At 59.3% G+C, this 115,343-nt stretch carries 91 protein-coding genes and 3 tRNA genes (1 of these 94 running past the window's edge); 60 read left to right on the forward strand and 34 right to left on the reverse strand.

Going from position 1 to position 115,343, the window contains the following annotated elements; all coding sequences use genetic code 11:
* Positions 1 to 40: 40 nt before the first annotated feature.
* Positions 41 to 736 carry an oligogalacturonate-specific porin KdgM family protein gene (locus HCK03_RS04680; RefSeq protein WP_041147062.1) on the forward strand — a complete coding sequence of 232 codons (696 nt, stop codon included), beginning with the start codon at positions 41 to 43 and terminating at the stop codon, positions 734 to 736.
* A 216-nt stretch (positions 737 to 952) separates the two neighbouring features.
* On the opposite strand, the gene HCK03_RS04685 is transcribed toward HCK03_RS04680, so the two are convergent.
* Entirely contained in the window at positions 953 to 2,128 is a 1,176-nt protein-coding gene (locus HCK03_RS04685; RefSeq protein ID WP_115191976.1) for an oligogalacturonate lyase family protein, read from the reverse strand.
* 545 nt (positions 2,129 to 2,673) lie between these two features.
* Here HCK03_RS04685 and kduD point away from each other — a divergent pair.
* Both kduD and araE read left to right on the forward strand, forming a co-directional pair.
* Positions 2,674 to 3,435, forward strand: a complete 762-nt coding sequence (kduD, locus tag HCK03_RS04690; RefSeq protein ID WP_076945931.1) for a 2-dehydro-3-deoxy-D-gluconate 5-dehydrogenase KduD — start codon at positions 2,674 to 2,676, stop codon at positions 3,433 to 3,435.
* Positions 3,436 to 3,742: 307 nt separating this feature from the next.
* Positions 3,743 to 5,161 (forward strand): arabinose-proton symporter AraE, encoded by a 1,419-nt coding sequence (araE, locus tag HCK03_RS04695; RefSeq protein ID WP_041147059.1) that lies wholly within the window; start codon positions 3,743 to 3,745, stop codon positions 5,159 to 5,161.
* On the opposite strand, the gene HCK03_RS04700 is transcribed toward araE, so the two are convergent.
* Complete coding sequence (locus HCK03_RS04700) at positions 5,162 to 6,157, reverse strand: LacI family DNA-binding transcriptional regulator (protein WP_041147058.1); 996 nt, start codon at positions 6,155 to 6,157, stop codon at positions 5,162 to 5,164.
* A 245-nt stretch (positions 6,158 to 6,402) separates the two neighbouring features.
* On the opposite strand from HCK03_RS04700, the gene HCK03_RS04705 reads away from it, so the two are divergent.
* From HCK03_RS04705 to HCK03_RS04715, 3 genes are all read left to right on the forward strand, one after another.
* Positions 6,403 to 7,644, forward strand: coding sequence for an MFS transporter (locus HCK03_RS04705; protein WP_041147057.1), 1,242 nt, complete (start codon positions 6,403 to 6,405; stop codon positions 7,642 to 7,644).
* Between the two features lie 18 nt (positions 7,645 to 7,662).
* A complete protein-coding gene (locus tag HCK03_RS04710) occupies positions 7,663 to 9,096 on the forward strand; it encodes a glycoside hydrolase family 32 protein (protein WP_123552040.1) in 1,434 nt (477 codons plus the stop codon).
* A gap of 244 nt (positions 9,097 to 9,340) precedes the next feature.
* A complete protein-coding gene (locus tag HCK03_RS04715) occupies positions 9,341 to 10,684 on the forward strand; it encodes a carbohydrate porin (RefSeq protein ID WP_041147055.1) in 1,344 nt (447 codons plus the stop codon).
* Positions 10,685 to 10,797: 113 nt separating this feature from the next.
* Here the strand turns inward: HCK03_RS04715 and HCK03_RS04720 are convergent, their stop codons facing one another.
* The 5 genes from HCK03_RS04720 to HCK03_RS04740 form a co-directional block, all read right to left on the reverse strand.
* Positions 10,798 to 12,084 (reverse strand): ABC transporter substrate-binding protein, encoded by a 1,287-nt coding sequence (locus HCK03_RS04720; RefSeq protein WP_041147054.1) that lies wholly within the window; start codon positions 12,082 to 12,084, stop codon positions 10,798 to 10,800.
* Between the two features lie 16 nt (positions 12,085 to 12,100).
* Positions 12,101 to 13,228: an ABC transporter ATP-binding protein gene (locus HCK03_RS04725; protein WP_041147053.1), complete on the reverse strand. Its 1,128-nt coding sequence runs from the start codon at positions 13,226 to 13,228 to the stop codon at positions 12,101 to 12,103.
* A 12-nt stretch (positions 13,229 to 13,240) separates the two neighbouring features.
* Positions 13,241 to 14,143, reverse strand: coding sequence for a carbohydrate ABC transporter permease (locus HCK03_RS04730; RefSeq protein WP_041147052.1), 903 nt, complete (start codon positions 14,141 to 14,143; stop codon positions 13,241 to 13,243).
* Complete coding sequence (locus tag HCK03_RS04735) at positions 14,136 to 15,026, reverse strand: carbohydrate ABC transporter permease (RefSeq protein WP_041147051.1); 891 nt, start codon at positions 15,024 to 15,026, stop codon at positions 14,136 to 14,138. The genes HCK03_RS04730 and HCK03_RS04735 overlap by 8 nt, the downstream gene beginning before the upstream one ends.
* 533 nt (positions 15,027 to 15,559) lie before the next feature.
* Entirely contained in the window at positions 15,560 to 15,886 is a 327-nt protein-coding gene (locus HCK03_RS04740) for a cupin domain-containing protein (RefSeq protein ID WP_041147050.1), read from the reverse strand.
* A 138-nt stretch (positions 15,887 to 16,024) separates the two neighbouring features.
* On the opposite strand from HCK03_RS04740, the gene HCK03_RS04745 reads away from it, so the two are divergent.
* The gene (locus HCK03_RS04745) at positions 16,025 to 16,717 is read left to right on the forward strand and encodes an aspartate/glutamate racemase (protein ID WP_167691203.1); all 693 of its coding nucleotides are present in this window, start codon (positions 16,025 to 16,027) and stop codon (positions 16,715 to 16,717) included.
* On the opposite strand, the gene HCK03_RS04750 is transcribed toward HCK03_RS04745, so the two are convergent.
* On the reverse strand, positions 16,704 to 17,630 hold the full coding sequence (locus tag HCK03_RS04750; RefSeq protein WP_167692392.1) for a LysR family transcriptional regulator: 927 nt from the start codon (positions 17,628 to 17,630) through the stop codon (positions 16,704 to 16,706). The genes HCK03_RS04745 and HCK03_RS04750 overlap by 14 nt on opposite strands.
* A 135-nt stretch (positions 17,631 to 17,765) precedes the next feature.
* Here HCK03_RS04750 and lysA point away from each other — a divergent pair, with 135 nt between their 5' ends.
* Complete coding sequence (gene lysA, locus HCK03_RS04755; RefSeq protein WP_041147047.1) at positions 17,766 to 19,028, forward strand: diaminopimelate decarboxylase; 1,263 nt, start codon at positions 17,766 to 17,768, stop codon at positions 19,026 to 19,028.
* A 6-nt stretch (positions 19,029 to 19,034) separates the two neighbouring features.
* Here the strand turns inward: lysA and HCK03_RS04760 are convergent, their stop codons facing one another.
* Positions 19,035 to 20,033 (reverse strand): LacI family DNA-binding transcriptional regulator, encoded by a 999-nt coding sequence (locus tag HCK03_RS04760; RefSeq protein WP_166793789.1) that lies wholly within the window; start codon positions 20,031 to 20,033, stop codon positions 19,035 to 19,037.
* Between the two features lie 313 nt (positions 20,034 to 20,346).
* On the opposite strand from HCK03_RS04760, the gene HCK03_RS04765 reads away from it, so the two are divergent.
* The 4 genes from HCK03_RS04765 to HCK03_RS04780 all read left to right on the forward strand — a co-directional run bounded on the left by HCK03_RS04765 (position 20,347) and on the right by HCK03_RS04780 (position 24,436).
* Positions 20,347 to 21,684, forward strand: a complete 1,338-nt coding sequence (locus HCK03_RS04765; protein WP_041147045.1) for a PTS sugar transporter subunit IIC — start codon at positions 20,347 to 20,349, stop codon at positions 21,682 to 21,684.
* A 7-nt stretch (positions 21,685 to 21,691) separates the two neighbouring features.
* Positions 21,692 to 23,119 carry a glycoside hydrolase family 1 protein gene (locus HCK03_RS04770; protein WP_041147732.1) on the forward strand — a complete coding sequence of 476 codons (1,428 nt, stop codon included), beginning with the start codon at positions 21,692 to 21,694 and terminating at the stop codon, positions 23,117 to 23,119.
* A gap of 67 nt (positions 23,120 to 23,186) precedes the next feature.
* A complete protein-coding gene (locus tag HCK03_RS04775) occupies positions 23,187 to 23,960 on the forward strand; it encodes a GntR family transcriptional regulator (RefSeq protein ID WP_041147044.1) in 774 nt (257 codons plus the stop codon).
* On the forward strand, positions 23,957 to 24,436 hold the full coding sequence (locus HCK03_RS04780; protein WP_041147043.1) for a GNAT family N-acetyltransferase: 480 nt from the start codon (positions 23,957 to 23,959) through the stop codon (positions 24,434 to 24,436). The genes HCK03_RS04775 and HCK03_RS04780 overlap by 4 nt, the downstream gene beginning before the upstream one ends.
* Here the strand turns inward: HCK03_RS04780 and galR are convergent.
* Positions 24,397 to 25,413 carry an HTH-type transcriptional regulator GalR gene (gene galR / locus HCK03_RS04785; protein WP_041147042.1) on the reverse strand — a complete coding sequence of 339 codons (1,017 nt, stop codon included), beginning with the start codon at positions 25,411 to 25,413 and terminating at the stop codon, positions 24,397 to 24,399. The two genes, HCK03_RS04780 and galR, sit on opposite strands and share 40 nt — an antisense overlap.
* A 758-nt stretch (positions 25,414 to 26,171) precedes the next feature.
* Between galR and aas the strand changes: the two genes are divergently transcribed.
* Both aas and lplT read left to right on the forward strand, forming a co-directional pair.
* Positions 26,172 to 28,331: a bifunctional acyl-ACP--phospholipid O-acyltransferase/long-chain-fatty-acid--ACP ligase gene (aas, locus tag HCK03_RS04790; protein ID WP_167691204.1), complete on the forward strand. Its 2,160-nt coding sequence runs from the start codon at positions 26,172 to 26,174 to the stop codon at positions 28,329 to 28,331.
* Entirely contained in the window at positions 28,324 to 29,517 is a 1,194-nt protein-coding gene (gene lplT / locus HCK03_RS04795; protein ID WP_076945948.1) for a lysophospholipid transporter LplT, read from the forward strand. Before aas ends, lplT begins: the two co-directional genes overlap by 8 nt.
* A 57-nt stretch (positions 29,518 to 29,574) precedes the next feature.
* Here the strand turns inward: lplT and HCK03_RS04800 are convergent, their stop codons facing one another.
* From HCK03_RS04800 to mutH, 4 genes are all read right to left on the reverse strand, one after another.
* Positions 29,575 to 30,615 (reverse strand): NADP(H)-dependent aldo-keto reductase, encoded by a 1,041-nt coding sequence (locus tag HCK03_RS04800; protein WP_041147039.1) that lies wholly within the window; start codon positions 30,613 to 30,615, stop codon positions 29,575 to 29,577.
* 233 nt (positions 30,616 to 30,848) lie between these two features.
* Positions 30,849 to 31,067: a YgdI/YgdR family lipoprotein gene (locus HCK03_RS04805; protein WP_004867116.1), complete on the reverse strand. Its 219-nt coding sequence runs from the start codon at positions 31,065 to 31,067 to the stop codon at positions 30,849 to 30,851.
* 125 nt (positions 31,068 to 31,192) lie between these two features.
* Entirely contained in the window at positions 31,193 to 31,906 is a 714-nt protein-coding gene (locus HCK03_RS04810) for a TerC family protein (protein WP_041147038.1), read from the reverse strand.
* 63 nt (positions 31,907 to 31,969) lie between these two features.
* Entirely contained in the window at positions 31,970 to 32,665 is a 696-nt protein-coding gene (gene mutH / locus HCK03_RS04815) for a DNA mismatch repair endonuclease MutH (RefSeq protein ID WP_076945949.1), read from the reverse strand.
* A 682-nt stretch (positions 32,666 to 33,347) separates the two neighbouring features.
* Here mutH and rppH point away from each other — a divergent pair.
* From rppH to recD, 12 genes are all read left to right on the forward strand, one after another.
* Positions 33,348 to 33,878, forward strand: a complete 531-nt coding sequence (gene rppH, locus HCK03_RS04825; RefSeq protein ID WP_041147036.1) for an RNA pyrophosphohydrolase — start codon at positions 33,348 to 33,350, stop codon at positions 33,876 to 33,878.
* A gap of 12 nt (positions 33,879 to 33,890) precedes the next feature.
* The gene (ptsP, locus tag HCK03_RS04830) at positions 33,891 to 36,137 is read left to right on the forward strand and encodes a phosphoenolpyruvate--protein phosphotransferase (RefSeq protein WP_041147035.1); all 2,247 of its coding nucleotides are present in this window, start codon (positions 33,891 to 33,893) and stop codon (positions 36,135 to 36,137) included.
* A 240-nt stretch (positions 36,138 to 36,377) separates the two neighbouring features.
* Positions 36,378 to 37,253 carry a prolipoprotein diacylglyceryl transferase gene (gene lgt / locus HCK03_RS04835; RefSeq protein WP_041147034.1) on the forward strand — a complete coding sequence of 292 codons (876 nt, stop codon included), beginning with the start codon at positions 36,378 to 36,380 and terminating at the stop codon, positions 37,251 to 37,253.
* A 6-nt stretch (positions 37,254 to 37,259) separates the two neighbouring features.
* The gene (thyA, locus tag HCK03_RS04840) at positions 37,260 to 38,054 is read left to right on the forward strand and encodes a thymidylate synthase (protein WP_045857434.1); all 795 of its coding nucleotides are present in this window, start codon (positions 37,260 to 37,262) and stop codon (positions 38,052 to 38,054) included.
* A 334-nt stretch (positions 38,055 to 38,388) separates the two neighbouring features.
* Entirely contained in the window at positions 38,389 to 38,856 is a 468-nt protein-coding gene (locus tag HCK03_RS04845) for a prepilin peptidase-dependent protein (protein WP_041147031.1), read from the forward strand.
* The gene (locus tag HCK03_RS04850) at positions 38,847 to 39,410 is read left to right on the forward strand and encodes a prepilin peptidase-dependent protein (RefSeq protein WP_167691205.1); all 564 of its coding nucleotides are present in this window, start codon (positions 38,847 to 38,849) and stop codon (positions 39,408 to 39,410) included. The genes HCK03_RS04845 and HCK03_RS04850 overlap by 10 nt, the downstream gene beginning before the upstream one ends.
* Complete coding sequence (locus tag HCK03_RS04855) at positions 39,407 to 39,814, forward strand: DUF2509 family protein (RefSeq protein ID WP_167691206.1); 408 nt, start codon at positions 39,407 to 39,409, stop codon at positions 39,812 to 39,814. The genes HCK03_RS04850 and HCK03_RS04855 overlap by 4 nt, the downstream gene beginning before the upstream one ends.
* Positions 39,799 to 40,122: a prepilin-type N-terminal cleavage/methylation domain-containing protein gene (locus tag HCK03_RS04860; RefSeq protein ID WP_115191986.1), complete on the forward strand. Its 324-nt coding sequence runs from the start codon at positions 39,799 to 39,801 to the stop codon at positions 40,120 to 40,122. The genes HCK03_RS04855 and HCK03_RS04860 overlap by 16 nt, the downstream gene beginning before the upstream one ends.
* A 12-nt stretch (positions 40,123 to 40,134) precedes the next feature.
* Positions 40,135 to 43,506 carry an exodeoxyribonuclease V subunit gamma gene (gene recC, locus HCK03_RS04865; RefSeq protein WP_135184039.1) on the forward strand — a complete coding sequence of 1,124 codons (3,372 nt, stop codon included), beginning with the start codon at positions 40,135 to 40,137 and terminating at the stop codon, positions 43,504 to 43,506.
* Positions 43,507 to 43,634: 128 nt separating this feature from the next.
* The gene (gene ptrA / locus HCK03_RS04870; protein WP_167691207.1) at positions 43,635 to 46,520 is read left to right on the forward strand and encodes a pitrilysin; all 2,886 of its coding nucleotides are present in this window, start codon (positions 43,635 to 43,637) and stop codon (positions 46,518 to 46,520) included.
* On the forward strand, positions 46,517 to 50,062 hold the full coding sequence (gene recB / locus HCK03_RS04875) for an exodeoxyribonuclease V subunit beta (RefSeq protein WP_206110935.1): 3,546 nt from the start codon (positions 46,517 to 46,519) through the stop codon (positions 50,060 to 50,062). Before ptrA ends, recB begins: the two co-directional genes overlap by 4 nt.
* Positions 50,059 to 51,897 (forward strand): exodeoxyribonuclease V subunit alpha, encoded by a 1,839-nt coding sequence (recD, locus tag HCK03_RS04880; protein WP_115191989.1) that lies wholly within the window; start codon positions 50,059 to 50,061, stop codon positions 51,895 to 51,897. Before recB ends, recD begins: the two co-directional genes overlap by 4 nt.
* A gap of 68 nt (positions 51,898 to 51,965) precedes the next feature.
* Here recD and argA read toward each other — a convergent pair whose 3' ends face one another.
* The gene (gene argA, locus HCK03_RS04885) at positions 51,966 to 53,297 is read right to left on the reverse strand and encodes an amino-acid N-acetyltransferase (protein WP_041147023.1); all 1,332 of its coding nucleotides are present in this window, start codon (positions 53,295 to 53,297) and stop codon (positions 51,966 to 51,968) included.
* A gap of 229 nt (positions 53,298 to 53,526) precedes the next feature.
* On the opposite strand from argA, the gene amiC reads away from it, so the two are divergent.
* From amiC to cobS, 6 genes are all read left to right on the forward strand, one after another.
* Positions 53,527 to 54,780, forward strand: a complete 1,254-nt coding sequence (gene amiC, locus HCK03_RS04890; RefSeq protein ID WP_041147022.1) for an N-acetylmuramoyl-L-alanine amidase AmiC — start codon at positions 53,527 to 53,529, stop codon at positions 54,778 to 54,780.
* A 15-nt stretch (positions 54,781 to 54,795) separates the two neighbouring features.
* Positions 54,796 to 55,881 carry a threonine-phosphate decarboxylase CobD gene (cobD, locus tag HCK03_RS04895; protein WP_148250395.1) on the forward strand — a complete coding sequence of 362 codons (1,086 nt, stop codon included), beginning with the start codon at positions 54,796 to 54,798 and terminating at the stop codon, positions 55,879 to 55,881.
* A gap of 334 nt (positions 55,882 to 56,215) precedes the next feature.
* Positions 56,216 to 57,175, forward strand: coding sequence for an adenosylcobinamide-phosphate synthase CbiB (cbiB, locus tag HCK03_RS04900; protein ID WP_167691208.1), 960 nt, complete (start codon positions 56,216 to 56,218; stop codon positions 57,173 to 57,175).
* Positions 57,176 to 57,240: 65 nt separating this feature from the next.
* A complete protein-coding gene (locus HCK03_RS04905) occupies positions 57,241 to 58,764 on the forward strand; it encodes a cobyric acid synthase (protein ID WP_167691209.1) in 1,524 nt (507 codons plus the stop codon).
* Positions 58,758 to 59,303, forward strand: coding sequence for a bifunctional adenosylcobinamide kinase/adenosylcobinamide-phosphate guanylyltransferase (cobU, locus tag HCK03_RS04910; RefSeq protein WP_167691210.1), 546 nt, complete (start codon positions 58,758 to 58,760; stop codon positions 59,301 to 59,303). Before HCK03_RS04905 ends, cobU begins: the two co-directional genes overlap by 7 nt.
* Positions 59,300 to 60,043 (forward strand): adenosylcobinamide-GDP ribazoletransferase, encoded by a 744-nt coding sequence (gene cobS, locus HCK03_RS04915; RefSeq protein ID WP_041147017.1) that lies wholly within the window; start codon positions 59,300 to 59,302, stop codon positions 60,041 to 60,043. The genes cobU and cobS overlap by 4 nt, the downstream gene beginning before the upstream one ends.
* Positions 60,044 to 60,208: 165 nt before the next feature.
* Here the strand turns inward: cobS and HCK03_RS04920 are convergent.
* The 3 genes from HCK03_RS04920 to HCK03_RS04930 form a co-directional block, all read right to left on the reverse strand.
* Positions 60,209 to 60,285, reverse strand: a tRNA-Met gene (locus HCK03_RS04920).
* 44 nt (positions 60,286 to 60,329) lie between these two features.
* Positions 60,330 to 60,406, reverse strand: a tRNA-Met gene (locus HCK03_RS04925).
* Positions 60,407 to 60,454: 48 nt separating this feature from the next.
* Positions 60,455 to 60,531: transfer RNA gene (locus tag HCK03_RS04930), tRNA-Met, on the reverse strand.
* A gap of 214 nt (positions 60,532 to 60,745) precedes the next feature.
* Here HCK03_RS04930 and mltA point away from each other — a divergent pair.
* Both mltA and tcdA read left to right on the forward strand, forming a co-directional pair.
* Positions 60,746 to 61,843, forward strand: a complete 1,098-nt coding sequence (gene mltA / locus HCK03_RS04935; protein WP_041147016.1) for a murein transglycosylase A — start codon at positions 60,746 to 60,748, stop codon at positions 61,841 to 61,843.
* Between the two features lie 68 nt (positions 61,844 to 61,911).
* Positions 61,912 to 62,727 carry a tRNA cyclic N6-threonylcarbamoyladenosine(37) synthase TcdA gene (gene tcdA / locus HCK03_RS04940; RefSeq protein WP_115191993.1) on the forward strand — a complete coding sequence of 272 codons (816 nt, stop codon included), beginning with the start codon at positions 61,912 to 61,914 and terminating at the stop codon, positions 62,725 to 62,727.
* Positions 62,728 to 62,733: 6 nt separating this feature from the next.
* Here tcdA and csdE read toward each other — a convergent pair whose 3' ends face one another.
* Positions 62,734 to 63,174 (reverse strand): cysteine desulfurase sulfur acceptor subunit CsdE, encoded by a 441-nt coding sequence (gene csdE, locus HCK03_RS04945; protein ID WP_041147014.1) that lies wholly within the window; start codon positions 63,172 to 63,174, stop codon positions 62,734 to 62,736.
* On the reverse strand, positions 63,174 to 64,379 hold the full coding sequence (csdA, locus tag HCK03_RS04950) for a cysteine desulfurase CsdA (protein ID WP_041147013.1): 1,206 nt from the start codon (positions 64,377 to 64,379) through the stop codon (positions 63,174 to 63,176). Before csdA ends, csdE begins: the two co-directional genes overlap by 1 nt.
* 434 nt (positions 64,380 to 64,813) lie before the next feature.
* On the opposite strand from csdA, the gene gcvA reads away from it, so the two are divergent.
* Genes gcvA through rlmM form a run of 3 tightly spaced genes read left to right on the forward strand, consistent with a single transcriptional unit; the run spans position 64,814 to position 67,239 of the window.
* On the forward strand, positions 64,814 to 65,731 hold the full coding sequence (gene gcvA, locus HCK03_RS04955) for a glycine cleavage system transcriptional regulator GcvA (protein ID WP_041147012.1): 918 nt from the start codon (positions 64,814 to 64,816) through the stop codon (positions 65,729 to 65,731).
* 19 nt (positions 65,732 to 65,750) lie between these two features.
* The gene (locus tag HCK03_RS04960; RefSeq protein WP_041147011.1) at positions 65,751 to 66,146 is read left to right on the forward strand and encodes a DUF423 domain-containing protein; all 396 of its coding nucleotides are present in this window, start codon (positions 65,751 to 65,753) and stop codon (positions 66,144 to 66,146) included.
* Positions 66,139 to 67,239, forward strand: coding sequence for a 23S rRNA (cytidine(2498)-2'-O)-methyltransferase RlmM (rlmM, locus tag HCK03_RS04965; protein WP_076945971.1), 1,101 nt, complete (start codon positions 66,139 to 66,141; stop codon positions 67,237 to 67,239). The genes HCK03_RS04960 and rlmM overlap by 8 nt, the downstream gene beginning before the upstream one ends.
* A 63-nt stretch (positions 67,240 to 67,302) precedes the next feature.
* Here the strand turns inward: rlmM and fucR are convergent, their stop codons facing one another.
* From fucR to fucP, 5 genes are read right to left on the reverse strand one after another with little or no spacing between them, the layout of a single operon-like run.
* On the reverse strand, positions 67,303 to 68,019 hold the full coding sequence (fucR, locus tag HCK03_RS04970; RefSeq protein WP_041147009.1) for an L-fucose operon activator: 717 nt from the start codon (positions 68,017 to 68,019) through the stop codon (positions 67,303 to 67,305).
* A 58-nt stretch (positions 68,020 to 68,077) separates the two neighbouring features.
* Positions 68,078 to 68,500, reverse strand: coding sequence for an L-fucose mutarotase (fucU, locus tag HCK03_RS04975; RefSeq protein WP_123552058.1), 423 nt, complete (start codon positions 68,498 to 68,500; stop codon positions 68,078 to 68,080).
* A 1-nt stretch (position 68,501) separates the two neighbouring features.
* Positions 68,502 to 69,920: an L-fuculokinase gene (gene fucK / locus HCK03_RS04980; protein WP_167691211.1), complete on the reverse strand. Its 1,419-nt coding sequence runs from the start codon at positions 69,918 to 69,920 to the stop codon at positions 68,502 to 68,504.
* Between the two features lie 51 nt (positions 69,921 to 69,971).
* The gene (gene fucI, locus HCK03_RS04985; RefSeq protein ID WP_167691212.1) at positions 69,972 to 71,747 is read right to left on the reverse strand and encodes an L-fucose isomerase; all 1,776 of its coding nucleotides are present in this window, start codon (positions 71,745 to 71,747) and stop codon (positions 69,972 to 69,974) included.
* Positions 71,748 to 71,777: 30 nt separating this feature from the next.
* Positions 71,778 to 73,088: an L-fucose:H+ symporter permease gene (gene fucP / locus HCK03_RS04990; RefSeq protein ID WP_041147005.1), complete on the reverse strand. Its 1,311-nt coding sequence runs from the start codon at positions 73,086 to 73,088 to the stop codon at positions 71,778 to 71,780.
* A 565-nt stretch (positions 73,089 to 73,653) separates the two neighbouring features.
* On the opposite strand from fucP, the gene fucA reads away from it, so the two are divergent.
* On the forward strand, positions 73,654 to 74,301 hold the full coding sequence (fucA, locus tag HCK03_RS04995) for an L-fuculose-phosphate aldolase (protein WP_041147004.1): 648 nt from the start codon (positions 73,654 to 73,656) through the stop codon (positions 74,299 to 74,301).
* Between the two features lie 27 nt (positions 74,302 to 74,328).
* Positions 74,329 to 75,477: a lactaldehyde reductase gene (gene fucO / locus HCK03_RS05000; RefSeq protein WP_076945977.1), complete on the forward strand. Its 1,149-nt coding sequence runs from the start codon at positions 74,329 to 74,331 to the stop codon at positions 75,475 to 75,477.
* Between the two features lie 109 nt (positions 75,478 to 75,586).
* Here the strand turns inward: fucO and xni are convergent, their stop codons facing one another.
* Positions 75,587 to 76,342 carry a flap endonuclease Xni gene (xni, locus tag HCK03_RS05005; RefSeq protein ID WP_167691213.1) on the reverse strand — a complete coding sequence of 252 codons (756 nt, stop codon included), beginning with the start codon at positions 76,340 to 76,342 and terminating at the stop codon, positions 75,587 to 75,589.
* Between the two features lie 156 nt (positions 76,343 to 76,498).
* Positions 76,499 to 78,442: a sigma-54-dependent Fis family transcriptional regulator gene (locus HCK03_RS05010; protein ID WP_167691214.1), complete on the reverse strand. Its 1,944-nt coding sequence runs from the start codon at positions 78,440 to 78,442 to the stop codon at positions 76,499 to 76,501.
* Positions 78,443 to 78,713: 271 nt separating this feature from the next.
* On the opposite strand from HCK03_RS05010, the gene ssuD reads away from it, so the two are divergent.
* The 8 genes from ssuD to HCK03_RS05050 all read left to right on the forward strand — a co-directional run bounded on the left by ssuD (position 78,714) and on the right by HCK03_RS05050 (position 88,183).
* On the forward strand, positions 78,714 to 79,886 hold the full coding sequence (gene ssuD / locus HCK03_RS05015; RefSeq protein WP_041147000.1) for an FMNH2-dependent alkanesulfonate monooxygenase: 1,173 nt from the start codon (positions 78,714 to 78,716) through the stop codon (positions 79,884 to 79,886).
* Between the two features lie 44 nt (positions 79,887 to 79,930).
* Complete coding sequence (locus tag HCK03_RS05020) at positions 79,931 to 81,325, forward strand: FAD/NAD(P)-binding protein (protein ID WP_167691215.1); 1,395 nt, start codon at positions 79,931 to 79,933, stop codon at positions 81,323 to 81,325.
* Between the two features lie 39 nt (positions 81,326 to 81,364).
* Positions 81,365 to 82,771: an LLM class flavin-dependent oxidoreductase gene (locus HCK03_RS05025; RefSeq protein WP_076945983.1), complete on the forward strand. Its 1,407-nt coding sequence runs from the start codon at positions 81,365 to 81,367 to the stop codon at positions 82,769 to 82,771.
* The gene (locus tag HCK03_RS05030) at positions 82,768 to 83,787 is read left to right on the forward strand and encodes a methionine ABC transporter ATP-binding protein (RefSeq protein ID WP_123552063.1); all 1,020 of its coding nucleotides are present in this window, start codon (positions 82,768 to 82,770) and stop codon (positions 83,785 to 83,787) included. The genes HCK03_RS05025 and HCK03_RS05030 overlap by 4 nt, the downstream gene beginning before the upstream one ends.
* A complete protein-coding gene (locus tag HCK03_RS05035) occupies positions 83,784 to 84,482 on the forward strand; it encodes a methionine ABC transporter permease (RefSeq protein ID WP_041146996.1) in 699 nt (232 codons plus the stop codon). Before HCK03_RS05030 ends, HCK03_RS05035 begins: the two co-directional genes overlap by 4 nt.
* Positions 84,479 to 85,357 carry a MetQ/NlpA family ABC transporter substrate-binding protein gene (locus tag HCK03_RS05040; RefSeq protein WP_167691216.1) on the forward strand — a complete coding sequence of 293 codons (879 nt, stop codon included), beginning with the start codon at positions 84,479 to 84,481 and terminating at the stop codon, positions 85,355 to 85,357. The genes HCK03_RS05035 and HCK03_RS05040 overlap by 4 nt, the downstream gene beginning before the upstream one ends.
* Positions 85,358 to 85,527: 170 nt before the next feature.
* A complete protein-coding gene (locus HCK03_RS05045; RefSeq protein WP_041146994.1) occupies positions 85,528 to 86,949 on the forward strand; it encodes an MFS transporter in 1,422 nt (473 codons plus the stop codon).
* A 10-nt stretch (positions 86,950 to 86,959) separates the two neighbouring features.
* Positions 86,960 to 88,183, forward strand: coding sequence for an acyl-CoA dehydrogenase family protein (locus tag HCK03_RS05050; RefSeq protein WP_041146993.1), 1,224 nt, complete (start codon positions 86,960 to 86,962; stop codon positions 88,181 to 88,183).
* Positions 88,184 to 88,218: 35 nt separating this feature from the next.
* Here the strand turns inward: HCK03_RS05050 and HCK03_RS05055 are convergent, their stop codons facing one another.
* The 5 genes from HCK03_RS05055 to queF all read right to left on the reverse strand — a co-directional run bounded on the left by HCK03_RS05055 (position 88,219) and on the right by queF (position 94,969).
* The gene (locus tag HCK03_RS05055; RefSeq protein WP_134527488.1) at positions 88,219 to 89,157 is read right to left on the reverse strand and encodes a sulfonate ABC transporter substrate-binding protein; all 939 of its coding nucleotides are present in this window, start codon (positions 89,155 to 89,157) and stop codon (positions 88,219 to 88,221) included.
* A gap of 148 nt (positions 89,158 to 89,305) precedes the next feature.
* Positions 89,306 to 90,673: an L-serine ammonia-lyase gene (locus HCK03_RS05060; RefSeq protein ID WP_132513013.1), complete on the reverse strand. Its 1,368-nt coding sequence runs from the start codon at positions 90,671 to 90,673 to the stop codon at positions 89,306 to 89,308.
* 57 nt (positions 90,674 to 90,730) lie between these two features.
* Positions 90,731 to 92,020 carry an HAAAP family serine/threonine permease gene (locus tag HCK03_RS05065; protein ID WP_041146990.1) on the reverse strand — a complete coding sequence of 430 codons (1,290 nt, stop codon included), beginning with the start codon at positions 92,018 to 92,020 and terminating at the stop codon, positions 90,731 to 90,733.
* A gap of 622 nt (positions 92,021 to 92,642) precedes the next feature.
* Entirely contained in the window at positions 92,643 to 94,010 is a 1,368-nt protein-coding gene (gene ppnN / locus HCK03_RS05070) for a nucleotide 5'-monophosphate nucleosidase PpnN (RefSeq protein ID WP_041146988.1), read from the reverse strand.
* A gap of 113 nt (positions 94,011 to 94,123) precedes the next feature.
* Positions 94,124 to 94,969 (reverse strand): NADPH-dependent 7-cyano-7-deazaguanine reductase QueF, encoded by an 846-nt coding sequence (gene queF, locus HCK03_RS05075; protein ID WP_123552067.1) that lies wholly within the window; start codon positions 94,967 to 94,969, stop codon positions 94,124 to 94,126.
* A 68-nt stretch (positions 94,970 to 95,037) separates the two neighbouring features.
* Here queF and syd point away from each other — a divergent pair, with 68 nt between their 5' ends.
* From syd to HCK03_RS05115, 8 genes are all read left to right on the forward strand, one after another.
* Positions 95,038 to 95,583: a SecY-interacting protein gene (gene syd, locus HCK03_RS05080; RefSeq protein ID WP_167691217.1), complete on the forward strand. Its 546-nt coding sequence runs from the start codon at positions 95,038 to 95,040 to the stop codon at positions 95,581 to 95,583.
* A 631-nt stretch (positions 95,584 to 96,214) separates the two neighbouring features.
* Complete coding sequence (locus HCK03_RS05085; protein WP_041146985.1) at positions 96,215 to 96,544, forward strand: YqcC family protein; 330 nt, start codon at positions 96,215 to 96,217, stop codon at positions 96,542 to 96,544.
* Entirely contained in the window at positions 96,544 to 97,338 is a 795-nt protein-coding gene (gene truC / locus HCK03_RS05090) for a tRNA pseudouridine(65) synthase TruC (protein WP_041146984.1), read from the forward strand. Before HCK03_RS05085 ends, truC begins: the two co-directional genes overlap by 1 nt.
* Positions 97,339 to 97,340: 2 nt before the next feature.
* Entirely contained in the window at positions 97,341 to 97,784 is a 444-nt protein-coding gene (locus tag HCK03_RS05095; protein ID WP_041146983.1) for a flavodoxin, read from the forward strand.
* Positions 97,785 to 98,258: 474 nt separating this feature from the next.
* The gene (gene gudP, locus HCK03_RS05100) at positions 98,259 to 99,611 is read left to right on the forward strand and encodes a galactarate/glucarate/glycerate transporter GudP (RefSeq protein WP_041146982.1); all 1,353 of its coding nucleotides are present in this window, start codon (positions 98,259 to 98,261) and stop codon (positions 99,609 to 99,611) included.
* 2 nt (positions 99,612 to 99,613) lie between these two features.
* Positions 99,614 to 100,954: an enolase C-terminal domain-like protein gene (locus HCK03_RS05105; RefSeq protein ID WP_123552068.1), complete on the forward strand. Its 1,341-nt coding sequence runs from the start codon at positions 99,614 to 99,616 to the stop codon at positions 100,952 to 100,954.
* An 18-nt stretch (positions 100,955 to 100,972) separates the two neighbouring features.
* Positions 100,973 to 102,313, forward strand: coding sequence for a glucarate dehydratase (gene gudD, locus HCK03_RS05110; RefSeq protein WP_167691218.1), 1,341 nt, complete (start codon positions 100,973 to 100,975; stop codon positions 102,311 to 102,313).
* A 70-nt stretch (positions 102,314 to 102,383) separates the two neighbouring features.
* Positions 102,384 to 103,523 carry a glycerate kinase gene (locus HCK03_RS05115; RefSeq protein WP_167691219.1) on the forward strand — a complete coding sequence of 380 codons (1,140 nt, stop codon included), beginning with the start codon at positions 102,384 to 102,386 and terminating at the stop codon, positions 103,521 to 103,523.
* Between the two features lie 50 nt (positions 103,524 to 103,573).
* On the opposite strand, the gene barA is transcribed toward HCK03_RS05115, so the two are convergent.
* Complete coding sequence (gene barA / locus HCK03_RS05120; RefSeq protein ID WP_167691220.1) at positions 103,574 to 106,327, reverse strand: two-component sensor histidine kinase BarA; 2,754 nt, start codon at positions 106,325 to 106,327, stop codon at positions 103,574 to 103,576.
* Positions 106,328 to 106,383: 56 nt separating this feature from the next.
* Between barA and rlmD the strand changes: the two genes are divergently transcribed.
* The 5 genes from rlmD to eno all read left to right on the forward strand — a co-directional run bounded on the left by rlmD (position 106,384) and on the right by eno (position 114,269).
* Positions 106,384 to 107,724, forward strand: a complete 1,341-nt coding sequence (rlmD, locus tag HCK03_RS05125; protein WP_167691221.1) for a 23S rRNA (uracil(1939)-C(5))-methyltransferase RlmD — start codon at positions 106,384 to 106,386, stop codon at positions 107,722 to 107,724.
* Between the two features lie 131 nt (positions 107,725 to 107,855).
* Positions 107,856 to 110,093: a GTP diphosphokinase gene (relA, locus tag HCK03_RS05130; RefSeq protein WP_041146976.1), complete on the forward strand. Its 2,238-nt coding sequence runs from the start codon at positions 107,856 to 107,858 to the stop codon at positions 110,091 to 110,093.
* A 143-nt stretch (positions 110,094 to 110,236) separates the two neighbouring features.
* Entirely contained in the window at positions 110,237 to 111,028 is a 792-nt protein-coding gene (gene mazG, locus HCK03_RS05135) for a nucleoside triphosphate pyrophosphohydrolase (RefSeq protein ID WP_041146975.1), read from the forward strand.
* Positions 111,029 to 111,252: 224 nt separating this feature from the next.
* On the forward strand, positions 111,253 to 112,890 hold the full coding sequence (gene pyrG / locus HCK03_RS05140; RefSeq protein ID WP_041146974.1) for a glutamine hydrolyzing CTP synthase: 1,638 nt from the start codon (positions 111,253 to 111,255) through the stop codon (positions 112,888 to 112,890).
* 80 nt (positions 112,891 to 112,970) lie between these two features.
* Positions 112,971 to 114,269 (forward strand): phosphopyruvate hydratase, encoded by a 1,299-nt coding sequence (gene eno / locus HCK03_RS05145; protein WP_041146973.1) that lies wholly within the window; start codon positions 112,971 to 112,973, stop codon positions 114,267 to 114,269.
* Positions 114,270 to 114,337: 68 nt separating this feature from the next.
* Here the strand turns inward: eno and HCK03_RS05150 are convergent, their stop codons facing one another.
* A protein-coding gene (locus HCK03_RS05150; protein WP_167691222.1) for an SDR family oxidoreductase crosses the window boundary here: on the reverse strand, positions 114,338 to 115,343 show its 3' portion. The gene runs 104 nt beyond the window's last position; only the last 1,006 of its 1,110 coding nucleotides appear in the window; the start codon falls outside the window, past its right edge; it ends in the stop codon at positions 114,338 to 114,340.

Consider the following 115,343-nt stretch of genomic DNA (forward strand, 5'->3'; position numbering starts at 1 on the left):
CATAAAATAGAAACATAATTTTAATTTTGAGGGGTACCCTATGTTTGCACGATCTCTGGCCCTTGCTGCTCTCTGCGCCGCGTCTTTTTCTGCTGCAGCCGTAACGGTGGATTTGCGTCATGAATTCATCGACGGCGGTAAAACCGATAAAACCAATGCCGACCGCGTCTCCGTGTCGCACCGGTTCGCCAACGGCTTTGGTTTCTCCGTCGAGGCAAAGTGGAAGTCAGGAGGGGATAACACCGATCAGCCTTATTCAGACTTCGTTGGCAACGGGCATGAAGAAACCATTAGCTGGCAGTGGAAGGCGAACAAGAATTTCTCCGTCACGCCGGGCTTCAATATTGAAAGTAACGACAGCCGCTCGATCTATAAGCCGAACCTGCGCGTGCAGTACAGCTTCGATAACGGTTTCTACGTTGCCGCCCGCTACCGTTACGACTACACCCGCTATCCGGCAAGCGCGGGCAAAGAGGACGATAAAGTTAACCGCGGCGATGCGTGGGCAGGCTTCGTGCTGGGCGACTGGCGTACCGAGCTGAACTACGTTTATGCCCGCAGTAGCGAAGGCGTAAACCGTAATGACAATAAACCCTACTCCCAGGAATATAACGTCAAGCTGGCCTATAAGCTGGATAAGAACTGGGCGCCCTACGGCGAGGTGGGTAACGTTGGCGTCAACGACCGCAGCGACCGCCAGACCCGCTTCCGCGTGGGCGTGGCGTACACCTTCTAATAGCAAACCCCGCCTGATTGTTGACCCCGGCGCAGTTAGCCGGGGTTTTGCCGTGGCTCCGCCGCCATCCTCTATTAATTAATCATGCCGGGCGAGTGTCCGCTTCAGCGCTCCCTGTCCGCCGGAATCGAGCCGGCTGCGGGCCAAAAAAAGCCCTCCACTAAGGAGGGCAAGGCCAGTTACAGAAGTACTCAATCAAACTCAGGTTACAACAGGTTATGCCTGCAGCATCTCGCGCTGCTCGGGGAGCTTCGCGATATAGATAGCCGGTTTACCGTCCTTATCGGAGCTAAACAGGATCGCGCTGTCGTCCGGCGTAAAGGAGGGGTGCGGATGGGTCACCTGGCGGCTGTTGGCAATGGTTGCCCACGACGTATCGTGACGCGCAACGCGGAAGAAGGCCCGCTTCGCCACGTCGAAAACGTACAGATAGGGGTCGTTATCGATGGTATAGCCGCTGGTATCCTTCACGTCGACCGGGGTGCCGGAACCGTCGCCCACCAGCAGCGTGCCGTCAAAGTTACTCATCAGATGCGAACAGGCGGGCATCTGCATCAGCGCTTCGTTCACGCCGCTATCCGGATTAAAGCGGTAAACGGTGCGTCCCTGCTGGCCCTTCAGGTAGGAGACGTACATCAGCGCCGAGCCGTCCGGCACCCAGAACTCGTGGGTGCAGCTTTCGCCCTCGGCATGCTCTTTGACTTTACGTACGCTGCTGCCGTCTTCATTCACCATCCACATGCGGGCATCAACCAGATCGTGCGGGCCTTCGTGGCAGAAGGCGACGGTGTTGTCATCAAACGGCCGATAAATAGGATGGCCCAGCCAGTTTTTCTCTTCATGGATGGTGCGGCTTTCACCGGTTTGCAAATCGACGCCCAGCAGGCGGCAGTGCGGGCCCTTATGGAAGAAGTCGTGGAAGGTCTGCCAGTCGTTGAGCGGCGTCCAGTCGCTTTTGGCGATCTCAATGCCGACCAGCTTGCTGCAGTCGCTGTTGGCGACCCAGGTTCCGTAGCCCACCCATTCGTCGGCGACGCGATAGACTTCGCGCTCCTGCAGGGTGGTGAGGTTAACTTCCAGCAGCGTGCGGTCATTTTTAACGTAATAGAGGGAGGTATCGTCCGGCGAGAGGAAGCCGCCGAAGGTGTTGTCGCCGGCCCCTTCGGTGAGCTGGACGGCTTCGGCCGCGGCGATATCCAGCAGGTAGTAGTTCCAGTGCCCGTCGAATTCACCGGCGAACAGCAGATGGCTACCGTCGTTGAAAAAGCATTTCTGATAGAAATAGTTACGATGGCAGGTCACTTCCGGAGGGGTTAAGCGTGTGACCTCTGCCCCGGTATCGGGATCGCGGCTGACTTCATAGTTGAGTTTTACCCGCATGCCTTTAGCCATGATGTGCTCCTTTTCCTTCCTGCGCTGCCGCCTCCCTGAGGGGCGCGTGAGCAGATGAGTTTGATTTAAAAGATAGGTGTCAATTTATCAAAACATCGTTTCATTATTTGTGATGGCGAGCGCAGTTCGCAATAACTTCCTGCTCTGGATCGCACTTTTTTGCCTACAGGCAGCGGTATGAAGAGGGAACTTTGTTTTTATGCCGACTTTCTGCGATCTGAAGATGATTTTCTAAGTTTCTATAATGCTTTGTATTTAAATGAATTTCACTCTTTATTGTTTCAGGTCGGGTCAGCGCTTCGTGATCTGATTTGCATTTTTAATATTTGCCTCGCTAAAAATTGAAACGATGTTTTAATAATAATTGAAAATGACCCTGCCCGGAGATAAGATGGGTCCACTAGCAAAACGGAACTCTGTTTTATTTTTATAATGGGCCAGCCCCAGAGAGTTCTTCTTACATAATGGCCAGCGCAAGCAGCCGGTCGAACCTATAGAACCTCGCCTGTGTAGTACGGGCTATCTGAAAGATAAAGGAACCAGGTATGATACTCGATACATTCTCTCTCCAGGGTAAAGTGGCCGTTGTGACCGGATGTGACACCGGGTTGGGCCAGGGCATGGCGGTAGGGCTGGCGGAAGCGGGCTGCGATATTGTCGGTATCAATATTGTTGAGCCAACGGAGACCATTGAGCGCGTCACCGCGCTGGGCCGTCGTTTTCTGAGCCTGACCGCCGACCTGCGCCAGATTGAGGGGATCCCGCAGCTGCTGGAGCGCGCCGTCGCTGAATTTGGCCATATCGATATTCTGGTCAACAACGCCGGCCTGATCCGCCGTCAGGATGCCCTTGAGTTCAGCGAAAAGGACTGGGATGACGTGATGGATCTGAACATCAAGAGCGTATTCTTTATGTCTCAGGCGGCAGCGAAGCACTTCATTGCCCAGGGCAACGGCGGCAAAATCATCAACATCGCCTCCATGCTCTCTTTCCAGGGCGGTATTCGCGTGCCTTCCTACACCGCCTCAAAAAGCGGCGTGATGGGCGTGACCCGCCTGCTGGCGAACGAGTGGGCGAAGCACAACATCAACGTTAACGCTATCGCACCGGGCTACATGGCGACCAACAATACCCAGCAGCTGCGCGCCGACGAGCAGCGCAGTGCCGAAATTCTTGAGCGTATTCCGGCGGGCCGCTGGGGTTTGCCGAGCGATTTGATGGGGCCGGTGGTGTTCCTCTCCTCCAGCGCGTCTGACTACATCAACGGCTATACCGTGGCGGTGGATGGCGGCTGGCTGGCGCGCTAATCTTCCCGCTTTGCCGAATAAAAACCTGCCACAGACGGCAGGTTTTTTTATGTGTGAACATTAATTGTCCATATTGATAAATGAAAATAATCCATATTAATTAGTTATGGGGTGGTGATAAATCGCATCATTATTGGATTTTTATCTGCAGTTGATAAATTGTCGCGCCGTTATGAAAGTTGAATGTCCATCACAAAACGATGTCTAGTAGCTAATTAGTCCATATCTTTGGCATCTCCACCCTGACACATTACCCCGCCGATCCCGTACTTTCTCATCACGTCTTACTATGTTCTGGCAGGGAAAAATGACCTCAATTAATAATGACTCTACGTTAATGCCGCGTACGCAGCGTGATACCCGGCGCATGAACCAGTTTGTCTCCATTGCCGCCGCGGTGGCCGGGCTCCTTTTTGGCCTCGATATCGGGGTGATTGCCGGGGCGTTGCCCTTTATTACCGATCATTTTGCCCTATCCAGCCGCCTGCAGGAGTGGGTGGTCAGCAGCATGATGCTGGGCGCTGCCGTCGGCGCGTTGTTCAACGGCTGGCTCTCTTTCCGCCTCGGGCGTAAATACAGCCTGATGGTCGGGGCGATACTCTTTGTTGCCGGATCCATCGGCTCCGCCTTTGCCGACAGCGTCGAGGTCCTGCTGCTGGCGAGGGTCCTCCTCGGCGTTGCCGTCGGGATCGCCTCCTATACAGCGCCGCTTTATCTCTCTGAAATGGCGAGTGAAAACGTCCGCGGGAAGATGATAAGCATGTATCAGCTGATGGTGACGCTGGGGATCGTGATGGCCTTTCTATCCGATACGGCGTTTAGCTACAGCGGCAACTGGCGCGCCATGCTGGGAGTGCTGGCGCTGCCTGCGGTCCTGCTGATTGTGCTGGTGGTGTTCCTGCCCAACAGCCCGCGCTGGCTGGCGGAGAAGGGGCGCCACGTCGAGGCGGAAGAGGTGCTGCGCATGCTGCGCGATACCTCGGAGAAAGCCCGGGATGAGCTCAATGAAATTCGCGAAAGCCTGAAGCTCAAGCAGGGCGGCTGGGCGCTGTTTAAGATCAACCGCAACGTCCGTCGGGCGGTGTTCCTCGGCATGCTGCTGCAGGCGATGCAGCAGTTCACCGGGATGAATATCATCATGTACTACGCGCCGCGTATTTTTAAAATGGCGGGCTTCACCACCACCGAGCAGCAGATGATGGCGACCCTCGTCGTCGGCCTGACCTTTATGTTTGCCACCTTTATTGCGGTGTTCACCGTGGACAAAGCCGGGCGTAAACCGGCGCTGAAAATTGGCTTTAGCGTGATGGCGCTGGGCACGCTGGTGCTCGGCTACTGCCTGATGCAGTTTGATAACGGTACCGCCTCCAGCGGCTTATCCTGGCTTTCCGTCGGCATGACCATGATGTGTATTGCCGGCTACGCCATGAGCGCCGCCCCGGTGGTGTGGATCCTGTGCTCGGAAATTCAGCCGCTGAAGTGCCGCGACTTCGGCATCACCTGCTCCACCACCACCAACTGGGTGTCGAATATGATTATCGGCGCGACCTTCCTGACGCTGCTTGACGCGATTGGCGCCGCCGGCACCTTCTGGCTCTATACCGTGCTCAACGTCGCCTTTATCGGGGTGACCTTCTGGCTGATCCCGGAAACCAAAAACGTCACCCTTGAGCACATCGAGCGCAACCTGATGTCCGGCAAGAAGCTGCGCGATATTGGTAACTGATTACAGCGACTCCCTCGGCAGCCAGGGGCTGGCAACCCGCACCGTATCCCGATGGCTGTCGCCGTTAATAATATGCAGGGCGCTCAGGCGCCCTATTTCATAATGCGGAAGCTGCACCGTTGAGAGCGGCGGTAAAAACAGATCGCCAATGCCGACCATATTATCGTAACCGACCACCGCCACGTCCTGCGGGATGCGCAGACCCTGCGCCAGCAGCGTCTGATAGACCATAAAAGCGATGCGATCGTTACCGCAAATCACCGCATCGAACTGCGGCTTACCCGCGCGAATGTTTGCCAGCAGCATCGCCGGGATGTCGCGATAGTGCTCATCGCCATACTCCATATAGCTGTGTTCGAGCGTATGCGGATCGAGACCCGCTTCGCGACAGGCGCGCTCCAGCCCCTGGCGTCGGCGCACGGTCGCCAGATGCTTCGCCGGCAGATGCAGGCACAGCGGACGGCGATAGCCCGCCGCCAGCAGGGCCTGTACCGCCGCATACTGACCCTGCTCGTCGTCCGGAATATAGCTGGCCACCGGGTCGTGCAGGCTTTCGCAGTTGGCCAGCACGCAGGGGAGGGTCAGCAGCTTGGCCGGGAGCGGCACCTGGCGCAGCCCCATGGTGGTGTAGATAATCCCGTCCGGCCGGTGGGAGAGCAGCAGATCGACGATGGTGTCCGGGCTATCGTCGGAAAACATGTTGACCACGAAGCTGTTCCAGCCGTGCGCCCGCGCGGTTTCTTCGATTGAGAGCGTAATTTCCACCGAGAAGGGGGTGGTGACGGTATCCAGCGCCAGAACCCCGATGGTATTCGGCGTGGCGTGGGCGCCGCGTATTTTTTTGGCGGAGAGATCGGGGACGTAGTTGGTTTGTTCAATGGCGGCCTGAACGCGAGCCAGAGTCTCTGGTTTCAGGCGCTCCGGGCTATTCAGCGCCCGTGAGACCGTCATCAGAGAGACGTTTGCCAGTTTTGCCACATCTTTCAAGGATGCCATATTTACCACTCCAACGCTGTCGCCAGGCAACAGGCTATATAACTAAGTCGCTGATGTAAAAGGATCATATGCGATATTCTATCGCAGGATGCGCCGCAGCGATGGCGAGGAATATTTGATCGCGATCGCATCTCCGTTATGTTAACGTTAACTTATGTGATTAACATCATGTATCTCAGTAAAAGGGCATGAGTTTTGGGTTTTGTTAACGTTACCATCTGCGCATTACTCCAACAGAGAACGTCATGATGAAAGCACATCACTCTCACAGCTATCCGATACTCAGCGCCTTACTGTTCTTCTTTTTCGTGACCTGGTCTTCGTCCGGCTCTTTGCTCTCTATCTGGCTCCATCAGGAGGTCGGCCTGAAGGCGGGGGATACCGGCATCATCTACGCGGTTCTCTCCGTTTCAGCGCTGTTTGCCCAAATTTGCTACGGCTTTATTCAGGACAAGCTCGGCCTGCGTAAAAACCTGCTCTGGTATATCACCGCGCTGCTGATCCTCTCCGGGCCGGCCTATCTGCTGTTTGGCTACCTGCTGGGCATTAACATTTTTCTCGGCAGTATTTTTGGCGGGATCTACATCGGCCTGACCTTCAACGGCGGCATCGGCGTGCTGGAGTCCTACACCGAGCGCGTGGCGCGGCAGAGCCAGTTTGAGTTCGGCAAGGCGCGGATGTGGGGATCGCTGGGCTGGGCGGTGGCGACCTTTTTTGCCGGCCTGCTGTTTAACATCAACCCGAAGCTGAACTTTGCCGTCGCCAGCTGCTCCGGCCTGGTGTTCTTTTTCCTGCTGGCGCGGCTGCGGGTCTCCTCTGCACCGCAGGCGATGGAGGAAGCGGTAGCGGGCGGCAAGGTGACGCTGGAGGACGCGCTGCGTCTGCTCACCCTGCGCCGCTTCTGGGCGCTGGTGTTTTTCGTCGTCGGCACCTGTATTTACGGCGTCTACGACCAGCAGTTCCCGGTCTACTTCTCCTCGCAGTTCGCCACCCTGCAGGAGGGCAACGCCATGTACGGCTACCTGAACTCTTTCCAGGTGTTTCTTGAGGCGGCGGGGATGTTCTGCGCGCCCTGGCTGGTTAACCGCATTGGCGCTAAAAATGGCCTGATTTTCGCCGGTATGGTGATGGCGCTGCGGATGGTGGCCTCCGGGCTGGTGGAGGGGCCGCTGCTCATCTCTATCACCAAGCTGCTGCACGCGGTGGAGCTGCCGATCCTGCTGGTATCTATATTTAAATACAACAGCTTAAACTTTGATAAGCGCCTCTCATCGACGCTCTATCTGGTGGGCTTTGCCTGCACCAGCTCGGTTATTGCTACCGTGCTGTCGCCGCTGGCGGGCTATAGCTACGAGATATACGGCTTTGCCCGGTCCTATTTGATTATGGGCCTGCTGGTGTTCTTCACCACCTTTATCTCCATCTTCTTGCTGCGCTCGGCTAAGTCACCATCGGACCCGCTGATGCCGCAACCTTCCGTTATTTGAATGAAAAGAGTGAAGACTATGACCTACTCAATTAGCAACGCCGAACAGGAACTGCAGGCGAAAAGCGATGCGCTGAACCTGCGCTGGTACCCGCGCTACCATCTTGCCGCCCGCGCGGGCTGGATCAACGATCCTAACGGCCTGGTGTGGTTCGACGGCTGGTATCACGCCTTTTACCAGCACCATCCCTACTCGACGCAGTGGGGGCCGATGCACTGGGGTCATGCGCGCAGTAAAGATTTGGTGCACTGGGAGCATCTGCCGGTGGCGCTGGCGCCGGAAGGCCCGGAGGATAAAGATGGCTGCTTCTCCGGCTCCGCGGTGGTCGACGGCGATACGCTGGCGCTGATTTATACCGGGCATAAATTCCACGGTGACCCGAACGACGAGGCCAACCTGTATCAGGTGCAGTGCCTGGCGACCAGCCGCGACGGCATCCACTTTGAGCGCCAGGGGATCGTCCTCGATACCCCGCCGGGGCTGCACCATTTCCGCGATCCTAAGGTGTGGCGCGAGGGCGATAGCTGGTACATGATCGTCGGCGCGCGCCTCGGCGATGTCGGCCAGGTGCGCCTGTACCGTTCGGCCGATCTGCGCCAGTGGCAGGACGCCGGCGTGCTTGATGAGGCGGAAAAAGAGATGGGCTACATGTGGGAGTGCCCGGACTTTTTTGCCCTCAACGACAGGCGCGTGCTGATGTTTTCTCCGCAGGGAATGGCGGCGCAGGGCTATCAGAATCGCAACCTGTTCCAGAGCGGCTACCTGCTCGGTGACTGGCAGCCGGGCGGCACCTTTGTGCGTGAAGGCGAGTTCGTTGAGATGGACAGCGGGCATGATTTTTATGCGCCGCAGAGCTTCCTGACGCCGGACGGTCGGCGGATCGTTATCGGCTGGCTGGATATGTGGGAGTCGCCGCTGCCGGAGCAGCAGGACGGCTGGGCGGGGATGCTCTCGCTGCCGCGCGAGCTGAGCCTGAGCGCCGACAGCCGGCTGCAGATGCGCCCGGCGAAAGAGGTTGAAAGCCTGCGCGGAGCGTGGTTCCCGTGGCCGGTAAGCACCTTGAAAAACCAGCAGACCATGCTGGTGGAAAAGTGCGAGGCGATGGAGGTTATCCTGCGCTGGGACAGCGCCAACTGTAGCGCTGAGCAATATGGCCTCAGCTTCGGCGACGGTCTGCGGGTCTACGTTGATGCGCAGATGCAGCGCCTGGTGCTGGAACGTCACTATCCGCAGCATGGCCTGTGCGGCGCGCGCAGCGTGCCGTTAACCGCCGGGGCGCCGCTCAGTCTACGGATATTCTTCGACAGCTCTTCCGTCGAGGTCTTCGTTAACGAGGGCGAAGCCTGCCTCAGCAGCCGTATTTATCCGGATGCTGACCGTCGTGAATTAACCCTATTTGCGTGGAGCGGATCGGCCAGCTTATCTGAGGCCGGGGCCTGGCAGCTCGAATAATATAATTACTGTTTATTCTGTCGTTAATAACCCGTCTGTGACGATGGGCGGGTTATTATTGTCATCATCGTCGTGCTTTACCTGTATACCCGGCATACTTCAGGCTGCATATGCGTTGGCTGCACTCTCTCACCCTGGTCACTTACTTCAGTAAGCGCCTGGGGACTTGCTCTCTTGCCGCCGCTCGAATTATTTAGGGTATAAATAAAGATTTCATTTAATTAAATAATAAAAGGGTTTACCGATGAATAAAATCTGGGTCGGGTGCTTTCTGTCGTCTTTATTTACCCCTCTGGCTAATGCGCAGGCACCATTAACACTCGAAGAACGGCTGGCGCAAATGGAGCAGCGGCTGCAGGAGACCGAGCAGCGTGCGACCAGCGCCGAGGCGGAGATTCGGGCGCTAAAGCGTCAGGAGAAGCCGGCTGTCGTGGCCAGCAACGCGGCGGCCAAACCCGCGCTGCAGGTCAATGATTATGGCGAATTAAAGTTTTATGGCGACGTTGAGTTTAATATGGACGGTGCCAGCCGTACCGGCAGCCTGACCTCGGTGAGAACCAGCGCAAATAAAAACTGGGCGCCGGGGAAAAAAGAGCGCTGGGATATTAACGGACGTATTCTTCTCGGTTTTGATGGCCTGCGGAAAGGGGCCGATGGCAAGTATGCCGGCTTTAGCGTACAGCCGCTGGCGGATATTAATGGCAAGATGAATCTGGACGATGCGGCCTTTTTCTTTGGCCAGCAGGATGACTGGAAAATTAAAATTGGGCGCTTTGAAGCCTACGATATGTTCCCGCTGAATCAGGATACCTTTATTGAATATTCCGGCAATACGGCGAACGATCTTTACAGCGACGGCTACGGCTATATCTATATGATGAAAGAGGGGCGCGGACGCAGCAGCAGCGGCGGCAACTTCCTGCTGAGCAAAAATCTCGACAACTGGTACTTCGAGGTGAATACGCTGGTGGAGGACGGCAGCACGCTGTTCGTCGATCGCAACTATCACGGCAACGCGCTGGATAACCAGAAAAACGTCGCCTACGTGCGTCCGGTAGTGGCGTGGCAATCCGGCGCGTGGTCGGTGGCGGCGGCGATGGAGAGTAACCTCGTCAATAACGCCTACGGCTATCAGGACTCACGCGGCCGCTGGGTCGACCAGTCGAGCCGTACCGGCTACGGCATGACCATGAGCTGGAACACGCTGAAGGCCGATGCCGAAGATGGCGCGGTGGTGAATCTGAGTACCGCCTATCTCGACGCCACGGATGAACAGGACTTCAGCGCCGGCATCAACGCGCTATGGCATCGCGTGGAGCTGGGCTACATCTATGCGCATAACAAAATCGACCAGTTTAATCTGGCGGGCGTGAGCGCAGAATGCGACAACGAGTGTGCGGTACTCGCCCCAGGGCGCTATGACATCCACACGCTGCACGCCTCGTGGCTGCTGCCGAATATCATGGATATGGCGAATTTTAACATTTACCTCGGCGCCTACGCCTCGTGGCTGGATTCGTCGGCGGAGAAAAGCGCGGGATCGGACGAACGCTACGGCGCTCGCGTACGCTTCAAATACTTCTTCTGAGGGAAAAATCCGTCGGTCCCGGCGTCCGGCGCAGTGGTTTGCCTTTAATGACGGGATTCTGGCAAAAAAATCCCCCGCAGCGGGAGCCGCGGGGGAGGTTTGGCAGGGCTGAATTAGCGCATGGCGCGCTTGAGAATGCGGTCCGACTGACGCTGGAAGTCCGCCGCCGTCTCTTCTACGGATTTCTGCCCGTAATCGATGTACTGCAGTGAGGTGCCGAACTGGGCTACGATCTGCGGGTCGTCGAAGTAGGGCGACACGGAGAGCTTCGCCGGCAGGGACTGCGCCAGCTTCAGCCCGGAAACCGCCGGATCGTCGGCCTTGATCGTGCCGTCCTCGGTCAGGTACTGCACCGCCACTTTACTCAGCGGCACGCCGCGCTCGAGTCCTAAGGTATCGACCCCGGCTTTGCTGTTGAGCAGGAAGTTAATCACCTTCGCCGCCGCTTCCGGGTTTTTCGTTGATTTACCGATCGAGAGCATCTGCGCGGGCTTAAAGAACAGGCCGGCGTCGGTGGCACCCGGCAGCATCGGGTATTCACCCAGCTCCAGCTTCGCTGGCGGCTTCAGGTTGTCGGAGTATTTGTTGATGGTGGAGTTCCACATGTAGGTCCCCGCCCACTCGCCCTGGATCCACGGCTTCATCTCGTACATATTGCTTTTGCCAAAGGAGGCGTAGTATTTGGTGTCCGGCATGACGTGGCTGTCGATAAGCTTTTTATACATCTGGAAAAACTCGACCCACTGCTCTTTGCTGTAGGAGAATTTCTTGGTTTTATCGTCGATAGCCGGCTGGTTGTACTTCTGAATCATGTAAGAGTTCAGCAGCGCCAGGGTGTCCTGGTGCTCCAGCACCACCGGGTAGTACTGCTTACCGAGCTTGCTTTCAAAGGCTTTTCCCGCCGCCATCAGCTCATCCCAGGTTTTTGGGTAGGCGACGCCGGCTTTTTTCCAGGTTTCATCGTTAAAGTAGAAGACGCGGGCGGTCACGGAAATAGGAATGCCGTTGAGCTTGCCGTTCACGGTGGTGGACTGCAGCTCCTTCGCGTCAAACTGGCTGAGATCGATGACGTCCTTCATCTTATTGAGGTCGTAGAAGCCGTCGCCATTTTTCGAGAAAATAGGCAGCCAGTTCCAGTTGGTCTGCATCACGTCCGGCTCGGTGCCGCCGGCGATTTGCGTGGTCAGGCGCGAAAGGTGGCCGTCCCAGCCGGTGTATTCCGCTTTGACGTTAATATCCGGGTTCTGCTTATGAAATTCTTCCAGCGCTTTCAGGGTCACCTGATGGCGGCCGTTTCCGCCCCACCAGGACATGCGCAGGTCGACATCCTGTGCCAGAGAAGGTAGCGCGGTCAGGCCCAGAGTGGCGGAGATTGCGGCGCTTAAGAGCACTTTTTTCATTTTAATACTCCAGTGATTACAGAGAGATGTTCTGTTCGGTCGTCGCATCAAAGAGATGACATTTGTTGAGATCGAACTGGTAATAGACCTTGCGATGCAGCCCTTTTTCGATCATCGGCCTCGCTTCGTCGGAAGGGACGCGGGCGGTCAGCTCATAATCGGCAACCTTCATATAGACAAAGAACTCGTGGCCCATATTTTCCACGCGCACCATCTCACCGGAACCGCAGCCTTCGGCGAACGGCTGGTCCGAGATAGAGACGAACTCCGGGCGCACGCCGTAGAACAGCGGCTGGTCCTTGTAGCCTTCGGCTTTGCTCTGCAGGGCATCGTTGAGGGGCAGCAGATCGTCACCGACGTGCATATGCAGGCGGCCGTCGCGCTCAACCAGCTTGCAGGGACGAATGTTCATCTCCGGCGCGCCGATAAAGCCTGCGACAAACATATTCTTTGGCTTGTGGTAGAGATTGTCCGGGGTATCAACCTGCATGATGTGGCCCAGCTTCATCACGCAGATACGGTCGCCCATGGTCATGGCTTCGGTCTGATCGTGGGTAACGTAAACGGTGGTCGCCGGTTTACCGGATTTCTTCAGCTGCTTGTGCAGGTCGGAGATCCGGATGCGCATCGAGGCGCGCAGTTTGGCGTCGAGGTTAGAGAGCGGCTCATCGAACAGGAACACGTCCGGCTTCTTAACGATCGCCCGGCCTACCGCCACGCGCTGGGCCTGGCCGCCGGAAAGCTGGCGCGGCAGGCGGTCGAGCAGCTCTTCCAGCTCGAGGATTTTTGCCGCTTCGTTAACCTGGCTCTCAATCTGATCCTTTGGCAGCTTGCTCAGCTTGAGGCCAAAGGCGAGGTTTTCGCGCACCGTCATATGCGGATAGAGCGCGTAGTTCTGGAACACCATCGCAATGCCGCGCGCTTTTGGCGCAAGGTTGTTAACGATTTTCTCCCCGATGCGCACTTCGCCGCCGCTGATGGTTTCGAGACCCGCCAGCATGCGCAGGGTGGTGGATTTGGCGCAGCCGGACGGCCCGACGATCACCATAAACTCCCCGTCAGCGATTTTCAGGTCGATAGCATGTACCGCTTTGAAGCCGTTGGAGTAGACCTTTTCCAGTTTTTTGAAAATAACTTCAGCCATGATATTTCCCTCTTAACCTTTAATTCCGCTGCTGGTGACGCCCTGTACGAAGTAGCGTTGTGCCAGGAAGAATACGATGATGGATGGCAGAATGGAGATGCTCGCCATTGCCAGAATTTCGTTCCATGGAGCGCCTTCCGTGACGTCGATGGACATTTTCAGCGCCAGCGCGATCGGATACTTATCGACGCTATAGACGTAAATCAGCGGACCAATAAAGTCGTTCATTGACCACATAAACTGGAACAGCGCGACCGAGATAATTGCCGGTTTTAAAATCGGCACCACCACGTACCACAGCACCTGGAAGGAGTTGCAGCCGTCAATCTGCGCCGCCTCTTCCATATCGCGCGGCACGCCGCGCAGGAACTGAATCAGCATGAAGACGAAGAACCCCTGAGTGGCGAAGGCCAGCGGCAGGTACAGCGGCAGATAGCTGTTCAGCATCCCCATTTCGCGGAACATCAGGTACTGCGGGATGAGCAGCACGGTGCTCGGCAGCAGCATGGTGGTGATGAGGGTGCCGAACCAGAATTTCTTCCACGGGATCTCGAAGCGGGCAAAGCCGTAGGCCACGATGGTGGAGGAGATAATGGTCAGGATCACCTTCGGAATCACGTACTTGAAGGTATTCAGCATGTAGTGGCCGAAGTTGTATTCCGTCCCGGTCTTCCAGCCGTTGATAAATCCGTCCCAGGTCGCGTGAGCGGGCCACAGGCTGAGGGTGGTGAAGATCTCGTGGTTCGGTTTGAACGACGCCGAGAACATCCACACCAGCGGGTAGAGCATCAGCAGGCCAACGAACAGCAGGATCACATAGCGGATGCTGGCGTTCATTTTTTCCCGCCGCAGCGTTCTGGCAACCTCGCGCTCTGCGATGTCCCGTGCTGCGGAAATTTGTTGGATATCAGCCATTTTTGCCTCCCTTATCGGCGGAGTAGAACACCCAATATTTCGAAGACTTAAAGGCAATAGCGGCAAACACCGCGACGACCAGGAACAGCACCCATGCCAGCGCCGCGCCGTAGCCCATATCGAAGTACTTAAAGGCGGTGTCGTAGATATAGAGTGAGAACAGATAGGTGGAGTAGGTTGGGCCGCCGCCGGTTATCACGTACGGTCCGGTAAACTCCTGGAACGCCTGGGTGGTTTGCATAATGAAGTTGAAGAAGATCACCGGCGTAATCAGCGGCACCGTCACCTTCATAAACATCTGCCACTTAGAGGCGCCGTCGATCATCGCCGCTTCGTACTGCGATTGCGGAACGTTCTGCAGCGCCGCGAGGAAAATCACCATGGCCGAACCGAACTGCCAGACGCGCAGCAGGGTCACCGACATCAGCGCCAGCGACGGCTCGCCGAGCCAGTTGACCGGGTCGAAGCCCAGCACGCCGATAAAGCTGTTCAGCAGGCCGTCGATAGCGAACAGCGCGCGCCACAGTACGGCGATGGCGACGGAGCTGCCGAGAATCGACGGAATGTAATAGGCGGTACGGAAGAAACCGATGCCGCGCAGCTTAAAGTTGAGAACAAACGCGATGCCCAGCGCAAAGGCCAGCTTCAGCGGAATGGTTAAAAAGACATAGGCGAAGGTGACGCCCATGGACTTCCAGAAGAGAGAATCTTCGGTCAGCATGTAGCGATAGTTTTCAATGCCGTTAAATACCGGCGGACTCATCAAGTCGTACTCAGTGAAACTGAGGAAGAAAGATGAAACAAAGGGAAAGGCGGTAAAGATTATCAGCCCGATGATATAGGGCGATATCCATGCCAATCCCAGCAGCTTGTTTTCATTCATACATACCTACCTGGCTTACGAGTTTGTAAAACGGATTCGGTTTATACCCGGTGTACTTCACGCTGTGTGCGCTATCCGCGCTGAAAAGCAGCCGGAAAAGTTAATCTGTTGCTGGTGTCTGTGCTGGCGCTTCCTTCCCTGTTGGACCCTGTTTTTGTCATGGTTTGTCACCCGCAGCTCCCTGCTGAGTGTGCACCGGTTCGGCTTTGCTATGCCCGGCGCCTTTAATTTTATAAAACGCCGTTTTAAATTTATTTTATTGCGATTTATTACAGAGTCATTCGATTCATAGCGGAAATGTGATCGGAGTCGAAACGATGTTTCAAAAAATGAGATGGCGGGCGTTTTGTAAGGCTGGTAAGGGCTTGGGAGAGATGCCGGAAAGGTGACCTGGCGCAGGCGTGCGGTATTTTATTGCCCGGCTAATGATTATCTGTGTACATATTTTTTAACAAATAATGATGGACGTGAGGGGTGCACGGTGGCGGAAGAGGGGAGCATGCCCGCTCTTCCACCACCACGGCCGGGGAAGATTAGTTTTGCAGAAAATCCTGACGAACGGGCGTAAAGGTATCCAGCAGGGTTCCCGCCTTCAGGCACACGCAGCCGTGCATAATATGCGGCTGCTTGTAGAGCGTATCGCCGGCGCTGACCACGTGTTTCTCGTCACCGATGGTGAATTCGAACTCGCCTGAAAGCACGTAGGTCAGCTGCTCGTGGGGGTGGTTATGCATCGGCCCAATGGCGCCGGCGTCAAAGTTAACCTCAACCGCCATCATCTTGCCATCGTGCGCCAGAATGCGTCGGGTCACGCCGTTGCCCAGATCGTCGAGGGTGGTCTCTTTATGAAAAATAAACATCCGCGGGTCCTGTAGTTAAGTGAAACAATGTTTCATTTAATTTATATCACAATTTTCTAAAAAGAAACGATCGACGGGAGAAGTGGAAAGTTGATCACAAGTTTGCTTCACTGGGGGAAACCATAAAAGGAGCGAATGATGAAAACGATTGGCCTGTTGGGGGGAATGAGCTGGGAATCGACCATTCCCTATTACCGCCTGATCAATGAAGGGATCAAGGCGCGTCTTGGCGGGCTGCACTCCGCCAGCCTGCTGCTGCATAGCGTTGATTTTCATGAGATTGAAGCCTGTCAGGCCGCCGGAGAATGGGAGCGTGCCGGCGATATGCTGGCCCAGGCGGCGGTGGGGCTGCAGCAGGCGGGCGCCGAAGGTATCGTGCTCTGTACTAACACCATGCACAAAGTGGCGGATGCCATTGAAGCGCGCTGCGGCGTGCCGTTTCTGCATATTGCCGATGCGACCGGGCGGGCGATTGAGAAAAAGGGCATGCGTAACGTCGCCCTGCTGGGCACGCGCTATACCATGGAGCAAACGTTCTATCGCGGCCGCCTGCAGCAGCAGTTTGCGATCGAGACCCTGGTGCCGCCCGCCGACGATCGCCAGCGGATCAACCAGATTATCTTCGATGAGCTCTGTCTCGGCACCTTTAGCGAGGCTTCCCGCGACTACTACCTGCAGGTTATCGAGTCGCTGGCGGCGCAGGGCGCGGAAGGCGTTATCTTCGGCTGCACCGAGATTGGCCTGCTGGTGCCCGTAGAAAGCAGCCCGCTGCCGGTATTTGATACCGCGGCCATTCACGCCGCGGACGCGGTGGAGTTTATGCTTTCTTAAGCACCGTATCGAGCGGGCGCTGGATCTGCGCCAGGCTGTGCTGCAGGTGGTGAATAAAGGCGTCAACCAGCGCCGAACCGGGGCGGTGCAGCGGGCGGATCATGCTGACTGTAAAGGGCACATCGATGCTGAAGCGGCGCACCGCGATGCCGCTTTCGGCATAGTCGAGGGCGGTGAGCGGATTAACCACCGAGATGCCGACGCCCGCGCGCACCATCGCGCAAATCGACGCGGCGCTGTGCGTTTCGACCACCATCCGCCGCTTGACCTGATGTTCAAGGAACAGGGCGTCAAGCAGCTGGCGGTAGCTGTCGGTCCGCGACAGGCTGATGTAGTTTTCAGCGTGGAAATCGGCGGGGGTCAAAACCTGCTTCGCGGCGAGCGGATGGTTCTGCGGCAGGACGCAGACCTCATTCAGCGTCAGCAGCGGCGTGCGCTCGGTGCCGGCGGGCGTATGCAGGGTTTCGGTCAGGCCAAGATCGTGGCGCTGGGCGGAGAGCCACTCCTCCAGCAGGGGCGACTCCTGGGGGACAATCTGCAGGCTGACCTCGGGGTAGCGCGCCAGAAACGGCTGCAGCAGCAGCGGTAAAAACGACTGGGAGAATACCGGCAGGCACACCACCGATAGCTCGCCCTGGCGAAACTCGCGCAGGCTTTCCGCCGCGCTGACGATCCTGTCCAGCCCGTACCACGACCGCTGCACCTCTTCAAACAGCCGCAGCCCCTGTACCGTGGGCTGCAGGCGGCCGCGAGCGCGCTCAAAAAGCTTTAACCCCAGCACCTTTTCAAAGCGCGCCAGCTCCCGGCTGACCGTCGGCTGCGAGGTATGCAGCATGCGGGCGGCCTCGGTCAGGTTACCGGTGGTCATCACCGCGTGGAAGATTTCGATATGGCGCAAATTGACGGCGGGCATGGCGGCTCTCGAATGGTGTGGGGTATCCATATCATTTTTGCATAGACTCACGACAAAACGATATTTTTTATTCCCTTCAGGCTATGGCGTAATCATAAAAAAACACGCACAACGCCAACAACGCCGGAGTTCACCATGCCACGCTCGCTTTACGCCACCGATACCGACCTGACCGCAGATAACCTGCTGCGCCTGCCCGCCGAGTTTGGCTGCCCGGTATGGGTCTACGATGCGCAGATTATTCGCCGCCAGATTGCCCAGCTCGGCAAGTTTGACGTGGTGCGCTTTGCGCAGAAGGCCTGCTCAAACATTCACATTCTGCGCCTGATGCGCGAGCAGGGCGTGAAGGTCGATTCCGTGTCGCTTGGCGAGATTGAGCGCGCGCTGGCGGCGGGCTACGATCCGCAGCAGCATCCGGAAGATATCGTCTTTACCGCCGATCTGATCGACGACGCGACCCTGGAGCGGGTGAAGGAGCTGCAGATCCCGGTCAACGCCGGGTCGGTGGATATGCTGAGCCAGCTGGGCGAAGTCTCGCCGGGCCATCGCGTGTGGCTGCGGGTCAATCCGGGTTTTGGTCACGGCCACAGCCAGAAAACCAACACCGGCGGCGAAAACAGCAAGCACGGTATCTGGTATAGCCACCTGCCGGCGGCGCTGGAGGTGATGCGTCGCTATCAGCTGCAGCTGGTGGGGATTCACATGCACATTGGCTCAGGGGTGGATTATGCCCACCTCGAGCAGGTGTGCGGCGCAATGGTACGTCAGGTGATCGAGTTTGGTCAGGATCTGCAGGCGATCTCCGCCGGCGGCGGCCTGTCGATCCCGTATCGCGAAGGCGAAGAGGCGATCGATACCGATCACTATTACGGCCTGTGGAACGCCGCGCGCGAGCAGGTGGCGAAGCATCTTGGCCATCCGGTGAAGCTGGAGATCGAGCCGGGTCGTTTCCTGGTGGCGGAGTCCGGCGTGCTGGTCTCCCAGGTGCGCAGCGTGAAGGAGATGGGCAGCCGTCACTTCGTGCTGATCGACGCCGGCTTTAACGACCTGATGCGTCCGTCGATGTACGGCAGCTACCACCACATCAGCGCCCTGGCGGCGGACGGTCGCGATCTTAGCGCGGCGCCGATGGTTGAAACCGTGGTCGCCGGACCGCTGTGCGAATCCGGGGATGTCTTTACCCAGCAGGAAGGGGGGAAGGTGGAAACGCGCCTGCTGCCTGACGTGGCGCCGGGCGATTACCTGGTGCTGCACGATACCGGCGCCTACGGCGCGTCGATGTCCTCGAACTACAACAGCCGCCCGCTGCTGCCGGAAGTGCTGTTCGATAACGGCAGCGCGCGGCTGATTCGCCGCCGCCAGACCATTCAGGAGCTGCTGGTCTTAGAGCAGATCTGATCTGATCTAAAACCAGGGACCCGTCGTGACCGAGTCGCGCAGCACCAGCGTGCCGGTAAACGGCGGGATCGTTTCGATCGGCTGATGGTTAGCAAGCTTGATCGCCTGATCGATGGCGGTAGTGATCATATTGTCGATGGGCAGATAGACCGTCGACAGGCCCGGCTCCAGCCACTTCGCGCTGGGGGCGTCATCAAAACCAAAGAGCGAAACGTCCTGCGGGATCCGCAGTCCCGCCTGATGCAGCGCTTTCGAGGCGCCGAGCGCCATATCGTCATTACAGGAAAAAAGCGCGCTGAACGGCGTTTTTTCCTCCAGCAGCTCCCGGCACAGCTCGTAGCCGCGGGTCATCGTTGAATCGCCGTATTTTACTTTCTGCGGATCCCACGCAATGCCATTTTTTTTCAGCGCCTTACGGTAACCCTGCAGGCGGGCCTTGCCCGTTGGCGTGTGCATGGGGACCGTCAGGCAGGCTATCTCGCGATGGCCCTGGGCAATCAGATAGTTCACCGCCTGGAATGCGGCATCCTCCTGCTCGAAGAAGACGCAGCGCTCGCGTGCGAGGCTGACGTCGCGGTTAATCACCACCAGCGGCATCTCGATGGAGTCGATAAGCGACATGATCTTCTTTTCGCTCATATGACGGGTGTAGAGGATGATGGCGTCGCACTGGCGATCGGCAAGCATCTGCACCGCTTCTTCTTCGCGCTCCGGCGCATCGTGGCCGTCGGTGACAATCAGCTGCTTTCCCCAGGCTTCGGTCTGGCGCGAGGCCTGCTGCAGCAGACGGCCAAAGTAGAAGCCGTCGAAGGTGGAAACCACCAGTCCGATGCTGTTGCTCGTGCGGTTGGCCAGCGAACGGGCGAGAAAGTTCGGCCGATACCCCAGCTCCTCCATCGCTTTGAATACCTGCTGACGGGTACTCTCTTTTACCTGACCTGTGCCGTTCAACACGCGGGAAACCGTCGCTTTAGAGACGCCTGCGCGAATTGAGACATCCAGCATTGTAGCCATTCATCGATTCCTGATATCACGTGGTGTTTTGCAGTTTATCACAGACATTCAGGGGGATATGACCTCTACGCCGTGCAAAGAACTATCGGGATCACGCTTTTTGCAGGAACTGTGCCACGGCGAAAGCGATGCCGTCAATGCGGTATGCCAATATGATAAATCTCTAAAAATTTGGAATGCCAAAGTGGGCGTTGAGATCTGAATCACAGAACTTTTTGCCGCCACTGACTATTTTTTGGTATGCCAAAAGGTGTTCGGCTGTACACCTGGCGCGCAAAAAGCCCTTAAACCTGAGGTATCCTCTATGGCATTGCAGGAAAAACTGATCGACTCACTGGGGAGTTTCGCCACGAAATTCAACAGCTACCGCTACATCATGGCGATAAAGTCCGCCTTTATTACCCTGATGCCGGTGATCATCGTTGGCGCCTTTTCGGTGCTGATCTCAAATATGGTGCTGGATCCGAAGAACGGACTGGCCAGCTTTCAGTCGCTGTCGTTTCTCGCCGCGCTCAAGCCGATTACCAGCGCAATAAACTATGCGACCCTCAACTTCCTCAATATTGGCGCCGTTTTTCTGATCGGCATCGAGCTGGGGCGCATTAACGGCATCAAGAGCCTGTTCCCCGGCCTGCTGGCGGTCATTTGCTTTATCTGCGTCACCCCAACCACCGTTGAGATGATGGTTGACGGCCAGATGCAGGTGGTCAAAGACGTGCTGCTGCGCCAGTTCTCGGACACCCGCAGCCTGTTCCTCGGCATGTTTATCGCCATTCTGTCGGTAGAGATTTACTGCTGGCTGGAGACGCGCAAGGGGCTGAAGATCAGGATGCCGGATACCGTGCCGCCGAACGTGGCGGCGTCGTTTTCGGCGCTGATCCCGGCGATTTTTACCACCACCGCCATCGCCACCTTTGGCTTTATTTTCCATCAGCTGACCGGCATGTACCTGTATGACGCGGTCTACCTGGTGGTGCAGCAGCCGCTGGAGCGCGTGGTGCAAAGCCTGCCGGGGATCCTGCTGCTGATGTTCGTCGCCCAGCTGTTCTGGGTTATCGGTATTCACGGCAATCAGATGATCAAACCGATCCGCGAACCGCTGCTGCTGGGGGCGATCACCGTCAACATGAGCGCCTTTGAGCAGGGAAAAGAGGTGCCGAACATCATCACCATGCCGTTCTGGGACGTCTATATGAGCATCGGCGGCTCGGGGCTGACCATCGGCCTGCTGATTGCGGTCATGATCGCCAGCAAGCGCAAAGAGATGAAAGAGATCGCCAAGCTGTCGATCGGCCCGGGGCTGTTCAATATTAACGAACCGGTGATTTTCGGTATGCCGATCATGCTTAATCCGATCCTCGCGATCCCCTTTATTATCACGCCGCTGGTGACCGGCAGCATCGGCTACTTCGCCACGGCGGCCGGATTTGCCGGAAAAGCGGTGGTGATGGTGCCCTGGACCACGCCGCCGCTGATTAACGCCTGGCTCTCTACCGCCGGTTCGATGGGGGCGGTGGTGACCCAGCTGGTTTGTATCATTACCGCGGTACTGATTTACCTGCCGTTTGTGAAGATTGCCTCCCGCCGCCTGGAAACCGCGCAGCGGCAGGCGGAAAACGCGCAAATAACCGATAACGCCTGAGGATATGATGAGTACAAAAAGGATTGCGATCCCCGACGATTTTATCCTTGGCGCGGCAGCCTCCGCCTGGCAGACCGAGGGCTGGAGCGGCAAGAAAGAGGGCCAGGACTCCTGGCCCGATCTCTGGTACAAACACGATCGCCACGTCTGGCATAACGGCTACGGCCCGGCGGTGGCCACCGATTTTATCAACCGCTTTCGTGAGGACGTCCAGCTAATGAAGCTGGCGGGGCTCACCCACTACCGCACCTCAATCAACTGGTCGCGCTTTCTGACCGACTATGAAAACGTTACGGTTGATGAGGAGTACGCGGCCTACTACGACCGGCTGTTTGACGAGCTGCTGGCGAACGGCATCGAGCCGATGATCTGCCTTGAACACTACGAGCTGCCGGGCTACCTGCTGGAGCAGTACGGCGGCTGGGCGGCGAAAAAGGTCGTTGAGCTGTTCGTCCGCTACGCGGAGAAGGTGTTCGCCCGCTATCATCACAAGGTTACGCGCTGGTTTACCTTCAATGAGCCGATCGTCGTGCAAACCCGCGTCTATCTTGACGCGCTGCGCTGGCCCTACGAGCAGAATACCGGCACGTGGATGCAGTGGAACCACCATAAGGTGCTGGCGACGGCGCAGGTGGTCAGGCTGTTTCGCGATAAGGGCTATCGCGGGACGGTGGGCTGTATTCTCAATCCGGAGGTGACCTACCCGCGCTCCACGGCCGCTCACGACGTGCGCGCCGCCGAGGTTTACGATCTGTTCTACAACCGTATCTTCCTCGACCCGCTGGTCCACGGCGAGTATCCGCCCGCGCTATTTGCGCTGCTGGCGCAGCACGACGTCGCCTGGGACTACAGCGCCGAAGAGCTGGCGATTATCCGCGACAATACCGTGGATGAGCTGGGCATTAACCTTTACTACCCGCACCGGGTGAAGGCGCCGTCGCGCGCCTGGCACCCGCAGACGCCGTTCCATCCGGCCTGGTATTACGAACCCTTCGAGCTGCCCGGGCGGCGAATGAACGCCTCCCGTGGCTGGGAAATTTATCCGCGCATTGTCTTTGATATGGCGATGCGGATTAAAAATGATTACCGCAATATTCCGTGGTTTATCGCCGAAAGCGGCATGGGCGTTGAAAACGAAGGCCAGTTTCGCAACGACGAAGGCACCATTGTCGACGAGTACCGCATTCGCTTTATCAGCGAGCATCTCTGGCAGACGCTGCTCGCGCGGGAGGCGGGAGCCAACTGTCACGGCTACATGCTGTGGGCGTTTACCGACAACGTGTCGCCGATGAACGCCTTTAAAAATCGCTACGGGCTGATTGAAATCGATCTGCAGAACGGCCGGGCGCGGCGACCGAAGGCTTCCGCCGGCTGGTTTCGCACGCTGCGCGAAAGCCGCGAGCTGACGCTGGATATCGACGATGAGTTGCGCTAGCCCGGCGTAAATTTTGCTAAGATAGCGCCGATATGGATTCACTCGCAGACAAGGCACAGGTGAGATTGTGGAGAAGGCTATCATTCCGCCGGAAAAGAAACCCTACCAGGAAATTGGTGATGATTTGCGCGCACAGATTGCGCAGGGGCGTTACCCCATTGGGTCGCGGCTGCCGCCGGAACGCAATATCGCTGAAACCTACGGCGTCAGCCGCACCATCGTCCGCGAAGCCCTGCTGATGCTGGAGCTGCAGGGCACGGTCGACATTCGCCAGGGCTCGGGCGTTTACGTGATGCGCATTCCCCACGAGGATGATAGCGAGGAAGAGCAGATGCTGAGCAGCGACGTCGGTCCGTTTGAAATTCTGCAGGCCCGCCAGCTGCTGGAGAGCAATATTGCCGCCTTTGCGGCAAAAATGGCGACGCGTGCCGATATCGACAACCTTAAGCGCATCATCGAGCAGGAGCAGCGGGCGATTGCCGGCAACGACGCCTCTCAGGATAACGCGCGGATGTTTCACCTGGTGCTGGCCGGGGCGACGCAAAACCAGATGCTGCTGGCAACGGTGGAGCGTATCTGGCTGCAGATGGACAGCAGCCCGCTCTGGCAGCAGTTTAACGCGCATATTGCCAGCCGCGCCTATCGCCTGAAGTGGCTCGGCGAGCGGCAGGCGATTCTCGCCGCGCTGCGCCGTCGCGACGTGATGGGCGCCTGGCAGGCGATGTGGCAGCACCTGGAAAATGTTAAAAACAGCCTGCTGGAGCTGTCGGACGAAGACGCCCCGGACTTTGACGGCTACCTGTTTGAGTCGGTACCGATTTTTCAGGGAAAGCCGGTATGACCATCCTGCCTCTGTACGCCGCGCCGCAGCACGCGCCGCAGGTCACGAAGTGGCTGTGGCAGGCCTTTGGCGGCGAGACGCTGCCGCAGGCGTTTTTTGCCAGCATCGTCGCCCACAGCCAGACGCCGGGCGCGCTGCCACTGACCTTTATTGCCGTTGAGGGCGAGCTTCTGCTGGGAACGGTGGGGCTCTGGCGCTGCGATCTGATCAGCCGTCAGGACCTGTTTCCGTGGATGGCGGCGCTGTACGTTGCCGAAGCGGCGCGCGGGCAGGGGCTGGCGGGAAAACTACAGCGGCACGTTATCGATTACGCCCGCCTGAGCGGCTATCCGCAGCTGCATCTCTACTCCGCCTGCCGGGATTTTTATGAGCGCTTTGGCTGGCGCTATATCGGCGAGGGCCTCGATTATCCGGCCACCGCCGTGCACCTCTACCGCTACGACCTGTCGTTGTCCGACGGGGCGATCACCGAGTGACGGCGAACCAGCGTCGGGCTGAACAGGTGGGTGATTTCCGGCGGCGGGAGCCTGTCCGCCAGCGCTAGCGCCAGTTCTGCCGCCTGGGTTGCCATGGTCACAATCGGGTAGCGCACCGTGGTCAGCCGCGGGCGAACGTAGCGGGATATCAGCACATCATCAAAGCCAATCAGCGAAATCTCACGCGGCACGTCGATGCCGTTATCGTTCAGCACCCCCATCGCGCCGGCGGCCATCGAGTCGTTGTAGCTGGCAACGGCGGTAAAATTCCTGCCGCGTCCCAGCAGTTCGGTCATCGCCTGCTCGCCGCCGCTTTCATCCGGCTCGGCAAAGGTCACCAGCCGATCGTTGATGGCTATGCCGCTCTCTTTGAGCGCGTCGTAATAGCCCTGCAGACGATCTTCGGCATCCGAAATCGCGTGGTTGGAGCACAGATAGCCGATACGGGTATGGCCCTGCTGGATCAGATGGCGGGTCGCCAGCCAGGCGCCGTAGCGGTCGTCCAGCGCCACGCAGCGCTGCTCGAAGCCGGACAGTATGCGGTTGATAAGCACCATGCCGGGAATTTGCTTCATCAGCCCGGCGAGCTCGTCATCGGGGATCATTTTCGCGTGTACCACCAGCGCCGCGCAGCGGTGGCGAATGAGCTGTTCAATCGCCTGGCGCTCTTTTTGGATGCTGTGGTAGCCGTTGCCAATCAGCAAAAAGTTGCCGGTATTGTAGGCGACCTGCTCGACGGCTTTGACCATGGCGCCGAAAAAGGGGTCGGATACGTCGCCCACCACCAGGCCGACGGTTTCCGTTGACTGCTGCGCCAGCGCGCGGGCGTTGGCGTTCGGGTGGTAGTTCAGCGCTTCCATCGCCGTGCTGACGGACTGGCGGGACGCTTCACTGGCTTTCGGGGAGTTGTTGATAACGCGGGATACGGTAGCGACGGACACTCCAGCGAGTCGGGCTACATCCTTAATTGTCGCCATACCTGACCTTTTATAGGGTAAGCGTTTACATTGAGGTTATGTTACGGGAAAGCTCGGCAGATTCAAGGATAAGGGCTAACGGGTTAACGCAAATGTGATGCAGGTTTGCCTTGCTGATGACAAAGTTACACACAGCCGTCGCGGTGAATGAAACGGCAGCGGGTAAATTCACACCTTTGGTTACACTTTGCGATTAGCTGTTGCGAATGTTCGCTGGTTTCCCCGTTCACTGCATTGATATTCTGGTTATCCCAGAGGTATTGATAGGTGGAGTCGACTTCACGTTGACCACTTTAATTACACCAGCCTGCGCAGATGCGCAGGTTTTTTTTTGCCCGTAGCCCATCAGCCCCGGCGGACGGGCGTTTTCATTCTGCGTGTTCCGGGGCGTGTGCCGTTCACGGCTGTTCCGTACGCCCCGACGATGTTCTCTGCGCCCAGCGCGCCACTCAAAATCGACAGTTGTCGCGCCGCTATCCGCCGCTGTTACAGTTAGCGAAAATGGTAATAACTGGTTGCACTTAGGCTCATTCCCTTGCGTTTTAACGCTGGCGTCGCGGGGCCAAAAAACCGCACAATCAGGGTCCCAGAGGTATTGATAGGTGAGTTTTTTAAGTACGCATTTCGTACTGATTATCTTGCACCGGCCTGCGCAGATGCGCAGGTTTTTTTTATTGTGAAAATTCTCCCCCACACTGCTTTCAAACGCCTTCTCGTGTAACCTTCAATGACTTAATAACCGGTTAGATGGAGTTGTTATGCTTTTGGCATTTTTCAGGCTGCTGTTCAAAGGAATGTACCGGGTCAGGTTGACCGGTGACACGCAGGCTCTGCATGGCAAAAAGGTCCTCATTACCCCGAACCACGTCTCTTTCCTTGACGGGGTCCTGCTGGCGCTGTTTCTTCCCGTTCGCCCGGTCTTTGCGGTGTACGCCTCCATCAGCCAGCGCTGGTTTATGCGCGCGCTGTCGCCGATTATCGACTTTGTTCCCCTCGATCCGACCAAACCGATGTCGATTAAGCACCTCGTGCGCCTGATTGAGCAGGGGCGGCCGGTGGTTATCTTCCCGGAAGGACGCATCTCGGTGAGCGGATCGCTGATGAAAATCTACGATGGGGCCGCGTTCGTTGCCGCGAAGTCGCAGGCCACCATTGTTCCGCTGCGTATCGAAGGCGCCGAGCTGACGCCGTTCAGCCGCCTGAAAGGGCTGGTCAGACGCCGCCCGTTCCCGCGCATCCGCCTCCACCTGCTGCCGCCGACGCATCTGCCGATGCCGGAAGCGCCGCGGGCCCGCGATCGCCGCAAAATTGCCGGCGAAATGCTGCATCAGATAATGATGGAAGCGCGGATGGCGGTGCGTCCGCGGGAGACGCTGTATGAGTCTCTGCTGGCGGCGCAGGACCGTTTCGGCGCGCGGAAAAACTGCGTGGAAGATATTAACTTCCAGCAGGATACCTACCGCAAGCTGCTGACCAAAACGCTGTTTGTCGCGCGAATTCTGGAAAAATACAGCGCGCAGGGCGAAAAAATTGGCCTGATGCTGCCGAACGCCGGGATCAGCGCGGCGGTGATTTTTGGCGCGATAGCGCGCGGGCGTATTCCGGCGATGATGAACTATACCGCCGGGGTAAAAGGCCTGAGCAGCGCGATTACCGCCGCTGAAATCAAAACCGTGTTCACCTCCCGCACCTTCCTCGATAAGGGCAAGCTCTGGCACCTCCCGGAGCAGCTAACCCAGGTGCGCTGGGTATTTCTTGAGGATTTAAAAGGCGACGTCACCACCGCCGACAAGCTGTGGATCTTCAGCCATCTGCTAATGCCGAAGCTGGCGCAGGTGAAGCAGCAGCCGGAAGATGCGGCGATCGTGCTCTTCACCTCCGGTTCGGAAGGCCACCCGAAGGGCGTAGTGCATAGCCACAAGAGCATCCTTGCCAACGTCGAGCAGATTAAAACTATCGCCGATTTTACCGCCAACGACCGCTTTATGTCGGCGCTGCCGCTGTTCCACTCCTTTGGCCTGACGGTCGGCCTGTTCACGCCGCTGTTCACCGGAGCGGAAGTGTTTCTCTACCCCAGCCCGCTGCACTATCGCGTGGTGCCGGAGCTGGTGTATGACCGCAACTGCACGGTGCTGTTCGGCACCTCAACGTTCCTCGGGAACTATGCTCGCTTTGCCAACCCCTATGATTTTTATCGTCTACGCTACGTGGTAGCCGGAGCGGAAAAACTCCAGGACAGCACTAAACAGCTGTGGCAGGACAAATTTGGCCTGCGCATCCTCGAAGGCTATGGCGTAACCGAGTGCGCGCCGGTGGTGTCGATTAACGTCCCGATGGCGGCGAAGGTGGGCACCGTTGGGCGGATCCTGCCGGGCATGGACGCACGCCTGCTGGCGATGCCGGGCATTGAAGAGGGCGGTCGTCTGCAGCTGAAAGGGCCGAACATTATGAACGGCTATCTGCGGGTGGAAAACCCGGGCGTGCTGGAAGCGCCTGGGGCGGAAAACCAGCATGGTGAAATGGAGAGCGGCTGGTACGACACCGGGGATATCGTCACCTTTGACGAGCAGGGATACGTGCGTATTCAGGGGCGCGCGAAGCGTTTTGCTAAGATTGCCGGTGAGATGGTGTCGCTGGAGATGGTTGAGCAGATGGCGCTGGCGGTCTCCCCCGAGCGGATGCACGGGACGGCCATCAGGCAGGATGCCAGCAAAGGCGAGGCCTTAGTGCTTTTCACCACCGATAATGAACTGAATCGCGAAAAGCTGCTGCGCTACGCCCGTGAGCACGGCGTGCCGGAGCTGGCGGTTCCGCGCGACATTCGCTGGCTGAAGCAGCTGCCGGTTCTCGGCAGCGGCAAGCCGGACTTTGTCACCCTTAAAAGTATGGTTGAAGAGACGGAACATTCTGATGAGTGAGTCAGTACACACTAACAATTCGCTGTACTCGAAGGGGATGATGGCGGTTATCTGCGCCCAGTTTTTGTCGGCATTTGGCGATAACGCGCTGCTGTTTGCGACCCTCGCGCTGATGAAGCAGCAGTTCTACCCGGAGTGGAGCCAGCCGGTGATGCAGATGCTGTTTGTGGGCGCTTACATTCTCTTTGCGCCATTTGTCGGGCAGTTTGCCGACAGCTTCGCCAAGGGACGGGTGATGATGGTCGCCAACGGCATGAAGCTGGTTGGCGCCGGCTGTATCTGCTTTGGCGTGAATCCGTTTCTCGGCTACACCCTGGTCGGGATCGGCGCGGCCGCCTACTCCCCGGCGAAGTACGGCATTCTGGGCGAGCTGACCACCGGCGATAAGCTGGTGAAGGCCAACGGCCTGATGGAATCCTCGACCATCGCCGCAATCCTGCTGGGCTCGATGGCGGGCGGCATCCTCGCGGACTGGCACGTGCTGGCGGCGCTGGCCCTCTGCGCGCTGGTCTACGGCGGTGCGGTGGTGGCGAACCTGTGGATCCCCAAACTGCCGGCGGCCCGTCCCGGACAATCATGGCGCTTTACGCCGATGACCCACAGCTTCTTCAGCGCCTGTAAAACGCTGTGGCGCAACGGGGAGACGCGATTTTCGCTGGTGGGAACCAGTCTGTTCTGGGGCGCTGGCGTAACGCTGCGCTTCCTGCTGGTGCTGTGGGTGCCGGTGGCGCTGGGGATTTCTAATAACGCGATGCCAACCTATCTGAATGCGATGGTGGCGGTGGGGATCGTGCTGGGCGCGGGCGCGGCGGCGAAGCTGGTGACGCTGCAAACGGTCTCCCGCTGCATGCCTGCCGGGATTCTGATTGGCGTCGCGGTGATCTTCTTTACTCTTCAGCATGCGCTTCTGCCGGCGTTTGGTCTGCTGCTGCTGCTCGGCGTGTTCGGCGGCTTCTTTATCGTGCCGCTTAACGCCCTGCTGCAGGAGCGAGGAAAACATACCGTTGGCGCGGGCAACGCGATAGCGGTGCAAAATCTCGGCGAAAACGTCGCCATGCTGCTGATGCTGGGGTTCTACTCGATGGCGGTCAAGGCGGGCATACCGGTGGTTGGCATCGGGGTGGTCTTTGGCGCGATATTCGCGCTGGCCATCGCCGCCCTGTGGCTTTGGGGACGGCGGCGCTAGCGAGTCTTGCGCTTAGCGGGCTACGGCGTTGTCCCTGCCGTAGCCCGGAGAGGCCGTTTACGGCGCCGGATAGGTATAAACCCGGTGCACCGCTTCAATCTCTGCCAGCACCTCTTCGCTTAACTCAAGATGCAGGCTTTCCACGTTGGTCTTCAGCTGCTCCAGCGAAGTGGCGCCGAGCAGCGTGCTGGCGACAAACGGCTGGCGGCGCACGAAGGCCAGCGCCATTTGGGCCGGATCGAGGTTATGCCGTTTGGCGATATCGACGTATGCCGCGACGGCAAGCTGCGTCTGCTCGCCGCTGTAGCGCGTAAAGCGGCTGAACAGCGTGTTGCGCGCGCCGGCCGGCTTCGCGCCGTTGAGATACTTGCCGGTCAGCGTGCCGAATGCCAGGCAGGAGTAGGCCAGCAGCTCCACGCCTTCATACTGACTCACTTCCGACAGCGCAACTTCATAGCTGCGGTTCACCAGGCTATACGGGTTCTGGACGGTGACGATGCGCGGCAGGTCGTGCTTATCCGCAAGGTGCAGGTAGCGCATTACGCCAAACGCCGTCTCGTTGGAAACGCCGATGTAGCGGATTTTGCCGGCGCGCTGGAATTCGGTGAGCGCTTCCAGGGTATCCAGCAGGGTGACCACCGGCGCGGAGTCGGTCCAGGTGTAGCCCAGTTTACCGAAGCAGTTGGTCGGGCGCTGCGGCCAGTGAACCTGGTAAAGATCGAGATAATCGGTCTGCAGACGCTTCAGGCTATCATGCAGCGCGTCGCGGATATTTTTGCGATCCAGGACGTGGTTCGGGCGGATGCTGCTGTCGTTGTTACGCGCAGGGCCGCTGACTTTGGAGGCGATAACCAGCTTTTCGCGGCTGCCGTGTTTCGCCAGCCAGTTGCCGACGTAGGTTTCCGTCAGCCCCTGAGTTTCCGGGCGCGGCGGGACGGGATACATTTCAGCGACGTCTATCAGGTTGATGCCCTGGCTGACAGCGTAGTCGAGCTGTTGGTGAGCGTCGGCCTCGCTATTCTGTTCACCAAAGGTCATAGTGCCCAGCCCCAGCGTGCTGATTTCGAGAGAACTGTGTGGGATACGGTGATACTGCATAGCCGGCTTCCTTTTTTATCGACAAGGTCAGGCTTTCCCCGACAAAGGAGTATCAAAATGGCAGAGGGGAGGAAAAAGAGGAAGTAAAAAGATCAAAAAAGCCGGGCTGGTGGGGTCCGCAGGCTGCTGCAGCGGACGTATCAGGTTTACCCGACTCTTTTCTCAACACCGTGATTTGTTGCAGAGGACGCGTTGCCAGGCGATTGCCGGCAGGCGGTTAGCCGCGGCAATCTTTAGCGCTTAATAATCTGTGAAACGTCGTCACGATTGATCTGCATTTTATTACCCTGCTGATCTTCGTAGCTGATAAGACCGGTATCGTCGTCAACCGCCGGCTTGCCGTCGGTCAAAATCATGCGTCCGTCTTTTGTCGCCATAACGTAATCGCTGCTGCAACCTGAAACCGAGAAGGCCAGTCCTACGGCGGAAATCAACACTGCCCATTTTTTCATCGTTAACACCTCTACTTGATGGTCGCACCTCACACCAGTGTATTAATAGCCTGATTTGTGAGACATAAAAAGCAGTAAAGTCTTAAAAAAGATTGCAGCCCAGGTTTGGGCTGCATTTTTGCGGGCTACAGCGGATTTTTTTTATTACGCAGCAGGTTGAGGCTTTCGACGGCAATCGAGAAGAACATCGCAAAGTAGATGTAGCCTTTCGGGATATGGATACCGAAGCTTTCGAGCATCAGGGTGAAGCCAACCAGAATCAAAAACGCCAGCGCCAGCATTTTCACCGACGGATGGCGGTCAACAAAGTCGCCAATCGAGCGGGCGGCAAACATCATCACCAGCACCGCGATAACCACCGCGGCCATCATGATGAACAGATGGTCCGAGAGCCCAACGGCGGTGATCACCGAATCAAGGCTGAAAATGATATCCAGCAGCATAATCTGCACGATGGCGCCCATAAACGAGTGGACGTTGGTCTTCGGCCCTTCCTCTTCCCCCTCGATCGATTCGTGGATCTCTTTACTGGCCTTCCAGATAAGGAACAGCCCGCCGAGCAGCAGGATCAGATCGCGGAAGGAGATGTCGTGGCCGAACGCGCTAAACAGCGGGTTGGTCAGCTTAACGACCCAGGCGATGGAGGCCAGCAGCCCAAGACGCATCAGCATTGCGCCCATCAACCCGATGCGTCGCGCGTGGGCGCGCTGGGCGGTGGGCAGTTTGGCAACAACCAGAGAGAGAAAAATAATATTATCGATCCCGAGTACGATTTCCAGCAGCGTCAGCGTACCCAGCGCCAGCCAGGCGTTAGGATCGGTTATCCATGCAAATAACATTGTTCAAAGTCCTGCAAAAAAGAAAGTCGCAATTATATGCAACCCGGCGGGCAGAACAAAAAATTAATCGTGGTTAAGCAGAAAATGACGGGCCAGCAGGGCGGCGGTAAAGTTTTTCTTCAGGTAGAAACCGCGCGGCAGGGTGAGGATCGGTTCGCCGTGCGCGCCGATAGCCTCGGTTAAGGCTTTACTGTTGGCGGCTTTCGGGCGCAGCTGCAGCACTTCGCCGTGGCGGGCGGTAATGCGTTCGACCTGGCCCAGGACGATCAGATCCATTAACTCTTCCCAGTCCATCCGCAGCTGACGATCCTCCTCTTCGCTGGGGGTCCAAAGCAGCGGCGCCCCGACCCGACGCTGGGCGAGCGGGATCGCGCGATCGCCCTCTACCGGCACCCACAGCACGCGCTTGAGCTTATGGCGAACGTGGCTGCTCTCCCAGGTGACGCCGCTGTTGCCGGTGAGCGGAGCGACGCAGACAAAGGTGGTTTCCAGCGGCCGTCCCTGAGCGTCGACGGGGATCGTTTTCAGCTCGACGCCCAGCGCGGCGAAATCCTGCTCGGGCTTACTTCCGGCGCTGGCGCCCAGCCAAATCTCCAGCAGGATGCCCGTCCAGCCTTTATCGCGCTTCAGATCGCGCGGAATCGGAATCCCCGCCAGCGCGGCCAGCTCGCCCAGCGAATAGCCCGCCAGCCGCTGGGCCTGGGCTAAAAGCTGCTGCTGGGTTTGCGGCGGTGCAAGCAGGGGCGAGAGGGCTGGCATAAGATGAAACCTCTGGTTAAAAAATGAGCGCTATTTTTGTGCGTTGTGGATAGAGTTTACCTTTTCCTGGGTAAGTATGACAATTTGATGATTCATATGACTTTTTTTTTGCTTTTTTGCCGCTAAAAAAATTACCGCAGCGGGTTTTCCAGAACTGGTCACTGGCAATGAACAGGATCTTACACCATGTTATCCACAGAAAAGTGGGATAACTGGGGAAAAGCCTCACTACTGTTTCCATTTACAGCCTTGACGTGCGACGAAAATCGAATTTTTAGACAAAATATGCCCGATGAGCTGGCGTAATCTGTGGATAAAACCGACATTGTTCGATCTTTCATCAGTTCCAGGATTGCATGTGTGATGATCATCACGTTATGCTGTAATTTATGAAAATAATACATTCTAACTTAATGAATATAATGCCATTATTAAATATGGCTACAGGTAAGCGCTTCGGACTACTCCGGGTTTTCCCTGGGTAATTCCATACTTCTTCACAACTCTATCCACAGAAAAAGTGAATAAAATGGCGCTGCGATAGCTGACGCTGTTTATAACTCTGCTGATAACTGTGAGTTATTCAAATGTTATTCGTGAGCCGTGTGGCAACAGAGTGGTTTACCGTTTCCAGCGAGTGTGAAACAATCGTTCACATTGAAGATTATTTTGAGGTAGTCCGGTGATTGATGACGATGGCTACCGCCCAAATGTCGGTATTGTAATCTGTAATCGCCAGGGCCAGGTTATGTGGGCCAGACGCTATGGTCAGCACTCGTGGCAGTTCCCGCAAGGGGGCATTAATCCAGGAGAATCAGCCGAGCAGGCAATGTATCGGGAATTGTTTGAAGAGGTTGGGCTAAGTCGTAAAGATGTCCGCATTCTGGCCTCTACCCGTAACTGGTTACGTTACAAATTGCCTAAACGTTTGGTGCGTTGGGACACGAAGCCGGTTTGTATCGGCCAGAAACAGAAGTGGTTTCTTCTGCAGTTGATCGGCAGCGATGCGGAAGTCAATATGCAAACCAGCAGCACGCCCGAGTTCGACGGCTGGCGCTGGGTAAGCTACTGGTATCCGGTTCGTCAGGTGGTATCGTTTAAGCGCGACGTTTACCGCCGGGTGATGAAAGAGTTCGCCAGCGTCACCATGTCGCTGGCCGAAACCGCACCTAAGCCGCAAAGCGCGCCTGCATATCGACGTAAAAGAGGTTAAGCCACGCACATTATGCTCACTCGGTTACGAGAAATCGTCGAGAAGGTCGCGAGTGCGCCGCGTTTAAACGAGGCGCTGGATATCCTGGTCACGGATATCTGCAAAGCGATGGAAACGGAAGTCTGCTCGGTTTATCTGGCCGATCACGACCGACGCTGCTATTACCTGATGGCGACTCGCGGGCTGAAAAAACCTCGCGGGCGCACCGTTGCGCTCGCTTTTGACGAAGGCCTCGTCGGCCTCGTCGGGCGCCTTGCGGAGCCCATCAACCTTGCCGATGCGCATAAACACCCCAGCTTTAAATACATTCCGGCCGTAAAAGAGGACCGCTTCCGCGCTTTTCTTGGCGTGCCGATTATCCAGCGCCGTCAGCTGCTGGGCGTGCTGGTGGTGCAGCAGCGCGAGCTGCGTCAGTTTGATGAAAGCGAGGAGTCCTTCCTCGTAACCCTGGCGACGCAGATGGCCGCCATTCTCTCCCAGTCGCAGCTGACCGCGCTATTTGGCCAGTATCGCCAGACGCGGATCCGCGCGCTGCCCGCCTCATCGGGGGTGGCAATCGCCGAAGGCTGGATGGACGTCAGCCTGCCGCTGATGGAGCAGGTGTACGAAGCCTCGACGCTGGACACGGCTTCCGAACGCGAGCGCCTGACCGGCGCGCTGGAAGAGGCGGCCAGCGAGTTTCGTCGCTACAGCAAGCGCTACGCCGCCGGGGCGCAAAAAGAGACGTCGGCTATCTTCGACCTCTATTCCCACCTGCTTTCAGACGCGCGCCTGCGCCGCGAACTCTTTGCGGAAGTCGACAAAGGGGCCGTCGCCGAGTGGGCGGTGAAAAAAATTATCGAGAAATTCGCCGAGCAGTTTGCGGCGCTCAGCGACGGCTATCTTAAAGAGCGGGCCGGCGATCTGCGCACGCTCGGCCAGCGGCTGCTGTTTCATCTTGACGACACCACCCAGGGGCCAAACACCTGGCCGGAGCGGATCGTTCTGGTCGCCGACGAACTCTCGGCGACGACGCTGGCGGAGGTCCCTCAGGACAGGCTGGTAGGCGTTGTCGTGCGGGACGGGGCGGCAAACTCGCATGCCGCCATCATGGTGCGCGCGCTGGGGATCCCGACGGTGATGGGAGCCGATATTCAGCCTTCACTGCTGCATGGCCACACCCTGGTGGTGGACGGCTACCGCGGCGAGCTGCTGGTCGACCCGGAACCGGCGCTGCTGAAAGAGTATCAGCGCCTGATCAGCGAAGAGAACGAGCTCAGCCGCCTGGCGGAAGACGATCTTGAGCGCGCCTCCGAGCTGAAAAGCGGCGAGCGGGTGAAGGTCATGCTGAACGCCGGCCTGAGCCTCGGCCATGAAGAGAAGCTCGGCGGCTTTATTGACGGTATCGGCCTGTACCGCACTGAAATTCCCTTTATGCTGCAGAGCGGCTTTCCGTCGGAAGAGGAGCAGGTTGCCCAGTATCAGGGCATGCTGCAGATGTTTAACGAGAAGCCGGTTACGCTGCGCACCCTCGACATCGGCGCCGACAAGCAGCTGCCCTATATGCCGATCAGCGAAGAGAATCCGTGCCTCGGCTGGCGCGGGATCCGCATCACGCTCGATCAGCCGGAGATCTTCCTTATTCAGGTGCGGGCGATGCTGCGCGCGAATGCCGCCACCGGCAACCTCAGCATTTTGCTGCCGATGATCACCAGCCTCGATGAGGTCGACGAGGCGCGCCGTTTGATCGACCGCGCCAGCCGCGAAGTTGAAGAGATGATTGGCTACGCCATTCCGCGCCCGCGCATCGGCGTGATGCTGGAAGTGCCGTCGATGGTCTTCATGCTGGCGCAGCTCGCCAGCCGCGTCGATTTTATCTCCGTCGGCACCAATGACCTGACGCAGTACATCCTCGCCGTCGATCGCAACAATACCCGGGTGGCGAATATGTACGACAGCCTGCATCCGGCGGTGCTGCGGGCGCTGGCGATGATTGCCCGCGACGCCGAACGTTTCGGCATCGACCTGCGTCTTTGTGGCGAAATGGCCGGGGATCCGATGTGCGTCACCATTCTGATTGGCCTTGGCTATCGCCACCTGTCGATGAACGGCCGGTCGGTAGCAAGGGTCAAATACCTGCTGCGCCGCATTGACATCGAAGAGGCCCAGGAGCTTTCCCGGCGTAGCCTGGAGGCGCAGATGACGACGGAAGTTCGCCATCAGGTTGCGGCCTTTATGGAGCGTCGAGGGCTGGGCGGCCTGATCCGCGGCGGCCGCTAGTTCTGCCAGGGCGCCTGCGCCGCTGTTCGCTCATTCCCGGCCCAAAGGGGCGCCGCGCGCCGCCTGCCGGGAATGTACCGCCGCTTATTCGCATTCGTATACATATCTTTTACATGCCCGGCGCGGATCGCGCCTGGCGCTTATGCTATCATTCGCAACCTTTGGAGCGCCCGTTTTCTGCGAGTGCGCAAGATCACCGCTGTCCACTTCCAGCGGAATAACAAGTCTTTATGGTGACAGATGAATAGTGGCTACCTGCATTTTCCGGATTTTGATCCGGTAATCTTTTCCGTTGGGCCAGTCGCCCTTCACTGGTACGGCATGATGTACCTGGTCGGGTTTGTTTTTGCGATGTGGTTAGCCACCCGTCGGGCCAATCGTCCTGGCAGCGGCTGGACTAAAAACGAAGTTGAAAACCTGCTCTATGCCGGGTTCCTCGGGGTCTTCCTCGGCGGCCGTATCGGCTACGTCCTGTTCTACAACCTGCCGGTGTTTTTGCAGGATCCGCTCTATCTGTTCCGCGTCTGGGACGGCGGCATGTCGTTCCACGGCGGACTGATCGGGGTGATTCTGGTGATGATCATCTTCGCCAAACGCACCAAGCGCACCTTCTTCCAGGTTGCTGATTTCATTGCGCCTCTGATCCCGTTTGGCCTCGGCGCCGGTCGTCTGGGCAACTTCATTAACGGCGAGCTGTGGGGCCGCGTCGATCCGAGCTTCCACTACACGATGATCTTCCCCGGCTCGCGGGCGGAAGATATGGCGCTGCTGCCTTCACACCCGGAGTGGCAATCGCTGTTCGACACTTACGGAGCCCTGCCGCGACACGCCTCGCAGCTGTACGAGCTGGCGCTGGAAGGTATCGTGCTGTTCCTGATCCTGAACCTGTTTATCCGCAAACCGCGCCCGACCGGCTCGGTCTCAGGCCTGTTCCTGATCGGCTACGGTCTGTTCCGTATCATCGTTGAATTCTTCCGCCAGCCGGATCAGCAGTTCACCGGCGAATGGGTCCAGTACATCAGCATGGGGCAGATTCTTTCGATTCCAATGGTGCTTGCGGGTATCATTATGATGGTCTGGGCGTACCGCCGTCGTCCGCAGCAACAAACTTCTTGAGGAACCATGAAACAGTATCTTGATTTGATGCAGAAAGTGCTCGCCGAGGGCACGCAAAAAAATGACCGCACCGGTACCGGCACGATTTCCATTTTCGGCCATCAGATGCGTTTTAACCTGCAGGAAGGATTCCCGCTGGTGACGACCAAGCGCTGTCATTTACGCTCCATCATCCATGAACTGCTGTGGTTCCTGCAGGGTGACACCAACGTGGCGTATCTGCACGAAAACAACGTCACCATCTGGGATGAATGGGCGGATGAAAAGGGCGATCTGGGGCCGGTATACGGCAAACAGTGGCGCTCCTGGCCTGCGCCGGACGGCCGCCATATCGACCAGATTAGCACCGTGATGGAGCAGCTGAAAAACGACCCGGACTCGCGCCGGATCATCGTTTCAGCGTGGAACGTCGGCGAGCTGGATAAAATGGCGCTGGCGCCATGCCACGCGTTCTTCCAGTTCTACGTTGCGGACGGCAAGCTCTCCTGTCAGCTCTATCAGCGCTCCTGCGACGTGTTCCTCGGCCTGCCGTTCAACATCGCCAGCTATGCGCTGCTGGTACATATGGTGGCGCAGCAGTGTGACCTGGAAGTGGGTGATTTTGTCTGGACCGGTGGGGATACGCACCTCTACAGCAACCACCTTGAGCAGACCGACCTGCAGTTGAGCCGCGAGCCGCGTCCGCTGCCGAAGCTGGTGATTAAGCGCAAACCGGCGTCGATTTTTGACTACCGCTTTGAAGACTTTGACATCGAAGGCTACGATCCGCACCCGGGAATTAAAGCGCCGGTGGCGATTTAATTTCGCGGCTATCTCGCGGTAAGCCGGGCCTCGGCCCGGCGCATCCATGCCGGTCAGTTAATCCACTGACCGGCATTTTTTTTGCCCCAGCGGCGATAATCAACGCTGAGCGGAGTGCCTCTTAACTCTCGGCTATAACGCGCGTTGCGCCGGCTTTTCCTCGCGGATTTCTCGGGTCGGCCGCCGGAGAGCGCGTTTTGTCCGCCGCCGCTTTTGCTCGCCTGCTTCCTGATTTTCTGCAACCTCCTGTAAATCTGCCGATACTCTTCGACGCGCTGCGCTAACGGCGGATTTGCCTCTCGTACCTGAGGCGGGTCATCCCCATACTCGGCGTATGAACAGACAACGTGGCTATACCCTTATTGAAACCCTGGCGACGCTGGCGCTGGTGATGATTCTTGGTACCAGCGGGATGTTCGGCTGGAAGAGCTGGCAGCAGCAACAGCGCCTGTGGCAAACCGCCGTTCAGGTCCGCGACTATCTGGTGCTGCTGCGCGATGACGCCAACTGGCACAACCGCGATCGGCTGCTGAGCGTTGGGAAGGCGGAGCAGGGCTGGTGCCTGAGCGCCGCTGATACGCCGGCCGACTGCGCGGCGCAGGGACCCTTTACGCTGCGCCCGCAGTGGCCCGAAGTCTCGCTGGCTAACATCACGCCGGGCCTGGGCTTTTACGGCCTGCGCAACAGCGCCTGGGCCGGACATATCCGTCTGCAAAACGCCGGTGATGGCTGGAATATCATTGTCTCTAACTGGGGGCGCATCCGCCTTTGTCGCGGTATGGAGACTGCATCATGTCTGTAGACGCGCGAGGATTCTCGCTGCCGGAGACGCTGATTGCGATGGCCATTGGCTCCGTTTTGCTCCTCGGAACCGCGCGCTTTCTGCCCGCTCTGCAGCGGCAGGTGCTGAAGCAGACGCAGCAGCACTTCCTCGATAACGAGCTCTGGCAGCGGCTGTACACGGTTGCGAAGCATCTGCAGCGCGCCGGCTACTGTCGCGGCAGCTGCGTTGGGCAGCCGCTGCAGATTGCCGGCAGCGGCGATTGCGTCATTGTCCGCTGGGACAGCGCGAGCGACGGCGTCTGGAATACCTCGCCGGAGGCGATGTCCGATGCCACGGGGTTTCGGTTACGCAATGGCGCGCTCGAAACGCGGCGCGGCGCGACCCGCTGCGCTGAGCAAGGCTGGGAGCGCATGACTAACCCCAGCGCCATCGAGGTGACCCGCTTTCAGGTTAAGCGCCTCGATATTACCGGCTTCGCCCCGGAGCTTAGCATCGTGCTGGCCGCGCGCTCGACGGTAGATCCCCGCATCACGGCGCAGGCGGAATACAGCGTAACGGGGTATAACCTGTGAACCGTCAGCGCGGGCTCTCTTCGCTGCTGATGGTGCTGCTCCTGCTGGCGCTCGGCAGCCTGCTGCTGCAGGGGCTCAACCAGCAGCAGCGCTCGCTGCTGACGCAAACCGCCGGCGAAACCCGGTCGCTGCGCGAGACCGCTGGCGCGCACTCAGCCCTGCAGTGGGGGAAAACGCTAACCTGGTCAGCGCAGGAGGCGCAGGCGTGTCGACGGTCGGGCGCCGAAGGCTGGCTCGTCTGTCTGCGGGTATTTAGCGATGCGTCAGCGCTGCTGATCGCCGCCAGCGGCCGCGTGCTGCTGTGGCACTCTGGCCGGGTTGAGCAGGGAAGCGTGCGCTTCTCGCCCCACGGCTGGAGCGATTTCTGCCCGCTGAAGGAGCCGAGCCTATGTCAGATACCCTGAGCCGCCAGCGGGGCTTTAGCCTGCCGGAAACGATCCTCGCAACGGCGCTGCTGGTGATGGTTATCACCGCCCTGAGCGGCTACCAGCGGGGGCTGGCCGGCGGCTTTATTCAGCTAAACCAGTATCGTCAGCTGTGGCGAGATGCGTGGCGCTATGGTCAGCTCAAGCCGCCAGAATCCCCGGCAGGCGGGAGCGTCACCCGCTTGCAGACATCGACAGCAAGATGTGTCAGCATCACGGTAACGATCACCATGCCGCTGGAAAAGCGGGTACAGATGACCCGGCTGCACTGCCCGGTCAGCCAGTAGTCAGGAGCGAATATGTTAAGGGTGTACCACTCAAACCGTCTGGACGTACTTGAAGCGCTGATGGAGTTTATCGTCGAGCGCCAGCGGCTGGACGACCCTTTCAAGCCGGAGATGGTGCTGGTGCAAAGTACCGGCATGGCGCAATGGCTGCAGATGACGCTGGCAAAACGCTTCGGCATTGCCGCCAATATCGACTTTCCGCTCCCGGCGAGCTTTATCTGGGATATGTTTGTGCGCGTGCTCTCCGATATCCCCGGTGAAAGCGCGTTTAGCAAACAGAGCATGAGCTGGAAGCTGATGACCCTGCTGCCGCAGCGCCTGGATGACGAAGCCTTCGCCCTGCTGCGCCACTACCTCAGCGACGACAGCGACAAGCGTAAGCTATTTCAGCTGGCAGCCAGAGTGGCGGATCTCTACGACCAGTATCTGGTCTATCGTCCGGAATGGCTGATGCGCTGGGAAGCCGACGAGCGCGTTGACGGCCTCGGAGAGGCCCAGCAGTGGCAGGCGCCGCTGTGGAAAGCGTTAGTCGAGCATACCGCCGAGCTGGGGCAGCCGCTGTGGCACCGCGCCAACCTGTACCAGCGTTTTATCAGCGCGCTTGAGACCGCGGATGAGCCGCCGGCCGGGCTGCCGTCGCGGGTCTTTATATGCGGCATCTCGGCGCTGCCGCCGGTCTACCTGCAGGCGCTACAGGCGCTCGGCAAACACGTTGATGTTTATGTCCTTTTCACCAACCCGTGCCGCTACTACTGGGGGGATATTAAAGATCCTGCTTTTCTGGCTAAGCTGATGTCGCGCCAGCGCCGTCACCATCGCGAGCCGCGAGAGCTGCCGCTATTTCGCGATACAGAGCAGGCTCCCGGCCTGTTTAACAACGACGGAGAGCAGGATGTCGGCAATCCGCTGCTGGCCTCCTGGGGCAAGCTGGGACGGGACTACATCTATCTGCTGGCCGGGCTGGAGCGTTACGAAGAGCTGGACGCATTCGTGGATATCGCCCCGGATAACCTGCTGCATAACCTGCAGTCTGACATTCTCGAGCTGCGCAACGCGGCGGTGGCCGGGCGTACGGCGCAAGAGTTTGCCCATAGCCGCAGCAAGCGCCTGCTGGCCCCGAACGACCGCAGCCTCAGCATTCACGTTTGCCATAGCCCGCAGCGCGAGGTGGAAGTGCTGCACGACCGGCTGCTGGCGATGCTGGAGGAGAACCCCGACCTCACGCCGCGCGACATTATCGTGATGGTGGCGGATATCGACAGCTACAGCCCCTACATACAGGCGGTGTTTGGTGCAGCCAGCGGCGAGCGCTGGCTGCCGTGGGCCATCTCGGACCGCCGCGCGCGTGAATCGCACCCGGCGCTGCAGGCGTTTATTACGCTCCTTTCCCTGCCCGACAGCCGCTTTGCCAGCGAAGACGTGCTGGCTCTGCTGGATGTCCCGGTGCTGGCGGCACGATTTAACATCGATGAAGAAGGGCTGCGCTACCTGCGCCAGTGGGTCAACGAATCCGGCGTGCGTTGGGGCATGGATGACGATAACGTGCGCGAGCTGGATCTCCCCGCCACCGGGCAGCACACCTGGCGCTTTGGCCTGACGCGGATGCTGCTCGGCTACGCGATGGATAGCAGCCAGGGCGAATGGCAGTCGGTGCTGCCGTACGATGAGTCCAGCGGGCTGATTGCCGAACTGGTGGGTAACCTGGCGTCGCTGCTGATGCAGCTCAACCTCTGGCGGCGCGGCCTGGCGCAGGAGCGCCCGCTGGCGGAGTGGCTGCCGGTTTGTCGCGATCTGCTCGACGACTTCTTCCTGCCCGACAGCGAAACGGAAGCCGCGCTGGCGCTGATTGAACAGCAGTGGCAGGCGGCGATCGGCGAAGGGGTCCAGGCGCAGTATGCGCAGACGGTGCCGCTCTCTTTACTGCGCGATGAGCTGGCGCAGCGCCTCGATCAGCAGCGCATCAGCCAGCGTTTCCTCGCCGGGCCGGTCAACATCTGTACCCTGATGCCAATGCGCTCTATTCCATTCAAAGTCGTCTGTCTGCTGGGGATGAATGACGGCGTTTACCCCCGCGCCCTGGCGCCGCTAGGCTTTGACTTAATGAGCCAGAAGCCGCAGCGCGGCGACCGCAGCCGTCGCGATGATGACCGCTACCTGTTCCTGGAAGCGCTGATGTCGGCCGAGCAGAAGCTCTATATCAGCTATATCGGCCGTTCAATCCAGGACAACAGCGAACGCTACCCGTCGGTGCTGGTACAGGAGCTGGCTGATTATATCGGCCAGAGCCACTGCCTGGCGGGCGATGAGGAGCAGGACTGCGACGCCAGCGAGCGGCGGGTCAAAGCGCATATTACCCATCTGCATAGCCGCATGCCCTTCGATACGGCCAACTTCCGCGACGATGAAGATCAAAGCTACGCCCGGGAATGGCTGGCCGCCGCCAGCCAGCAGGGGGAGGCGCACGGCGACTTTATCCAGCCGCTGCCGGCGGCGGAAATCGAAAGCCTGCCGTTTGAGCAGCTGCTGCGCTTCTGGCAGCATCCGGTTCGCGCCTTCTTCCAGCAGCGGCTGCGGGTCAACTTCCGCGCCGAGGAGAGCGAGATCCCGGACGATGAGCCGTTCACCCTCGAAGGGCTGAGCCGCTACCAGCTCAATCAGCAGCTGCTGAATACGCTCATTGAACAGCAGGATGCCTCGGTGATGTACCGCCGCTTCCGCGCGGCGGGCGAGCTGCCCTACGGCGCCTTCGGCGAACTGGCCTGGGAGACTCAGCGCCAGGAGATGCAGAACCTCGCGGAACGGGTGATCGCCAGCCGTCAGCCGGGACAAAGCATGGAAATCGATCTGCAATGTAACGGCGTCAACATTACCGGATGGCTGCAGCAGGTACAATCTGACGGCCTGCTGCGCTGGCGGCCTTCGCTGCTCAGCGTGGCGCAGGGAATGCAACTTTGGCTGGAGCACCTTGTCTACTGTGCTAGCGGCGGAACCGGCACCAGCCGTCTGCTGGTGCGCAAGGAAGGCGAATGGCGTTTCCCACCGCTGGCGCAGGAGCAGGCGAAGGCCTATCTTGATGAGCTGGTTGACGGCTATCTGCAGGGCATGTCAAAACCGCTGCTGCTGCTACCTGAAAGCGCGGGGGCATGGCTAAAAGCCTGTTATGACGCTGAAAAGGATGTCATGTTAATGGACGACGAGACGCAACAAAAAGCGCGCAGCAAGTTTGTACAGGCGTATGAAGGCAATATGGTGATTAGCGGTGAGGGTAGCGATGTCTGGTACCAGCGCCTGTGGCGCACCCTTGAGCCTGCTTACTATGACGAAATCATTGCTCAGGCGCAGCGTTATCTGTTGCCGGTATTTCGTTTCCATCAGTCCGAATAAAATTGTAATAGTATAAAAATTGCGCAGATGACGGCTCTTCAATTATCATGCGCAACCAATCACGGACTGATGTTTTTATCAACGCTGGCTCTGCACAGCGAAAAGTTTGTTAATGATGAGGTCCGTGAATGCCCCGTAGTTTATGGTTCAAGGTTATTGTAGTGCTGGCTGCCCTTTGGGCACCGTTAAGTCAGGCAGATACCGGATGGCAGCCCGTTCAGGAAACCATCCGCAAAAGCGAAAAAGATCCGCGTCAGTATCAGGCTATTCATCTCGATAACGGCATGATCGTTCTGCTGGTCTCCGATCCGCAGGCGGTAAAATCACTCTCGGCGCTGGTAGTGCCGGTGGGGTCGCTGCAGGACCCGGAAGAGCATCAGGGCCTGGCGCACTTCCTCGAGCACATGACGTTAATGGGCTCGAAGAACTATCCGCAGCCAGATAGCCTCGCAGAGTTCCTGAAAATGCACGGCGGCAGCCACAACGCCAGCACCGCGCCGTATCGCACCGCCTTCTATCTCGAAGTCGAGAACGACGCGTTGGACGGAGCGGTCGATCGCCTCGCGGATGCCATTGCCTCTCCGCTACTGGATAAAAAATATGCCGACCGTGAGCGTAATGCGGTCAACGCCGAGCTGACCATGGCGCGGACCCGTGATGGGATGCGCATGGCTCAGGTGAGCGCCGAAACCATAAACCCGGCGCACCCGGCGGCGCACTTTTCCGGCGGTAACCTTGAAACGCTGAGCGACAAGCCTGGAAAACCGGTGCTTGATGCGCTGCATACCTTCCGCGACAGCTGGTACTCAGCTAACCTGATGAAGGCGGTCATTTACAGCAATAAGCCGCTGCCGGAGCTGGCGAGCATTGCCGCCAAAACCTACGGCCGGGTGCCAAATCATAATATCGACCGGCCGGTGATTACCGTTCCGGTGGTGACCGATGCGCAAAAGGGCATCATCATCCACTACGTGCCGGCGATGCCTCGCAAGGTGCTGCGCGTTGAATTCCGCATCGATAACAACAGCGAGCAGTTCCGCAGCAAGACCGACGAGCTGGTGACCTATATGATCGGCAACCGCAGTCCGGGGACATTATCTGACTGGCTGCAGAAGCAGGGCCTGGTGGAAGGTATCCGCGCGGACTCCGATCCGGTGGTGAACGGCAACAGTGGGGTGCTGGCCATTTCCGCAACCCTGACCGATAAGGGCCTGGCACATCGCGATGAGGTTGCGGCGGCCATTTTCAGCTACCTCAACCTGCTGCGCACCCAGGGCATCGATAAGCGCTATTTCGACGAGCTGGCGCATGTCCTGGCGCTCGACTTCCGCTATCCCTCAATCAACCGCGATATGGACTACGTTGAATGGCTGGCGGACACCATGATCCGCGTGCCGGTTGAGCATACTCTCGACGTGGTGAATATTGCCGATCGCTACGATCCGCAGGCGATTAAAGACCGCCTGGCGATGATGACCCCGCAAAACGCGCGAGTGTGGTATATCAGCCCGCAGGAGCCGCATAACAAAACGGCCTATTTCGTCAATGCGCCGTATCAGGTCGATAAAATCAGCCCGCAGACCTTTGCCGACTGGCAGCAGAAAGCCAGCGCGATTGACCTTAAGCTGCCGACGCTGAACCCCTATATTCCTGACGATTTTACGCTGATCAAAAGCGATAAAGCCTATCCGCATCCGCAGCTGATCGTCGATGAGCCGACCCTGCGGGTGGTCTACGCCCCGAGCCAGTACTTCGCCAGCGAGCCTAAGGCCGACGTGTCGCTGGTGCTGCGTAATCCGCAGGCCATGGACAGCGCCCGCAGCCAGGTGATGTTTGCGCTGAATGACTACCTGGCGGGAATTGCCCTCGACCAGCTCAGCAACCAGGCCGCGGTGGGAGGCATCACTTTCTCTACCGGCGCCAACAACGGGCTGATGGTCAACGCCAACGGCTACACCCAGCGGCTGCCGCAGCTGTTCACCGCGCTGCTGGACGGCTATTTCAGCTACGCCCCGACCGAAGAGCAGCTGGAACAGGCGAAATCCTGGTACGCGCAGATGATGGACTCGGCGGATAAAGGCAAAGCGTACGATCAGGCGATTATGCCGGCCCAGATGGTATCGCAGGTGCCTTACTTCCAGCGTGAAGAGCGCCGGGCGCTGCTGCCGTCGATCACTCTCAAAGAGGTTCTGGCCTACCGTGACAACCTGAAAGCGAAAGGGCGTCCGGAGCTGCTGGTGATTGGCAACCTGACCGCCGGGCAATCCACCGATATGGCTCGCCAGATCCAGCAACAGCTGGGTTCAGACGGCAACGAATGGTGCCGCAATAAAGACGTGCTGGTGAACAGCAAGCAGCTGGCCATTTTTGAGAAAACCGGCAGCAGCACCGACTCGGCGCTGGCCGCGGTCTTTGCGCCGCCCAATATCGATGAGTACAGCAGCTCCGCCGCCAGCTCTCTGCTCGGGCAAATTATCCAGCCGTGGTTCTATAACCAGCTGCGTACTGAAGAACAGCTGGGCTATGCGGTGTTCGCGTTTTCGATGAACGTCGGCCGCCAGTGGGGCGTCGGCTTCCTGCTGCAAAGCAGCGATAAGCAGCCCGCCTTCCTGTGGCAGCGCTTCCAGGCCTTCTTCCCGACGGCGGAAGCAAAGCTGAGGGCGATGACCCCGGAAGAGTTTGCGCAAATTCAGCAGGCGACGATCGCCCAGATGATGCAGGCGCCGCAAACGCTAGGCGGTGAAGCCTCGCAGCTGAGCAAAGATTTCGATCGCGGTAATATGCGCTTCGATTCACGTGATAAAGTAGTGGCTCAGATTAAACTGCTGACGCCGCAAAAGCTTGCCGACTTCTTCCATCAGACGGTGGTGGATCCGCAGGGCATGGCGATATTATCCCAGGTATCCGGTAGCCAGAATGGTAAAACCGATTACGCCCTGCCGCAGGGCGGCAAAGTCTGGGAAAACGTCAGCGCATTGCAGAAATCCTTACCCCTGATGCGAGAGAATGAATGACCGAAACCGCCGAGCCTCTTGACCCCCTGCGCTTGCCCCTGACGGGCGAGCGCCTGATAGAAGCCTCTGCGGGCACCGGAAAAACCTTTACCATCGCGGCGCTGTACCTCCGGCTGCTGCTGGGGCTGGGCGGAGAATCCGCCTTTCCCCGGCCGGTAAGCGTGGAGGAGCTGCTGGTGGTGACCTTCACCGAGGCGGCGACCGAGGAGCTGCGCGGCCGTATCCGCAGCAACATCCACGGGCTGCGTATCGCCTGCCTGCGCGAAACGGCTTCCGACCCTCTCTACGCCGCGCTGCTGGCGGAAATCCCGGACAAAAACCAGGCCGCACAAACGCTGATGCTGGCGGAGCGGCAGATGGACGAAGCGGCGGTGTTCACCATCCACGGCTTCTGCCAGCGCATGCTCAGCCTCAACGCGTTTGAGTCCGGCATGCTCTTCGAACAGCAGCTGATCGAGGACGAATCCCGGCTCCGCTATCAGGCCTGCGCCGATTTCTGGCGCCGCCACTGCTACCCGCTCCCGCGCGAAATAGCCGCGGTTATCCACGAAGCCTGGAAAGGCCCGCGCGATCTGCTGAAATCCCTCGACCGCTGGCTGCAGGGCGAAGCCCCGCAGCTTAAATCTCCGCCTGCACAGGAGGAGACGCTGGCCGAACGCCATCAGCAAATCATCGAGCGCATTGACGCGGTGAAGCAGCAGTGGCGCGAGCAGGTGGGCGAGATTGAAAGCGTGCTGGAAAACTCCGGCCTCGACCGGCGTAAATTCAACCGCGGTAACCAGGGGAAGTGGATCGAGAAAGTCAGCCTCTGGGCGCAGGAAGAGACCCTGAGCTACCGGCTGCCGGAGGCGCTGGAGAAATTCTCCCAGCCGTTCCTCTATGAACGCACCAAAGCGGATGGCGAACCGCCGGTTCACCCGCTGTTTAGCGCGATTGAGGCGCTGCTCTCTGCGCCGCTGACCCTGACCGATCTGCTGATCGCCCGGGCAATGGTGGAGATCCGCGAAGCGGTGGCGCGCGAAAAGCGTCGCCGCGGAGAGCTCGGTTTTGATGATATGCTCAGCCGCCTCGACGATGCGCTGCGTAGCGAAAGCGGCGAAGCGCTGGCCAGCGCTATCCGGCAGCGTTTTCCGGTAGCGATGATCGATGAGTTCCAGGATACCGACCCGCAGCAGTACCGTATTTTTCGCCGCATCTGGCGGCGGCAGCCGGAGACGGCGCTGCTGCTTATCGGCGATCCCAAACAGGCTATTTACGCCTTTCGCGGCGCGGACATCTTTACCTATATGAAGGCGCGCGGCGACGTTGCCGCGCACTACACGCTGGATACCAACTGGCGCTCCGCTCCGGGAATGGTGGAGAGCGTCAATCGCCTGTTCAGCCTCAGCGATAATCCGTTTATGTTCCGCGAAATCCCGTTCCTACCGGTAAAGTCGGCGCCGAAAAACCAGCATCTGCGCTTCACCGTTGACGACGATGCGGTTCCGGCAATGAATATCTGGCTGATGCCGGGGGAAGCGGTGGGCGCGGGGGATTATCAAACCTTTATGGCCCAGCTCTGCGCTTCGCAGATCCGCGACTGGCTTAGCGCCGGCCAGCAGGGGCGGGCGCTGCTGTGGCGCGACGATTGCGCCCGGCCGGTGCAGGCTTCCGATATCACGGTGCTGGTGCGTAACCGCCAGGAGGCGTCGCTGATCCGCGATGCGCTGCAGGCCCTGGCCATTCCGTCGGTCTATCTCTCCAACCGCGATAGCGTATTTGAAACGCCGGAAGCGCAGGAGCTGCTGTGGGTACTCCAGGCGGCGCTGGCGCCCGAACGCGAAAACACGCTGCGCAGCGCGCTGGCGACCTCGATTTTCGGCCTGAACGCCCGCGATATTGAAAACCTCAACAAGGATGAGCGCGCGTGGGATGCGCTGGTGGAAGAGTTTAGCGACTACCGCCTCATCTGGCGTCAGCGCGGGGTGATGCCGATGCTAAGAGCGCTGATGACCGCCCGACATATTGCCGAAAACCTGCTGGTGACGAGCGGCGGCGAGCGGCGCTTAACCGATATCCTGCATATCAGCGAACTGCTGCAGGAAGCGGCCAACCAGTTGGAGAGCGAGCATGCGTTAGTGCGTTGGCTGACGCAGCGCATCGCCGAGCCGGACAGCAACGCCTCCAGCCAGCAGATGCGCCTGGAAAGCGATAAGCATCTGGTGCAGATCGTCACCGTACATAAATCGAAAGGGCTGGAATACCCGCTGGTGTGGCTGCCGTTTATCGCCCGCTTCCGCAAGCAGGATCAGGCGTTTTATCACGATCGCGACTCCTTTGCGGCGGTGCTCGACCTTGAGCAGAATGAGGGGAGCCTCGAGCTGGCGGAGGCGGAGCGTCTGGCGGAAGATTTACGCCTGCTGTACGTGGCCCTGACGCGAGCGGTCTGGCACTGCAGCCTCGGCGTGGCGCCGCTCAGCACCCGGCGCAGCGACAAGCCGGGCGACAGCGATTTTCACCACAGCGCCCTGGGGCGCCTTCTGCAGGGAGGCGAAGCGATGGACGCTGCGGGGCTGACGGCCCGTCTGCAGGCGTTCTGCTGCGCGGATATTGCGCTGCAAACCCCCGGCGTTGCCGATCGGCAGCCCTGGCAGGCACCGCAGGAGGCGCTGCCGCCCCTGTCGGCGCGGATGCTGGGACGTTCAATCGTCGATGACTGGCGGGTTACCAGCTACTCCGGGCTACAGCAGCATGGCCACAGCCCGGCGCAGGATTTACTGCCCCGTCTTGACGTTGACGCCGCCGGGGTGGGGGAGGTGGCGGAAGAGCCGCAGCTCATCCCGCATCAGTTCCCGCGCGGGGCGTCGCCGGGGACATTTTTGCACGGCCTGTTTGAAGATCTCGACTTTACCCAGCCGGTCCCCGCCGACTGGATGGCGGAAAAGCTGCGTTCCGGCGGATTTGCTGAACAGTGGACGCCGGTGCTGACCCAATGGCTGGATGATGTGCTGCGCACGCCGCTACCGGGCGCCGATATCGCGCTGAATCAGCTCACTGCAGCGGATAAGCAGGTTGAGATGGCGTTTTATTTACCCATTGAAGCCCCGCTGGATGCGCAGCGCCTGGATGCGCTGGTTCGCCGCTACGACCCGCTTTCGGCCCAGTGCCCGGGGCTTGATTTCCGTCAGGTTCGCGGAATGCTGAAAGGGTTTATTGACCTCGTGTTTCGGCATAACGGCCGCTACTACCTGCTGGATTACAAATCCAACTGGCTGGGGGACGATCGCGAAGCCTACACCCGGCAGGCAATGGCGCAGGCGATGTGCACGCACCGCTATGATTTACAGTACCAGCTCTACAGCCTGGCGCTGCACCGCTATTTACGCCATCGCGTTGCTGACTATGACTATGAGCGCCATTTTGGTGGCGTCATTTATCTCTTTTTACGCGGAATGGACGGGCAGGACGGAGGGCAGGGGATATTTACCACGCGCCCTGAGCGGCCGCTGATCGACGGCCTGGACGCCCTCTTTGCCGGCGAAGTTCAGGAGATCGCTTCATGACCATGGATGAGCTGCTGCTTGAGGCAGCAAACCAGCGTTTGTTACGTCCGCTTGACGTCCAGTTTGCGCTGATGGTCGCTCGGGATGCGCATCCGGCGGTGAGGCTGGCGGCGGCGGTGCTGAGCCGCGACGCCGGCGAAGGGCACGTCTGCCTGCCGCTCTCGCGCCTTGCCGCTGACGACGTGCTGAGCGGCAAGGTCGCCGCTCTGCGCGAGCAGCTGCTGGCGCAGGCCGGTGCGCCCGATGACTGGTCGGCGCTGCTGCTCTCGTCAGCGGCGGTGAGCCGCGGGGAGCGCCCGACGCCGATGATCCTCTGCGGCGAACGGCTTTACCTTAACCGCATGTGGCGCAACGAGCTAACCGTCGCGCGCTTTTTTAACGAAGCCAATCAGGTGCTGAGCGTGGATGAAACGCGCCTGGCGTCGACGCTGGATGCGCTCTTCCCGGCCGGGGACGATATTGACTGGCAGAAGGTGGCGGCGGCGGTGGCGCTGACCCGGCGGATTTCGGTTATTTCCGGCGGTCCAGGCACCGGTAAAACGACTACCGTCGCCAGGCTGCTGGCGGCGTTGATTCAGACGACGGATACGCCCCGCTGCCGCATCCGCCTGGCGGCGCCCACCGGCAAAGCCGCCGCGCGCCTGACCGAGTCGCTGGGAAGCGCGCTGCGCCAGCTGCCGCTGACGGATGAGCAGAAGGCGCTGCTGCCCACAGAGGCCAGCACCCTGCACCGCCTTCTTGGCGCGCAGCCGGGCAGCCAGCGTATGCGCTATCACGCCGGTAACCCGCTGCACCTCGACGTGCTGGTGGTGGATGAAGCCTCGATGATTGACCTGCCGATGATGGCTCGCCTGATTGACGCCCTGCCGGCGCACGGTCGGGTGATTTTTCTCGGCGACCGCGATCAGCTGGCGTCGGTGGAGGCCGGCGCGGTGCTGGGGGATATTTGCGCATGGGTGAGTGCGGGCTATACCGCCGAGCGCGCGGCGCAGCTAAAGCGGCTGACCGGCCTGCCGGTGCCTGCCGGCGAGGGCGAGGCGGCGGGTGCCCTGCGCGACAGCCTGTGCCTACTGCAAAAAAGCTATCGTTTTGGCAGCCACTCCGGCATCGGTAGCCTGGCCCGGGCGGTGAACGCCGGCGATCGGCATGGGGTCAAGACGACCCTGCGTCAGCCTTTCGACGACATCGTGCTGCGCCCGCTAAGCACCACCGAGGAGTATGAAGCGATGCTGACGCAGGCGCAGGCCGGCTACGATCGCTATCTCCGGCTGCTGCGCGAGCGGGCGGATCCGGAGGCGGCGATCGCCGCTTTCGGCGAGTTTCGGCTACTGTGCGCCCTGCGCGAGGGGCCCTACGGCGTCAGCGGGCTGAACGAACAGCTGGAGCGGATGCTCAATCGTAAGCGGGCTATTGCGCTGCCGCGGCATTCGCGCTGGTATGAGGGCCGGCCGGTGATGATCTCGCGTAACGATAGCGCGCTGGGGCTGTTTAACGGTGATATTGGCATTGCGCTGGAAAGGGGAGACGGGCTTCGCGTCTGGTTCCCGATGCCGGATGGCAGCATTAAGTCGGTGCAGCCCAGTCGCCTGCCGGAGCACGATACCGCCTGGGCGATGACGGTGCATAAATCCCAGGGCTCGGAGTTTGACCACGCGGCCCTGATTTTGCCTTCCCGCAGCGTGCCGCTGGTGACGCGTGAGCTGGTGTATACCGCGATAACCCGCGCCAAACGGCAGCTGTCGATTTATGCCGATGAGCAGGTGCTGACTCAGGCTATCGTGGCGCGCACCGAACGGCGCAGTGGGCTGACGGATATCTTCGCCAGCGGCGGGTAGCCTCGGCAGTTCAACTGCTTCCTCTTTGCCAGCCTGCGCTACGCCTGCCGGCAAAGGGGAACGCTCACTCAGCCAAGATCGGCCATCATCACCTTGGAGCGGCGCTGATAGTTGTACATCTCTTTCTTACTTTCCGGCAGCAGGTCGATATCCACCGGCGTAAAGCCGCGCTCCTGGAACCAGTGGATGCTGCGGGTAGTCAGCACGAACAGTTTGCTTAGCCCCATCTGTTTTGCCTGGGTCGCGATGCGGTTCAGCAGCACTTCCCCACGCGATGAGCTGCGGTAGTCCGGATGGACCGCCACGCAGGCCATTTCACCGATTTTCTCTTCCGGGAACGGATAGAGCGCGGCGCAGGCGATTGTCGTGTTGTCGCGCTGAATAATGGTGAATTTATCTATTTCCATCTCCAGCTGCTCGCGGGAGCGGCGCACCAGAATTCCCTGCTGCTCCAGCGGGCTTATCAGCTCAAGAATACCGCCAATATCGTTGATGGTGGCGCGGCGGATCTGCTCGGCGCTCTCCATGACGATCTGGGTACCGATACCGTCGCGCGAGAACAGCTCCTGCAGCAGAGCGCCATCCTCCTGGTAGCTGATCAGGTGGCAGCGGCGCACGCCGCTGCGGCAGGCTTTCACCGCACCGCGCAGGAAACGCACGGTACCGGAGTTGTAGTCCTCTTCCGCTTCCAGCTCTTCAACCCGAGCCTGGGCTTCGTTCGGGAACAGCTCGGGAACGATCTCACCCTCCTGGCTGTACACCCCTTGCGAAGAGCAGAAGCCGATCATTTTTTCCGCTTTCAGCTTAATGGCCAGCTGGGTGGCAATCTCTTCGGAAGTCAGGTTAAAGCTTTCGCCGGTGACCGATACCGCAACCGGGCCCATCAGCACGATGGCGCCGTTATCAAGCTGGCGGTGGATCGCTTCTTCATCGATACGACGAATGCGCCCGCTGTGGCAATAATCGACGCCGTCATCCACGCCAAGCGGTTGGGCAATAATGAAATTACCGCTCACGACGTTAATGTGGGCGCCCTGCAGCGGGGTGTTATTGAGGCTCATCGACAGGCGCGCGGTAATTTCCAGCTGCAGCATGCCGGCGGCCTGTTTAACCAGTTCGAGGGTTTTGGCGTCAGTCACGCGCGTTTGCTTATGGTAAAGCGGCTCGTGATGATGCTCGGCCAGGTTAGCGTCTATCTGAGGGCGCGCGCCATAGACCACCACCAGGCGAATGCCCAGGCTATGTAATAGGCCAATGTCATTGACTATACTGGAGAAATTTTCATGCTCGATGGCTTCGCCGCCCAGCATGATAACAAAGGTTTTTCCCCGATGGGCGTTAATATAGGGAACTGAATGGCGGAATCCTTCTACCAGTTCGGTGCGACGTTCCTTCACCATGACCACAACCCTCAATGCATGATTATTCGTAATAAGTGTATTTTTATTCTGTTTTGCGCGTAAACGCAAGCCAAAATTTGTCACCAATATGCGAAAGAACTGTGACTTAACGCGTGCTACCAAAGATTGTTTACCCTTTTATTGATGACAGGTTATACGGCTTTCGTTAAAGTTTCCGGTCAATCTGTTTGTTTTGGATACGAAAGCGTTTTTATTGCTTGGGAGTGGCATGCCGGGATACAAGTCAGGATTAAGCCGTCGCCGTTTTTTACAGGGGGCGAGCGCCATGTGGTTAATGAGCGTCAGTCCGGTTGGTTTAGCCGCCGTTGCACAGGTCGTCGCGGTGCGCGTCTGGCCGTCGTCAACCTATACGCGCGTTACGGTGGAATCCAACCATGTGCTGAAATATCGGCAATTTGCATTGAGCAATCCGGAGCGGCTGGTGGTCGATCTGGAAGGGGTCAACCTTAATTCCGTGCTAAAGGGCATGGGAACCAGCATTCGCGACGACGATCCCTATATTAAGTCCGCCCGCGTCGGCCAGTTCGATCCGCAGACGGTGCGCATGGTGTTTGAGCTTAAACAGAACGTGAAACCGCAGCTCTTTGCCCTCGCGCCGGTTGCCGGTTTTAAAGAGCGTCTGGTGATGGATCTCTATCCGTCTACGGCGACCGACGTGCAGGATCCGCTGCTGGCGCTGCTGGAGGATTACAACAAGGGCGATCTCGATCGTCAGGTGCCGCCGGCGGAAAGCGGGCCGAAGCCGGGTAAAGCCGGGCGCGACCGGCCGATTGTGATCATGCTCGATCCGGGACACGGCGGGGAAGACTCCGGCGCGGTGGGTAAATACCACACCCGTGAGAAAGACGTGGTGCTGCAGATCGCCCGGCGGCTTCGGGCGCTGATCGAAAAAGAGGGAAATATGAAGGCCTATATGACCCGCAATGAAGATGTCTTTATTCCCCTGAAGGTGCGCGTCGCCAAGGCGCAAAAACAGCGTGCCGATCTGTTCGTCTCGATCCACGCCGATGCCTTTACCAGCCGACAGCCGAGCGGCTCTTCGGTATTCGCGCTCTCAACCAAAGGCGCCACCAGCACCGCGGCTAAGTATCTGGCGCAAACCCAGAACGCCGCCGATCTGGTGGGGGGCGTCAGCAAGAGCGGCGATCGCTACGTCGACCATACGATGTTTGATATGGTGCAGTCGCTGACCATCGCCGATAGCCTGAAGTTTGGTAAGGCCGTGCTGCAGAAGATGGGCAGAATTAATAACCTGCACAAAAACCAGGTGGAACAGGCCGGCTTTGCGGTGCTGAAAGCGCCGGATATCCCGTCGATCCTGGTCGAAACCGCGTTTATCAGCAACGTGGAGGAGGAGCGTAAGCTGAAAACGGCGACCTTCCAGCAGGAAGTTGCCGAGTCGATACTGGCGGGGATTAAGGCCTACTTCGCCGATGGCGCAACGCTGGCAAGGCGTGGTTGATGAAAGGAGCGGGAGATGGCCCTGTTAAAGAGCGCCCACGGCGGCAATACGCGAGAGGCGGCGGCGCTGCTGGGCATTCAGCCCGCACAGCTGCTCGATTTTAGCGCCAATATTAATCCGCTGGGCATGCCTGAAAGCCTCAAACGCGCCCTGATCGCTAATCTTGACCGCGCGGAGCGCTATCCCGACGTGGACTATCAGCAGCTGCACGAGGCGCTGGCAGAGCATCACCATATTCCCGCCTCGTGGATCGTCGCAGGCAATGGCGAAACCGAATCTATTTTCACCGTCGTAAGTGGCCTGAAGCCGCGTCAGGCGATGATTGTAGTGCCCGGTTTTGCCGAATATCGCCGCGCGCTGAGCGCGGTAGATTGCGCGATCCGCGAGTTCGCCCTGCGGGAAGAGGACGGCTGGCAGCTGACCGAGGCCCTTCTCGCGGCTCTGACGCCGGACCTCGACTGCCTGTTCCTCTGTACGCCCAATAACCCAACCGGACTGCTGCCGGAGAGCCACCTGCTGGCGGCGATTGCCGCGCGCTGCAAAGCGCTAGACATCGCGCTGATCCTCGATGAGGCTTTTATCGATTTCATTCCCGACCAGCCGGGGTTTATTCCTCTGCTGCGCGATAACCCACATATCTGGGTACTGCGCTCGCTGACCAAGTTCTATGCCATCCCCGGCCTGCGGCTGGGCTATCTGGTCAACGGCGATGAACGCGCCGTCGCCAGGATGCGCGAGCGGCAGATGCCGTGGTCAATAAACGCGTTTGCCGCGCTGGCGGGGGAAATTATTCTGCAGGATAGCGCCTACCAGCAGAAGACCTGGCGCTGGCTGGCGGAAGAAGGCCGGCGTTTTTACCAGCAGCTCCGCCAGCTTCCCGGCCTGACGGTCTATCCGGGCCAGGCAAACTATCTGTTTCTGCGCGCCGATATTCCTGGCATCGACCTGCAGTATGCCCTGCTGCAGCAGCACATTTTGATACGCAGCTGCGCCAACTACCCCGGCCTCGGGGCGGGCTATTTCCGCGTGGCGATCCGCAGCGCGGAAGAGAATCAGCGGCTGCTTGCGGCGCTGGCGAAGATCCTGCCCGTCGGCGTCTGACTTCGCAAGCCGCCGGCGCATCGGTGTGGCATAATGCCGTTCCTTATTGCGCGAACGGCAGAGCCTCAGGATGCTTTCGCGATATCAACCAACGGGTGCCAGCGACGGGAGCCAAAATTCCCCGCCGCTGCGATGCTGACGCTAAGCCAGAAATCCTGCCTGTTGGTTATCACCAACAACCTCGGTGGTAAGTAGGGTGCTCAGAGGCGTACCGGCGAAAGCGTACCGCTGTTGCACCTTTGCCCTCCGACCACCCTGAACAGGAACCGGGTATGGCGGCAAGACTCCATTCATCTATTCCCGTACGCCGACAGGCGTCTTCGAGGCTCGCGCGATGACGCTACTTGCCTGGAGCGTCGCCTGGCTCCTCGATCTCATCATCGGCGACCCCCCGCGCTGGCCCCACCCGGTACGCTGGATTGGCCACCTCATTACCGCCACGCAACGCGTCGTCAGGCGCTACTGCCGCAGCGACAGGGCGCTACGCATCGGCGGAGGGCTGATGTGGCTGGCGGTGGTAGGGCTGACGTGGGGCGTTTCCTGGGGCGTACTGACGCTGGCGGAAAGCATCCATCCCTGGCTCGGCTGGGTGATTGAGGTGTGGATGATTTTTACCCTGCTGGCCGGCCGCTGCCTGGCAACCTCCGCCCGCGATGTTGAGCGTCCGCTGCGCGAGGGGGACCTGGCGCAGAGCCGCGAGAAGCTCTCGTGGATTGTCGGGTGGGACACGTCTCAGCTCCAGCCGGAGCAGATTAACCGCGCGGTGGTGGAGACGGTGGCGGAGAACACCGTCGATGGCATTATTGCCCCGCTCTTCTTCCTGCTGATCGGCGGCGCGCCGCTGGCTATGGCCTACAAGGCGGTGAATACCCTCGATTCAATGGTGGGCTACAAGCACGAAAAGTATCGCGCTATTGGCATGGTCAGCGCCCGCCTTGATGATGTTGCCAACCTTATTCCCGCCCGTCTGAGCTGGCTGCTGCTGAGTATGGCGGCCTTCTTATGCCGCAACGATGGTCCCGGAGCGGTACGTATCGGCTGGCGGGATCGCTATAACCACAGCAGCCCCAACTGCGGATGGCCGGAAGCCAGCGTGGCCGGCGCGTTGGGGATTCGGCTGGGCGGTCCAAACAACTATTTTGGCCAACGGGTAGAAAAGCCGTGGATTGGCGACGACGTGCGCGACATTTCAGTCGACGATATCCCCCGCACGATCCGGCTGATGTGGGTGGCATCAACCCTGGCGCTGGCGCTGTTTATGCTGGCGCGCTATCTGCTGGCCGGCGCGGCATGAACGCCGCGGCTATAGCGAAAGATGAGCTTAATGCGAAGGCGACAGAACGCGATAAAGGAGGCCCCATGACGCGGGCAATTATGTTGCAAGGTACGGCATCCGACGTGGGAAAAAGCGTGCTGGTGGCGGGACTGTGCAGAATTTTTTACCAGGACGGCCTGCGCACGGCGCCGTTTAAATCACAGAACATGGCGCTGAACTCGGGCATCACCGCCGATGGCAAAGAGATGGGACGGGCGCAGATCTTCCAGGCCGAAGCGGCGGGCATCGCGCCGGATGTGCGCATGAACCCGATACTGTTAAAGCCAACCAGCGATCTCAACGCGCAGGTGGTGCTGATGGGAAAAGTGGCGACCCATATGGACGCGGTGAGCTACCACGAGTACAAGCCGCGCCTGCGCGAGCAGATCCTTGAGGTTTACCGCAGCCTGGCGCAGGAGTATGAGGTGCTGGTTCTCGAGGGCGCCGGCAGCCCGGCGGAGATCAACCTGCGCGATCGCGATATCGTTAACATGGGCATGGCGGAGATGGCGCAGTGTCCGGTGATCCTCGTTGCCGACATCGACAGAGGCGGCGTGTTTGCCGCCATCTACGGGACGCTGGCGCTGCTTGAGGAGCAGGAGCGCGCCAGGGTGAAAGGGGTGATCATCAATAAGTTCCGCGGCGATGTGGCGCTGCTGTACTCGGGCATCGAACAGATTGAGACTTTGACCGGCGTTCCGGTGCTGGGCGTGCTGCCGTGGCTGGAGGTCGATCTGGAAGATGAAGATAGCGTGGCGTTGCAGAAGGGAAAATACCTGAGCACCGCGCCGCGGGAGATTGAGATTGCAGTGGTTCAGCTGCCGCATACGTCCAACTTCACCGATTTCAACGCGCTGGCGGCGCAGCCGGACGTGCGCGTGCGCTACGTTCGTCATCCCCAGGATCTGACGACGAGCGACCTGGTGATCCTGCCCGGCAGCAAAAATACGCTGGGCGATCTGCGGTGGCTGCGCGAAAGCGGGATGGAGCAGGGCGTGCTGCAGGCACATCAGCAGGGGATTCCGCTGCTGGGGATCTGCGGCGGTTACCAGATGCTTGGCGAGACCATCTTCGATGACGTGGAGTCCGGGCTGGGCATGTTGCCCGGCCTGGGGCTGCTCAATACCGTAACGCACTTTGCCCGCCATAAAACCACGACGCTGGTTGAGGCGACGATGGCGGCTGCGCTCCCTGGCTGGCTGACGGGCGCCTCCGCGCTGCGCGTGCGCGGCTACGAAATTCATATGGGTGAAACGACCCGGCAAGGCGACTGCCGGCCGCTGCTGCAGCTGGAAAAAGAGGGGCGGACGGTGGCGGACGGGGCGATGACGGACGACGGGCTGGCGTTTGGTACCTACCTGCACGGCCTGTTCGACAGCGATGATTTCACCCGCGCGCTGGTCAACGGCCTGCGTCAACGCAAAGGCCTGGCGGCGCTGGATAGCACCCTCCACTACGCGCAGTACAAGTCGCAGCAGTTCGATATTCTGGCGGATGCAATGCGTCAACATATTGATATTGAAAAAATTTACCACATTATGCAGCAGCATCAGGAGCCATCATGCTGATTCTGGTCACCGGCGGCGCGCGCAGCGGGAAAAGCCGTCACGCCGAAGCGCTGATCGCCGGCTCACCGCAGGTTTTGTATCTCGCCACCTCGCAGATTTTTGATGAGGAGATGGCCGCGAGGATCCAGCATCACCGCGATAGCCGACCGGCGCACTGGCGCACCGTCGAGCGCTGGCAGCATCTTGATAAGCTGATTGCCCCGCACGACGATCCTAACGAAGCTATTTTGCTGGAGTGTATCACCACCATGGTCACCAACCTGCTGTTTGCCTGCGGCGGTGACAGCGATCCCGATGGCTGGGATTATGCGGCCATGGAGCGGATGATTGATGACGAGGTCCACTCGCTGATCGCCGCCTGCCAGCGCTCTGCGGCGAAGATCGTGGTGGTCACCAACGAAGTGGGAATGGGGATTGTCCCCGAGAATCGCCTTGCGCGGCATTTTCGCGATATCGCCGGTCGGGTTAACCAGCGCCTGGCGGCGGCTGCGGATGAGGTCTGGCTGGTGGTATCAGGTATTGGAGTCAAAATAAAATGATCAAACTATTTTGGGCAACGCTCTCTTTTCTCAGCCGTTTACCGGTACCGGAGCGCTGGTCGCAGGGGCTGGATATCGACCGCTACGTTCGCGGTATTGTCACCTTTCCCGTGGTCGGCGCGCTGCTGGGCTTGCTGAGCGGCCTGGTATTTCTCGCCGTGCAGGCGTGGTGCGGCATCCCGCTGGCGGCGCTGTTTGCCGTACTGGCGCTGGCGCTGCTCACCGGCGGCTTCCACCTCGACGGACTGGCCGACACCTGCGACGGGGTGTTTTCCGCCCGCCGTCGTGAACGGATGCTGGAGATTATGCGCGACAGCCGGCTGGGAACCCACGGCGGGCTGGCGCTGATTTTTGTGCTGCTGGCGAAGGTGCTGGTGGTCAGCGAGCTGGCGCTGCGCGGCACGCCGATGCTGGCGGCGCTGGCGGCAGCCTGTGCGGTAGGGCGGGGAGCCAGCGTGCTGCTGATGTACCGCCACCGCTATGCGCGGGAAGAGGGGCTGGGCAACGTGTTTATCGGCAAGGTGAGCGGGCGACAAACCTGCGTAACCCTGGGGCTCGCGGTTATTCTCGCGGCGGTGCTGCTGCCGGGCATGAGCGGAGTGGCGGCGCTGGCGGTCAGCGTGGCGGCGATTTTCATTCTCGGTCAGCTCTTAAAGCGCACCCTCGGTGGGCAAACCGGCGATACGCTGGGAGCGGCCATTGAGCTCGGCGAACTGATCTTCCTGCTGGCCCTGCTGTGAGCCACGCTGCGCCATTGCTGCACGCGGCGATGGCGCACCAGGCGATGAGGCCGGATCTGAGTATTGCTGCTAAGAAAGGTCGTTCGGGGCCGTGAACCGGCGGGCAGAAGCTATCGTGCGGGAAGCGCAGAAACAAAAAAACACCCGGGAGGGTGTTTATTGTGTTGGTTGCGGGGGCCGGATTTGAACCGACGACCTTCGGGTTATGAGCCCGACGAGCTACCAGGCTGCTCCACCCCGCGTCCGTCTTTACTCTTCATCGAGTAAACTTGCATCAGATTTTAATTGGTTGCGGGGGCCGGATTTGAACCGACGACCTTCGGGTTATGAGCCCGACGAGCTACCAGGCTGCTCCACCCCGCGTCCGTCTTTACTCTTCCATCGAGTAAAGCTTACTTCTCTGATTTTAATTGGTTGCGGGGGCCGGATTTGAACCGACGACCTTCGGGTTATGAGCCCGACGAGCTACCAGGCTGCTCCACCCCGCGTCCGTGGATGCGCACTATACTCTGCTAACGTTTTGATGCAACCCTTTTTCAGCTAAATCGATAATTTTGTAATGAATGGTGTAGAAAGAACCGTTTTTAGCGCGTTTTTTAGCCGATTTTGTATTTGTGCTGCTTTATCGCATTTCAATAGCCCTGGCGGTTTGTTATCTTCCCTCATCACGAACCGGTACTAAGCGGCAAAAGAAGAGATACCATGAAAGGATGTTGGGCAAAGTATGTGGCAACCGGAGCAATACTGGCGATGCTCGCCGGCTGCTCCTCGAAACCGACCGATCGCGGTCAGCAGTATAATGAAGGAAAGCTTACCCAGCCGTTTTCACTGGTTAACCAACCTGATGCGGTCGGCACGCCAATTAACGCGGGCGACTTCTCCGAACAGGTCAGGCAGATCCGCAGCGCCTCTCCGCGCCTCTATAATAGCCAGAGCAACGTCTATAACTCCCTGCAGCAGTGGCTAAGCGCCGGCGGCGATACCCGCACGCTGAGCCAGTACGGCATTGACGCCTGGCAGATGCAGGGCGCCGATAGCTACGGCAACGTGCAGTTTACCGGCTACTACACCCCGGTGGTGCAGGCGCGCCACACCCGCCAGGGTGAGTTCCAGTATCCTATTTACCGCATGCCGCCGAAGCGCGGCAAGCTTCCGTCCCGCGCCAGCATCTACGCCGGCGGGCTGAGCGACAGCTATATCCTGGCCTACAGCAACTCGCTGATGGACAACTTCATTATGGATGTCCAGGGCAGCGGCTATATCGATTTTGGCGACGGCTCGCCGCTGAACTTCTTCAGCTATGCCGGGAAGAACGGCTGGTCGTATCGCAGCATCGGTAAAGTGCTTATCGATCGCGGTGAAGTAAAGAGAGAAGATATGTCGATGCAGGCGATCCGCGAATGGGGTGAAACCCATAGCGAAGCCGAAGTGCGCGCGCTGCTCGAAGAGAACCCGTCCTTCGTCTTCTTTAAACCGCAATCCTTCGCCCCGGTGAAAGGCGCCAGCGCGGTACCGCTGATTGGCCGCGCGTCGGTCGCCTCTGACCGCAGCATTATCCCGCCGGGAACCACCCTGCTGGCGGAAGTCCCGCTGCTGGATAATAAAGGCAAGTTTAACGGTCAGTACGAGCTGCGCCTGATGGTTGCGCTGGACGTCGGCGGCGCGATTAAAGGCCAGCACTTCGATATCTATCAGGGTATCGGTGCGGATGCCGGGCATCGCGCGGGCTGGTATAACCACTATGGCCGCGTTTGGGTGCTGAAAAACGCCCCGGGCACGGGCAACGTCTTTAGCGGCTAACACTCCTTTCTCCGCTGCCCCGACGGCACGCGCGCGTCGGGGAAGCGGCCATTTTATTCTGAGGTTATATGTCTGTTGTAATTAGCGACGCCTGGCGCCAGCGTTTTGGTGGGACGGCGCGTTTGTATGGTGAATCAGCGCTGCAGTGTTTTGCCGACGCGCACGTCTGCGTCGTGGGCATCGGCGGCGTCGGCTCCTGGGCCGCAGAAGCGCTGGCACGAACCGGGATTGGCGCCATTACCCTTATCGATATGGACGACGTCTGCGTCACCAACACCAACCGGCAGATTCATGCCCTGGGCGGCAACGTCGGGCTGGCGAAAGCCGAGGTGATGGCGGAACGCATCCGGCTGATCAACCCTGAATGTCAGGTGACGGTGATTGACGATTTCGTGACGCCGGAGAACGTGGCCGAATATATGGGCGCGGGCTTCAGCTACGTGATTGACGCTATCGATAGCGTGCGGCCGAAGGCGGCGTTAATTGCCTGGTGCCGTCGCTATAAGGTGCCGCTGGTGACTACCGGCGGTGCGGGTGGGCAAATTGATCCGACCCAGATTCAGGTGGCGGACCTGGCGAAAACGATTCAGGATCCGCTGGCGGCGAAGCTGCGCGAGCGCCTGAAGGGCCAGTTCGGAGTGGTCAAAAACAGTAAGGGCAAGCTCGGCATCGACTGCGTGTTCTCGACCGAGGCGCTGGTTTATCCCCAGGCAGACGGCAGCGTATGCGCGATGAAAAGCAGCGCGGAAGGCCCCAAACGAATGGACTGCGCGTCGGGCTTTGGGGCGGCAACGATGGTTACCGCCACCTTTGGTTTTGTCGCCGTATCGCATGCGCTGAAGAAAATGCTGGCGAAAGCCGGGCGTCAGGGCCAGGCGCTTTAGCTCGGGTTAAGCCTCGCGGGCCGCGGCAAGCACCGCGGCGCCCAGCGCGGCGAGGCCCTGGCCGCGAGAGGCGCTAAGCTGCGCGCGCAGCCCCAGCTCGTCGAACAGCGCCAGCGGATCGCGCGCCTGCAGCTCGGCGGCGCTTTTCCCCTCAACGGCCGTCAGCAGCACGGCCAGCAGGCCGCGAACGATCCGTCCCTCGCTGTCACCAAAGAAATGGAGCCGACCGTCGCGCACGCTATACCCCAGCCAGACGCGGTTTTCACAGCCGGCAATCTCCGTCGTGTGGGCTTTAACCTCTTCCGCCAGCGGCGGCAGCTTTTTGCCTAACACAATCAGCTGGCGGTACTTATCTTCCCACTGGCTCAGCGGGACGAAGGTTTGCCGCAGCGTCGCTTCAGTGATAGCGGTGCCAAACGGATGGTTCTGCGGGTTGGGAGTCGTCATTAGTCCACCAAAATTTCCAGAGCGCGGTCAACGGCATGCACCAGCGCGTAAACGTCATCCTGCGTATTATAAGGCGCAAACGAGGCGCGCAGGGTGCCGCTAACGCCAAGCGCCGCCAGCAGCGGCTGGGCGCAGTGCTGCCCGGCGCGAAGCGCGATGCCGGACTCCGCCAGCAGCGTCACCATATCGCCGTGGTGCACGCCGGCGAAATCAAACGCCAGCAGGCTTGAGCTTTGGCAGCGGAAGGAGCGGAAGCCCGGACGTTTCGCCAGCTCGTCTTCAGCCAGCGTCGCCAGGCTGCGGCTCCAGCTTTCGGCCTGGGCGATATCGGTCTCCTGCAGCCACTCCAGCGTCGCGCTCAGGCCAATGACGCCGGCGACGTTTGGCGTGCCGGCCTCCAGCCGATAGGGGACGGGCTGGGTTTTAAACCCGTCGAACGTGACTTCGGTAATCATTTTACCGCCGCCGAGCCACGGCGACATGGCGTTCAGCAGTTCGCTTTTACCATACAGCGCGCCAATCCCCGTCGGGCCGTACAGCTTATGGCCGGAGAAGGCGTAAAAGTCGATATCCAGATTCTGGACGTCGGCCGGGAAATGCACCGCGCCCTGCGCGCCGTCGACCATCACCACCATTCCCGCCTCGTGCGCGAGGCGGATCGCCAGCGCCAGATCCGGGCAGCCGCCGGTCACGTTAGACATCTGGCCAATGGCCAGCACCCGGCTGCGCGGCGTGATCAGGGAGGGCAGGCTCGCCACGTCAGGCAGGCGATCGGCGCCGATGGGCAGCTTCACCACCCGGGCGCCGGTTTGCTCGGCCACCATCAGCCAGGGAACCAGATTGGCGTGATGCTCCGCTTCGCTGACGATGATTTCGTCGCCGGGCCGCAGGCGCGGGCGAACGTAGCTCTGCGCCACCATGTTAATGGCTTCGGTGGTGCCGCGGGTCCAGACGATATCTTTGCCCGACGGCGCGTTAAGCAGCGCCGCGACGCGCTCGCGGGCGTCTTCATAACGTTCGGTCAGGCGCTGGGCGGCGGCAAACTGGCTGCGGTGCACGTTACCGGCGCTGAGGCGATAGAACCGATCGCTGGCCTCGATGGTGGCCAGCGGCTTTAGCGCCGTCGCCGCGCTATCAAGGTAAACGCCGGCATCGGCCAGAGCCGGAAACTGCGCGCGAAACTGAGCGGGATTGAATGCGTTCATGGAGCTCCTCGTTGCAATACGACGATCGTCGCGCAATTTATCCGTCAGGGCAAGGCTGACAAGCACCGGATAAGGAAGAGAGGGGAAATTCAGGGCAAAAAAAAGCACCGCGCGTTGCGGTGCTACATTAAATCACTATGGACAGACAGGGTAAATGTACAGGAAGTGAAAAGGGGGTAGCTTAGCCACCATGGTCCGCAAAGACAGACCAATTGCAAACACAACAACACAACATCACAACCGTAAGCCAAAAGCTTGTTGGAACACGCATTCCAAAAAAAGCTCTTCGTTCCGGCTCAGGAAGTGCGGCCACTATAGGTATTTGCTGGTAGAACCTCAACGGACAAATTATAATGGCTCAGATAAAAAAAACTAATAGGTTAAACGTTGTTTCCTGTTTGTTAAATTGCCTTAACATCTAAGCCAGAATAACCATGTCAAAGCGATTACCACCTCTGAATGCATTACGTGTTTTTGATGCAGCCGCACGTCATTTAAGCTTCACTCGCGCAGCCGATGAGCTTTTTGTGACCCAGGCCGCAGTAAGTCACCAAATCAAGTCACTAGAGGACTTTCTTGGGCTGAAGCTGTTTCGGCGGCGCAATCGATCGCTGCTGCTGACGGAAGAGGGCCAGAGCTATTTCCAGGATATTAAAGATATTTTTTCGCAGCTGACGGAGGCGACGCGTAAACTGCAGGCGCGAAGCGCAAAAGGGGCGTTAACGGTCAGCCTGTTGCCCAGTTTTGCGATTCAGTGGCTGGTCCCGCGCCTTTCAAGCTTTAACTCAGCTTATCCGGGAATTGACGTCAGAATCCAGGCGGTGGACCGTCAGGAGGACAAGCTGGCGGATGACGTTGACGTGGCGATTTTCTACGGTCGCGGCAACTGGCCGGGGCTGCGCGTCGAAAAACTGTACGCCGAGTATCTGCTGCCGGTTTGCTCGCCGGTGCTGCTGACCGGTGACAAAGCGTTGAAAACGCCTGCGGATCTGGCGCAACATACGCTATTGCACGATGCTTCCCGTCGCGACTGGCAAACTTATACCCGCCAGCTGGGTCTAAGCCATATTAACGTCCAGCAGGGGCCGATTTTCAGCCACAGCGCAATGGTGCTGCAGGCGGCCATTCACGGACAGGGGGTCGCGCTCGCCAATAACGTGATGTCCCAGTCCGAAATTGAAGCCGGCCGTCTGGTCTGTCCGTTTAATGATGTTCTGGTCAGTAAAAATGCCTTTTATCTGGTTTGTCATGACAGTCAGGCTGAACTGGGTAAAATAGCCGCCTTCCGGCAGTGGATACTGGCGAAAGCGGCAAGTGAACAAGAAAAATTTCGTTTTCGTTACGAACAATAAATGATTGTAGGGTAATAACATGACCAGCCGTTTTATGCTGATATTCGCCGCGATAAGCGGTTTTATCTTTGTTGCTCTGGGCGCCTTCGGCGCGCACGTGTTAAGCCGGTCGCTGGGCGTTGCGGAAATGGGCTGGATCCATACCGGCCTTGAGTACCAGGCCTTCCATACGCTGGCCATTTTTGGCCTGGCGGTGGCGATGCAGCGCCGCATCAGCATCTGGTTTTACTGGAGCAGCGTCTTTATGGCGCTGGGAACCGTTTTGTTCAGCGGCAGCCTTTACTGCCTGGCGCTGTCGCATTTACGCCTGTGGGCGTTCGTTACGCCGGTGGGAGGCGTCAGCTTCCTCGCCGGTTGGGTCTTAATGTTAATTGGTGCAATTCGTCTGAAACGTAAGGGCGTTGTTCATGAATAAGGTTGTCCTCTATTGTCGCCCCGGGTTTGAGAAGGAGTGCGCAGCAGAAATTACCGATAAGGCATCCCGCCTTGAGGTGTTTGGTTTTGCCCGCGTGAAAGATAACGCCGGGTACGTGATTTTTGAATGCTATCAGATGGAAGATGGCGACAAGCTGGCGCGCGAACTGCCGTTCAGCTCGCTGGTCTTTGCCCGCCAGATGTTTGTGGTCGGCGAACTGCTTCGCGACCTGCCGCCGGAAGATCGCATCACGCCGATTGTCGGCATGCTGCAGGGCGTGGTGGAGAAGGGTGGCGACCTGCGGGTTGAAGTGGCCGATACCAATGAAAGCAAAGAGCTGATGAAGTTCTGCCGTAAGCTTACGGTTCCGCTGCGCGCGGCCCTGCGTGAAGCGGGCGTGCTGACCAGCTACGAAACCACGAAGCGTCCGGTGGTGCACGTATTCTTTATCGCTCCGGGCTGCTGCTATACCGGCTACTCCTACTCCAACAACAACTCCCCGTTCTATATGGGGATCCCGCGGCTTAAATTCCCTGCCGATGCGCCGAGCCGCTCTACGCTGAAGCTGGAAGAGGCGTTCCACGTCTTTATCCCGGCCGATGAGTGGGACGAGCGCCTGGGCAACGGCATGTATGCGGTGGATCTTGGCGCCTGTCCCGGCGGCTGGACCTATCAGCTGGTGAAGCGCAACATGTGGGTTTCGTCGGTCGATAACGGCCCGATGGCGCAGAGCCTGATGGATACCGGACAGGTGACCTGGCTGCGTGAAGATGGCTTCCGCTACCGCCCGACCCGCAGCAACATCTCATGGATGGTGTGCGACATGGTGGAAAAGCCGGCTAAGGTTGCGGCGCTGATGGCGCAGTGGCTGGTCAACGGCTGGTGCCGCGAGACTATCTTCAACCTGAAGCTGCCGATGAAAAAGCGCTATGAAGAGCTGTCGCGCAATCTGGCCTACATCCAGGAACAGCTGGATGAGCACGGCATTAACGCGCAGATTCAGGCGCGCCAGCTGTATCACGATCGTGAAGAAGTCACCGTTCATATTCGCCGCCTGTGGGCTGCGGTTGGCGGTCGTCGCGACGAGCGCTAGCTTCGCGTCGTCTCCCGGGTAGCGGCACCGCTATCCGGGCTCTCCTCTCCCTTCTCCTGCCGGCTATTTTGCCGCGATGGGCTCATCAGAAATGATGTGCGTCACGTCATCGAGATGGCCGATGCTGGCCTCGCCCGAGCGATTAAACTTACTCTTATCGATCAGCAGCAAAGACTGCGCCGCCCGCTTGAGCAGCAGGGACTTGAACTCGGCGTTAACCGTATTTGAATCCCAAAGCGCACCGTTGCTGTCGATACCTTCGCAGGAAAAAACGAACAGATCGATCTCCAGCGATCGGAGCTGCGGGATAAGCGAAGCGCTGACGTAGCAGCCGTATTTGCGCTGCAGGGTGCCGCCGGAGCAGGTGAGCTGGATATGCTCGCGCTTGCTCAGCTCCTGGCAGATGGGCTGGCTGTTGGTAAACACGTGCAGGTTGACGTCCGGGAGCTGACGGGCCAGATACCAGCAGGTGGAGCTGGCGTCGAGGGCGATAACCATCCCTTCTTCTATCCAGGCAAGGGCCTCGCGGGCGATATCGGCTTTGTGGGCATAGTGGCTTTTGAGGCGGATGTGGAACGGATCGCCGCTGTCCTGGCTCTGGCGATGAATGATTTTGACGCGCCCGTGGTTACGCAGCACTTTGCCCTGCGACTGCAGCTCGCTGAGGTCGCGACGAATCGTCTCTTTACTGACCGCGAGCTGCAGCGATAGGGCTTCGGTCGTCAGGCTGCTGTGGTTGATCAGCAGGTCTATTATCGCCTGCTGGCGTGCCGCTTTCATTTTCTCTCACCCTGTCAGTCAATAAACGCCCGCATCAGGCGGGCGCTCCGGCATGAGATTACGGCGTTACTCCTTTTTTTAAAAGAATATTCCCGTACTTCGCGCGCTCCCCTGTGATAACGATCGCAAAGGCTTTTTGCGCCCGCTCGTAGAACGCAAAGCGATCGATGCGGATGACTTCCGGGCACGGCGACTGCCGGGAGAGCGCATCGCGATAGCGGCGCTCAACGTCGGGGTCGAGCGCGTCGCCCGCTACCGCCGCCATCATCACCAGCGGCGGCGCGTAGCCGTCGAGCTCAAACAGCGGAGCGATCGCCTGCAGGAGATCGCTGACCAGCAGGCCGTCGGCGCGAACGACTTGCGGCCCCATACTGTGGGCCGGGAAGTGGGCGTCGGAAAAAATAATTTCATCCCCGTGGCCCATCTCGGCCAGGATCTTAAGCAGCTCGGGGGAGATGAGTGGCGAGATAGTTTTTAGCATGTCATACCTCATCTATCAGTTCAGGTTCGGTTTGTGGATAAAAGTAGCGGTACCGGTAGTGCACCTGGGCTCTGGCCAGTTCCGGGCTGGCAAACTCGCCGGCGCCAAACCAGCCGTACATCGCCGCGCCGGCAACGGTGGTTTCCGCGTCATCGAGCACCTTAACCGGCATATCCAGCGCGTTGGCTTTAATTTGATTCCACAGCGCGTTACGGCTGCCGCCGCCCACCAGCAGGAGCTCGCTGGCCTTAAAGCCGCCGATTTTCTCCAGAGTGCGCAGGTGGCTCTGCAGCTGGGCGGTTAGGCCCTCCAGCGCGGCGCGATAAAAATGGCCGCGGGTGGTATTCAGCGTTACGCCCTGCCAGCCCGCGTCCCGGCAGGCCAGCAGATCGCAGCGCATCTTCACGCCTTCGGCGCCGGCGGGAATAAGGCGCGCTTCCTCAATCAGCGTGTGCCACGGTGTCTCCGGCGTCCACAGCAGCTGACGCACCCACTCCAGCACGCCGGACGCCAGCCACTGCATCCCGGGGTTGGTCAGGCCGGGCTGGCTGTCCAGTTCGCAGGTTGAGCCGGGGTACTGGCTCAGCAGCGGGGTGTTAACCCCGGCGCTGCGCACCATCAGGATTTCCCAGGTGCCGGAGGAGAGCACCGGTTCGTCCTGCTGGGCGCCGGCGCCAAACAGCGCAAACTGCGTATCGTGCCCGGCGGAGAATACCGGTATCCCGACGGGGAGTTGCAGCAGCGCGGCGGCGTCAGGCTGAAGGGTGCCGATTTTGTCTCCCGCCTCAACCAGCCGCGGGAACAGGCGGCGCGGGATCCCTGCCGCCTGCAGGATCTCGGGGCTAAACTCGCGCCGGTGAATATCCAGCATCTGGCCGGTACCCGCCATGGTGATATCGGTGGTGAACTCGCCGGTTAAGCGGTGGTTGATAAGCGATGAGATAAACAGCCAGGCGTGCGCCTTTTCCAGCAGCTGCGGGTGGTTCTCTTTCAGCCATACCAGCTTATATAAGGTATTGAAGCTGAAGGCCCCGACGCCGGAGATCTCCTGCAGCCGCTGGGCCGGCATTATTCTGCCGATGTCGCGCATCACCGCCGCGGTGCGCGGGCATTTCCAGCTGATCGTCGGGTAGAGCAGGGCGCCGCGCTCATCGACCAGCGCCCCGTCGACGCCAAAGGTGGTGACCGTAATACCGCGAATGCGGCAGGCGGCGAGCTCAGCCGCGAGCGTCTGGCAGCAGCTGGCGAAGCGCTGGAGGATCGCCTCCAGAGACCACTGGTGCCAGGCGCCGTTTTCCGCCGCGACGTCGCTGGCGTTGGGGGTCGATGCGCGGGCGACAATCTTCCCCTGCCGATCGACTGCGATGGCGCGGACGTTGGTTGCCCCGCAATCGAGGACCAGAATAACCTCTTGTTTCATCATTGCTCCTGAAACAAAAAAAGCCCTTTCGCGATGAAAGGGCGGAACGTATTAACGTTTGTACAGCGGGCCATAGTTCTGGCAGGCGCGGTAGTCCTGACCTTCGGTATCCATCCCGTGCGCTGACCAGGTTGAAGGGCGATAGATTTTCGCCTCTTCCACGTTATGCATGCAGACCGGAATGCGCAGCATGGCGGCGAGGGTAATAAAGTCCGCACCGACGTGGCCAATGGTCAGCACGCCGTGGTTGGCCCCCCAGTTCGCCATCACCGAATAGACGTCACTGAACGGGCCCTTGCCGGTCAGACGTGGCGCAAACCAGGTGGTTGGCCAGGTGGAATTGGTGCGCGCATCCAGCTGGTCGTGCATCTCTTTCGGCAGCTCGACGCTCCAGCCTTCGGCGATTTGCAGGACCGGCCCCAGGCCCTTAATGATGTTGACCCGGGTCATGGTAAACGGCACGCCGCCTTCGGTGAGGAAGCGCGAGGAGTAGCCGCCGCCGCGGAAATACTCGTGGATCGCCGGGCACCACTCGGTGGCCGCGAGGCAGGCGTCGGCCTCCTGCTGCGAGATTTCCCAGTGCGGTTTCATGGTCGGGTTGCCGGCGGCATCGCGCTGTTTACAGGCGCCGTCCAGCGCCGCAGAGCCGGAGTTGATCAGGTGGATAATGCCGTGCTGCGCCAGCCCGGTAAGCGGCTGACCCGTCACCCGTTCAACCGCATCCGGTGACCAGTAGGTCCGGACGTCGGCAAAGATCTGGGCGGTGCCGGTGAGCTGATGGCCCAGCAGCATTGCCACCCCGTTGAGGCTGTCATTTTCGGTCGCGACAACCAGCGGCTCGCGCACCCCGTTCCAGTCAAACGAGCTGTTCAACAGCGCCTCGGCGGTATCGCCGTTCGGGTATTGATCGGTCCAGTGGCGCTGGCCCTGGAAACCGGCGGCAATGGCGTTATAGCCCAGCGACTCTTCCACCAGCCCTTTGTCCGCCAGCTTCGCGTTGCCCTGCATCATGTCGCGAATGCATATCGCCATCAGCAGGCTCTCTTTCAGAACCGCCCGGCTCTGCTCGGCATTGCGTTTGTACTGCTGTGCGTTCTGGTCCTCGCCGTAGCGGAAGTTTTTATCCGCCCACGCCAGCGCCATCTCCAGCTCCACCTCATCATAAATTTTCTGGTCGATGCGCCGACGTAGCTCGGTCATATCGACCGCCTGCACCTTCATGCCGAGCCAGGATTCGAAGAAGTTATGATCGACGATGGAGCCGGCAATCCCCATGGATACGCCGCCGACGGAGAGATAGCTTTTGCCCTTCATGGCGGCAACCGCCAGCCCGGCGCGGGCGAAGCGCAGCAGCTTTTCTTCGACGTCCGCTGGGATCGCGCTATCGTCCGCGTCCTGAACGTCGTGACCATAGATCGAGAAGGCCGGAATGCCCTTCTGGCTGTGGGCGGCCAGGGCGGCGGCGAGATAGACCGCTCCCGGGCGCTCGGTGCCGTTAAAGCCCCAGATGGCTTTCGGGCGCATCGGGTCCATATCGATGGTTTCGCTGCCGTAGCACCAGCAGGGGGTGACGGTAATGGTCACGCCGACGTTGTGGCGGCTAAACTTCTCTTCACAGGCCGCGGACTCCGCCATACCGGCGATGCAGGTATCCGCAATGACGCACTCGATCTGCGCGCCGCAGGCGTGGCGAAGCTTTTCGCCGATCAGCGCGGCGGTGGCCTGCGCCATGTTCATGGTTTGCTCTTCCAGCGACTCGCGTACGCCCATGCGACGTCCGTCAATGACCGGGCGAATGCCTATTTTCGGTAAGCTGATTTTTTTCATTCCAGACTCCTCACGTTATGCGGAAAATGTTCAGTGGGTTGCCGTTTGTGAACGGAAACGGGCAAAAATAAAGATGATGGCGAAGCACAGCGTCGGGACCAGTTCGGCGGTCGGGATATTGCCCGCGGCATCGCTGACAAAGCCCATCACCGGCGTGACGATGCCGCCGCCGATAATGGTCATGACGATAAATGACGAACCGTATTTGGTGTCCTGCCCCAGGTTTTTGATCCCCAAGGAGAAAATGGTCGGGTACTGAATCGACATAAACGCGCTGCACAGCGTCAGCGCCAGCAGGCCGATATGGCCGCCGCTGAGCGCGGAGATCAGGCACAGCACCATCGACAGCAGGGCATAGGCGGCGAGCACTTTATGCGGGGCAAAACGGCTGATGAGCCAGGTACCGCTAAAGCGGCCGATGAAGAAGCAGACCATGGTGCCGGTCAGGTAGTTCGCGGCGAAGCCGGGCGTCATGCCGGGGATCTCTTCGATAGCATAGCGAATCAAATAGCTCCAGCAGGCGGTTTGCGCGCCAACGTAGCAGAACTGCGCCAGAACCGCCCAGCGCCAGTGGCGAATGCGCACCAGCCTGGCGAAGGAGGCGCTCAAAGAGCTCTGTTCGCTATCAACGTGGTCGTCGCTTTGCAGAGAAGGAAATTTTGTCAGCGCGATCAGCACGGCAACCAGCAGCACGATCGCCACGATAATCATGTACGGCGTCTGAACCGATAGCACCAGGCTGTGCTTATAGGCGCTGAGCTGCTCGGGCGCCATTTTATCGAGCACTTCCTGAGATTGATGCGGCACGTTAGACAAAATAAGACTTTGCCCAAAGACGACGGCAATAATGGCGCCAAAGGAGTTAAAGGTTTGCGCCAGGTTGAGGCGGAAATGCCCGCCGCTTTCCGGGCCAAGGACCGTAACGAAAGGGTTAGCGGCGGTTTCAAGACATCCCAGTCCTGCGGCAATAATAAAAAGACCAATCAGAAATAAAGTATAATTCATTATTTCCGCTGCCGGCCAGAATAGGGCCGCGCCGAAAGCGTAGAGAAATAGCCCGGTAATTATTCCGGCCTTATAGCTGAGCTTTTTCATCAGTATCCCGGCAGGGACCGGAATGACGAAGTAGCCGAAATAAAAGGCTGATTGAATCAGCCCGGCCTGAAAGTTGGTTAAGGTAAAAGCCTGCTGGAACTGCGGCAGTAAAATATCATTTAAGTTATTGGCAACGGCCCACAGGAAAAATAGCGAGCACAGCAGGGCGAATGGAATTATATAGCGCTTACTCTGTCCGACATCTATCGCACGAAAACTCTGCGTTTGTATTGTTGTGTTTCCCATAGCATCCTCATCAGTTCAGAAGCGTGTCCAGCATCTTTAGCATGCGGCTGGTTACTCTCTCCAGCCGGTAAAGTAAGGTGAGTTCCGGTTAAGCGGCGGTAAATAAAATGCTCTCGTGAATGAACTCATGAACTCATTTTCAAATAAACAACGTCTTTTAATATGATGGCGGTCACATTTGACCCAGAGACAATGGCTTTATGTGATTAGCATCACTTTAATTTATCTAAAATAATGACCGTTTGAGATTATTTAATTTAAAAGCCACAGCGGCGCTGCCCGATTTAATTTATTGCTGCGCAAACGGGCAATTGTTAATGAGCAACTAAAATGCCCGTTTTAAACAACAAGAATAATAACGGGCAGTTTTCTTTGAGGAAAATAACCGGCGCTGTGTTTATTCGCGGTGATTAATTGATGGCGGTCACAGAATACGCTGATGTCAATTCCATTCTGGTTATTCAATATGATGATGGTGAGTAAATATCTGATTAATTCGACAGAGCCGGGATGAGGTTAGCGAGGATTCTGTTGGTCCGTTTTGAAACACTGAGAGAGGTAAATAATGGAACGAAATACGCTGGCGCGGCAGATTATTGATACCTGCCTGGAAATGACCCGGCTGGGGCTGAATCAGGGGACCGCAGGCAACGTGAGCGTGCGCTATGAAGGCGGCATGCTGATTACGCCGACGGGTATCCCCTACGAAAAGCTCACCGAATCCCACATCGTCTGGATTGACGCCAGCGGCCAGCATGAGCAGGGCAAGCTGCCGTCAAGCGAGTGGCGCTTTCATATGGCGGCCTACCAGACCCGCCCCGACGCGCAGGCGGTGGTGCACAACCACGCGGTTCACTGCACCGCGGTATCGATCCTTAACCGGCCCATTCCGGCGATCCACTACATGATTGCCGCCGCCGGTGGCAACTCCATTCCCTGCGCACCCTACGCCACCTTCGGCACGCGCGAGCTCTCTGAATACGTGGCCGTGGCGCTAAAAAACCGCAAGGCGACCCTGCTGCAGCATCACGGGCTGATTGCCTGTGAAGAGAATCTGGAAAAAGCGCTGTGGCTGGCGCACGAGGTGGAGGTGCTGGCGCAGCTGTACCTCAGCACGCTGGCGATTATCGATCCGGTGCCGGTACTGGACGACGAAGCGATAGCCATCGTCCTGGAAAAATTCAAAACCTATGGGCTACGTATCGAAGAGTGATCCCGCACGGTAAACAGGAGACGGGCGATGGCGAACAGAATGATTTTGAACGAAACGGCGTGGTTTGGCCGAGGGGCGGTAGCGGCATTGGCCGATGAAGTGAAGCGTCGGGGCTATGGTAAGGCGCTGATTGTCACCGATAAGACGCTGGTGCAGTGCGGTGCGGTTAGCCGGGTGACGGACAGCATGGATGCCGCCGGCCTGGCGTGGGAGATCTTTTCCGGGGTGATCCCCAACCCGACGATTGCGGTGGTGCAGGAGGGGCTGCGCGTCTTCAGGCAGAGCGGGGCGGATTATCTGATCGCCATCGGCGGCGGCTCGCCGCAGGATACCTGTAAGGCGGTGGGGATCATCAGCGCTAACCCCGAATTTGCCGACGTGCGTAGCCTGGAAGGGCTATCGCCAACCCGCGCGCCGAGCGTGCCGATTATGGCTATCCCGACCACCGCCGGAACCGCGGCGGAGGTGACGATCAACTACGTGATCACCGACGAGGAAAAGCGGCGTAAATTTGTCTGCGTCGATCCGCACGATATTCCCCAGGTCGCGTTTATCGATGCCGACATGATGGACGGGATGCCGCCGGCGCTGAAGGCTGCCACCGGCGTTGACGCGCTGACCCACGCCATTGAGGGCTACACGACGCGGGCGGCCTGGGCGTTAACCGACGCCCTGCATCTGAAGGCGATAGAGATTATCGCCGGCGCGCTGCGCGGCTCGGTGGCGGGCGAGAGCCGGTCCGGCGAGGCAATGGCGCTGGGGCAGTATATTGCCGGAATGGGGTTTTCCAACGTCGGCCTCGGGCTGGTGCACGGCATGGCGCATCCTTTAGGCGCGTTTTACAACACCCCGCACGGCGTGGCCAACGCCATTCTGCTGCCTCACGTGATGCGCTACAACGCCGCGTACTGTGGAGGCAAGTTTGCCGATATCGCCCGGGCGATGGGCGAGAAAGTTGAAGGCAGAAGCGAAGAGGAGGTCCGCCAGGCGGCGGTAGAGGCGGTGTGTAAGCTCAATCGCGACGTGGGGATCCCGCCGCATCTGCGCGATGTCGGGGTGCGTAAAGAGGATATTCCGGCGCTGGCGCAGGCCGCGCTGGATGACGTTTGCACCGGAGGCAACCCGCGGGAAGCCAGCCTGGCGGAGATTATCGAGCTCTATCATAGCGCCTGGTAAACGCTGCCGGGGGGTTAAGGGCGATGCTGGCTATCGCCCTTTTCGGCTAAACGGCGGCCGCCAGCTATACCAGCTATACCAACTATACCAATTATGCCAACGACACCGACTATGCCGTCAGCCGCAGCTGCTGCAGGTTGCCGTCGAGCTGTAAATCGGTCTGCAGACGGGCGATTTCGCGGCAGGTGAACGCCATCTCTTTATGCTCTTCCAGCTTCTTGCGCCATTTCTCCGCGACCTCGTCGAGACGGGCGTAAATCCCCTCCAGATCGGTAAACTCGGTTAAGAGCTGGGCGGCGCTTTTGGGGCCGATACCCGCCACGCCCGGCACTTTTGAGCTGCTGATGCCCGCCAGCCCCCAGTAATCAGGCAGCTGCTGCGGGGTCACGCCAAACTCGTTGGCAATAAAAGGGGCGTCCAGCCAGCGCTTCTGGAAGTAGTCGCGGATGCGAACCGTGGGCGAAAGCAGCTGGCAGTAGCCTTTATCGGTGGAGACGATGGTGGCCTGGTGCCCGGCCTGGGCGACCTTCATCGCCAGGGTGGCGGCGAGATCGTCGGCTTCGCTGCCCGCCAGGGCCCAGCAGCGTATTCCGCGCTGCTCAAACGCCGCGCGGATCGCGGGCATTTCGGCCTCCAGCGTCTCCGGCATCGGCGCGCGGCCGGCCTTATATTCCGCCAGGCGCTGATGCCGCCAGCTGTTGGCGCGATCTTCATCATCAAATACCGCCACCGCGTGCGTTGGCTGACTATGGACGATCAGCTGCTCCAGCGCGTGCAGGGAGGTGTCAACGCAGGGCGAACCCTGCACCGCGTGAATGCGGCGAATCAGATTGAGCGCGTCGACGATTAACAGATGAACGGCCACAGGTCTCTCCTTATCATTTATGCCGGCAGATGAGCGGTCCACCGGCCTGGTCGGGCGCCGTGCCCGAGCCGTGTTCTCATAAATGTAAGGGTATCATTGCCGTGCACAGGAGGCTATCGGCGCGGGGATGATCGGGAATGCGCCTCGCAAAGCGGCCTAATCGGCGTGCAGCAGCAGGCTCAGGTCGCTGTGGGCCGCTTCGCCGTACCACACCGCTTCGCGCACGGAAACCGGTTTGCCGATCAGCCCGAGGGCATAAAAGCGGTCGGCGATGGTCTGCTGGGCGCGGATGACCTTAAGATCCATCATCCGCGGGCGATGGCTGCGCCGCGCGAGGGCGAGGGCCAGCGAATCGACGTTAATGCCTAATTCGGCGGCAAGCAGCCCGGCGGCCTCTTCGCGCCGGCTATCGATAAACTGCCCGGTTTGCGTCAGCTCGTGCAGCAGACGCTGCATGATGTCGCCGTTGTGGTTGACGTAATCGCGGCGCGAGAGATAGAACTGGTGGTTGTGCACCCGGCCCTCGCCGCTGGCGACCACCCGCAGCTCCCCGGTATGTTCGGCGTCGCTGAGCAGCGGGTCCCACATCATCCACGCGTCGACCGCCAGATAATCGCTGGCGGTGAGCGGATACTTCGGCGGGATGTAGACCACCTTCACGTCGTTGAGGCCCAGCCCGGCCTCTTCCAGAATCTGCAGCAGCAGCCAGTGCACGTTTGAGCCCTTATTCAGCGCAATACGCCTGCCGCGCAGATCGTCGAGCGTGCGGATCTCGCTATGCTGCGGCACCACCATCGCCACGCTTTGCGGCGCCGGCGGCTCCCACGCGACGTACACCAGCTCGGTGCTGCTGGCCTGGGCAAAGACCGGCGGCGCTTCGCCGGTAGTGCCGAAATCGATCTCATTGCAGGCGAGGGCGTGCAGCAGCTGCGGCCCGGCCGGGAATTCGCTCCACAGCACGCTGACGCCGAGGCTGGCGAAGGCGCTTTCGAGGCTCTGCCGGGCCTTTAAAATACCGAGATTGCCGAAGCGCTGATAGCCGATGCGCAGCTCGCGGTCGACGGACGCGGCATCGGCCAGCCGGCGCGGCGCCGACTCCACCCGGCGGCGGCTTTTAATTACGCCAATATTGGCCAGCTGGGTACGCAGGGTGTGGCGGCTTATCCCCAGCAGGGCGGCGGCCTGGCTCTGATTGTCGTCGCAGTGGGCCATGGCGCCGCGGATCAGCGCGCCGGTCATGCGCTCCCACAGCGCGTCGCCGGGCTGGGCGAGCTGCTGGTGGATAAAGTCGTCCAGCTCAATATCCGTCGCCGTCAGCGGCGCGGCGTGCAGCGTGGTCAGGCGCAGCTGGGCCGGCGTAATCTCCTCCTCTCTGCTGAGCAGGACCGCGTTATGCAGCGTGTTTTCAAGCTCGCGGATATTGCCGGGCCACGGGTAGTCCATCAGCCGGTCCAGCGCCTCCGGTGCCAGATAGCGGGTCGGGCGTCCCAGCCGGCGGGCGTAGAGCGACAGGAAATGGTTGGCCAGCAGGGGAATATCCTGGCGGCGCTGGCGCAGCGGCGGCAGCGGGACGATGGCGATATTCAGGCGGTAATAGAGGTCTTCACGAAAGCGGCGTTCGCGGATCGCCTGCGCCAAATCCACGTGGGTGGCGGCAATCACCCGCACGTTGACTTTGACCGCCTTGCGCGAGCCGACGCGGGTAATCTCACGCTCCTGCAGCACGCGCAGCAGCTTCACCTGCAGCGGCAGGCTTAACTCGCCAATCTCATCGAGCAGCAGCGTGCCGCCCTCGGCGGCCTCAAACCAGCCGGGATGGCTCTGCACCGCGCCGGTAAACGCCCCTTTCTCGTGACCGAAGAGCTCTGCTTCCGCCAGGCTCTCGGTGAGCGCGCCGCAGTTTACGGCAAGAAAAGGCTGCTGGCGGCGGCTGCTGTGGTGATGCAGGTAGCGGGCGACCACCTCTTTACCGGTGCCGGTTTCACCGACGATCAGCACGGTGGCCTCGGTGGGCGCCAGTTTATCCAACAGGTTCTGAAAGGCCTTTGACGCCGGGTCGATCAGCACCGGGGTATCGGCCGGGGGTTCAGGATTAAGCATGGGAGTCCTCCGCTAAATAACGCCTTGAACTTATCCTCTGTCGGCGGCGATAAACACGGGCAAACCCTGTGGTTTTGTTGCAAACGCGGCAGCCTCACCCCATCCGCTGACGCATTTGCAACAGCCTGGCGGGCGAGTGATTTTATTAATTATTTGATTTTATTGCCTTAAATTTCATTGCCGCGTTGGCACGATTATCGCTAACACCTATATAACCAAATTTAAACAACTCTTCGATGAATATCGAATATGGTTATATAGGAAATGGATAATGACGCAGAAAGCTAGCGATAAGATCAACGTGTTTTGGTTTTTACCCACCCACGGCGACGGCCGCTATCTGGGCACCACCGAAGGCGGACGTCCCGTTGATTTAGCGTATTTACAGCAGGTTGCGCTGGCCGCCGACAGTCTCGGCTACTACGGCGTGCTGATCCCCACCGGCAAAAGCTGCGAAGACTCCTGGCTGGTCGCCGCGGCGCTGGCGCCGTTAACCCGCCGCCTGCGCTATCTGGTGGCGGTACGCCCGGGGCTGCAGCCGCCGACGCTGGCGGCGCGTATGGCGGCAACCCTTGACCGCCTGTCGGAGGGCCGGCTGCTGATCAACGTGGTCACCGGCGGCGATCCGGTAGAGAACAAGGGCGACGGAATTTTCCTCGACCATAGCCAGCGCTATCAGGTGACCCGCGAGTTTCTGGACGTTTACTCGCGCCTGCTGAAAGGCGAGAAGGTGGATTATCACGGCGAGCATATCCAGGTTGAAGGGGCGGAAGTGCTCTTCCCGCCGGTGCAGGAAAACGGCCCGCCGCTCTACTTCGGCGGCTCTTCGGAGGAGGCCATTGACGTTGCCGCTGAGCAAATCGATAGCTATCTGACCTGGGGCGAGCCGCCGGCGCTGGTGGCGGAGAAGCTGGCCATCGTGCGCGAGCGCGCCGCCGCCCGCGGCCGCACCCTGGAGTACGGCATTCGCCTGCACGTCATCGTGCGCGAAACGGAAGAGGAGGCCTGGGCCGCCGCCGATCGCCTGATTGCCCATCTGGATGACGACACCATCGCCCAGGCGCAAAAAATATTTGCCCGCATGGATTCCGCAGGCCAGGCGCGGATGAGCGCCCTGCATAACGGCTCCCGCGACAACCTGCGCATCGCCCCGAACCTGTGGGCGGGCGTTGGTCTGGTGCGCGGCGGAGCGGGCACGGCGCTGGTCGGCAGCCCGCAGCAGGTCGCGGATCGCATTCGCGAATATCAGGCCCTCGGCATCACCAACTTTATCTTCTCCGGCTACCCGCATCTCGAAGAGGCCCACCGCTTTGCCGACCTGGTCATGCCGCTGCTGCCGCTTGCCGGCAGCGCCCAGCCGAAAGCGCGCAGCGTGAATACCGGCCCGTTTGGCGAAACCATCGGCGGCGATAAGCGGCCGGTTAAACAGGTCAGCGCCAGCTGAGCGGGAGGTGGACATGCTTTTCTGCCTCCAGAGGGGGATTGCCGATGAGCGCTGAACCGCAGGTGGTCATTATCGGCGGCGGGTTCAGCGGCGCCGCGGTGGCGATTGAGCTGTTGCGCCTGGCGCCAAACGGGCTGCGGGTGACGCTGCTGGAGCCGCGCGCGGTGCCCGGCGCGGGGGTGGCCTACTCCACCGCCGAGCCCTCCCATCGCATCAACGTCCCCGCCGCGCGGATGCAGCTGGCCGGCGAGGAGGAGGGCGCTTTCGACCGCTGGTATCGCGACCAGCCGGCGTTCGCCGACGACCCGCAGGCGCGGCGTGAGGACGGGGCGCTCTATCCGCAGCGCGGCCAGTTTGGCCGCTACGTCAGCCAGCGTTTTGCCGAGGCGCTGCGGGCGAGCGACGGACGGCTGGTGCACCTGCGGGAAGAGGCGCTGAGCTATGGCCCGCGCGGCGTCACCACCGCCGGCGGCCGGCTGCTGCAAAGCGATCTGCTGATCCTTGCGGTGAGCCATCCGCCGCCGGCGCTGCCGCGCCTGGCGGTCCCGTTTCGCGATCATCCGGCGCTGATTGCCAACCCGTGGCGTGCAGATGCGCTTGCCGACGTTGTGCCGGATGCGCGGGTGGCGGTGATGGGCACCGGGCTGACCATGGCCGACACCATCGCCACCCTGGCGCGGCTCGGCCATCGCGGCCCGGTGACGGCATTTTCGCGCCACGGCCTGCTGCCCCGCGGGAACATCAGCGGCGCCACCGAGCCGTGGCCAGGCGACTATCGCGAGGGCTCGCTGCGCCAGCGGCTGCGGCGGGTGCGGGAAGATATTCGTCACGCCGCCGAGCAGGGCCAGCCGTGGCAGGTGGTGCTGGACGCGGTGCGTAACCAGGGGCAGAGCATCTGGCAGGGGCTGAGCCTGGCAGACCGCCAGCGCTTCCTGCGCCATCTGCGCAGCTACTGGGATGTGCATCGCTACCGCATCGCCCCGCAGGTCGCGGATGTGCTAAGCCAGCGCCAGCGCGACGGTAGCCTGAAGGTGCAGGCGGCAAGGCTGACGGCGCTGGAGGGCGATGCCGGTCGGCTGACTCTGACCCTGAGCCCGCGCCGCGGCGACCCTCAATCGCTGACCGTCGATCGCCTGATCCTCACCACCGGCCCCGCGCACGGCGGCCTGACCGACAGCCAGCCGCTGCTGCGCGACCTGGCGCGGGACGGGCTGATCCGCGCCGACGCGCTGGGGCTCGGGCTCGATGTCGATTCGCGCTCAAGGGCGATTGGCCGCGAGGGCACGGTGACGCCAAATGTGCTGATTTCTGGCCCGGCGGCGCGCGGACGTTTTGGCGAGCTGATGGGGCTGCCGCAGGTCGCCGACCATGCCGCCGCGGTGGCGGCTGAAGCGCTGGCGACGCTGGGGCTTGATGGTTCTTTCGTTATTCATGATTAAGCGTGCGCCCCCTGTCGGGACGCGCCCTGGAGAAGTGCTATGTCATCACAACGCGAAATTCGTCTTAATGCTTTTGATATGAACTGCGTCGGCCACCAGTCGCCGGGGCTGTGGACCCACCCGCGCGACCGCTCATGGCAGTACAAGGATCTGGACTACTGGGTTGACCTCGCGCGCCTTCTCGAGCGCGGTAAGTTTGACGGCCTGTTTATTGCCGACGTGCTGGGCATCTACGACGTGCTGAACGGCAGCGGCGATGCCGCCATTCGCCAGGCGACGCAGGTGCCGGTGAACGATCCGCTGGCGCTGATTACCCCGATGGCGCTGGTGACGGAGCATCTCGGCTTTGGCCTGACCGCCTCGCTGTCGTTTGAGCATCCCTATCCGTTTGCCCGCCGGCTGTCGACCCTTGACCATCTGACCAAAGGCCGGGTGGGCTGGAATATCGTGACCTCGTACCTCGAAAGCGGGGCGCGCAACATCGGTCATCAGGCGCAGACCGATCACGATGCGCGCTACGACTACGCCGACGAGTATCTCGACGTGGTCTATAAGCTGCTGGAAGGCAGCTGGGAAGACGGGGCGGTGCTGCGCGATCGCGAGCGGGGGATCTTCAGCGATCCGCAGAAAATCCACCCGATCAACCACCAGGGCAACTTCTTCTCGGTGCCGGGGATCCACCTCTGCGAGCCGTCGCCGCAGCGCACGCCGGTGCTCTATCAGGCCGGGGCATCGAGCCGCGGGAAGCAGTTTGCCGCCGGGCACGCCGAGTGCGTGTTTGTCGCCGCGCCGTCAAAAACGCTGCTTAAAAAGACGGTGGCCGACATTCGCCGCCGCGCCGCGGAGGCCGGGCGCGATCCGCGCAGTATCCTGATTTTCAACCTGCAAACGGTGATCGTCGGCGAAACCGACCGCGAGGCGCAGGCCAAATGGCAGGAGTATAAATCCTACGTCAGCTACGAGGGGGCGCTGGCGCTGATCTCCGGCTGGACCGGGATCGACTTCGGCCAGTATCAGCCGGATCAGGTGCTGAAATATCTGCATACCAACGCCATTCAGTCGGCAGTTGAGGCCTTTTCCACCGCCGACCCTGACCGTCAGTGGACGGTGCAGGCGCTGGCCGACTGGGTGGGCATTGGCGGCTTTGGCCCGCTGATCGTCGGCAGCGCGGAAACCGTGGCCGACGAGCTGCAGTCGTGGGTCGAGGAGACCGATGTCGATGGTTTTAACCTCGCCTACGCGGTGACCCACGAAACCTTCCGCGACGTGGTGGAGCTGCTGATCCCCGAGCTGCAAAAGCGCGGCGTCTTCAAGCAGGAGTACCGCGAAGGCACCCTGCGCGAAAAACTGTTCGGCGCCGGGCCGCGGCTGGTGGCCCCGCATCCGGGAGCCGGCTACCGGCGCGGCGTGCGCATCGACGCCGGGGCGGGGGAGAAGGTGACATGATTGAGATAGACGACCTGCATAAAAGCTACCGCACGGCGGGCGGGCGGGTCAGCGAGGTGCTGAAAGGGCTGTCGCTGCGGGTGCCAACCGGCTCGATCACCGCGGTGGTGGGGCCAAGCGGCGCGGGTAAATCGACTCTTGCGCGCTGCATCAGCCTGCTGGAGCGTCCCGACAGCGGCAGCATCCGGGTTAACGGCAACGACCTGTCGCTACTCCGCGGCGAGGCGCTGCGCCGCGAGCGGCGGGCGATCGGCACCGTTTTCCAGTCCTCGGCGCTGCTGAACCGTAAAACGGCCTGGCAAAATATCGCTCTGCCGCTGGAGTACCTCGGGGTAGTGGAGCGGGATGTCAAAGCCCGGGTGGGCGAACTGCTGGAGAGCGTCGGCCTGAGCGATAAGGCCGACGCCTGGCCGACCCAGCTCTCCGGCGGCCAGCGCCAGCGTATCGGCATCGCCCGCGCCCTGGCGCTGCGTCCTTCGGTGCTGCTGGCGGACGAGGCCACCTCGGGCCTGGACCCGCAGGCCACCGCTGCGGTGCTCAATTTGCTTAAGCGCCTGCGCGATGAGTACCGGCTGGCGATCGTGCTGATTACCCACGAGATGGACGCGGTACGCGCGGCGGCGGATGCGGTTGCGGAAATTCGCGACGGCACGATCCTCCAGTTCGGCGAGGTGAAAGATCTGCTGGCGCGCCCGGACTCTCTGCTGGGCCAGCAGCTGCTGCCGCTCTCTCCGGTAGCGGCCCATAGCGATCTGCTGCTGCGCCTGAGCTATCGCTGGGATGTGCCGGTGGCCACCGACTGGATCAGCCGCCTGAGCCAGCAGTTTGCGCTGCAAATTGACCTGCTCGGCGGCCACGTTGAGGTGATAAACGGCCGGCTGGCAGGGCGGCTGCAGGCGGGGGTGCGCTTTCAGGGTGAGCGTCTGTCGGCAGGTAGGATGCTGGCGCTGCTGGCACAGCTCGGCATCGCGGCCGAGGTCCTCGACGACGCGCCTGAGCTCAGGGAGGCGGTATGAAACCTTCGGTAATCAGCCAGGATACGCCCTGGAGCGAGATCCATACGCTGCTGCTGCCCGCCTACGGCGAAACCTGGCTGATGGTGGCCATTGTGATGCTGTTTGTGGTGACCCTCGGCGGAGCGGTCGGGGTGGTGCTGTTCAACGCTTCGTCACGGGGGCTGTTCCCGCACGCCGCGCTCTACCGGGTGCTGAACTGGGTGGTGAACATGGGGCGCTCCCTGCCGTTTCTGGTGCTGATGGCGGCGATCATTCCCTTCACCTTCTGGCTCACCGGGACCACGATCGGCATTCCTGCCGCGGTGGTGCCGATGATCGCCGCCGGAGTGCCGTTTTTTGGTCGGCTGGTGGAAAACGCCCTGCGCGAGCTGCCGGCTGAGGTCACCGCCGTCGGGATCGTCTGCGGCGGCTCGCGCTGGCAGATTATCCGCAGCGCCCAGCTGAGCGAAGCCCTGCCCGCGCTGGTGGCGGCGGTAACGCTCAACCTGGTGTCGATGATCGAATATTCCGCCATTGCCGGCACCATCGGCGCGGGAGGGATCGGCTATCTGGCGGTGGTGTACGGCTACCAGCGCTTCGACAATCACATCATGATCGCCACCATTATCGCGCTGATCGCCACTATCCAGCTGATTCAATTTTTCGGTGACCGTCTGGTCAACAAACTTCGCCACACGCAGGGGATCTCTTCATGACAACAGAACAGTTTGAGTTACGTAAGGCCCGCCGCTGGCCGTGGCTGGCGGCGCTGGTAGTGATTGTGGCGCTGGCCGCCACCTTCTGGTGGTGGCGGGGGCAGGCCCAGTCGCAGCAGGTGGTGTTCGGCACCACATTGAAAATTCACTATGAACCGGCGATGGCCGGCGAGCAGCGGATCATTGAGTACATCGGCGAGCATATCGCGCCGGACTATGGCCTGAAGCTGGAGGCGGTGGGTGTACAGGATCCGGTGCAGGCGGATCGCGCGGTAGCGCAAGGGGAGTACGCCGGAACCATCTATCAGCACCAGTGGTGGCTCAAGCAGGTGGTGGACGCCAACGGCTTCGCGCTTTCCACCACGGTGCCGGTGTTCCAGTGGGCCTTTGGGATTTACTCCGATCGCTATAAGTCGGTCAAGGATCTGCCGAACGGGGCGACGATCGTGGTACCGGACGATGGCGCCAACCAGGGGCAGGCGCTGTGGCTGCTGCAGCGCATCGGCCTGATTACGCTCGACCCGGCGGTGGAGCCGCGCACGGCGAAGCTGAAAAATATCGTCGGCAACCCGCATCAGTTTAATTTCAAAGAGCTGGATCTGCTCACCATGCCGCGGGCGCTCAATTCGGTCGATGCGGCAATCGGCTACGTCTCGCAGTTTGATGCCGGAAAGGTGTCGCGGGACCGAGGCATTCTATTCCCGCCGGCACCGCGCACCTTCGCGTCGCAGCTGGTCATCGGCACGCCTTATTTGTCGCAGGAGAATATCGTCAAATTAAAGCAGGCCTTTTCCGACCCGCGCATCCAGACCTGGCTGAAAACCACCGACGATCCGCTGGTGAAAGACGTGCTGGTGCCGGTTTCCGCTGAATAATCTGCGCTGATGAGTATCTCGCAGGACGGGCGAAGGCCCGTCCTGTTGCTGTCGTTTTATTTAATTAACTTATTGAATATATTGATTTTTATATGCGTTTTTGTTGGTTCCCCTTTATCAAGGGGCGGCCTATAACTGCGATCACCTGCACAACATAATAAGGTGAAAACATGAGTACGCTGTCTGTTGATAATCCCGGCGTGGCCTCCGCGCCGGTGAGTAGCGTCGGGGACGTGGCGCGGCTAATTAATTCGGGCAAGGATCGGGCTAAATATGCGCGGATGATTGTCTTCCTCGCTCTCGGCGGCGTCTTCCTTGACGCCTATGATTTAACCACGCTCTCCTACGGCATTGATGACGTGGTGCGCGAATTTCAGCTGTCGCCGCTGCTGACCGGCCTGGTCACCTCATCCATTATGGTCGGTACCATTTTTGGTAACCTGATCGGCGGCTGGCTGACGGATAAATATGGCCGCTATTCGGTGTTTATGGCCGATATGCTGTTTTTTGTCGTCTCGGCTATCGCCGCGGGGCTGGCACCCAACGTCTGGGTGCTGATCGGCGCCCGTTTCCTGATGGGCATCGGCGTCGGTATCGATCTGCCGGTCGCTATGTCCTACCTCGCTGAATTCTCCCGTTTTACCGGCAAAGGCAACAAGGCCTCGCGCCTCGCCGCCTGGTGCCCGATGTGGTACGCCGCCTCGACGGTCTGTTTTCTGATTATCTTCGGGCTCTATTTTGTGCTGCCAAAGGAGCATCTCGACTGGCTGTGGCGCGCCTCGCTGCTGTTTGGCGCGGTTCCGGCGCTGCTGATTATCGCCGTGCGCAGAAAATTTATGAATGAATCGCCGCTGTGGGCGGCAAACCAGGGAGACCTGACCTCGGCGGTACGTATTCTGCGCGACTCTTACGGCATTGCCGCCCATGAGGCGCCGGCCGAACGCCCCGCGCCGCCGCCGAAGGTGAGCTTCCGCGTGCTGTTTGAAAAGCCGTACCGCGAGCGCACCGTCGTTGCCGGGGTGATGAATATCTGTATCTCCTTTGAGTACACCGCCATCGCCTTTTTCCTGCCGTCGATCCTCGCGCAGTTTCTCGGCGCCGGTGTGTTTGAAACCATCTCCGCTTCGCTGGGGCTGAACGCGCTGTTTGCCTTTACCGGCGGGCTGCTGGGGATGCATCTGGCGTGGAAATATCCGTCGCGCCACGTGGCGATTGCCGGCTTCGCGCTGCAGTTTATCGCCCTGATTGTGCTTGCGCTGGTGGGCCAGCCGCAGGCCACCGTCGGCGTGGTGCTGGCGATGGCGATGCTTGGGCTGTGGCTGTTTGCCGAGGGCTTTGGCCCCGGCGCGCAGCTGATGATCTATCCGGCGCTCTCCTATCCAACCGCGATTCGCGCCACCGGCGTCGGCTTCAGCCGGGCGCTCTCCGGGATCGGCAGCGCGCTGGCGCTGTTCGTGCTGCCGCTGCTGCAGGCCTCTCTCGGCACGCAGATGTTCTGGGTGGTATCGCTGGCCGCCCTTATTCCGATCTTCTTCCTGCTTGCGGTTCGCCACGAGCCGACGCGTCACGACATTGACGACAGCCACCATTAAGGAACAGATGATGACACTACTTTCTACCGGTACCGATTATGAACAGCTGGCGGCGGCCTTTCGGCCGATTTTCTCGCGCATTGCGCAAGGGGCGGCCAGCCGCGAGCAGCAGCGCATTCTGCCCGAGGAGCCGATTCGCTGGCTGAAGGAGGCGGGATTCGGCACGCTGCGCATCCCGCGGGAAAAGGGCGGCTGGGGGGCGTCGCTGCCGCAGCTGATTGCCCTGCTGATTGAGCTGGCCGAGGCTGATTCAAACCTGCCGCAGGCGCTGCGCGCCCATTTTGCCTTTGTTGAGGACCGTCTGAATCAGCCGGACTCCGCGCAGCGCGATCGCTGGTTCCAGCGTTTTCGCGACGGGGAGCTGGTGGGCAGCGGCTGGACCGAGATCGGGGCGGTGAAGCTGGGGGAGGTGAATACTCAGGTGACGCCGGACGAGCGCGGCTGGCGGCTAAGCGGCGAGAAGTTTTACAGCACCGGAACGCTGTACGCCGACTGGATTGACGTCTTTGCCCGCCGGAGCGACAACGGTGGCGACGTGATAGCGCTGGTCAGTACCAGGCAGAGTGGGGTGGAGCGCGAGGACGACTGGGACGGCTTTGGCCAGCGTCTGACCGGCAGCGGCACCACCCGCTTCCGGCAGGCGCAGGTTGAGCAGGAGCATGTCTACGATTTTGCCGAGCGCTTTCGCTACCAGACCGCTTTCTATCAGCATATCTTACTGGCGACGCTGGCGGGTATCGGCCTGGCGGTAGAGCGCGATGCCGCCGAAGGGGTGAAAAAACGCTCCCGTATGTACAGCCACGGCAACGCCGCCGTGCCGCGCGACGATCCTCAGGTGCTGCAGGTGGTCGGGCAAATCAGCAGCTGGGCGTGGGCGACCCGCGCGGCGGTGCTGCAGGCGGCGGAGTCTTTACAGCAGGCCTATATCGTTCACGCCAGCGGCGACGAGGCGCTGATTGCGCAGCGTAATCGTCTGGCGGAAGTGGAGGCGGCGCAGGCGCAGGTGATTGCCAGCGACTGGATACCGCGGGCGGCGACCGAGCTGTTTAACGCCCTCGGCGCGTCGGACACCCGGGTCGACAAAGCGCTCGATCGCCACTGGCGCAACGCGCGCACGGTGGCCTCGCACAATCCGGTTATCTATAAAGCGCGCAACATCGGCAGCTGGCTGGTCAACGGCGAAGCGCCGACCTTTATCTGGCAGATAGGCAACGGCGAGAAAACGCAGGAGTAAAGAGAGCGGCGACGGAAAGCCGTCGCCGGTAAACACTACTTATCCTGCGACCAGGTGGCGCTGCGCACGTCCACTTTGACCGGCAGCAGGCCAACGCGGGTGAAGGTATCCGCCAGCGCCTGCTGTTCGTTATAGACCGCGGGCGTCATGCGCTCGGCGCCGTAGGGCAGGCGGGCCAGCGCCTTCAGCCAGATAGCCTTATCCAGCCCGGTGGAGGTCGACAAAATCCCGGCGGCATCGTCCTGATGGGCGTTGGCCCAGTCGCTCAGCTTGCCCAGCTCATCAACGACCTGCTTCGCGGTATCCGGATAGGATTCAGCAAATTTACGGCTGGCGAGATAGAAGGTGTAGTGCGGCACCAGCCCTTCGGCGTTGCGGATCTGCCGCGCCTTAGCGTTGGTTTCAACTTCGGCAAGGTACGGATCCCAGATAACCCAGGCATCAATGGCGCCGCGCTGGAAGGCGGCGCGGGCGTCGGCCGGAGGCAGATAGACCGGAGTGATATCTTTATAGCTCAGCCCGGCCTTTTCCAGCGCGGTGACCAGCAGGTAGTTGACGTCCGAGCCTTTATTCAGCCCCACGCGCTTGCCTTTCAGGTCGGTGACGCTGCGAATAGTTGAGTTTTCCGGCACCACGATGGCTTCGGTTTTGGGGTTCGCCGGGGAGTGGGCGAGATAAACCAGATCCGCCTGCGCCGCCTGAGCGAAGGCCGGCGGGGCGTCGCCGGTGGCCGCCAGGTCGATGCTGCCGACGTTTAGCCCTTCCAGCATCTGTGGACCGGCCGGGAATTCCACCCAGCGCACGGCGATCCCCTCTTTTTTGAAGGTCTCATCGAGGGTGCCGCGATATTTCAACAGGGCGAAAATATTGGCCTTCTGGTAGCCAATGTTGACGGTTTCCGGCGTCTTAGCCAGCGCGGAAGCGGACAGACCGAGCAGCAGCGGCAGCAGGGCCAGATGGAACCTTTTTGACATGATTTGTTCTCCTGTAGCGGTTTCCCGTAAGGTAGCAAATCGTCCTTATAACCAATAAATAACTAAATTTTAATTTATATAACCGAAATGGCTTTCAGGCGGGGGTGCGGAGAGAGTCCCGGCGAACGGTCGTCCGCCGGGAGAGGCACTAATCGCAGGTCACGATTTTCATCGCCAGGCCACCGCGCGACGTTTCGCGGTACTTGGCGTTCATATCCTTGCCGGTTTCGTACATCGTCTCGATAACCTTATCGAGACATACGCGCGGTTCGCTGGTGCGGCGCAGCGCCATCCGGGCGGCGTTGACGGCCTTCACCGCGGCGATGGCGTTACGCTCGATGCACGGCACCTGAACCTGGCCGGCAACCGGGTCACAGGTCAGGCCGAGGTTGTGCTCCATACCGATTTCGGCGGCGATGCACACCTGGCCAGGGCTGCCGCCCAGCAGTTCGGTTAAGCCGGCCGCCGCCATTGAACAGGCGACGCCGACTTCGCCCTGGCAGCCCACTTCGGCGCCGGAAATCGAGGCGTTCATCTTATACAGCGAGCCAATCGCGCTGGTGACCAGCAGGTAGCGCGCCAGCGAGTTGGCGTTAACCTTGCGGATAAACTTATCGTAATAGGCCAGTACCGCAGGCACGATCCCACAGGCGCCGTTGGTTGGCGCGGTGACCACGCGGCCGCCGGCGGCGTTCTCTTCGTTCACCGCGAGGGCAAACATGTTAATCCAGTCAACGACCGCCATCGGATCGCTGTTGGTATTGTCCTGGCTGACCAGCATCCGGCGTAACGCCGCGGCGCGGCGCGGGACGCGCAGCTTGCCCGGCAGCACCCCTTCGGTGCTGATGCCGCGCTCGATACCGCCGCTCATCACGTCCCAGACGGCGGAAAAGTGCTGCTCCAGCTCTTCTTTGCTGTGCAGCGCCAGCTCGTTTTGCATCATCAGGCCGGAAAGCGAGAGCCCGCTTTCGCTGCAGTGCCGCTGTAAATCAGCCGCGTTTTTGTAGGGATAAGGCACGGCAACCGGCGCGTCGTTGCTCTGGCCGAAGTGCTGCTCGTCGACGATAAAACCGCCGCCGATGGAGTAGTAAGTCTGGGCGTAGAGCACCTTATCGCCGCCGAGGGCGGTAATGCGCATGCCGTTTTCATGCAGCGACAGATTGTCGGCATGGAAATTCATGCAGCGGTCTACCGGGAAGTCGACTTCCTGCTGGCCGTTTGCCAGCATCAGGCGCCCGTGGGTGTTGACGTCCTGAATAAACGCCGGAATGGCGTCAATGTCGACGCTATCGGGCATGTTGCCCGCCAGGCCCATAATAATCGCAATGTCGGTATGGTGGCCTTTGCCGGTCAGGGAAAGGGAGCCGTATACGTCGACGATGACGGTGGTGACGTCGGCAAGCTGCCCGCGTGCGATAAGGTCGTCGGTGAATTGTTTGCCCGCTTTCATTGGCCCCACGGTGTGGGAGCTGGAAGGGCCGATGCCGATTTTAAAGATATCGAATACGCTGATCATGGTGCACATCCAGAACTGTCGGAAAGCGCGCCGCCGGCGGGCGGCGCGAGGGGGAGATTAGCTGAACAGGGAGTAGAAAATAGCGGAGATAGCAATCAGGCCCATCAGCACAACGAAGACGTTGCTGACGTGGCCGCTGTATTTGCGCATCGCCGGGACTTTCTGAATCGCGTACATCGGCATCAGGAACAGAATCATCGCGATAATCGGGCCGCCGAGGGTTTCGATCATGCCGAGAATGCTTGGGTTCAGCGTCGCCACAATCCAGGTGGTGACCAGCATGAACAGCGCAGTGATCTTGTTCAGCTTGTTGATTTCGATGGATTTACCTTTGCCGCGCAGGGATTTAATCACCATGCCGTTAAAGCCTTCGCGGGCGCCGAGATAGTGGCCGAGGAAGGATTTAGTGATGGCAATCATCGCAATAATCGGCGCCATCCAGGCAATCAGCGGGGCGTTAAAGTGGTTCGCCAGGTACGAGAGAATCGAGATGTTCTGATCTTTCGCTGCCGCCAGGTCCGCAGGGGAGAGGCTCAGTACGCAGCTGAAGACGAAGAACATCACCGTAATCACCATCATGATGTGAGCGCGAGCGAGGATGCTGGAGCATTTCTTCTCAGCGTCCTGGCCGTACTCTTCACGCTTCGCCACGGCGAAGGAGGAGATGATCGGCGAGTGGTTAAACGAGAACACCATCACCGGGATCGCCAGCCACAGGGTCATCCACAGGCCGTTGCCGGTAGAGGTTGCGCTGCTCAGGGAGAGGGTTTCCAGCGCCGCGCCGTTCCACTCAGGGATCAGATAGAGTGCCAGAATCATCAGGGCGACCACGAACGGGAAGACCAGTACGCTCATCGCTTTCACAATCATCTGCTCGCCGAAGCGAACGATGGTCATCATCCCGACGATCAGGATCAGCGACAGAATAGCGCGCGGCGGCGGCGTTATCTGCAGCTGGTGCAGCATAAAGCTCTCGACGGTATTGGTAATCGCAACGCTATACACCAGCAGAATCGGGTAGATAGCAAAGAAGTAGAGCAGGGTAATGAGCTTACCTGCGCCAACGCCAAAGTGTTCTTCTACGACTTCGGTGATGTTTTCTCCCGGATTCTTACCGGACAGCACAAAACGGGTCATCCCGCGGTGGGCAAAGAAAGTCATCGGGAAAGCCAGAATAGCCATGATGATCAGGGGGATCATACCGCCGACGCCGGCGTTGATCGGCAGGAACAGAACGCCCGCGCCGATAGCCGTGCCGTACAGGCCCAGCATCCACATGGTATCTGTTTTGCGCCATCCGCTGCGGGTTTCGCCCGAAACGATAGTGCTGGTTTGCGTGGTTTCCATCTGTATCTCCTGGAGGAAGCGACAAAAAATAATAAATAAAATCAATTAAGTAGTATTAAATTCGTTTGTTTACGGTTTTTTAGTGATTTTCTCCGTAACAAGTGGGGCGGAAAGATACATTCATATTGGAAATCTATCAGTGATCGCGATCTCAATTGCAATAATCCACTTTCAGGGTGGATATTTTTAGTCCAACAGTCTGTTTCTGATGTTCAGCCAGAGATTTGTGGTGCGAAGGCTAACATTCGCAGCATATGAGATAAAAGCGTGGCGGCGTAATAACGAGGTTTGCGCTGTAAAAATGGGATGTTATCGATGTTTTAGCTCTCAAATATCTTTTTTGTGGTGATATTTATTGCTGTTTTTGGAAAGGCAAACGATTGGCTTTGTAAAAAGCTACAAAACATTCACAAAGAAAATAGATTTCAGAAAGGAGTCGCGGGAGAGCCGGGGTGAGCAGATTATCGTGCGGGAGAACGGGAGAACGGGAGAACGGGAGAACGGGAGAACGGGAGAACGGGAGAACGGGCGTGCGGGAGCGGAGGTGCGCTGGAGAGCAGGAGAGCGGGTTGGATTGCCCGGGCAGGGCGTTAGCCGCCGCCCGGGAGGGTCAGAACAGGGCTCAGGAGCCTATTTCATAGCAAGGGATATAGGCGCTGCCGCCCGGTAGCTTCATGCGGTGCTGGGCGACAAAGCCCTGCAGCAGATCGTCCATCCGGCGCATTATCTCCGCATCGCCGTGCAGCTTATACGGGCCGAATTTTTCAATCGCCTGGATGCCGACCTCTTTGACGTTCCCGGCGACGATCCCGGAGAAGGCGCGGCGCAGATCCGCGGCCAGCACTTCTACCGGCTGGTCCGGATAGAGCTTGAGGTTGGCCATGTTCTCGTGCGTCGGATCGAACGGCATCTGCAGGTCCGGCGAAATACGAATCGACCAGTTAAAGCTGTAGGCGTCGTCGGTTTCCCGGCGACTCTCTTTGACCAGCGGCATCGCTTTCTTCAGCTGACGCGCCACTTCGCTGGCGTCGTCAATGATAATCTTGTAGTGGCGACGCGCCGATTCGCCCATGGTGTGGACGATGAACTCATCCAGCACGCGGAAATAGTTCTCGCTCTCTTTTGGTCCGGTGAGGATCAGCGGCAGCACCTGCGCCTTGTTGGCCGGGTGCATCAAAATGCCCAGCAGATAGAGCAGCTCTTCCGCCGTACCCACGCCGCCCGGGAAGATAATGATACCGTGGGCGATGCGCACGAAGGCCTCAAGGCGTTTTTCGATATCCGGCATGATGATCAGTTCGTTCACCAGCGGATTCGGCGGCTCGGCGGCAATAATCGAAGGTTCGGTCATGCCGATAAAGCGGCTGTCTTTGTAGCGCTGCTGGGCATGGCCAACCGCGGCGCCTTTCATCGGCGCTTCCATCGCGCCCGGGCCGCAGCCGGTGCAGATATTCAGCTCGCGCAGGCCGAGCTGGGTCCCGACGCGGCGGGCGTAGAGATATTCGGTCTCATTAATCGAGTGACCGCCCCAGCAGACAATCATATTGGGCGCTTCGCCGACGTGCAGGGCGCGGGCGTTGCGCAGAATCGAGAACACCAGGTTGGTGATATGCACCGAACTTTCGAGGTCGAGGTTCGGCAGACGAACGGTATTATGAATCTGCCCGTAAACGAACAGGATGTCGCGCAGCACGGCAAACAGGTTGGCCTGCAGGGAACGGATAATCCGCCCGTCAACGAACGCCTCTTCCGGCGGGTTGATCAGTTCCAGCTTCACGCCGCGTTCGCGACGCAGCACGTTAATATCGAAGTTTTCAAAACGAGACAGCAGCTCTTTGCTGTTATCGGTCAGGCTCCCCGAGTTGAGCACGGCAAGCGAACAGTTGCGAAAGAGTTGATACAGGTCACTGCTGGCGGTGCGTTTAAGCATATCCACTTCCAGCTGTGACAGCATATCCATTGAACCAAGCGGGCTAACATGTGTAATCAAGTGAACTCCTTAACAGGACGATTATCGTCTTCCTGTGATTACAATAGCCCTGCCTGCGGCGTTTTCACAACCTTGCGTACGCGTGAACGCACGCAAAGTGTGAAATATTTTGCCTACTGACGCGCGAGACGGCCGATCGCGGGAACAAAGTCCGCGTTGCTGCGCCACGGGTTGATGTCGAGGCCGCCACGGCGGGTGTAGCGGGCGTAGACGGAGAGCGACTGCGGCTGGCAGAAGCGCAGGAGGTCGTTGAAGATCCGCTCGACGCACTGCTCGTGAAACTCGTTATGGTGGCGGAACGAGACCAGGTAGCGCAGCAGCTTTTCGCGATCGATTTTTGGCCCGCGATACTGGATTTGCACCGAACCCCAGTCCGGCTGATGGGTGATCAGGCAGTTGGATTTCAGCAGATGGCTCACCAGCGTCTCTTCGACGATTTTGTCGCCGGCAGCGTCCAGCAGGTAGTCGGTGCTGAATTCATAGTTATCAACTTCGATATCCTGATCGTCGATGCAGGTGCCGTGCAGATGGGCTACCGGCTGGCCTTCGAGTTCGTCGAGGCGATAGAGCGCAACCGTGACCTCGCCCTGGGCGCAGGCGCTAAGGTCGCGCGTCAGGGTCGCCTGCACCTCCTGCCAGTCGGCAAAGCGGGTCTGGTTGAAGCTGTTGAGATAGAGCTTAAAGCTCTTCGACTCTACGAGGTTCACGCTGGTATCGCTCAGCTCGACGTGGCCCACCGCAACCTGCGGCAGACCTTTTGCATTCAGCCAGGAGAGCTCGTACAGCGTCCAGATATCGCCGCCGTGGAAGGGCAGGCTGTCGGCGTGCAGGCCCAGCGGATCGCGGTTCAGGCTGCGCGGCACGCCCTGCAGCAGGGACGCGTCGTAGGTATCACGGTAATCGGTTGATTTACCGAGCGTCAGGCCAGCGAGGGCCTGATGATTCTCATAAGAAGACATGTTTCACCATAGTAAAGCGGGTACACTATTCGCTAAGTGTATCCTGGCTAACGTGAAGAGAGAAACCGGTGGACAATCAGACCGCAGAAGCGCTGCAAGCATTTACCCAACGTTATTGCGACGCCTGGCAGCAGCAGCGCGCAAGCCTGCCGCGCAGCGAAGAGCTTTACGGCATCCCGTCGCCCTGCATCAGCGCGACGGACGCCGACGCCGTTTTCTGGCAGCCGCAGCCCTTTTCTCTCCCCGCCAATATCAGCGCGGTTGAAAGGGCCTTCGATATTGTGGTACAACAGCCGGCTCATAGTCATTATACCACCCAGTTCGCCGGCGATATGCAGGCGCGCTTTGCGGGCGAAACGATGACCCTGCTGCAGGCCTGGAGCCCGGATGACTTCCAGCGCATGCAGGAAAATCTGATCGGCCACCTGGTGGTGCAAAAACGCCTGAAGCTGTCGCCGACGCTGTTTATCGCCACGCTGGACAGCGAGCTGGACGTTATCTCCGTTTGTAACGTCAGCGGCGAAGTCCTCAAAGAGACCCTCGGCACGCGCAAACGTACGACCCTTTCTGCCTCCCTGGCGAGTTTTCTCAACCAGCTCGAGCCGGTTGTGTAATCCATTATGCCGGTCCGTTTGTGAGAGATCTCTTACAAGACCTGTAAGAGATCGTCATCATTTAAGTCATTTTTCAACTATTTAATATTTAATAAACTATTTTAATTCATATGGTTAGGTTTTATATCGTCTTTTTTAGTGGTGACTAATCTTAAGAGATTGTCGTATGAAGGGTTGTAAGATGAGGCGGAATCAGTGATCCTATATACGTCGACAGGAAGTCGCGAAATGAAGTGAACATCAGGATGATGACACTTCTGCAGGACCCGCCGGGAAGGCGTAGCAAGGACAGGCTTCAGGATGAAGCACAGGATAACGCAGGATGGCGTAAAGGACACCTCCAGGATGGAGAACGTGAGCCGCTCATGATGAACGGTGGATCAGGAAGATCGGGATAGACTTAAGGACAGGTAATTTCACATCGGGGTGGTGTGAAAGCAGGACGCACTGGTTTATGGATGAACATGGTCAGGAGACCTCAGGAAAAGTTTTCACGGACGAGCAGGGAGCACCAATGTAGCTGGATTGCTGCGAAACGAACCGGGAGCACTGTTTATACAGTGCTCCCTTTTTTTATTTCTCTTCTGAATTTGCTATTCTGCGCCGGTTTACAACTCATCGAGGTTTCCCCATGACTCTTCACCTCAGCGTGCGCGAGCGCCTGCACGCTATTGAAGCGCTGCTGCGCGAAACGCAGTACTGGCAGGAAAACGCGCCGCAAAGCAGCGCCTTTGCCAGCGACAGCCCGTTCTGCATGGATACTATGGAGCCGCTGGAGTGGCTGCAGTGGGTGCTGATCCCGCGTATGCATCAGCTGCTGGACGCTGAGCAGCCGCTGCCGCAGAGTTTTGCCGTCGCCCCTTATTATGAGGTGGCCCTTGATGCCGCCCACCCGCTGCGCGATCGCGTGCTGGCGGAGCTGCTGCTGCTGGATACCCTTTTTGCGAGCGACGACGCCTGATGCTGGAAATTATCTATCAGGACGAGTGGCTGGTGGCGGTCAATAAGCCCTCCGGCTGGCTTGTCCACCGCAGCTGGTTGGATCGCGATGAGAAAGTGGTAGTCATGCAAACGGTGCGCGATCAGATTGGTCAGCACGTCTTTACCGCCCATCGCCTCGACAGACCGACCTCCGGCGTGCTGCTGATGGGGCTATCAAGCGAGGCGGGAAGACGACTGTCGCAGCAGTTTGAGCTGCACCAGATGCAAAAACGCTACCACGCCATTGCCCGCGGCTGGCTGACCGAAGAGGCGCTGCTCGATTATCCGCTGGTTGAAGAGCTGGATAAAATAGCCGACAAGTTCGCGCGCGAAGATAAAGGTCCGCAGCCGGCGGTCACCCACTATCGTGGCCTGGCGACGGTTGAGATGCCGGTCGCCACCGGACGCTATCCGACGACGCGCTATAGCCTGGTTGAGCTGGAGCCGAAAACGGGGCGTAAGCACCAGCTGCGTCGCCATCTCTCCCACCTGCGCCACCCGATTATCGGCGACAGCAAGCACGGTGATTTGCGCCAGAACCGCAGCGCGGTTGAAAACTTTGCCTGCGACCGCCTGATGCTGCACGCCAGCCAGCTCTCGTTAACCCATCCGTTTACCGGCGAGCCGCTGGTCATTCGCGCCAGCCTGGACGACGTGTGGATGCGGGCGCTGTCGCAGTTTGGCTGGCGAGGCCTTCTGCCGTTAAATGAAAGGGTTGAGTTTGCAGACGACAGCGGTCAGGATGAACGGATTGAGGTCAATCCAGGGAGATAAAGATGGCAGAAGTCGGAATTTTTGTCGGTACGATGTACGGTAACGCGCTGCTGGTCGCTGAAGAAGCTGAAGCCATTTTGAGCGGCCTGGGCCACAAGGCGAAGGTGTTCGAAGACCCGGAGGTTCAGGACTGGGAGCCCTACAGCGGCAAATACGTTCTGGTCGTGACGTCAACGACCGGACAGGGCGATCTGCCGGACAGCATCATTCCGCTGTACGAAGGCATTAAGGATATGTACCAGCCGCACCTGCGCTACGGAATCATTGCGCTCGGCGACAGCACCTACGCTAACTTCTGCGGCGGCGGCAAGACCTTTGATGCGCTGCTGCAGGAGCAGGGCGCAAAGCGCGTCGGCGACATGCTGACGATCGACGCCAGCGAAGACCCGGAGCCCGAAGGCGTGTCCAACCCGTGGGTTGAACAGTGGGCGACCCTGCTCGAATAAGCGGATGATAAGTGACGCTCTCCCCCTACGTAGAGGGCGTCCCTTCTGAAGGCCAGCGCCGGATAAACGCTCAACAGGATCATACCCGCGCCCGCCCGTCAGGGGTTCAGGCACCTGCCTAAAAACCACTGGCTAAAAGTGGTTTTTAGCGCCTGTTTTCACCGGGTCAAGAGAGACATTTCACACTCCTGCCGTTTGCACCGTCGCCGGCAGCGCTAACCGGCGGTTGCTTTTCATTTCCGTGAACTACCCCCCATCTGATTAGGCATAAGCCATAAATCGATTTCAGCACGTCCCGCAAAGCTGTGTATGTGCACGGTGAGCCAGCCATGTCCTCTTTTTATACTTTTCCTGCCAGTTTGAAAAAGCAAAATGCCAGATAAAACGAAAACACTAACACGTCATTCTGACTACCCTACAGGTTGTGCTGTTCAGAATGAACGTAGCTAATTGCTATGATTCAGGAGTGCAACAATGAGTACATTAAGTCAGGCGGCGAGCGGCGCGGAAAAACGCACCAACGCCCGCTACTGGATAGTGGTGATGCTGTTTATCGTCACCTCTTTTAACTACGGCGACCGCGCGACGCTGTCGATTGCCGGCTCGGAAATGGCCAAAGATATTGGCCTCGACGCGGTGGGAATGGGCTACGTTTTCTCTGCGTTCTCATGGGCCTACGTTATTGGTCAGATCCCTGGCGGTTGGCTGCTCGATCGCTTTGGCTCAAAACGGGTCTATTTTTGGTCGATCTTCATTTGGTCGATGTTTACCCTCTTGCAGGGTTTCGTCGATATCTTTAGCGGTTTTGGCATCATCATCGCGCTGTTTACCCTGCGATTCCTCGTCGGCTTAGCGGAAGCGCCATCTTTTCCCGGCAACAGCCGCATCGTCGCGGCCTGGTTCCCGGCGCAGGAGAGGGGCACCGCGGTCTCTATTTTTAACTCCGCCCAGTACTTTGCCACCGTTATCTTCGCGCCGATCATGGGCTGGCTGACCCACGAAGTCGGCTGGTCGCACGTCTTCTTCTTTATGGGAGGACTGGGGATCGTGATTAGCTTCGTGTGGTTGAAAGTGATCCACGAGCCGAATCAGCACCCTGGCGTGAACCAAAAAGAGCTGGACTATATCGCCGCCGGCGGGGCGCTGATAAATATGGATCAGAAGAAAAACGCGCAGAAGGTGCCGTTCAGTGAAAAGTGGGGGCAGATCAAACAGCTGATCGGATCGCGAATGATGGTCGGGATCTACATCGGCCAGTACTGCATCAACGCGTTGACCTACTTCTTTATCACCTGGTTCCCGGTCTATCTGGTGCAGGCGCGCGGCATGTCGATTCTGAAAGCCGGGTTTGTCGCCTCCGTTCCCGCCATCTGCGGCTTTGTCGGCGGCGTCTTAGGCGGCATTATCTCCGACTGGCTGATGCGCCGCACCGGCTCGCTGAATATTGCCCGCAAGACCCCCATCGTGCTTGGCATGCTGCTGTCGATGGTAATGGTGTTCTGTAACTACGTTAACGCGGAATGGATGATTATCGGCTTTATGGCGATGGCCTTCTTCGGCAAGGGCATCGGCGCGCTGGGCTGGGCGGTGATGGCGGATACCGCGCCGAAAGAGATAAGCGGCCTCTCCGGCGGTCTGTTCAATATGTTCGGCAATATCTCCGGTATCGTCACGCCTATTGCCATCGGCTACATCGTCGGGACGACGGGCTCGTTTAACGGGGCGCTGATTTATGTCGGGGTGCATGCGCTGGTGGCGGTACTGAGCTACCTGGTGCTGGTGGGGGATATTAAACGTATCGAACTGAAGCCTGTAGGGGAGCGCTAACGATGAATACGCAATCGACTCCAGTCGTCACCGACATGAAGGTGATCCCGGTGGCCGGGCATGACAGTATGCTGCTGAATATCGGCGGCGCGCACGGCGCCTGGTTTACCCGCAATATCGTGGTACTGACCGACAGCGCAGGCAACACAGGCATCGGCGAGGCCCCCGGCGGTGAAGTTATCTACCAGACGCTGGTGGACGCGATTCCGCAGGTGCTGGGGCAGGAAATTGCGCGCCTGAACAAGGTGGTTCAGCAGGTGCATAAAGGCAATCAGGCGGCGGATTTCGACACTTTCGGAAACGGCGCCTGGACCTTCGAACTGCGGGTTAACGCGGTCGCGGCGCTGGAGGCTGCGCTGCTGGATCTGCTGGGCAAAGCGCTGAATGTCCCGGTGTGCGAGCTGCTGGGGCCGGGCAAACAGCGCGACGCGGTCACCGTTCTGGGCTATCTCTTCTATATCGGCGATCGCCAGAAAACGGATCTGCCGTACCTGGAGACTACCCCAGGCCAGCACGACTGGTACCACCTGCGGCATCAGGAAGCGCTGAGCAGCGAAGCGGTGGTCCGCCTCGCTGAGGCCGCCCAGGAGCGCTACGGCTTTAAAGACTTCAAGCTTAAGGGTGGCGTGCTGCCGGGCGAGCAGGAGATTGATACCGCTCGCGCGCTGAAAAAACGGTTCCCGGATGCGCGTATTACCGTCGATCCCAACGGCGCCTGGCTGCTGGATGAAGCCATTGAGCTCTGCAAAGGCCTGCAGGACGTGCTGACCTACGCCGAAGATCCCTGCGGCGCCGAACAGGGCTTTTCCGGTCGCGAGGTAATGGCGGAATTCCGCCGCGCCACCGGGCTGCCGGTAGCAACCAATATGATTGCCACTAACTGGCGTGAAATGGGGCACGCGGTGATGCTCAACGCGGTGGATATCCCGCTCGCCGATCCGCACTTCTGGACCTTGTCCGGCGCGGTGCGGGTCGCACAGCTGTGCGATGACTGGGGGCTGACGTGGGGCTGCCACTCAAATAACCACTTCGATATTTCACTGGCTATGTTTACCCACGTCGGCGCGGCGGCGCCGGGCAATCCGACCGCCATCGATACCCACTGGATTTGGCAGGAGGGCGACTGCCGCCTGACCAAAAATCCGCTGCAGATTGAAAACGGCAGGATTGCCGTACCTGACGCGCCGGGTCTGGGCGTGGAACTGGACTGGGAGCAGGTGCAAAAGGCGCACGAGGCCTATAAGACGCTGCCCGGAGGGGCGCGTAACGACGCCGCCCCAATGCAATACCTGATCCCGGGTTGGAAATTTGACCGCAAACGTCCCGTTTTCGGCCGTAATTAATTAGAAAAGGATTCAATCATGACGACGCAATTCTCAACGCCGATAGTCACCTCTATGCAGGTTATCCCGGTGGCCGGTCACGACAGCATGCTGATGAATCTCAGCGGCGCGCACGCGCCGTACTTCACTCGCAATATCGTGATTATTAAAGATAACTCGGGTCACACCGGGGTGGGCGAAATTCCTGGCGGCGAGAAAATCCGCCAGACCCTGGAGGATGCCGCGGCGCTGGTTGTCGGCAAAACTCTCGGCGAATACAAAAACGTGCTGGGTGCCGTTCGCCAGCAGTTTGCCGACCGCGATGCCGGCGGCCGCGGTTTGCAAACCTTTGACCTGCGTACCACTATTCATGTGGTGACCGGGATTGAAGCGGCGCTGCTGGACCTGCTTGGGCAGCACCTTGGGGTGAACGTGGCTTCGCTGCTGGGCGACGGGCAGCAGCGTAGCGAAGTGGAAATGCTTGGTTATCTGTTCTTCGTCGGCAACCGGCAGGCCACGCCGCTGGCCTACCAGAGCCAGACGGATGAGAAGTGTGACTGGTATCGGCTGCGCCACGAAGAGGCCATGACCCCGGACGCCGTCGTGCGCCTGGCGGAAGCGGCCTATGAGAAGTACGGCTTCAACGATTTCAAACTCAAAGGCGGCGTGCTGGCCGGCGAAGAGGAGGCCGAGTCTATCGTCGCGCTGGCGAAGCGCTTCCCGCAGGCGCGGGTGACGCTTGACCCGAACGGCGCCTGGCTGCTCGACGAAGCCATCGCCATTGGTAAACAGCTGAAAGGCGTGCTGGCCTACGCGGAAGATCCGTGCGGGGCCGAGCAGGGTTACTCCGGCCGTGAGGTGATGGCTGAATTCCGCCGCGCGACCGGTCTGCCGACGGCGACCAATATGATTGCCACCGACTGGCGGCAGATGGGGCACACCCTGTCGCTGCAGTCGGTTGATATCCCGCTGGCCGATCCGCACTTCTGGACCATGCAGGGATCGGTGCGCGTTGCCCAGATGTGCCATGAGTTTGGCCTGACCTGGGGTTCGCACTCCAATAACCATTTTGATATCTCGCTGGCGATGTTCACCCACGTTGCGGCGGCGGCACCGGGTAAGATCACCGCCATTGATACCCACTGGATCTGGCAGGAAGGGAACCAGCGTTTGACCCGACAACCTTTTGAGATCAAAGGTGGTATGGTGCAGGTACCTTCGACGCCAGGCCTTGGCGTAGAGCTCGATATGGACCGCGTTATGCTGGCCAATGAGCTGTATAAAAAGCACGGCCTGGGCGCTCGCGACGATGCGATGGCGATGCAGTACCTGATCCCGGAGTGGACGTTTAATAACAAGCGCCCGTGCATGGTGCGCTGAGGACAAACCGGCTCCTGCGGGGGCCGGTCGCTTTTTGCTATCTGGCTTGTGTTCATGTTAAGGACAGCTTATGAAAATAGTCATTGCACCAGATTCATACAAGGAGAGCCTGAGTGCGCTGGGCGTAGCGACCGCGATAGAGCAGGGGTTCAGGGAGATTTATCCCGATGCAGAATACCTCAAGCTACCGGTCGCCGACGGCGGGGAGGGGACCGTCGAAGCGATGGTCGCCGCCACTCAGGGGCATCTGGTGCGGGCTGTTGTTACCGGCCCGCTCGGCGAGCCGGTGAACGCGTTTTACGGCCTTTCCGGCGACGAACGCTGCGCCTATATCGAAATGGCGGCGGCCAGCGGCCTGGAGAGCGTACCGCCGGCGCGCCGTAATCCGCTGCTCACCACCAGCTGGGGGACCGGGGAGCTGATCCGCCACGCGCTGGACAGCGGCGTGAAGCAGATTATTATCGGCATCGGCGGCAGCGCCACTAACGACGGCGGCGCCGGGATGGTGCAGGCGCTGGGCGGCAAGCTGCTGACGGAAGATAATCGGCAGCTAGCGGCCGGCGGCGCGGCGCTGGAGGCGCTGGCGAAGATTGACCTCAGCGAGCTGGATCAACGCTTAACGGATTGCCGCATCGAGGTTGCCTGCGACGTGACCAACCTGCTCACCGGCCCGGAAGGTGCGACGGCGGTATTTGGCCCGCAGAAAGGGGCGACGGCGGAGATGATCGCCCGCCTCGATCGCGCGCTGACGCATTTCGCGCAAATTATTCATCGCGATCTCGGCATTGATGTCCTGCACCTTGAGGGCGGCGGCGCGGCGGGCGGAATGGGCGCCGCGCTCTACGCGTTTTGCGGGGCGAAGCTGCGCCCGGGGATTGAGATTGTGACCGACGCCCTGCACCTCGCGGAGCGGGTGGCGGACGCTGACCTGGTTATCACCGGAGAGGGGCGCATTGACAGCCAGACTATTCACGGCAAGGTGCCGGTTGGGGTGGCTAAGGTGGCGAAAAGCTACAACATCCCGGTGATTGGCATTGCCGGCAGCCTGACTGCGGACGTGGGCGTTGTGCATCAGCACGGACTGGATGCGGTTTTCAGCGTGCTCTATTCGGTCTGCACCCTCGAAGAGGCGCTGGAAAATGCCGCCGATAACGTGCGCATGACGGCGCGCAACGTAGCGGCGATACTGAAAATGGGGCAAAAACTGTAGCCGCGCTCCGCGGGGCCGGGCTGCTGCCTGGGCCCGCAGAGCTGCCGGGGCTAGATGCCCATTAGCTTGCAGGCTTCCCGCGTGACGTTATCCATCTCATCCAGCAGTTCCAGAAGCTCGGGCTCCAGATCTTCGGCGGCGGTTCCCGCGCGCAGCTGGCTCTCGATAGTCTGACACAGCTTCTTCAGCCGCGGCACGCCGCTGTAGCTGCAGCTTCCGTGAAGCTTATGAATCAAATCCAGCAGCCCTTCCGGCGCTTCGCCCACCAGCTGCTCTTCAACCTTGTTACGCACCTCTGGCATAAAGGCGATCAGCATCTGCAGCATCTCCCGCGCCAGGTCCGGCTTCATCGCCGCCTGCCGCAGCGCCAGCTGCCAGCTGAGGGTCACGTTATGATCGACCGGGGGTTCAACCACTTCGGCCGCCAGCGGGGCAGCGGCGTGCATCCCCGGCTGATAGCGCAGCAGCAGGCTGTGCAGCTTGTCCTCTTCAATCGGTTTTGCCAGGTAATCGTTCATGCCGGCGCTCAGCAGCTTCTCTTTTTGTCCCTCCAGCGCGTGGGCCGTGACCGCGATGACCGGCGTTTGCTGGTGATGAGGGAGGTGGCGGATGAGCTCGCAGGCGCGAATGCCGTCCATGTCCGGCATCTGAATATCCATCAGCACCAGATCCAGCTGCATCTGCTTGGCCAGCTCTACGGAGCGCTGGCCGCTCTCGCAGAGCGTAACGTTCTGGACCAGGTCCTCCAGCAGCACGCCGATAAGCTTCAGGTTGGCCGGATTATCGTCAACCGCCATCACCGTCATCGGCAGCTTGCTGCTGTCCGTATGCGTCAACATCACCGCGGGCTGCGTCCGACAGGAGGCCGTTAGCGCAGGGAGGAGCCGGGTTGAAGTCAGCGGTTTAAGCAGGCAGGCGGCCACGCCCTCGCGCTTCAGCGCTTCGGCGTTGATCTGCGCGTGGCAGGGGAGCGCGAGAAGTAAATTATCGGCCATCGAACAGGCTTTGGTGAGCTTATCCTTTTGCTGGTTAAGGTCGCGCATGGAAACCGGAATGCCGGCCAGCAGAATGTCGTAATGCGCCTCCGGCAGGGCGGAAAACGTCGGGCTGTAGACCACCTCCAGCGGCGTGTTGGCCAGCAGCTCCATCGTGTACTGGGCCGCCGCGGCGTTGGCTTCGATATAGGCCAGCGTTTTCCCCCGCAGGCAGTCGGTCAGCGGGCTGTCGGGAATGGCGTTCGGGTTAAGGTCGAGGCTGATATGGAACCAGAAGGTCGAGCCGCGATTAGGCTGGCTGTGGAAGGAGATATCACCCCCCATCTCCTTCACCAGCCGCTGGGTAATCACCAGCCCCAGCCCGGTGCCGCCGTGACGGCGGGAGATGCTGGCATCAGCCTGGCGGAAGGCCTGGAACAGCCGCGACTGGTCGCGCTCCGGAATGCCGATCCCGGTATCGTGGATTTGAATCTCGATCTGCACCCGGGAGTTGCTGATGGCGCGCTGCTCCACCAGCACGTCGATATTCCCGTGCTCGGTGAACTTGATGGCGTTGCCCACCAGGTTAGTGATGATCTGCTGCAGGCGCAGCGGGTCGCCGATAATATTATCCGGCACGTCATTTTTGATATTGAGCGTCAGCTCCAGCCCTTTATCGTGCGCCGAGTGCGCCAGCAGGGTCACTACCTCATCCAGCGAATTGCGCAGCAGGAACGGGATGCTCTCGAGAATAAGCTTCCCGGCCTCCAGTTTGGAGAAGTCGAGCACGTCGTTGATGATCGCCAGCAGGTTGTTGGCGGAGCGCTCGATGGTGGTCAGATGATCGCGCTGGGTGGTGTTTAAATCGGTTTTCAGCGTCAGGCGGGTAAAGCCAATCACGCCGTTCAGCGGCGTACGCAGCTCGTGGGACATATTGGCGAGGAACTCTGATTTGATACGCGCGGCTTCCTGAGCGCGTTTTTTCGCCAGATCCAGCTCCACGTTTTGGATCTCCATCTGCTCGAGGGTTTCGCGCAGATCGGACGTCGCCTGATCGATATTGTGCTGCATCTCTTCATGGTAGGCCGCCAGCGACATCGCCATGGAGTTGATGCCGTTCTTCAGCATATCCAGCTCGCCGAGCATAAAACCTTCGACGCGGCTATCCAGCTGCCCGCGGCGAATGCGGTCAACGGTATTCACCATATTGCGGATCGGCCCGGTGACGTCCCGCATCAGCCGCCAGCCGAAAATCAGCGCAATCCCGATACAAAACAACATCATGACGCTGGAGATAAAAATCTCTTTGTACTGCTGCAGGCGTACCGATTTCAGATCCAGCTCGAGGGCCACGTAGCCCAGCATGTTGCCGGGCATTTTGGCATCGGTCACCGGCGACTCATCGGGCGAATAGCTCTCCGAGATGATAGGGGTACGCAAAATCATCACGTCGCCTTTGCGGGTCACGCTGAGTTGGTGGGGGAACTTTGCCCCTTTTTCCAGCCGCAGCTCGCTGGGGTTAAGCTGAAAATTGGAGGTCACAAAGAGCTTATTTTGCGAATCATAGATCGAAATTGCGCGCACAATATCCGAGTGGCGGCGGTGTAGCACGCTTATCAGCTGCCCGATAGATTCGCGGTTTTGCAGATTCATGCCGTATTCACTGGAGACCGCCAGAGGCTCGATAATACTGGCTCCGGCGTCTTCCAGCTGCCGCTGCAGGTCGTGATAGCGATGGGCGACGAAGAAAATACTGAGCAGCAAACCAATAAGTACGGTGGGTGCCAGAATAAGAATCATCATGCGAGCACGTAGGCTGTAGTTGGTCATGCGGTTCCGTTATGGGAGAATAAGAGTCAGTATATTTATTGAGACAAATCTCTACGATGGCGCAATTCTACTCTGCAAAACGGCGTGTGACGACGCGCCAGATCATAACCGTTACAGTCAATGACCTCGATCCCTTTGGTCAGGGCGTTGCGCGTCACCAGGGAAAAGCGCTGTTTGTTCGCGGCCTGCTGCCGCAGGAGCAGGCTGAGGTCGTGCTGGTTGACGAGAAAAAACAGTACGCGCACGCCACGGTAAAACGCCGCCTCAACGACAGCCCGCAGCGCCAGACGCCGCGCTGCCCGCATTTTGGCGTCTGCGGCGGCTGCCAGCAGCAGCATGCCAGCGTTGAGCTGCAGCAGCAAAGCAAACGCGCCGCGCTCGGCCGCCTGATGAAACGCGATGTCGATGAGATTATAGCCGCTTCGCCGTGGGGCTATCGTCGACGCGCGCGCCTGAGCTTGAATTATCAGCCAAAGACCCAACAATTACGCATGGGCTTTCGCCAGGCCAGCTCCAACGACATTGTCGAAGTGGTGCAGTGCCCCGTTTTGGTGCCCACTATTGAGGCATTGCTGCCGGCGGTGCGCGAATGTCTGAGCAGTCTGAAATCCGTGCGTCAGCTGGGCCACGTTGAGCTGGTGCAGGCCGATAACGGGCCGCTGATGGTATTGCGTCATACCGCAGCGCTGCCCGCCGGCGATAAAGAAAAACTGGAACGATTTTCGCAATCTCACGGTCTTTCCCTGTACCTCGCGCCGCAAAGCGAGATACTTGAACATATTAGCGGCGAAGCGCCATGGTATACGTCAGACGGACTACGCTTAGTGTTCAGTCCGCGCGACTTTATTCAGGTTAACGACGGCGTTAATCAGCTGATGGTGCGCACGGCCCTCGAGTGGCTGGATATTCAGCCGCAGGACCGGGTGCTGGATCTGTTCTGCGGAATGGGCAATTTTACCCTACCGCTGGCGCAGCGCGCGGCGCAGGTTGTGGGCGTTGAGGGCGTTCCTGCTCTGGTGGAAAAGGGGCGCGAGAACGCCGCGCTTAACCATCTGCATAACGTCACATTCTTCCATGAAAATCTGGAAGAGGACGTGACGCGCCAGGCCTGGGCGCAGCATGGCTTTGATAAAATACTGCTCGATCCGGCAAGAGCCGGTGCGCCTGGCGTGATGTTACACATTATAAAATTAGCCCCGCAGCGCGTAGTCTATGTCTCCTGTAACCCGGCGACGCTGGCGCGCGATAGCGAACTGCTTTTAGCGGCGGGGTATGAAATCCAACGCCTGGCGATGCTGGATATGTTCCCGCATACCGGGCATCTGGAATCAATGGTGCTGTTTGAGCACAAGCTTGCACAAAATCATACGAATCGCATCGAGGCGGCAGTAGAGTAAATCCTCAGCGGCCCGCTTAGCCCAGAAACTGAGGTGAGCGGACAGGCGCCGACGCGACACGATTTGCAGGATGACGTGTAAAAGTTGAGGCTTGCCGACTTCGGCAGGCCAGGTCCCTTAAGGAGAGGACAATGGTTGCGGTAAGAAGTGCACATCTAAATAAAGCTGGTGAATTTGACCCGAATAAATGGATCGCGAGTCTGGGAATTTCCAGCCAGCAGTCGTGTGAACGCTTAGCCGAAACCTGGGACTATTGTCGCGAGCAAACGCAGGGACATCCGCGTGCGGATATCCTGCTATGGCGCGGCGTGGAGATGGTAGAAATTCTCTCCACATTGAGCATGGACATCGATACGCTGCGGGCCGCGATGCTGTTCCCGCTGGCGGACGGTGAGGTCGTCAGCGAAGAGGTGATGCAGGAGAGCGTCGGTAAATCGGTGGTGACCCTGATCCACGGCGTACGCGACATGGCGGCCATCCGCCAGCTCAAGGCCACCCATACCGACTCTGTCTCCTCAGAACAGGTGGATAACATTCGCCGCATGCTGCTGGCGATGGTCGACGATTTCCGCTGCGTGGTCATCAAGCTCGCCGAACGTATCGCCCACCTGCGGGAAGTCAAAGACGAGCCTGAAGATGAGCGTGTACTGGCGGCAAAAGAGTGCACCAATATCTACGCCCCGCTGGCCAACCGTTTAGGGATCGGCCAGCTGAAGTGGGAGCTGGAGGATTACTGCTTCCGCTATCTGCATCCGGACGAATATAAGCGCATCGCCAAGCTGCTGCACGAGCGGCGAATCGACCGCGAACACTACATTGACGAGTTCGTCGGCCACCTGCGCTCAGAAATGAAAACGGAAGGCGTTAAGGCCGAAGTGTACGGCCGGCCGAAGCACATCTACAGCATCTGGCGCAAAATGCAGAAAAAGCATCTCACCTTTGATGAGCTGTTTGACGTGCGGGCGGTGCGTATCGTCGCTGAGCGCCTGCAGGACTGCTACGCCGCGTTGGGGATAGTACATACTCACTATCGTCATCTGCCGGATGAGTTCGATGATTACGTCGCTAACCCAAAACCGAACGGCTACCAGTCTATTCATACCGTGGTGCTCGGTCCCGGCGGCAAAACGGTGGAAATTCAAATTCGTACTCGCCAGATGCATGAGGATGCCGAGCTGGGCGTCGCCGCGCACTGGAAGTACAAAGAGGGTGCTGGCGCAGTGGTGGGCGGCGGCCGCGGTTACGAAGATCGTATCGCCTGGCTGCGTAAGCTGATCGCCTGGCAGGAAGAGATGGCGGATTCTGGCGAAATGCTGGATGAAGTGCGTAGCCAGGTCTTTGACGACCGGGTATACGTCTTTACGCCGAAAGGCGACGTTGTCGATTTACCCGCCGGCTCGACGCCGCTCGATTTCGCCTACCACATCCACAGCGACGTCGGGCATCGCTGCATCGGGGCGAAAATCAGCGGACGCATTGTGCCGTTTACCTATCAGCTGCAAATGGGCGATCAGATTGAAATCATCACCCAGAAGCAGCCCAACCCAAGCCGCGACTGGCTGAACCCGAACCTTGGCTACGTCACCACCAGCCGCGGGCGCTCGAAAATTCACGCCTGGTTCCGCAAGCAGGATCGCGACAAAAATATTATCGCCGGGCGGCAGATCCTTGACGATGAGCTTGAGCATCTCGGCATCAGCCTGAAGGACGCAGAAAAGCATCTGCTGCCGCGCTACAACTTCAACGAGCTGGATGAGCTGCTGGCGGCCATTGGCGGCGGAGATATTCGCCTTAACCAGATGGTCAACTTCCTGCAGGCGCAGTTCAATAAGCCGAGCGCGGCCGAGCAGGATGCGGCGGCGCTGAAGCAGCTGCAGCAGAAGAGCTGGGCGCCGCAGAATCGCAGCAAAGACAACGGTCGGGTGGTTGTGGAAGGCGTTGGTAATCTGATGCACCACATCGCACGCTGCTGTCAGCCGATCCCCGGCGATGAGATCGTCGGCTTTATCACCCAGGGGCGCGGGATCTCGGTGCATCGGGCGGACTGCGATCAGCTGGCGGAGCTGCAGTCGCACGCGCCGGAGCGGATCGTGGATGCGGTCTGGGGAGAGAGCTATTCGGCGGGCTACTCGCTGGTGGTGCGCGTGGTCGCCAACGATCGCAGCGGGCTGCTGCGCGATATCACCACCATCCTCGCCAACGAGAAGGTCAACGTGCTGGGCGTTGCCAGCCGTAGCGATACCAAACAGCAGCTGGCCACCATCGATATGAATATCGAAATCTATAACCTGCAGGTGCTGGGCCGCGTGCTCGGCAAGCTGAACCAGGTGCCGGACGTTATTGATGCCCGCCGTCTGCACGGCGGCTAATTTCTCTCCCCTTCACCACCAACCTCTCCCGGCAGGGAGAGGTTGCCTCTGGCTCGGCCCCGGCGCTGCCGGCATCGGGCTGCAGTTTTCTGACTAAACGGGGTGGGTGAGGGGAAATACGCGTAATTTTGCAAGGAATCACCATGACTCAAATCGACCGCCTGCTCGGCATTATGCAACGCCTGCGCGACCCGGAAACCGGCTGCCCGTGGGACAAAGAGCAGACCTTTGCCACCATTGCCCCCTATACCCTCGAAGAAACCTACGAAGTGCTGGACGCTATTGCCCGCGAAGATTTTGACGATCTGCGCGGCGAGCTGGGAGACCTGCTGTTCCAGGTGGTGTTCTACGCCCAGATGGCGCAGGAAGAGGGGCGCTTTGCCTTTGACGACGTTTGCGCGGCTATCAGCGACAAGCTGGAGCGCCGCCATCCGCATATCTTCGGCGATGCCAGCGCCGGTACCAGCAGCGAAGTGCTGGCGCGCTGGGAAGAGATAAAAAGCGCCGAGCGGGCGGAAAAATCCCAGCACTCCGCGCTGGATGATATTCCGCACAGCCTGCCGGCGCTGATGCGCGCGCATAAAATACAGAAGCGCTGCTCGGGAGTGGGCTTTGACTGGACCTCGCTCGGCCCGGTGCTGGACAAGGTGCACGAGGAGATCGATGAGGTGATGCACGAAGTGCAACAGGCGGTGGTAGATGAAGCTAAACTGGAGGAGGAAGTGGGCGACCTGCTGTTTGCGACGGTCAATTTATCCCGTCATTTAGGCGTCAAAGCCGAAACCGCGCTGCAAAAAGCCAACCTGAAATTTGAGCGTCGCTTCCGCGAAGTTGAGCGCATTGTGAGCGCTCGCGGGCTGGAGATGACCGGCGTGGACCTCGATACCATGGAAGAAGTGTGGCAAGAGGTAAAGCGGCAGGAAACTGATCTCTAACGAGTTTTCGTGATCAAGCGCTATTTGTGTGATTTTTTAAATGACAAGCGCTTGATTTGCGTCAAAAACATTTACCCAAAAGGGGCTATTTTCTCACTCCCTATGTTTGTCATGACCTGGAAAGGAGACGGAGTAATGAAAGTTTGTGGCGCTCGTCGTGTTCGGGTATACTACTTTCCCGTCCTGGTTATTCCATCGTTTCACCCTAACTTCTCAGGTTCAGCATGACAACGAACTATATTTTTGTGACCGGCGGGGTCGTATCCTCTCTGGGTAAAGGCATTGCCGCAGCATCCCTCGCAGCTATTCTCGAGGCCCGTGGGCTTAACGTGACCATGATGAAACTGGATCCGTACATCAACGTCGATCCGGGTACCATGAGTCCTATCCAACACGGGGAAGTGTTCGTTACTGAAGACGGCGCTGAAACCGACCTGGACCTGGGCCATTACGAGCGTTTCATCCGCACCAAAATGAGCCGCCGCAATAACTTCACTACGGGTCGTATTTACTCCGACGTCCTGCGCAAAGAGCGCCGTGGTGATTACCTGGGCGCAACCGTACAGGTTATTCCGCACATTACGAATGCAATCAAAGAGCGCGTGCTTGCCGGTGGCGAAGGTCACGACGTGGTGCTGGTTGAAATCGGCGGTACCGTCGGTGATATCGAATCCCTGCCGTTCCTCGAAGCTATCCGTCAGATGGCGGTAGAAATTGGCCGCGAGCATACCCTGTTCATGCATTTGACCCTGGTGCCATACATGGCAGCAGCCGGTGAAGTCAAAACCAAACCGACTCAGCACTCCGTAAAAGAGCTGCTTTCTATCGGTATTCAGCCAGATATTCTGATCTGTCGCTCCGATCGGGCGGTCCCGGCGAACGAACGTGCTAAAATTGCATTGTTCTGTAACGTCCCGGAAAAGGCCGTTATTTCTCTGAAAGATGTCGATTCCATTTATAAAATTCCGGGCCTGTTGAAATCTCAGGGTCTGGACGATTATATTTGTAAACGATTCAGCTTGAACTGTCCGGAAGCAAACCTGGCCGAATGGGAACAGGTTATCTACGAAGAAGCTAACCCGGCAGGCGAAGTCACCATCGGTATGGTCGGTAAGTACATTGAGCTGCCGGATGCCTACAAATCGGTGATTGAAGCGCTGAAACACGGCGGTCTGAAAAATCGCGTGACCGTTAACATCAAGCTGATTGATTCGCAGGATGTGGAAACGCGCGGCGTTGAAATTCTGAAGAATTTAGATGCTATCCTGATCCCGGGCGGCTTCGGCTACCGCGGCGTTGAAGGTAAGATTGCCACCGCGCGCTTTGCGCGTGAAAACAATATTCCATATCTGGGTATCTGCCTGGGTATGCAGGTTGCGCTGATTGAGTTCGCGCGCAACGTAGCGGGGATGGAGAACGCCAACTCCACGGAATTTGTGCCAGACTGTAAGTTCCCGGTTGTGGCGCTCATTACCGAATGGCGTGATGAAGAAGGCAACGTCGAAGTCCGTACCGAGAGAAGCGATCTCGGTGGCACCATGCGCCTGGGCGCGCAGCAGTGTCAGCTGGACGAAGATAGCCTGGTACGCCAGCTGTACGGCGAGCCGACAATCACCGAGCGCCATCGCCACCGTTATGAAGTCAACAACATGTTGTTGAAACCTATTGAAAATGCGGGCCTGCGCGTTGCGGGCCGTTCCGGGGACGATCAGTTGGTCGAGATCATCGAGGTGCCGAACCATCCGTGGTTTGTTGCCTGCCAGTTCCACCCGGAGTTTACTTCTACGCCGCGTGATGGTCATCCGCTGTTCGCTGGTTTTGTGAAAGCGGCAAGCGAGTACCAGAAGCGTCAGGCGAAGTAAAAGAGTTAGAACGGCAATGCACCCATCCGGGTGCATTGTTTGTCTGGAGTTTTAGTTTAACTTGTACTGAGGAAAATCTAATGTCCAAAATCGTTAAAGTCATCGGTCGTGAAATCATCGACTCCCGTGGTAACCCGACTGTTGAAGCCGAAGTACACCTGGAAGGTGGTTTCGTTGGTATGGCAGCAGCTCCGTCAGGTGCTTCTACTGGTTCCCGCGAAGCGCTGGAACTGCGCGATGGCGACAAATCCCGTTTCATGGGCAAAGGCGTACTGAAAGCTGTTGGCGCGGTTAACGGCCCGATCGCTCAGGCAATCCTTGGCAAAGACGCCAAAGACCAGGCTGGCATCGACAAGATCATGATCGATCTGGACGGTACTGAAAACAAATCTAACTTCGGTGCGAACGCAATCCTGGCCGTGTCCCTGGCGAACGCCAAGGCAGCAGCAGCTGCTAAAGGTCAGCCGCTGTTCGAACACATCGCTGAGCTGAACGGTACCCCGGGCAAATACTCCATGCCGGTTCCGATGATGAACATCATCAACGGCGGCGAGCACGCGGACAACAACGTCGACATCCAGGAATTTATGATTCAGCCGGTTGGCGCTAAATCCCTGAAAGAAGCCGTACGTATGGGTTCTGAAGTGTTCCATAACCTGGCTAAAGTTCTGAAAGCTAAAGGCATGAACACTGCAGTAGGTGACGAAGGCGGCTACGCGCCGAACCTGGGTTCCAACGCTGAAGCTCTGGCAGTTATCGCTGAAGCGGTTAAAGCTGCTGGCTACGAGCTGGGCACCGACATCACTCTGGCGATGGACTGTGCGGCTTCTGAATTCTACAAAGACGGTAAATACGTTCTGGCCGGCGAAGGCAACAAAGCGTTCACCTCTGAAGAGTTCACTCACTTCCTGGAAGACCTGACCAAACAGTACCCGATCGTCTCTATCGAAGACGGTCTGGACGAATCTGACTGGGACGGCTTTGCATACCAGACTAAAGTTCTGGGCGACAAAATCCAGCTGGTTGGTGACGATCTGTTCGTAACCAACACCAAGATCCTGAAAGAAGGTATCGACAAAGGCATCGTTAACTCCATCCTGATCAAATTCAACCAGATCGGTTCTCTGACCGAAACTCTGGCTGCGATCAAAATGGCGAAAGACGCTGGCTACACTGCCGTTATCTCTCACCGTTCAGGCGAAACTGAAGACGCTACCATCGCTGACCTGGCTGTTGGTACCGCTGCAGGCCAGATCAAAACCGGTTCTATGAGCCGTTCTGACCGCGTTGCTAAATACAACCAGCTGATTCGTATCGAAGAAGCTCTGGGCGAAAAAGCACCGTACAACGGTCGTAAAGAGATCAAAGGTCAGGCATAAGCCCGTCTTTATCTGATATAAAAATGCCAGTCTGCGGACTGGCATTTTTTTTGTCCGCAGACCGGCGATTATTTAAAGTCGACGGCCATCTGTTGCGGAATAGAAAGCCCGCGGGTCGTTTGCACGCAGCGGTCAATGTAATCGGTAAAGCGCGGCGGTTTGGGCATCCCCATACTCAGCAGCTTATCGTTACTGAAGCGGACGTTAAGCGTGGCGAACGCGCCGTACAGGCGCATGGCTTTGAGCATCAGGCGCTCGTTGCACGGACCAAAGATATCTTTTAGCTCACGGCGCATCTTAACCAGCGTCTCGTAGCTCACCTGGGCATAGCTGTCGCCGACCGGCAGACGCTCCAGCGCTGAGGCCATCGCGCTGTCAATCTCGGCAAACTTGACGCTATTTTCCTCCCCCGCTGAAATATGCACCACTTCTCCACGAGCCAGCGGGCTGTCGAGCAGCATCAGCAGCGCGTCGGCACAGTAATCAACGGGAATAACATCAATCCTGTCCTCCATCGAACACATGAACTTTTGCAGCATCAGGCCCATGCTGAATACCCAGAAGATGCTGCTGGAGGGCTGGCAGCCGTGATGGGTATGGCCGACGACGATAGAAGGGCGGGCGATAGTCAGCGGGAGCATCGGGCACTCCTGCTGCATCAGCCGCTCGATGGTCGATTTAGAGTGCGTGTACTCCACAAGGTGCTCGGCGCGCTCGCGGAATTCGGCGCTTTCCGCAACCAGAGAATCAGGCTCCGGCGAGCACGACATTGCCGTGCCAACGTGCAGGAAGCGCTGCAGCCCGGAGACCTCGGCCATGCGCTGGGCAAAGCGGAGCGTCCCCTCAACGTTGACTTTCCAGATCAGCGGATTGTTGCCGAACGAGGCGACGGCGGCGCAGTTGAGCACGTGGGTGACGCCGTCGAGGCGCGGATCGGCAAGGAATCCTTCTGGATTAGCCAAATCACCCAGCAGTATGTGCCGGGTGCTCAGCGTCGCCAGCGTCTCCTCGGCGATATTGAATTTACGCAGATTGTCTTTAACCCGGGCAAGCGCTGCTTCACCATTATCGGCA

The sequence above is a fragment of the Klebsiella terrigena genome (assembly GCF_012029655.1).
GTDB classification, from domain to species: domain Bacteria; phylum Pseudomonadota; class Gammaproteobacteria; order Enterobacterales; family Enterobacteriaceae; genus Klebsiella; species Klebsiella terrigena.

Bases quoted from the DNA above. Each gene is read 5' to 3' on its own strand.
- HCK03_RS04680 (WP_041147062.1), top strand. From the start codon at position 41: ATGTTTGCACGATCTCTGGCCCTTGCTGCTCTCTGCGCCGCGTCTTTT.
- HCK03_RS04685 (WP_115191976.1), bottom strand. From the start codon at position 2,128: ATGGCTAAAGGCATGCGGGTAAAACTCAACTATGAAGTCAGCCGCGAT.
- kduD (WP_076945931.1), top strand. From the start codon at position 2,674: ATGATACTCGATACATTCTCTCTCCAGGGTAAAGTGGCCGTTGTGACC.
- araE (WP_041147059.1), top strand. From the start codon at position 3,743: ATGACCTCAATTAATAATGACTCTACGTTAATGCCGCGTACGCAGCGT.
- HCK03_RS04700 (WP_041147058.1), bottom strand. From the start codon at position 6,157: ATGGCATCCTTGAAAGATGTGGCAAAACTGGCAAACGTCTCTCTGATG.
- HCK03_RS04705 (WP_041147057.1), top strand. From the start codon at position 6,403: ATGATGAAAGCACATCACTCTCACAGCTATCCGATACTCAGCGCCTTA.
- HCK03_RS04710 (WP_123552040.1), top strand. From the start codon at position 7,663: ATGACCTACTCAATTAGCAACGCCGAACAGGAACTGCAGGCGAAAAGC.
- HCK03_RS04715 (WP_041147055.1), top strand. From the start codon at position 9,341: ATGAATAAAATCTGGGTCGGGTGCTTTCTGTCGTCTTTATTTACCCCT.
- HCK03_RS04720 (WP_041147054.1), bottom strand. From the start codon at position 12,084: ATGAAAAAAGTGCTCTTAAGCGCCGCAATCTCCGCCACTCTGGGCCTG.
- HCK03_RS04725 (WP_041147053.1), bottom strand. From the start codon at position 13,228: ATGGCTGAAGTTATTTTCAAAAAACTGGAAAAGGTCTACTCCAACGGC.
- HCK03_RS04730 (WP_041147052.1), bottom strand. From the start codon at position 14,143: ATGGCTGATATCCAACAAATTTCCGCAGCACGGGACATCGCAGAGCGC.
- HCK03_RS04735 (WP_041147051.1), bottom strand. From the start codon at position 15,026: ATGAATGAAAACAAGCTGCTGGGATTGGCATGGATATCGCCCTATATC.
- HCK03_RS04740 (WP_041147050.1), bottom strand. From the start codon at position 15,886: ATGTTTATTTTTCATAAAGAGACCACCCTCGACGATCTGGGCAACGGC.
- HCK03_RS04745 (WP_167691203.1), top strand. From the start codon at position 16,025: ATGAAAACGATTGGCCTGTTGGGGGGAATGAGCTGGGAATCGACCATT.
- HCK03_RS04750 (WP_167692392.1), bottom strand. From the start codon at position 17,630: ATGCCCGCCGTCAATTTGCGCCATATCGAAATCTTCCACGCGGTGATG.
- lysA (WP_041147047.1), top strand. From the start codon at position 17,766: ATGCCACGCTCGCTTTACGCCACCGATACCGACCTGACCGCAGATAAC.
- HCK03_RS04760 (WP_166793789.1), bottom strand. From the start codon at position 20,033: ATGCTGGATGTCTCAATTCGCGCAGGCGTCTCTAAAGCGACGGTTTCC.
- HCK03_RS04765 (WP_041147045.1), top strand. From the start codon at position 20,347: ATGGCATTGCAGGAAAAACTGATCGACTCACTGGGGAGTTTCGCCACG.
- HCK03_RS04770 (WP_041147732.1), top strand. From the start codon at position 21,692: ATGAGTACAAAAAGGATTGCGATCCCCGACGATTTTATCCTTGGCGCG.
- HCK03_RS04780 (WP_041147043.1), top strand. From the start codon at position 23,957: ATGACCATCCTGCCTCTGTACGCCGCGCCGCAGCACGCGCCGCAGGTC.
- galR (WP_041147042.1), bottom strand. From the start codon at position 25,413: ATGGCGACAATTAAGGATGTAGCCCGACTCGCTGGAGTGTCCGTCGCT.
- aas (WP_167691204.1), top strand. From the start codon at position 26,172: ATGCTTTTGGCATTTTTCAGGCTGCTGTTCAAAGGAATGTACCGGGTC.
- lplT (WP_076945948.1), top strand. From the start codon at position 28,324: ATGAGTGAGTCAGTACACACTAACAATTCGCTGTACTCGAAGGGGATG.
- HCK03_RS04800 (WP_041147039.1), bottom strand. From the start codon at position 30,615: ATGCAGTATCACCGTATCCCACACAGTTCTCTCGAAATCAGCACGCTG.
- HCK03_RS04805 (WP_004867116.1), bottom strand. From the start codon at position 31,067: ATGAAAAAATGGGCAGTGTTGATTTCCGCCGTAGGACTGGCCTTCTCG.
- HCK03_RS04810 (WP_041147038.1), bottom strand. From the start codon at position 31,906: ATGTTATTTGCATGGATAACCGATCCTAACGCCTGGCTGGCGCTGGGT.
- mutH (WP_076945949.1), bottom strand. From the start codon at position 32,665: ATGCCAGCCCTCTCGCCCCTGCTTGCACCGCCGCAAACCCAGCAGCAG.
- ptsP (WP_041147035.1), top strand. From the start codon at position 33,891: ATGCTCACTCGGTTACGAGAAATCGTCGAGAAGGTCGCGAGTGCGCCG.
- lgt (WP_041147034.1), top strand. From the start codon at position 36,378: ATGAATAGTGGCTACCTGCATTTTCCGGATTTTGATCCGGTAATCTTT.
- thyA (WP_045857434.1), top strand. From the start codon at position 37,260: ATGAAACAGTATCTTGATTTGATGCAGAAAGTGCTCGCCGAGGGCACG.
- HCK03_RS04845 (WP_041147031.1), top strand. From the start codon at position 38,389: ATGAACAGACAACGTGGCTATACCCTTATTGAAACCCTGGCGACGCTG.
- HCK03_RS04850 (WP_167691205.1), top strand. From the start codon at position 38,847: ATGTCTGTAGACGCGCGAGGATTCTCGCTGCCGGAGACGCTGATTGCG.
- HCK03_RS04860 (WP_115191986.1), top strand. From the start codon at position 39,799: ATGTCAGATACCCTGAGCCGCCAGCGGGGCTTTAGCCTGCCGGAAACG.
- recC (WP_135184039.1), top strand. From the start codon at position 40,135: ATGTTAAGGGTGTACCACTCAAACCGTCTGGACGTACTTGAAGCGCTG.
- ptrA (WP_167691207.1), top strand. From the start codon at position 43,635: ATGCCCCGTAGTTTATGGTTCAAGGTTATTGTAGTGCTGGCTGCCCTT.
- recB (WP_206110935.1), top strand. From the start codon at position 46,517: ATGACCGAAACCGCCGAGCCTCTTGACCCCCTGCGCTTGCCCCTGACG.
- recD (WP_115191989.1), top strand. From the start codon at position 50,059: ATGACCATGGATGAGCTGCTGCTTGAGGCAGCAAACCAGCGTTTGTTA.
- argA (WP_041147023.1), bottom strand. From the start codon at position 53,297: ATGGTGAAGGAACGTCGCACCGAACTGGTAGAAGGATTCCGCCATTCA.
- amiC (WP_041147022.1), top strand. From the start codon at position 53,527: ATGCCGGGATACAAGTCAGGATTAAGCCGTCGCCGTTTTTTACAGGGG.
- cobD (WP_148250395.1), top strand. From the start codon at position 54,796: ATGGCCCTGTTAAAGAGCGCCCACGGCGGCAATACGCGAGAGGCGGCG.
- cbiB (WP_167691208.1), top strand. From the start codon at position 56,216: ATGACGCTACTTGCCTGGAGCGTCGCCTGGCTCCTCGATCTCATCATC.
- HCK03_RS04905 (WP_167691209.1), top strand. From the start codon at position 57,241: ATGACGCGGGCAATTATGTTGCAAGGTACGGCATCCGACGTGGGAAAA.
- cobU (WP_167691210.1), top strand. From the start codon at position 58,758: ATGCTGATTCTGGTCACCGGCGGCGCGCGCAGCGGGAAAAGCCGTCAC.
- cobS (WP_041147017.1), top strand. From the start codon at position 59,300: ATGATCAAACTATTTTGGGCAACGCTCTCTTTTCTCAGCCGTTTACCG.
- mltA (WP_041147016.1), top strand. From the start codon at position 60,746: ATGAAAGGATGTTGGGCAAAGTATGTGGCAACCGGAGCAATACTGGCG.
- tcdA (WP_115191993.1), top strand. From the start codon at position 61,912: ATGTCTGTTGTAATTAGCGACGCCTGGCGCCAGCGTTTTGGTGGGACG.
- csdE (WP_041147014.1), bottom strand. From the start codon at position 63,174: ATGACGACTCCCAACCCGCAGAACCATCCGTTTGGCACCGCTATCACT.
- csdA (WP_041147013.1), bottom strand. From the start codon at position 64,379: ATGAACGCATTCAATCCCGCTCAGTTTCGCGCGCAGTTTCCGGCTCTG.
- gcvA (WP_041147012.1), top strand. From the start codon at position 64,814: ATGTCAAAGCGATTACCACCTCTGAATGCATTACGTGTTTTTGATGCA.
- HCK03_RS04960 (WP_041147011.1), top strand. From the start codon at position 65,751: ATGACCAGCCGTTTTATGCTGATATTCGCCGCGATAAGCGGTTTTATC.
- rlmM (WP_076945971.1), top strand. From the start codon at position 66,139: ATGAATAAGGTTGTCCTCTATTGTCGCCCCGGGTTTGAGAAGGAGTGC.
- fucR (WP_041147009.1), bottom strand. From the start codon at position 68,019: ATGAAAGCGGCACGCCAGCAGGCGATAATAGACCTGCTGATCAACCAC.
- fucU (WP_123552058.1), bottom strand. From the start codon at position 68,500: ATGCTAAAAACTATCTCGCCACTCATCTCCCCCGAGCTGCTTAAGATC.
- fucK (WP_167691211.1), bottom strand. From the start codon at position 69,920: ATGAAACAAGAGGTTATTCTGGTCCTCGATTGCGGGGCAACCAACGTC.
- fucI (WP_167691212.1), bottom strand. From the start codon at position 71,747: ATGAAAAAAATCAGCTTACCGAAAATAGGCATTCGCCCGGTCATTGAC.
- fucP (WP_041147005.1), bottom strand. From the start codon at position 73,088: ATGGGAAACACAACAATACAAACGCAGAGTTTTCGTGCGATAGATGTC.
- fucA (WP_041147004.1), top strand. From the start codon at position 73,654: ATGGAACGAAATACGCTGGCGCGGCAGATTATTGATACCTGCCTGGAA.
- fucO (WP_076945977.1), top strand. From the start codon at position 74,329: ATGGCGAACAGAATGATTTTGAACGAAACGGCGTGGTTTGGCCGAGGG.
- HCK03_RS05010 (WP_167691214.1), bottom strand. From the start codon at position 78,442: ATGCTTAATCCTGAACCCCCGGCCGATACCCCGGTGCTGATCGACCCG.
- ssuD (WP_041147000.1), top strand. From the start codon at position 78,714: ATGACGCAGAAAGCTAGCGATAAGATCAACGTGTTTTGGTTTTTACCC.
- HCK03_RS05020 (WP_167691215.1), top strand. From the start codon at position 79,931: ATGAGCGCTGAACCGCAGGTGGTCATTATCGGCGGCGGGTTCAGCGGC.
- HCK03_RS05025 (WP_076945983.1), top strand. From the start codon at position 81,365: ATGTCATCACAACGCGAAATTCGTCTTAATGCTTTTGATATGAACTGC.
- HCK03_RS05030 (WP_123552063.1), top strand. From the start codon at position 82,768: ATGATTGAGATAGACGACCTGCATAAAAGCTACCGCACGGCGGGCGGG.
- HCK03_RS05035 (WP_041146996.1), top strand. From the start codon at position 83,784: ATGAAACCTTCGGTAATCAGCCAGGATACGCCCTGGAGCGAGATCCAT.
- HCK03_RS05040 (WP_167691216.1), top strand. From the start codon at position 84,479: ATGACAACAGAACAGTTTGAGTTACGTAAGGCCCGCCGCTGGCCGTGG.
- HCK03_RS05045 (WP_041146994.1), top strand. From the start codon at position 85,528: ATGAGTACGCTGTCTGTTGATAATCCCGGCGTGGCCTCCGCGCCGGTG.
- HCK03_RS05050 (WP_041146993.1), top strand. From the start codon at position 86,960: ATGACACTACTTTCTACCGGTACCGATTATGAACAGCTGGCGGCGGCC.
- HCK03_RS05055 (WP_134527488.1), bottom strand. From the start codon at position 89,157: ATGTCAAAAAGGTTCCATCTGGCCCTGCTGCCGCTGCTGCTCGGTCTG.
- HCK03_RS05060 (WP_132513013.1), bottom strand. From the start codon at position 90,673: ATGATCAGCGTATTCGATATCTTTAAAATCGGCATCGGCCCTTCCAGC.
- HCK03_RS05065 (WP_041146990.1), bottom strand. From the start codon at position 92,020: ATGGAAACCACGCAAACCAGCACTATCGTTTCGGGCGAAACCCGCAGC.
- queF (WP_123552067.1), bottom strand. From the start codon at position 94,969: ATGTCTTCTTATGAGAATCATCAGGCCCTCGCTGGCCTGACGCTCGGT.
- HCK03_RS05085 (WP_041146985.1), top strand. From the start codon at position 96,215: ATGACTCTTCACCTCAGCGTGCGCGAGCGCCTGCACGCTATTGAAGCG.
- truC (WP_041146984.1), top strand. From the start codon at position 96,544: ATGCTGGAAATTATCTATCAGGACGAGTGGCTGGTGGCGGTCAATAAG.
- HCK03_RS05095 (WP_041146983.1), top strand. From the start codon at position 97,341: ATGGCAGAAGTCGGAATTTTTGTCGGTACGATGTACGGTAACGCGCTG.
- gudP (WP_041146982.1), top strand. From the start codon at position 98,259: ATGAGTACATTAAGTCAGGCGGCGAGCGGCGCGGAAAAACGCACCAAC.
- HCK03_RS05105 (WP_123552068.1), top strand. From the start codon at position 99,614: ATGAATACGCAATCGACTCCAGTCGTCACCGACATGAAGGTGATCCCG.
- gudD (WP_167691218.1), top strand. From the start codon at position 100,973: ATGACGACGCAATTCTCAACGCCGATAGTCACCTCTATGCAGGTTATC.
- HCK03_RS05115 (WP_167691219.1), top strand. From the start codon at position 102,384: ATGAAAATAGTCATTGCACCAGATTCATACAAGGAGAGCCTGAGTGCG.
- barA (WP_167691220.1), bottom strand. From the start codon at position 106,327: ATGACCAACTACAGCCTACGTGCTCGCATGATGATTCTTATTCTGGCA.
- rlmD (WP_167691221.1), top strand. From the start codon at position 106,384: ATGGCGCAATTCTACTCTGCAAAACGGCGTGTGACGACGCGCCAGATC.
- relA (WP_041146976.1), top strand. From the start codon at position 107,856: ATGGTTGCGGTAAGAAGTGCACATCTAAATAAAGCTGGTGAATTTGAC.
- mazG (WP_041146975.1), top strand. From the start codon at position 110,237: ATGACTCAAATCGACCGCCTGCTCGGCATTATGCAACGCCTGCGCGAC.
- pyrG (WP_041146974.1), top strand. From the start codon at position 111,253: ATGACAACGAACTATATTTTTGTGACCGGCGGGGTCGTATCCTCTCTG.
- eno (WP_041146973.1), top strand. From the start codon at position 112,971: ATGTCCAAAATCGTTAAAGTCATCGGTCGTGAAATCATCGACTCCCGT.